This is a genomic window from Azospirillum isscasi, assembly GCF_030849505.1.
Classification (GTDB): Bacteria; Pseudomonadota; Alphaproteobacteria; order Azospirillales; family Azospirillaceae; genus Azospirillum; species Azospirillum isscasi.
The window spans coordinates 1-101,796 of sequence record NZ_JAUJFI010000003.1 but is presented as its reverse complement, the minus strand read 5'-3'; the positions used below and the strand labels follow the sequence as shown (position 1 = coordinate 101,796).

Below are 101,796 nucleotides of genomic sequence, written 5' to 3'. Positions count from 1 at the left end.
AGCTCGCCGTCATGGGCGCCCTCTCCCTCTACCTCAACTTCATCAACCTCTTCCAGATGCTCATGCAGCTCATGGGCGACCGCGAGTAACGCGGACACCGACAAGCGCCTTCAAGGGCCGGCCGCTTCCCGCGGCCGGCCTTTTTCATGCCTGCACGGCGCTGCGCCCGCGGACGGGACCTGTCCGAAGGATCTGTAACCAGTGGGTGTGGCGCGCGGGATACATCCGATATCGGAAATGTAATGGTGACAATAACGACATTGACCGGGCCGATTGCACCGACATAATCGCCATTGTCTCGATTGTTCGGGGCCGAATGTTTGACGAAGGAGGTTCACCATGCGCACCACAGAAGCGACCCGCCCGTCCGGATCGTCCTCGTTCACGGCCGTCCTCAAGGTCATCGCGCGCGCCTTCGCCGTCGGCATCCGCCCCGTGTGGTTCGTGCTGGAACTCGGCCTGAACGGTTACGAGCGGTGGCGGCAGAGGCAGGCGCTGATGCGGCTGGACGACCATCTGCTGAAGGACATCGGCGTTTCCCGCGCCGATGTGGATGCCGAAGTCCGCAAGCCCTTCTGGCAGGGTTGAGCCAATGAGCGCCGTTGACATCCTCTACGCGGTCGAACCCGATCTGACCGCCGACGCCTTCATCGACGTGCTTTACCGCTCCGGGCTGGCCGAACGCCGGCCCGTGGCGGACCGCCCGCGGGTGGAGGCCATGCTGCGCAACGCCGGCCTGATCGTCACCGCCCGCGGCGCGGACGGGGCGCTGATCGGCGTCGCCCGCTCCATCACCGATTTCGCCTTCTGCTGCTACCTGTCCGACCTCGCCGTCGACCGCGCCTTTCAGGGGCGCGGCGTCGGGAAGGAGCTGATGCGCCGCACCCGCGCTGCGGTGGGGGAGGGCGTGACCTGCCTTCTCCTGTCCGCGCCCAAGGCGGTCACCTTCTACGAGGCGGCGGGGATGGAGCGGCACGCCCAGGCATTCCTGTTTACCGAAAAACCCTAAGGGGGCTCTGTTGCGCCTTCCCATCTATCAGGTCGATGCCTTCGCGGACGCGGTGTTCGCGGGCAACCCGGCGGCGGTCGTGCCGCTGGAGGACTGGCTTCCCGACGCGACGCTCCAGGCCATCGCGGCGGAGAACTTCCTGCCGGAAACCGCCTTCGTCGTCCGCCGGGGCGACGGCTACGAGCTGCGCTGGTTCACCCCGGCGGTGGAGGTCGATCTGTGCGGCCATGCCACCCTGGCCTCCGCCTTTGTCATCGCGACGATGCTGGAATGGGGCTGCCCCCGCATCGACTTCACCACCCGCAAGGCCGGAACCCTCAGCGTCACCCGCAGCGGCGACCTCTACACGCTGGATTTCCCCAGCCGCCCGCCGGACGTGCTGGAGGCGCCGCCCCCCGGCCTGCTCGACGCGCTGGGCGGGCCGCCGCCCGTGGCGGTGCTGAAGGCCCGCGATCTGGTCGTCGTCTATGACGACGAGGCGGCGGTCCGCGGTCTGACGCCCGACATGGCCGCTCTGGCCAAGCTGGAGGATTACTTCGCGGTCATCGTGACGGCGCCGGGCGGCGGCGGGGTGGATTTCGTGTCCCGCTTCTTCGCCCCGGCCCAGGGCATTCCGGAAGACCCGGTGACCGGTTCCGCCCACTGCACGCTGATCCCCTATTGGGCGTGGCGCCTCGGCAAGGAACGGCTGAAGGCCCGGCAGGTTTCCGCCCGCGGCGGCGCGCTGACCTGCGAACTGGCGGGCGACCGCGTGAAGATCGCCGGGAAAGCGGTTCTCTATATGGACGGCGCCATCTACATTTAGCCGCGCGGGTTTCCGCAAGGAACAAACGGGACGGGGAAGGACGCGGGCATGGCGGGGCGTTGTTTCGAGGATTTCCGCATCGGCGACGTGATCGAGACCGAAGGGGCGACGGTCACCGACAGCCAGATCATGGATTTCGCCCAGCGCTTCGACCCGCAGCCTTTCCACATCGATGCGGTGGCCGCGGCGGAGGGGCCGTTCGGCGGGCTGATCGCCAGCGGCTTCCATACCCTGTCCCTGACCTTCCGCCTGTTCCGCGACACCGGGGCCATCACCGGCACCAGCCTGGGCGGTTCGGGCGGCGACGAGTTGCGCTGGCTGCGCCCGGTGCGTCCCGGCGACACGCTGCGCGTCCGGGTGGAGGTGGTGGAGACCATCCCCTCCCGCCGGGGCGACCGCGGCACCGTCCGGCTGGCCTACACCACACTGAACCAGCATGGCGAGGCGGTGATGACCATCACGCTGAATCACCTCGTGGCGACCCGCAGCCTTCCTGCGGAATAGGCCGGCGGAATAAGCCAGCGGAATAAGGAGGACAAGCGCGGGCCGTCCCGTCGCGCGTCTTGATCCGCAAGCCCGGCCCCTGTATAGCCTCGCCCCTTCCAACACGGCGGGGGTTCCCATGACGGCTTGCGGCCTCGATTTCGGCACGTCCAACACGACGCTCGGAGTGCGGACGGCGTCAGAGGGGACGGCGGGGACGGGTGCGGGCGGCTATGCCCTGTTGCCGCTGGACGGTGCGCGGACCACCCTGCCCAGCGCGGTCTTCTTCGATTTCGAGGCCGATGCCGTGGCGGTCGGGCAGGCAGCCATCGACGCCTATGCGTCGGGCGTCGAAGGACGCCTGATGCGCTCCATCAAGTCGATGCTGGGCACCGACCTGATCGACGCCGACACGGCTCTGCGCAAGGGGCGCATCACCTTCCGCGCGGTCATCGCCACCTTCCTGGCCGCGGTGAAGGAGCGGGCGGAAACGGCGCTGGGCGGCGAGGTGACCGACGTGGTGCTGGGACGCCCGGTGCATTTCGTGGACGGCGACCCGGCCGGCGACGCCGCCGCGGAAGAGACGCTGGGGGAGATTGCCCGCTCCGTCGGTTTCCGCGGCATCTCCTTTCAGTACGAACCCATCGCCGCCGCGCTCGATTATGAACAGCAGGTGGACCGGGAGGAACTGGCCCTGATCGCCGACATCGGCGGCGGCACCTCGGACTTCTCCATCGTCCGCATCGGGCCGGAGCGGCGCGGGCGGGCCGACCGCAGCGCGGACATCCTGGCCAACGACGGCATCCGCGTCGGCGGCACCGACTTCGACCGCGACCTGTCCCTGGCGACGGCGATGCCGCTGCTGGGCCACGGCAGCGCCATGAAGCGCCCCGGCCTGCTGGCCCCGAAGCACCTGTTCCTCGATCTGGCGACCTGGTCGAAGATCAACTTCCTCTACACCGCCAAGGCGATGGGCGACCTGGAACGTCTTCTGCGCGATTCCGCCACGCCGGACCGCATCGAGCGGCTGATCGGCGTGGTCGAGCACCGGCTGGGCCACGCACTCGCCATGGCGGTGGAGCGCACCAAGATCGCCCTGTCCGACGGGCCGGAGGCCGGGCTGCTTCTGGATTGGGGCGGCGGCGGCATGACGCGCCCGGTGTCGGTGGACGAGCTGAACGGGGCGACGGCGATCCTGGCGGGCCGCATCGGCGGGCGGGTGCGCGCCTGTCTGGCGGAGGCCGGCACCCCGGCGGCGGAGATCGACGCGGTGTTCCTGACGGGCGGCTCCACCCTGCTGCCACAGGTGCGGGCGGCCATCCTGGCCGAACTGCCCGGTGCCCGCGTGGTGGAGGGCAACATCTTCGGCTCGGTCGGCACCGGCCTGACCATCGAGGCGGGGCGGCGTTACGGCGGAACCGCCTGAGGCATTTTTAGAAACCTGGACAAGAAAAGGCCCACCGACGCTGCCGCCGGTGGGCCTTTTCGTATTCTGCTCCACGCTTCGGCCCTCCGGCGGTGGCCGCCGCGCCGCGAGGGCAGGGCAGACACCGTGATCCGGCGGACCGGTAACCGATGGATCAGACCGAGTAGTACATCTTGTACTCGATCGGGTGCGGCATGGTCTCGAAGGCCAGCAGCTCCTCGGTGCGCAGATCGATGTAGGACTCGATCATGTCCTTGGTGAACACGTCGCCCTTCTGCAGGAAGGCGCTGTCGGCCTTCAGGCTGTCCAGGGCTTCGCGCAGCGAGCCGCAAACCGTCGGAACCTTGGCCAGCTCTTCGGCCGGCAGGTCGTACAGGTTCTTGTCCATCGCGTCGCCCGGATGGATCTTGTTCTGGATGCCGTCCAGACCGGCCATCAGCAGGGCGGCGAAGGCCAGGTACGGGTTGGCCGACGGATCCGGGAAGCGGACCTCGACGCGCTTGCCCTTCGGCGAGGCGACGTACGGGATGCGGCAGGAAGCCGAACGGTTGCGGGCCGAGTAGGCCAGCAGAACCGGAGCCTCGTAGCCCGGGACCAGACGCTTGTAGGAGTTGGTCGTCGGGTTGGTGAAGGCGTTCAGCGCCTTGGCGTGCTTGATGATGCCGCCGATGTAGTACAGCGCCAGCTCCGACAGGTCGGCGTACTGGTTGCCGGCGAACAGCGGCTGGCCTTCCTTCCAGATCGACTGGTGCATGTGCATGCCCGAGCCGTTGTCGCCGAAGACGGGCTTCGGCATGAAGGTCGCGGTCTTGCCGTAGGCGTGGGCGACGTTGTGCACGACGTACTTGTAGTACTGCATGTTGTCGCCGGTGCGGACCAGCGTGTCGAACTTGATGCCCAGCTCGTGCTGCGAGGCGGCCACCTCGTGGTGGTGCTTCTCGACCGGCACGCCCATCTCGGCGAGGACGCTCAGCATCTCGGCGCGCAGGTCCGAACCGCTGTCGACCGGAGCGACCGGGAAGTAGCCGCCCTTGACGCCCGGACGGTGACCCAGGTTGCCGTCCTCATAGTCCTTGTCCGAGGTGTACGGGCCTTCCTCCGAGTCGAACTCGTAGGACACCTTGTTCATCTCGACCTTGAACTTCACGTCGTCGAAGACGAAGAACTCGGCTTCCGGACCGAAGTAGGCGGTGTCGCCGATGCCGGCCGACGCCATGTACTTCTCGGCGGCCTTCGCGATGCCGCGCGGGCAGCGGGCGTAGGGCTGGCCGGTCGACGGCTCGTACACGTCGCAGAGGATGTTCAGCGTCGGCTGGGCCGAGAACGGGTCCATCACGGCGGTGGTCGGGTCGAGCTGGAGGATCATGTCCGACTCGTTGATCGCCTTCCAGCCGGCGATCGAGGAACCGTCGAACATGATGCCGTCTTCGAACACGTCCTCGTCGATGGTCGAGACGTGCTGAGCGGTGTGGTGCAGCTTGCCGCGCGGGTCGGTGAAGCGGAGGTCCACGTACTTGACGTCGTGTTCCTTGATCAGGTCGAAGACCTTGCTGATGTCGGACATATCTCTTTTTCCACGCTTAAGAGGTTTGGGTCCCGCTGCGTCAAACCGACCGGGGGGCGGGTGACGGCGCTCGCGGCGGACGTTATGTCATGCCTTTCCCGAGCACACAACGTGGCAGCACAAAAAGTCGCGCCCGGAGGGGCGTACACGCACGGATCGTTCCACGCGCGGCGAGTCGGTCTGCGTCGGTTGTGGGCGGGGCTGGTTCATGTTGGCCGGTGGTCGGGTTTCCGGGACGCGATCAGATCGCGTCGCCTCCCTTCTCGCCGGTCCGGATGCGGACCACTTCTTCCACGGGGGTGACGAAGATCTTGCCGTCGCCGATGCGGCCGGTGTGGGCGGCCTGCTGGATCGCCTCGATCGCCCGCTCCACCAGGGAGTCCTCCATCACCACCTCGATCTTCACCTTCGGCAGGAAGTCGACCACATACTCCGCGCCGCGGTACAGCTCGGTGTGCCCCTTCTGACGGCCGAAGCCCTTGGCCTCGGTGACGGTGATGCCCTTGATGCCGACCTCGTGAAGGGCTTCCTTCACTTCGTCGAGTTTGAACGGCTTAATGATGGCTTCGATCTTCTTCATGGGTCTCTCGTGTACGAGGTGCCAACGCCGGCAGGCACCGTCCACGGCTCTGCCGACATTCCGATGTAAAGCACGTTGCGTGCCAAGCGGACCGGTTGCGGCCCGGCTGCGTGGGATGCCGGGCCGCATCGGGCCGATGCCACCGGGGGCGGCATGCGACTGCCAACGGATGCGGCGAAGTGAACAATATTTGTGCATAACCTGCAAGCAATCCGCGCAGCCCGCCCCTTCGGAAGCGGTAGACGAGCTTTTTCCGGATCGGGAAAATAGGGCTTGACCCGACCCGTCCCTTGGGGCAAATAGGCGGCCCCGCTGCGGCGATGGTAGCTCAGTTGGTAGAGCCCTCGGTTGTGGTCCGAGTGGTCGTGGGTTCGAGTCCCATCCATCGCCCCAGTCCCCCTCATCGGCAGATGCCCGTCTTTCGTCGGCTGTACCCGCTGGCGTTGCATCGTCCGATCCGGTGGTCAGGGGTTTTGCAGACGGAACATTCCGTCTTTCGGTGGCGGTGGTAGCTCAGTTGGTAGAGCTCTCGGTTGTGGTCCGAGCGGTCGTGGGTTCGAGTCCCATCCATCGCCCCATTCCTCCTTTCCAATTCCCGTGCCATTTCCCATGCGCCCGGCTTTGCGGCGGTCACCGCGGCGCTTATTGTGCCGATGGACGGTGATGTGGGACTGCGGCAGGTGGAAGAAATGGACGAACTTCTTTCCATTGCGGAAATGTACCGGGCCGACGCGCTGACCATCGCGGGCGGGGTGCCGGGGCCTGTGCTGATGGAAGCGGCGGGCGCCGCGGTGGTGCGCGCGGTGTGCGAGCGCTGGGCGCCGCACCCGACCGTCGTCCTGTGCGGGCCGGGCAACAACGGTGGCGACGGGTTCGTCATTGCGCGGCTTCTTTTGGAAGCGGGCTGGCCGGTGCGGCTGGCCCTGTTCGGGTCGCGTTCCGCCCTGCGCGGCGACGCGGCGGTGGCGGCGGGGCGCTGGACCGGGCCGGTGGAGGCCGCCGACCCCTGGCTGCTGGAGGGCAACCCGCTGGTCATCGACGCGCTGTTCGGGGCCGGGCTCGCCCGCCCGCTCGACGGCATGGCGAGAGAGGTGGTCGAGGCGATGGAGGGGCGCACCGTCGTCGCGGTGGACGTGCCGAGCGGGGTGCACGGTGACAGCGGCCAGGTGATGGGGGTGGCCCCCATGGCGGCGCTGACCGTCACTTTCTTCCGCCGGAAGCCCGGCCATCTGCTGCTGCCGGGACGTGCCCTGTGCGGCGAGGTGGTGGTCGCCGACATCGGCATTCCCGACACGGTGCTGGACAGCGTTTCGCCTCGAACGCTGGTGAACGGCCCCGAACTGTGGCGCCGCCGTTATCCGTGGCCGCGGCTCGACGCGCATAAATACGCGCGGGGGCACGCAGTGGTGCTGGGCGGCGCGCGGATGACCGGAGCGGCGCGCCTGTCGGCGCGGGGCGCCCTGCGGGCCGGGGCGGGGCTGGTGACGGTGGCCTGCCCGCCGGACGCGGTGCCCATCTACGCCGCCGGTTCGCCGAGCCTGATCGTGACGGATGTGGCCGATGCCGCCGCCTTCTCGGCCCTGCTGGCCGACCCGCGCAAGAACGCGGTGCTGCTGGGCCCCGGGGCGGGCGTGGGCGCGGAGACGCGGGCGCGCGTTCTGGCCGCGCTGGAGGCCGGAAAGGCTTGCGTGCTGGACGCCGACGCGCTGACCAGCTTCGCCGAGTCGCCCGCCGACCTGCTCGACCGCCTGAACGGACGCTGCCTGCTGACCCCGCACGAGGGCGAGTTCGCGCGGATTTTCCCGGAGATCGCAGTGCCGGACGGCGGCAAACTGACGCGCGCCCGCGCCGCCGCGGCGCGCTGCGGCGCCGTCGTGCTTCTGAAAGGCGCCGACACGGTGGTCGCGGCGCCGGACGGGCGCGCCGTCATCAACGCCAACGCACCGCCGGATCTGGCGACCGCCGGGTCGGGGGACGTGCTGGCGGGCGTGGCGCTCGGGCTGATCGCTCAGGGAATGGATGTTTTCGACGCCGCCTGTGCCGCGGTCTGGCTGCATGGCGAGGCGGCCACCGCGATTGGGCCGGGTCTGATCGCCGAGGATTTGCCGGATGCCTTGCCGGGGGTGCTGAAGCGGCTGAAGGCGGGCCAGCGCTGACTCCGCCCCTTGCGGCGTATGTCCGGGCGGACAGGGGGCCATCCCCTTGGGGTTGGGCTCAAGCTATGGCTTGCCGAGCGCGACCCCGCACGCCAGACTCTGGCCTATGAGCGAGACGCCCCCGATCGACACCACCGAGCCAGCCCCGCCCTCCGCCGCGAACGCGGCCCAGCCGCCGGGCCTGCTCGACCGCACGCTGGACACGCTGCGCGCGCGCTGGCGCGAGATCGCCGCCTCCGCCCGCGGGGTGGTCGGCGCCGCGCCCCGCGCCTCCCTGCCCAAGGAGGACGCCGACCGTCTGAAGGAGCAGATCGAAGCCTGCCTGGAAGGCCGTGGCGGCGAGGTGTCGGCGCGGGCGCGGGCGGCGCAGCTCGGCCGCACCTATCTGGCGCTGGACGGGCAGGGGCGGCGCAATTTCCTGATGATGCTGGCGCGCGACTTCGACGTGGACCGCGCCGCCGTCGATCAGGCCATGGCGACCTTCCAGGCGGCCAGCGACCCGGTGGCGCGCGGCCATGCCGAGCGCGCCCTGCGCCGGGCTCTGGAACCGCCGCGGCTGCGGCTGCTGACCCAGTTCAACGCCCTGCCGGAAGGGGTGAAGTTCCTGGTGGATCTGCGCGCCGAGCTGATGGAGATGGCGCGCGGCGAACCGCTGCTCCAGGCGCTGGAGGACGACCTCAAGAGCCTGCTGCGCAACTGGTTCGACGTCGGCTTCCTGGAGATGCACCGCATCACCTGGGACAGCCCGGCCTCGCTCCTGGAAAAGCTCATCAAATACGAGGCGGTGCACGAAATCAGCGGCTGGCAGGACCTGAAGGACCGGCTCGATTCCGACCGCCGCTGCTTCGCCTTCTTCCACCCGCGCATGCCGAACGAGCCGCTGATCTTCGTTGAGGTCGCGCTGGTCCAGGGCATGTCGGACAACGTGCAGGCGCTGCTCGACCCCTCCGCCCCGGTCTGCGATCCGAAGAGCGCCGACAGTGCCATCTTCTATTCCATCTCCAACGCCCAGGTCGGGCTGGCCGGCATCAGCTTTGGCAACTTCCTGATCAAGCGGGTGGTCGACGGGCTGGCCGGGGAGTTCCCCAACATCAAGTGCTTCGCCACACTGTCGCCGATCCCCGGTTTCCGCCGCTGGCTGGACCGGGAGCTGGCCGAGCGGGGCGACTCGCTGCTCAGCCCGCCGGAGGCGGAGCGCATCGCCGAGGCCATGGCCGCCCACCCGGCCGCCCACCCGGATGACGGCGAATCGGATGCGGACGGCGAGGCGGGGGAACGCCCGGTGCTGGCGACGGCCCTGGCGCTGCCCTCCTGGCAGACGCGGGAGGAGCTTCAGAAGCAGCTCCGCGGCCCGCTGATGCGGCTGTGCGCGCACTATCTGACCGCGGTCCGCGCGTCGGATCGCCGCAGCGAGCGGGCCGGCGCGGCGCCGGCGCGTGCGCTCGACCCGGTGGCCCATTTCCACCTCAGCAACGGCGCCCGCATGGACCGGCTGAACTGGCTGGGCGACCGCTCGCCCAAGGGGCTGCGCCAGTCCTGCGGCATGATGATCAACTACCGCTACAAGCTGGGCGAAATCGACGCCAACCACGAAGCCTACACGGGGGAGGGGAAGGTCAACGCCTCGTCCTCGATCCGGTCACTGGGCAAGGGCGGCGCATGAGGCGCCTCGCCTCCTCCGGATGGCGTGGGGAAGGGTGCCCATTTTGCCTGTTTGCGGCGCGAACCCTGTGCTATAGAGCGGGTTCGCTGGCAGTCCGCCGGGTGTTCCGCACCCGTCGCGGGCTGTCTATGCCATTGCGGGCGTGGCGGAACTGGTAGACGCGCCGGATTTAGGTTCCGGTGACTTCGGTCGTGGGGGTTCGAGTCCCTTCGCCCGCACCATGGCAACAGCTTGGACCGCATGGGAACACACGGTCTCGGGCCGCCCGGACGGGCGCCGCCGGGCCGGACAACGAGATAGGCTTTCGTTCCGATGAACATCACCGAGACCAGCGCCGACGGCCTGAAGCGCGAGTACAAGGTCGTCATTTCCGCCCAGGATATCGAACAGAAGGTGCAGGGCCGGCTCGAAGAGCTGCGCCGGACGGTGCAGCTCCCCGGCTTCCGTCCGGGCAAGGTGCCGGTTGCCGTGATCAAGCAGCGCTACGGCGGCAGCGTGCTGGCCGAGGCTCTGGAGGATGCGATCGCCGACAGCTCGCGCCAGGCGCTGAGCGAGCGCGGCCTGCGCATCGCCATGCAGCCGAAGATCAACGTCGAGAAGTACGAGGACGGCGGCGACCTGTCCTACACCATGGGCGTGGAGCTGCTGCCGGAAATCGAGCCGGGCGACCTCGCCGGCCTGGAGCTTGAGAAGCCGGTCGCCACGGTCGAGGAGACCGCCGTCGACGAGGCTCTGGCCCGTCTGGCGTCGGCCCACTCCGTGCAGGCCCCGGTCACCGAGGACCGCGCTGCCGAGAAGGGCGACATCGCCGTGATCGATTTCGCCGGTTCCGTCGATGGCGAGGCCCTGCCGGGCATGGACGGCAAGGACTATCCGCTGGAGCTGGGCGCCAACCAGTTCGTTCCGGGCTTCGAGGACCAGCTGGTCGGCGCCAAGGCCGGCGAGCACCGCACCGTGAAGGTCACCTTCCCGGCGGACTACCCGCACGACCGCCTGAAGGGCGCGGACACCGTGTTCGAGGTGGACGTCAAGGAACTCCGCAAGCACGTCCCGGCCGAGGTCAACGACGACCTCGCCAAGGAGTTCGGCATGGAGAGCCTGGAGAAGCTGCGCGAGGCCGTCGGCGACCGCATCAAGAGCGAATACGCCAACGTGTCGCGCCTGCGCGTGAAGCGCCAGCTTCTCGACAAGCTGGCCGAGGCCCACTCCTTCGAGGTTCCGCCGGGCATGGTGGACGTCGAGTTCGAGGGCATCTGGCAGCGCCTTCAGCAGGAGCTGAAGAACGGCACCGCCGGTGAGGACGCCGGAAAGCCGGAAGAGGAGCTGAAGGCCGAGTACCGCGGCATCGCCGAGCGCCGCGTGCGCCTGGGCCTGCTGCTGTCGGAGATCGGCCGCCGCAACGACATCCAGGTGACCCAGGACGAGATCAACCGCGCCCTGATCGCGGAAGCCCGCCGCTTCCCCGGCCAGGAGCGTCAGGTGTTCGAGTTCTTCAAGCAGAACCGGGAAGCGCTGGAAAACCTCCGCGCTCCGATCTTCGAGGACAAGGTCGTCGACTACATCCTGGATCAGGCCAAGGTGAGCGAGAAGCCGGTGTCCGCCGAGGAGCTGATGAAGGACCCCGACGAGGAGGCCGAGGCGGCCTGATCGTCAGAAAGGTTGAGGGGCGGCCTACCGGTCGCCCCTTTCCATTCCTATATGTAAGCTGCTCAGACGACGAACCGAGCTGCGGGGGCAGGGAAAACCAACATGTACGACTTCGAACCGAAGATGAATGCTCTGGTCCCGATGGTCATCGAGCAGACCAACCGGGGCGAACGAGCGTACGATATTTACTCGCGCCTGCTGAAGGAACGGATCATCTTTCTGATCGGCGGCGTGAACGACGCCGTTGCCAGCCTGATCTGCTCGCAGTTGCTGTTCCTGGAATCGGAAAACCCGAGCAAGGACATCGCGCTGTACATCAATTCGCCGGGCGGCTACGTGTCCGCCGGGCTCGCCATCTACGACACCATGCAGTACATCCGTCCGCAGGTGTCCACGGTGTGCATGGGGCAGGCGGCCTCCATGGGCTCGCTGCTGCTCGCCGCCGGTGCGCCGGGCAAGCGCTTCTCGCTGCCGAACAGCCGGATCATGATCCATCAGCCGTCGGGCGGTGCGCAGGGCCAGGCGTCGGACATCGAGATCCAGGCCCAGGAAATCCTGAAGCTGCGCTCGCGCCTCAACGACATCTACGTCAAGCACACCGGCCAGACGCTCGACACCATCGAGGCGGCCATGGAGCGCGACAAGTTCATGTCGCCGGAGGAAGCGAAGGCGTTCGGCCTGATCGACGAGGTGGTGGAAAAGCGCCCCGGATCGGTCGGCGATGGCGGCGCGGCCTGAGGGTGCGCGCGAACTAATGATTGATTGCGCCGGTTCCCTGTTGTTGAATGACGGGGAACCGGTCCGATGGATCGGGTTCGAAGGATGAGTGAGTCGATGCGTTAACCTTGTCGCGGGCCTTGCCTGGGACAACCTTTGAAAGGACCGGCGTCGGGGGACGCCGCAGGCGGTTGACAGGTTATACGGATCAGTCCCCCGCGAGATGACGGAGTACCGATGAGCAAGTCCAGCAGCGGCGATTCGAAGAACACGCTCTACTGCTCCTTTTGCGGCAAGAGCCAGCACGAGGTCCGCAAGCTGATTGCCGGTCCGACGGTGTTCATCTGCGATGAATGCGTCGAGCTGTGCATGGACATCATTCGCGAGGAGAACAAGACGACCCTCGTGAAGTCCCGCGACGGCGTGCCGACCCCGCGTGACATCCATGCGGTGCTGGACGACTACGTGATCGGGCAGCACCACGCGAAGCGGGTTCTTTCGGTTGCGGTGCACAACCATTACAAGCGGTTGGCGCACGGCACGAAGCACAACGACGTCGAACTGGCGAAGTCCAACATCCTGCTGGTCGGCCCGACCGGCTGCGGCAAGACGCTGCTCGCCCAGACGCTCGCCCGGATCATCGACGTTCCCTTCACCATGGCCGACGCCACGACCCTGACCGAGGCGGGCTATGTCGGCGAGGATGTCGAGAACATCATCCTGAAGCTGCTCCAGGCCGCCGACTACAACGTCGAGCGGGCGCAGCGCGGCATCGTCTACATCGACGAGGTCGACAAGATCAGCCGCAAGTCCGACAACCCGTCGATCACCCGCGACGTGTCGGGCGAGGGCGTGCAGCAGGCCCTGCTGAAGATCATGGAGGGCACCGTCGCCTCCGTGCCCCCGCAGGGTGGCCGCAAGCATCCGCAGCAGGAGTTCCTGCAGGTCGACACCAGCAACATCCTGTTCATCTGCGGCGGCGCCTTCGCCGGGCTGGACAAGATCATCGCGCAGCGCGGCAAGGGCACCTCGATCGGCTTCGGCGCCGACGTGCGCGGTCCCGACGAACGTTCGACGGGCGACATCCTGCGCGAGGTCGAGCCGGAGGATCTGCTGAAGTTCGGCCTGATCCCGGAATTCATCGGCCGTCTGCCGGTGGTCGCCACGCTGGCGGACCTCGACGAGGCGGCCCTGGTCGAGATCCTCACCAAGCCGAAGAACGCCCTGGTCAAGCAGTACCAGCGCCTGTTCGAGATGGAGGACGTCCGTCTGGAGTTCTCCGACGACGCCCTGCGCAACATCGCCCACAAGGCGATCCAGCGGAAGACCGGTGCGCGTGGCCTGCGGTCGATCATGGAGTCGATCCTGCTCGACCCGATGTTCGACCTTCCGGGCCTGACCGGGGTGGAGAGCATCCTGGTAAACAAGGAAGTGGTCGAAGGGCGCGCCAAGCCGCTCTATGTCCACGCGGAGCGCCGCGGGGAGCAGCAGGCACCGGGCGCCTGAGGCGGTTCGGGGTCGGCACGGGAAGATTCCGGAGCGGAAAGTCCCCGGGAGCGGAAAGACCAAAGTGCAGAAGGGGCGCCTCAGGGCGCCCTTTTTGCTTGGTGGGCCGGGGACGCCTCCGTCGTTCGGCGCCGGCCCGGGATCGGTCCGCATGGAGGCGGCTTTCCCATGCCGCACCGCCATACGGAATTGGGGTTCTGGCCCTTGAAGGGGGGCTATGGCTGTGCCACGTTAGAAAAAGTGCCGGTTCGCGTTCCCCGCGCTCACCCCACGAGGTGGGGTTCTCCTCAGGCCCATCCCGGGCTGACGGCGTCCCATTGAAAGAGGCCCAATCAATGTTCGAAATCCCCCGTGGTGCCCTCTATCCGGTCCTGCCGCTCCGCGACATCGTGGTTTTTCCCCACATGATCGTGCCTCTTTTCGTCGGCCGCGAGAAATCCGTGCGCGCCCTGGAAGACGTGATGAAGGACGACAAACAGATCCTTCTCGTCACCCAGAAGAACGCCGCGCAGGACGATCCGACACCCGCCGACATCTACAGCGTCGGCACCGTCGGGACCGTGTTGCAGCTCCTGAAGCTGCCGGACGGGACGGTGAAGGTGCTGGTGGAGGGTGGCCAGCGCGCGTCCATCACCAAGTTCGCCGAGAACGAGGATTTCTTTCAGGCCCACGCCGATCTCGTCGAGGAGAAGGTCGGGGAAAGCCAGGAGCTTGAGGCGCTGGGGCGTGCGGTCGTCTCGCAATTCGAACAGTACATCAAGCTGAACAAGAAGATCCCGCCGGAGGTGCTGGTCTCGATCAACCAGATCGAGGAGCCGGGCAAGCTGGCGGACACTGTGGCCTCGCATCTGGCGCTGAAGATTCCGGAAAAGCAGCAGCTTCTCGAATGCGCCACGGTGTCGGAGCGGCTGGAGCGGGTCTACGCCTTCATGGAGGGCGAGATCGGCGTGCTGCAGGTGGAGAAGCGCATCCGCAACCGCGTGAAGCGGCAGATGGAGAAGACCCAGCGCGAGTACTACCTGAACGAACAGCTCAAGGCGATCCAGAAGGAACTCGGCGAGACCGAGGACGGCCGCGACGAGTCGGCCGAGCTGGAAGAGAAGATCAACAAGACCCGCTTCTCCAAGGAGGCCCGCGACAAGGCCCTGGCCGAGCTGAAGAAGCTTCGCTCCATGAGCCCGATGTCCGCCGAGGCCACGGTGGTGCGCAACTATCTGGACTGGATGCTGTCCATTCCGTGGAAGAAGCGCACCAAGGTGAAGAAGGATCTGAAGCTCGCCCAGAAGATCCTCGACGCCGACCATTACGGCCTGGAAAAGGTCAAGGAGCGCATCCTCGAGTATCTCGCGGTCCAGAACCGCATGAACAAGGTCAAGGGTCCGATCCTCTGCCTCGTCGGCCCGCCCGGCGTCGGCAAGACCTCGCTCGGCAAGTCGATCGCCAAGTCCACGGGCCGCAACTTCGTGCGCATGTCGTTGGGCGGCGTGCGGGACGAGGCCGAGGTCCGCGGCCACCGGCGCACCTACATCGGCTCGATGCCCGGCAAGGTCATCCAGGGCATGAAGAAGGCCAAGTCGTCCAACCCGCTGTTCCTGCTGGACGAGATCGACAAGCTCGGCGCCGACTGGCGCGGCGACCCGTCCTCCGCCCTGCTGGAGGTCCTCGACCCGGAGCAGAACGGCACCTTCAACGACCACTACCTGGAGGTCGATTACGACCTGTCGGACGTGATGTTCGTCTGCACGGCCAACACGATGCGCATGCCGCAGCCGCTGCTGGACCGTATGGAGATCATCCGCGTCGCCGGCTACACCGAGGACGAGAAGGTCGAGATTTCCAAGCGCCACCTGATCGAGAAGCAGGTGGAGGCCAACGGCCTGAAGAAGGGTGAGTTCTCGATCTCCGACGACGCGCTGCGCGACCTGATCCGCTACTACACGCGGGAAGCCGGCGTTCGCAGCCTGGAGCGCGAGATCGCCAACCTCTGCCGCAAGGCCGTGAAGGAGATCCTGATGAAGGGCTCCGCCGGCGCCAAGGTGACGGTCACGCGCCGGAACCTGGACAAGTACGCCGGCGTGCGCCGCTTCCACTTCGGCGAGGCGGAGCTGGAGGATCTGGTGGGCGTCACCACCGGTCTGGCCTGGACTGAGGTGGGCGGCGAGCTGCTGTCCATCGAGGCGGTCAGCCTGCCCGGTAAGGGCCGGGTGACCACCACCGGCAAGCTGGGCGACGTGATGAAGGAGTCGGTGCAGGCGGCGGAAAGCTACGTCAAGTCGCGCGCTACTGCCTTCGGCATCAAGCCGACGCTTTTTGAAAAGCGGGACATCCACGTCCACGTTCCCGAAGGCGCCACCCCCAAGGACGGCCCGTCGGCAGGTGTGGCGATGATCACCTCGATCGTGTCGGTGCTGACCGGCATCGCGGTCCGCAAGGATGTGGCGATGACCGGCGAGATCACCCTGCGCGGGCGCGTGCTGCCGATCGGCGGTCTGAAGGAGAAGCTGCTGGCCGCCCTGCGCGGCGGTCTGAAGCATGTGCTGATTCCGAAGGACAACGAGAAGGATCTGGCCGACATCCCGGACAACGTGAAGCGTGGCCTGGAAATCATCCCGGTCAGCACGGTGGACGACGTCCTGAAGCACGCCCTGGTGCGGGAAGTGGAGCCCATCGAGTGGAAGGAGCCCGAGTCGGTCGAGCCGGCGGTTGCCAAGCCGCAGGCCGATGGCGGCGGCGAGGGGCTGCGCCACTGACCGTGGGACGCTGACCGCGATTTGAGCGTTAAGCGCGCATAAAAAAACGCCACTTTGCCTCGCATCGCCCGCCCGTCTGCAATTGACGGGCGGGCGATGTCGCGTTTATCGTTTGAATGCGCGAAGTCATGGGGTGGCTTTGCTTCCGATTTCTTTGCCGGATTGGGAAAGGGGACGCAGGTGAACAAGAACGATCTGGTGGCGCATGTCGCCGATGCTGTGGGTTTGTCTAAAACTGATGCAGCCAAGGCTGTCGATGCCGTTTTTGAAGGCATCACCGACTCGCTGAAGAGCGGGGAAGAGGTCCGCCTGGTCGGTTTCGGCACCTTCGCAGTGGCTGAGCGCGCCGCCAGCGAGGGGCGCAACCCGCGCACCGGCGAGAAGATCGACATTCCCGCGTCGAAGCAGCCGAAGTTCAAGCCGGGCAAGACCCTGAAGGACGTTTTGAACTGATGACGTCTTGAACGGGCGGGGCATCCGGGGCATAGTGCGCGCCGGTCGGCAGATGTCGGCCGGTTTTGCGTTTTCAGGACGGTTGGTCCGGTCAACGCCGCGGCGCGGGCGATTAGCTCAGCGGTAGAGCATCTCGTTTACACCGAGAGGGTCGGGGGTTCGAAACCCTCATCGCCCACCATCGCGCCCTCCGCCGCGCCTTCCGCCGTGCCCGCCATCGTATCGGAGATGGCTTTTCAAATTCGTGATTGACAGGCCATGCGCCGGGCGGTTAGAAACCGCCCATCGGCGACGGGGCAGGCCCCGGAAACAGCGCTGCGATCCTATGATACGGACGCTGGTTTGTGCGCTTTTCAAATCGCCGCGTTGCGCGGGTGTAGCTCAGTTGGTTAGAGCGCCGGCCTGTCACGCCGGAGGCCGCGGGTTCAAGTCCCGTCACTCGCGCCACTTCTCCTCTCCTTTGAAAACGTAGCGTATGTGGGTTTAACAGCGGGCCTCCCATCCCTATATCCGATCAGTTGGTCCCGCATATCCGATAAGCCGGATAGAGTTCAGGGGCATTTAAAAAGTCTGGTAATACCAAGGACATCCACTCATTTCCGCAGAGTGGATTCATTGGCCGAAAGCGATTCAAAGCGCTTTCCTTGATCACGCTCTCGTCATATATTCCGCCCCGTCTGATGGGCTAATCCAAGGCATTCCAGCCACGGCACCGCGCGTCGGCCGATTACGGGCCGTACCGGCGTTCGTGGCGTGGGCTTATGGGAGGACCGCGGTGACCAACCCGCTGATCATTGAGTACCTTCCGATCCTGGTGTTCCTGCTGATCGGTATTGCGCTGGCCGTCGTGATGGTCGGCGCGTCTTACGTCATCAGCCCGAAGAATCCGGATTCGGAAAAGCTCTCCCCCTACGAATGCGGCTTCGAGCCGTTCGAGGATGCCCGCGCGAAGTTCGACGTGCGGTTTTATCTGGTCTCCATCCTGTTCATCATCTTCGACCTCGAGGTCGCCTTCCTGTTCCCGTGGGCCGTGGCGCTCGGGGACATCGGCTTGTTCGGCTTCTGGTCGATGATCGTATTCCTCGGGATTCTGACCATCGGCTTCATCTATGAGTGGAAGAAAGGAGCTCTGGAATGGGAGTAGAGGCTGCCAAGCTGGCGCCGATTCCGCCCGGACCGGAACAGGACGCCTATCTCCGCGCGGTCACCGAGGAGATCCAGGAAAAGGGCTTCATCACGGCGAAGTACGAGGACGTGCTCGCCTGGGCCCGCACCGGTTCCCTGTGGCCGATGACCTTCGGTCTGGCCTGCTGCGCGGTGGAGATGATCCACGCCTACATGAGCCGGTACGACCTGGACCGATTCGGCGTCATCCCGCGCCCCAGCCCGCGCCAGTCCGACTGCATGATCGTGGCCGGAACGCTGACCAACAAGATGGCCCCCGCGCTGCGCAAGGTCTACGACCAGATGCCGGAACCGCGCTGGGTCATCTCGATGGGCTCCTGCGCCAACGGCGGCGGCTACTACCACTACTCCTACTCGGTGGTGCGCGGCTGTGACCGGATCGTTCCGGTCGACATCTATGTGCCGGGCTGTCCTCCCACTGCGGAAGCGCTGGTCTACGGCATTCTGCAGCTCCAGAAGAAGATCCGGCGCGGCAACCGCATCGCTCGCTGAATAAGAAAAAGGCAGGTCCTGGCCATGTCCGAACAGGCGTTGAAGGAACTCGGGGACCATATCGCCGCGACTCTCGGCGACGATGTCCTGAAGGTCGAGCTGAAGCTTGGCGAGTTGATGGTGACCGTCCGCCGGCCCTCGCTCATCAAGTCGCTCACCTTCCTGCGTGACGATCCGACCTGCTCGTTCGAGCAGCTTCTGGACGTCACCGCTGTGGATTGGCCGGAGCGGGAGGAACGCTTCGAGGTCGTCTACATCCTTTTGAGCTACAAGCACAATCGGCGCCTCCGCGTGAAGGTGACGACCGACGAGGACACCCCGGTGGCCTCCGCCGTTCCGGTGTACAGCGCGGCCAACTGGTTCGAGCGTGAAACCTGGGACATGTACGGGATCTTCTTCTCCGACCATCCGGACCTGCGCCGTATCCTGACCGACTACGGATTCGAAGGTCATCCGTTGCGCAAAGACTTCCCGATGACGGGTTACGTCGAGTGCCGCTACGACGAGGACCAGAAGCGGGTCGTCTACGAACCCGTCCGCCTGACGCAGGACTTCCGCAGCTTCGACTTCCTGTCGCCGTGGGAAGGCATGACGAACGTGATGCTGCCCGGCGACGAGAAGGCCCAGGCCCCTGACACCGGGAGCAAGCCGTGACCATCGCCACGTCCGCACACCCCTCCGCCGGCCAGGCCGGCGGCAAGACCCAGATCAAGCCCTACACCATGAACTTCGGGCCGCAGCACCCTGCGGCCCACGGCGTGTTGCGTCTGGTGATGGAGCTGAACGGCGAAGTCGTCGAGCGCTGCGACCCGCACATCGGCCTGCTCCACCGCGGCACCGAGAAGCTGATCGAGTACAAGACCTACCTGCAGGCCGTTCCGTACTTCGACCGTCTGGATTACGTCAGCCCGATGTGCATGGAGCACGCCTATGTGCTCGGCATCGAGAACCTGCTGCAGATCAAGGCGCCGCTGCGCGCCCAGTACATCCGCGTGCTGTTCTCCGAGATCACGCGCATCCTGAACCACATCCTGTCGATCACCACCGGCGCGCTCGACGTCGGCGCGATCACCCCGGCGCTGTGGGGCTTCGAGGAACGCGAGATCCTCATGGAGTTCTACGAGCGTGTGTGCGGTGCGCGCCTGCACGCGAACTACTTCCGTCCGGGCGGCGTGGCGTGGGATCTGCCCGCGGGCCTGACCGACGACATCTGGGAATTCACCGAGCGCTTCCCGAAGTTCGTTGACGACATCGACAATCTGCTGACGAACAACCGCATTTTCAAGCAGCGGACCGTCGATATCGGCATCGTGACCAAGGAGCAGGCCTTCGACTGGGGCTTCACCGGACCCATGCTCCGCGGCTCCGGCGTCGCCTGGGATCTGCGCAAGTCGCAGCCCTACGAGGTCTACGACCGCATGAACTTCGACGTGCCGGTCGGCCTGACGGGCGACTGCTGGGCGCGCTACCTCGTCCGCATGGAGGAGATGCGCCAGTCGAACGCCATGATCCGCCAGTGCCTGAAGGAGCTTCCCGACGGCCCGGTGCGCGCGGAGGAACGCAAGGTTTCCCCGCCGCCGCGCGGCGAGATGAAGCGGTCGATGGAAGCGCTGATCCACCACTTCAAGCTCTTCACCGAGGGCTTTCACGTCCCGGCGGGCGAAACCTACACCGCCATCGAGGCGCCGAAGGGCGAGTTCGGCGTGTATCTGGTGTCGGACGGCACGAACAAGCCGTACCGCTGCAAGATCCGCGCGCCGGGCTTCGCCCACCTGCAGGGCCTCGACTTCATGTCGAAAGGCCACATGCTGGCCGACGCGGTGGCCAACATCGCGTCCATGGACATCGTGTTCGGAGAGATTGACCGATGAGCGCCCCGGCTCACGACCCGGCCAAGGAGCCGGCCTCCTTCGCCTTCACTCCGGAAAATCTGGAGCGGGCGAAGGCCATCATCGCGAAGTATCCCGCGGGCAAGCAGGCCAGCGCCTGCATGCCGCTGCTCGATCTGGCCCAGCGCCAGCACGACGGCTGGCTGCCGCGCGTCGCCATGGACGCCGTCGCCGACCTGCTCGGCATGCCGCGCATCCGCGTGTACGAGGTCGCGACCTTCTACACGATGTACAACAAGACTCCGGTCGGCAAGCACGTCATCCAGGTCTGCACGACCACGCCGTGCTGGCTGCGCGGGTCCGACGACATCGTGCACACCTGTGAGCGCAAGCTGGGCATCGGCGTCGGCGAGACCACCGCGGACGGCCAGTTCACGCTGCGCGAGGTCGAGTGTTCGGGCGCCTGCGTCAACGCGCCGGTGGTCCAGATCGGCGACGACTATTATGAAGACGTCAGCCCGGAACACATGGAAAAGATCATCGACGCGCTGAAGAGCGGCGAGATCCCCAAGCACGGCTCGCAGATCGGCCGGCAGTCCTCCGAACCGGTGGGCGGCCCGACGACTCTGAAGGCTTTCACCACCACCCAGGCCGATTGAGGGGGATGCGATGCTTCGTGACGAGGACCGCATTTTCACCAACCTGTACGGCTACCAGAGCTTCGGCCTGGACGCCGCCCGGAAGCGTGGTGACTGGGACAACACCAAGGCCCTGATCGCCCAGGGCAAAGAGTGGATCATCGAGCAGGTCAAGGAATCCGGCCTGCGCGGGCGCGGCGGCGCCGGCTTCTCCACGGGCATGAAGTGGTCCTTCATGCCGAAGAACGTGACGGACAAGCCGGTCTATCTCGTCATCAACGCCGACGAGGGCGAGCCGGGCACCTGCAAGGACCGCGACATCCTGCGCCACGATCCGCACAAGCTGATCGAGGGCTGCCTGATCGCCGGTTTCGCCATCGGCGCGTCCGCCTGCTACATCTACATCCGCGGCGAGTTCTACAACGAAGGCTCGAACGTCCAGCGCGCCATCGACGAGGCGTACGCGGCGGGGCTGATCGGCAAGAACGCCTGCGGCACCGGCTACGACTACGACATCTACATCCACCGCGGTGCGGGTGCGTACATCTGCGGCGAGGAAACCGCGCTCATCGAGTCCATCGAGGGCAAGAAGGGCCAGCCGCGGAACAAGCCGCCGTTCCCCGCCCAGGCCGGCCTCTATTCGTCGCCGACCACGGTGAACAACGTCGAATCCATCGCGGTGGTTCCGACCATCCTGCGCCGCGGCGCGGCGTGGTTCGCCGGCCTCGGCCGTCCGAAGAACACCGGCACCAAGCTCTTCTGCATTTCCGGCCATGTGAACAAGCCGTGCAATGTGGAAGAGGAGATGGGCATCCCGCTGAAGGAGCTGATCGAGAAGCACGCCGGCGGCGTGCGCGGCGGGTGGGACAACCTGCTGGCGATCATCCCCGGCGGTTCGTCGGTTCCGCTGCTGCCGAAGTCGATCTGCGACACGGTGCTGATGGACTTCGACAGCCTGCGCGACGTGCGGTCGGGCCTCGGCACCGCGGCGGTGATCGTGATGGACAAGTCCACCGACGTGGTGAAGGCCATCGCGCGCCTGTCGCAGTTCTACGCCCATGAGAGCTGCGGCCAGTGCACGCCGTGCCGCGAGGGCACCGGCTGGATGAACCGCATCATGCAGCGCATGGTGACCGGCAACGCGCGCGTCGAGGAAATCGACATGCTGCTGGAGGTCACCAAGCAGATCGAGGGGCACACCATCTGCGCGCTCGGCGATGCCGCGGCCTGGCCGATCCAGGGCCTGTTCCGGCATTTCCGGCCGGAGGTCGAGCGCCGCATCCTCGACTACCGCAACGCCGCCAAGTCCTTGGCGGCCGAGTAAGGAGCCCGGTTTCCCATGCCGAAACTCACCATCGACGGGATCGAGATCGAAGTCGAGCCGGGCACCTCGATCCTGCAGGCCTGCGAACAGCTTGGCATCGAAATCCCGCGCTTCTGCTACCACGAGCGGCTGAGCGTGCCGGCGAACTGCCGCATGTGCCTCGTGGAGATGGAGCGTGCGCCGAAGCCGGTGGCCGCCTGCGCCATGCCCTGCGGCGACGGGATGGTCGTGAAGACCAATTCCGAGGTCGTGCACAAGGCCCGCAAGGGCGTCATGGAATTCCTGCTCATCAACCACCCGCTGGACTGTCCGATCTGCGACCAGGGCGGCGAGTGCGATCTGCAGGACCAGGCGATGGCCTACGGCTTCGACCGTGGCCGCTACGGCGAGAACAAGCGCGCCGTCCAGGACAAGTATATGGGGCCGCTGATCCGGACCGAGATGACGCGCTGCATCCACTGCACGCGCTGCATCCGTTTCGTGAACGAGATCGCCGGCGTTCCCGACCTCGGCGCGGTGAACCGCGGCGAGCATATGGAGATCACCACCTTCGTCGAGAAGGCCATCGGGTCGGAGCTGTCGGGCAACCTGGCCGACGTCTGTCCGGTGGGCGCGCTGCTGTCCAAGCCCTACGCCTTCACGGCCCGTCCGTGGGAGTTGCGCAAGACCGAGACGATCGACGTCCTGGACGCGGTCGGCTCGAACATCCGCGTCGACACCCGCGGCCCCGAGGTGATGCGCGTGCTGCCGCGCGTCAACGAGGACGTGAACGAGGAGTGGATCGCCGACAAGACCCGCTTCGCCTATGACGGGCTGAAGCGCCAGCGTCTCGACCGCCCCTACGTCCGCAAGGACGGCAAGCTCCAGCCGGCGAGCTGGGCCGAGGCGTTCCAGGCCATCGCCGCCAAGGTGAAGGGCGTCGCGGGCAACCGCATCGCCGCCATCGCGGGCGATCTGGCCGACACCGAGTCCATGCTGGCGCTCAAGGAGCTGATGGCCGGGCTCGGGTCCGCCAACATCGACTGCCGCCAGGACGGCGCCCTGTTCGACACGTCGGCCCGCGCCGGCTACCTGTTCAACAGCGGCATCGCCGGGATCGAGCGGGCGGACGTCATCCTGCTCGTCGGCACCAACCCGCGCTGGGAAGGCACCCTCGTCAACGCCCGCATCCGCAAGCGCTACCTCATGGGTGGCCTGAAGGTCGCGGTGATCGGCGAGGCCCGCGAGCTGACCTACCCGTACAGCCATCTCGGCACGGGGACGGACGCTCTGCAGCAGCTTCTCGACGGCACGCACGCCTTCGCGGACGTGCTGCGCGGCGCCAAGAACCCGATGATCATCCTCGGCGCCGGCGTGTTCCGCCGCAAGGACGGTCCCGCCGTCCAGGCCGCGGTGCGCAAGCTGGCCGAGACCGTCAACGTCGTTCAGGACGGCTGGAACGGTTTCAACGTTCTGCACGGCGCGGCGTCCCGCGTCGGCGGCCTCGACATCGGCTTCCTGCCGGGCGAGGGCGGCCGCGGCACCGCCGGCATCCTGGACGGGGCGGGGAAGGGCGAGATCGACGTGGTGTTCCTGCTGGGCGCCGACGAGATCGACACCGCCGCCCTGGGCAAGGCCTTCGTGATCTACCAGGGCCACCACGGCGACAAGGGCGCCCACCGCGCCGACGTCATCCTGCCGGGTGCCGCCTACACCGAGAAGAACGCCATCTACGTCAACACCGAGGGCCGTCCGCAGCAGGCGCGTCTCGCCACCTTCCCGCCCGGCGAGGCGAGGGAGGACTGGAAGATCCTGCGCGCCCTGTCGGAGCTGCTCGGCCACAAGCTGCCCTACGACAGCCTGGCCCAGCTGCGCCGCCGTCTGGCCGAGGTCAACCCGGTCTTCGCGGCGGTCGGTTCCGTCACGCCGGCCCCCTGGGCGCCGTTCGGTGCGGAGGGCGCGCTCGACGCGGCCCCGTTCCAGTCGCCGGTCGCGAACTACTACATGACCGACCCGATCAGCCGCGCCTCGGTGACCATGGCTCGTTGCGCCGAGACGTTTGTGAAGCCCGCCGAGAGCGCTCAGGAGAGGACCGGTACCCATGGCTGAGTTCTGGAGCGGCTTCCTGCTGCCGCTGATCATCATCGTCCTCAAGATCCTGGCGATCGTCGTGCCGCTCCTGGTGGCGGTGGCCTTCATGACCTACGCCGAGCGTAAGATCATGGGCGCCATGCAGCTCCGCCAGGGTCCGAACATCGTCGGGCCGTTCGGTCTGCTGCAGCCTTTCGCGGACGGCCTGAAGCTGTTCGCGAAGGAGCAGATCCTGCCGGTCGGGGCGAACCGCTTCGTCTTCTATCTGGCGCCGATGCTGACCTTCTTCCTGGCGCTGGTCGCCTGGGCGGTCATTCCCTTCGACTACGGCATGGTGCTGGCCGACATCAACGTCGGCATCCTGTACCTGTTCGCGATCTCGTCGCTGGGCGTGTACGGCATCGTGATGGCCGGCTGGGCGTCGAACTCCCGCTACGCCTTCCTGGGCGCGCTCCGCTCCGCGGCACAGATGGTGTCCTACGAGGTCTCAATGGGCCTCGTGATCATCACCGTCCTGCTCTGCGTCGGGTCGCTGAACCTGACGAAGATCGTGGAAGCGCAGCAGACGATCTGGTTCGCCATCCCGCTGCTGCCGATGTTCGTGATCTTCTTCATCTCGGCGCTGGCGGAAACCAACCGTTCGCCCTTCGACCTGCCGGAAGGCGAGTCGGAGCTGGTGGCCGGCTTCATGGTGGAATACAGCTCGGCTCCCTTCGCGCTCTTCTTCCTTGGCGAATACGCCAACATGATCCTGATGAGCGCGATGACCAGCATCCTGTTCCTGGGAGGCTGGCTGCCGCCGCTGCCGTTCGCGCCCTTCACCTGGATACCCGGTCCGATCTGGTTCGCCCTGAAGATCGCCTTCTGCCTGTTCGTCTATGTGTGGGTCCGCGCGACCATGCCGCGCTACCGCTACGATCAGCTGATGCGGCTCGGGTGGAAGGTGTTCCTGCCGTTCTCGCTGCTGTGGGTCGTGCTGACGGCCGGCGTGCTGGTGACGTTCGGCTGGCTGCCGAAGTGACCGGCGGCTGAACGGACCATCGGATCGAGATTTAAAGAGAAAGCGCGGGCGTCACCCGGAACGGGGCGCCCGCTAGGAAGGAGACGAAGAGGCCATGGCGTTCCTCGATCGTGCGGCGCGCAGCCTGTTCCTGACCGAACTGCTGGGCGGCCTCGGGCTCACCCTGCGGTACATGTTCAAGCCCAAGGTGACCCTGAACTACCCGTTCGAAAAGGGCCCCATCAGCTCCCGCTTCCGTGGCGAGCACGTCCTGCGCCGGTATCCCGGCGGCGAGGAACGCTGCATCGCCTGCAAGCTGTGCGAGGCGGTGTGTCCGGCCCTGGCCATCACCATCGAGGCCGAACCGCGTGAGGACGGCAGCCGCCGCACCACGCGCTACGACATCGACATGACGAAGTGCATCTACTGCGGCTACTGCCAGGAGGCATGCCCGGTCGACGCCATCGTCATGGGTCCGAACTTCGAGTTCTCCACCGAGAACCGTGAAGAGCTTTTCTACAACAAGCAGAAGCTGCTGGCGAACGGCGACCGCTGGGAAGCGGAAATCGCCCAGAACCTCGCGGCCGAGGCGCCGTACCGGTAAGTCCTTTGCAGTGCGGTAAGCGGAAACGGGGATAACGATGATTGTTCAAGGCATCGCCTTCTACGTCTTTGCCGCGCTGCTGGTGGCCTCCGGTGTGATGGTCATCTCGGCGCGGAATCCGGTTCATTCGGTCCTTTATCTGGTCCTGGCCTTTTTCCAGGCCGCCGGCCTGTGCGTGCTGCTCGGGGCCGAGTTCATCGCGATGATCCTGGTGATCGTCTATGTGGGCGCGGTCGCGGTTCTGTTCCTGTTCGTGGTGATGATGCTCGACATCAACTTCCGCGAACTGCGGGCGGGCGCCTTGCAGTATCTGCCGATCGGCGGGCTGATCGGCCTCATCCTGCTGGCCGAACTGGCCGCCGTCCTCGGCGGCTGGATCATCGCCCCGGCGGCCCAGAAGGCCGCCTCGGCGCCGGTCGCGGCGATGGGCGGTGCGACCAACACCGAGCAGTTGGGCCAGCTCATCTACACCCACTACGTCTACCTGTTCCAGGCGTCGGGCATCGTGCTGCTGATCGCCATGATCGGCGCCATCGTCCTGACCCTGCGCCAGCGCGAGGGTGTCCGGAAGCAGAACGTCGGCTCCCAGCTCGCCCGTCGGCGCGAGGATGTGGTCGCCATCCGCAAGGTGCCGACCGGGGAGGGCGTGTGATCATGGAAATCGGTCTCGGACATTATCTGACGGTCTCGGCCATCATCTTCACGCTCGGGGTGCTCGGCATCTTCCTCAACCGGAAGAACGTCATCATCATCCTGATGTCGATCGAGATGATGCTGCTCGCCGTGAACCTGAATCTGGTGTCGTTCTCGGTCTTCCTGAACGATCTGGTCGGGCAGGTCTTCTCCATGATCATCCTGACCGTCGCCGCCGCCGAGGCGGCCATCGGTCTCGCCATCCTGGTGGTGTACTTCCGCAACCGCGGCTCCATCCGGGTCGAAGACATCAATCTGATGAGGGGCTAAGGCCGCGCCATGGAAGTCCTTGTCGTATTCCTCCCGCTCCTGGCGTTCCTCGTCGCCGGTTCGATCGCCCTGTTCGGCGGACCGAAGGCGGAGCCGGCGCACGCCGGCGGCCACGGCCACCACGACCATCACGGGCACGATCATGGGCACGACGCCCATGCTCATGACGCGCACGCTCACGACGAGCATGACGACGGCCACGACGATCACCACGCCGTCGCCGGTCCGCCCACCGCGGGCGACCGGGCGGCGCAGTTCGTCACCGCCGGCGCGGTGCTGATCTCCGCGGTCCTGTCCTGGGTGCTGTTCTTCGACGTCGCCGTCGGCGGCCACCCGCGCACGATCGAGCTGATGAGCTGGATCCGCAGCGGCGGCCTGGACGTGTCCTGGGCGCTGCGCGTCGACCAGCTCACCGCGGTCATGCTGGTGGTGGTCAACACCGTGTCGGCGATGGTGCACGTCTACTCCATCGGCTACATGGCCGAGGACCCGCAGAAGCCGCGCTTCATGGGCTACCTGTCGCTGTTCACCTTCGCCATGCTGATGCTGGTGACGGCCGACAACCTCGTGCAGCTCTTCTTCGGCTGGGAAGGCGTCGGTCTCGCCTCCTACCTGCTCATCAACTTCTGGTACGAGAAGCCCTCGGCCAACAACGCGGCGATCAAGGCCTTCCTGGTCAACCGCGTCGGCGACTTCGGCTTCGCGCTCGGCATCTTCGCGATCTTCGTCCTGACGGGCTCCGTCCAGTTCGACGCGATCTTCGCCAAGGCGCCGGAGCTGGTCGGCCAGAAGCTGCACTTCCTGAGCTGGAACATCGACGCGCTGACCATCACCTGCCTGCTGCTCTTCATGGGCGCCATGGGCAAGTCGGCGCAGCTCGGCCTGCACACCTGGCTGCCGGACGCCATGGAAGGCCCGACCCCGGTGTCGGCCCTCATCCACGCGGCCACCATGGTGACCGCCGGCGTCTTCATGGTCTGCCGCCTGTCCCCGGTCTTCGAATACGCGCCGACGGCGCTGGAGATCGTGGCCGTGGTCGGCGCCCTGACGGCCTTCGTCGCGGCGACCATCGGTTTCACCCAGTTCGACATCAAGCGCGTCATCGCCTATTCGACCATGAGCCAGCTCGGCTACATGTTCTTCGCCGCGGGCGTGTCCGCCTACGGCGCGGCGATGTTCCACCTGTTCACGCACGCCTTCTTCAAGGCCCTGCTGTTCCTCGGCGCCGGGTCGGTGATCCACGCCCTGCACCACGAGCAGGACATGCGCAACATGGGCGGCGTCTGGAAGAAGATCCCCTTCACCTACGCGGTGATGTGGATCGGCAACCTCGCGCTGGCCGGTCTGCCCTTCTTCGCCGGCTACTATTCCAAGGACATGATCCTGGAGGCGGCCTTCGCCTCGGCCAGCCCGGTCGGCAAGTTCGCCTTCGCGCTCGGCATCGCCGCGGCCCTGCTGACGGCCTTCTACTCCTGGCGCCTGCTGTTCATGACCTTCCACGGCAAGCCGCGGATGGAGAAGTCGGTCTTCGACCACGCCCATGAATCGCCGGTCGTCATGCTGATCCCGCTGGCCGTCCTGGCGCTGGGCGCCCTGTTCGCCGGCTTCGGCTTCCACGAGCTGTTCATCGGCCACAGCATGGAGCACTTCTGGGGCAAGACCATCCTGGTGCTGGCGGATCACAACAGCATCGAGGCGGCGCACCACCACACGCCGGGCTGGGTCAAGCTGGCCCCGCTGGTCGTCGGCCTGATCGGCATCGCGCTCGCCTACATCATGTACATGGCGATCCCCGGCCTGCCGGCGAAGGTCGCCGCCACGTTCCGTGGCGTGCACCAGTTCCTGTACAACAAGTGGTACTTCGACGAGCTGTATGACTTCCTGTTCGTGCGCTCGGCCAAGTATCTGGGCTACGGCCTGTGGAAATCCGGCGACGGCGCCGTGATCGACGGTGTCGGTCCGGACGGAATCGCCGCCGCCACCCGCGACGTCGCGGCGCGCGCCAGCCGCCTCCAGTCCGGCTACGTCTATCACTACGCCTTCGCGATGGTGATCGGTGTGGTCCTGCTGGTGGCTTGGCTCTCGGTGTTCGGTTGAGCGGTTTGAAGGGGAACAAGAACAATGGCTAGCTGGCCGCTCCTGTCGTTCACGACCTTCCTGCCGCTGGCCGGTGTGGCGCTGATCCTGCTGTTCTGCAGGGGCAACACGCCGGATGTGGTTCGGAACGTCCGTTACGTCGCGCTCTGGACGACGGTCATCACCTTCGTCCTGTCGCTGTTCATCTGGTTCAACTTCGACCCGCGCAACCCGGGCTACCAGCTCGTGGAGAAGGCGGACTGGATTCCCGAATTCGGGATCTCCTACCACATGGGTGTGGACGGCATTTCGATGCTGTTCGTCATCCTTTCCACCTTCCTGATGCCGCTCTGCATCCTCTCCTCCTGGGAGGCGGTGCAGAACCGGGTCAAGGAATACATGATCGCCTTCCTCGTGCTGGAAACCCTCATGGTGGGGATGTTCTGCGCGCTGGATTTCGTCCTCTTCTACATGTTCTTCGAGGGCGTGCTGATCCCGATGTTCCTGATCATCGGTGTGTGGGGCGGGGCCCGGCGCGTCTACGCGGCGTTCAAGTTCTTCCTTTACACGCTGCTCGGCTCGGTCCTGATGCTGCTGGCCATTCTGGCCATGTACTTCGCGGCCGGCACGACGGACATCCCGACGATCACGGCGACCCACTTCCCGCGCAACATGCAGCTCTGGCTGTGGCTGGCCTTCTTCGCTTCCTTCGCGGTGAAGGTGCCGATGTGGCCGGTGCACACCTGGCTCCCCGACGCCCACGTCGAGGCGCCGACCGCCGGTTCGGTCATCCTGGCCGGCGTGCTGCTGAAGATGGGCGGTTACGGCTTCCTGCGCTTCAACATCCCGATGCTGCCGGAGGCGACCGAGTATTTCGCCCCGCTGGTCTACACGCTGTCGATCGTCGCGGTGATCTACACCTCCCTCGTCGCCCTGGCGCAGGAGGACATGAAGAAGCTGATCGCCTACTCCTCCGTCGCCCACATGGGCTTCGTCACCATCGGCATGTTCGCGCTGAACCAGCAGGGCATCGAGGGCTCGATCTTCACGATGCTGTCGCACGGCATCGTCTCGGGCGCGCTCTTCCTCTGCGTCGGCGTGGTCTATGACCGGCTGCACACCCGCGAGATCGCCCGCTACGGCGGTCTGGTGAAGAACATGCCGAAGTACGCGGTGGTGTTCCTGTTCATGACCATGGCCTCGGTCGGCCTGCCGGGCACCTCCGGCTTCGTCGGCGAGTTCCTGGTCCTGCTCGGCGCCTTCCGCGACAACACCTGGGTCGCCTTCCTGGCCGCCACCGGCATGGTGCTGGGTGCCGCCTACGCGCTGTGGCTGTTCCGCCGCGTCGTGTATGGCAAGCTGGTCAAGCCGGACGTCCGCGCGATGTTCGACCTGAACACCCGTGAGGTCGCCATCTTCCTGCCGCTGATCGCCGTGGTGCTGTGGATGGGCGTCTACCCGAACAGCTTCCTGAACGTCACCTCGGCGTCCGTCGGGCAGCTGATCCAGACCTACCAGACCAAGCTGGCCGCCGCTCAGGGCGGGGCCGGCGACGTCTCCGTCGCCGCGCGCTAGAGGTTCCGACATGACCGCTGTGTTTCCCGACATCTGGCCGGCCCTGCCGGAAATCTTCCTCGCCTGCGCTGGCATGGCCCTGCTGCTGATCGGCGTGTTCCGCGGCGACGGCTTCACGCGCCCCATCGGCTACATGACGATGGTGGCGCTGCTGCTGGCCGCCATCCTGACCATGGGCTACGGCACGGGCCGGGTCGTCACCTTCAACGGCCTCTTCGTGATGGACGCCTTCGGCGTCTTCATGAAGGTGCTGATCCTCGTCGCCGCCTCGCTGTCGGTCCTGCTGGCGCTCGGCTTCAACGAGCGTGAGAAGATGGCCCGGTTCGAGTTCCCGGTGCTGATGCTCTTCGCCACGCTCGGCATGCTGATGATGGTGTCGGCCAACGACCTCATCTCGCTCTATGTCGGCCTGGAGACGCAGAGCCTCGCGCTCTACGTCATCGCGGCCTTCCGCCGCGACAACACCAAGTCGTCGGAAGCGGGCCTGAAGTACTTCGTGCTGGGCTCGCTCTCCTCGGGCATGCTGCTGTACGGCGCCTCGATGGTCTACGGCTTCGCCGGCACGACCTCCTTCGACAAGATCGCGGCCCTGTTCGCCGGCGGCATGCACCCGTCGGTGGGCGTCATCATCGGCCTGGTCTTCGTCGCCGCCGGTCTGGCCTTCAAGATCTCCGCCGTTCCGTTCCACATGTGGACGCCGGACGTCTACGAGGGCGCGCCGACCCCGGTCACGGCCTTCTTCGCCGCCGCCCCGAAGGTCGCCGCCATCGCGCTGTTCACCCGCCTGCTGATCGAGCCGTTCGGTCATCTGGCCCACCAGTGGCAGCAGATCATCATCGTCAGCTCGATCCTGTCGATGTCGCTCGGCGCCTTCGCGGCGATCACCCAGAACAACATCAAGCGCCTGATGGCCTACAGCTCCATCGGCCACGTCGGCTACGCCCTGGTCGGCCTCGCCTCCGGGACGCAGGAAGGCGTGCGCGGCGTGCTGATCTACATGGCGGTCTACATCGTCATGAACATCGGCACCTTCGCGGTCATCCTGTGCATGAAGCAGCAGGGCCGCATGGTCGAGGAGATCAAGGACCTCGCCGGCCTGTCGCGCACCAATCCGCTGCTCGCGGGCGCGATGGCGGTGTTCATGTTCTCCATGGCGGGCATCCCGCCGATGGCCGGCTTCTTCAGCAAGCTGTACGTCTTCCTCGCCGCCATCGAGGCGCAGCTCTACACGCTGGCGGTGATCGGCGTGCTGACCAGCGTGGTGGGCGCCTTCTACTATCTGCGCATCATCAAGATCATGTACTTCGATGAGCCGGTGGAGGCGTTCGACAAGATCAACGACGACGGGATGACCGGCATCCTGATCGCCACCGGCCTGTTCACGCTGCTGTTCTTCGTGGTTCCGGCCCCGATCCTGAACTACGCGGCGTCGGCGGCGGCGTCCCTGTTCGCCGGATGACCGCAGGTCATGAAGCGGAGGCGGCGCGTCTGCGCCTGCCTCCGGGCTTCCGGGTGATGGCCTTCGACTCCGTCGGCAGCACGAACGACGAGGCGAAGGCCTTCGCGCGTTCGGGGGCTGCCGAGGGCACCATCGTCTGGGCGAAGCGGCAGGAATCGGGCCGCGGCCGCCGTGGCCGCGCCTGGACCTCGCCGGAAGGCAATCTCTACAGTTCGATCATTCTGCGCCCCTCACGCCCACCGGCCGAGGCGGCGCAGATTTCGTTCGTGGCGGCCCTGGCCATTGCGGACACCGCGGCCTCCGTGCTTCCCGATCCGGACAGCGTCCGCTGCAAATGGCCCAACGACGTGCTGGTGCAGGGGCGCAAGCTGTCCGGCATCCTGCTCGAGTCGGAGGCCGCCGCTGGGGGAGGGCTCTCCTGGCTGGTGCTTGGCGTCGGCATCAACCTGCGGCATTTTCCCGAGGGCACCGAGTTCGCGGCCACCTCGCTGGCGGCCGAGGGCGCTCCGGCGCTCCAGCCCGCGGCGCTTCTGGAAATCTACGCGGAGCATCTGGCCCGCTGGTACGCGCTGTGGACGGAGCATGGCTTCGGTCCGGTGCGGGATGCTTGGCTGAAGCGGGCGAGGGGGCTCGGCGAGCCGATCGTCGTCCGCCTGCCGGACCGGACGCTGACGGGGACCTTCGCCGATCTGGACAGCGACGGCGTTCTGTTGCTTGATCGGGAGGACGGGGCGGGGCGCCAGCGCATCGCCGCCGGTGACGTGTTTTTCCCACCCGTGGTGGAGACCTGAGATGCTGCTCGCCATCGACGCCGGAAACACCAACGTGGTGTTCGCGATCTATGACGGCGACCAACAACGCGGCCTGTGGCGGACGGCGACCGACCAGAAGCGCACCGCCGACGAATACATGGTGTGGCTGACCCACCTGATGGCGCTGAAGGCCCTGCGCCCGGCGGACATCGACAGCACCATCATCGCCAGCGTGGTGCCCGGCGCCACCTTCAACCTGAAGCGCCTGTGCAAGGATCATTTCGGCTGCGAGCCGCTGGTGGTCGGACAGCCGGGGGTGGATCTCGGCACGCGGGCCCTGGTGGACCGCCCCGACGAGGTCGGTGCGGACCGCCTGGTCAACACGGTGGCGGCGGCGGCCACCTACAGGACGCCGCTGATCGTCATCGACTTCGGCACCGCCACCACCTTCGACGTGGTGGACCGCGACGGCAATTACCGCGGCGGCGTGATCGCGCCGGGGCTGAACCTGTCGCTGGAGGCGCTCCAGATGGCGGCCAGCAAGCTGCCGCGCGTGGAGATCCAGCAGCCGGGCCACGTCATCGGCACCAACACCATCGAATGCATGCAGTCCGGCGTCTTCTGGGGCTATGTCGGCCTGATCGAAGGGCTGGTGAACCGCATCCGGGCGGAGTACGGCGAGCCGATGACGGTCGTCGCGACCGGAGGGCTGGGTGTGCTTTTCGCCAAGGCTACCCATGTAATCGAACACACCGACGGCGAACTCACGCTGCGCGGCCTCCTCCTGATCCACAAGCGCAACACGGCCCAATGACCCAACCCGACTCCGCTCTCTCCGCCCACCCGGTCGAGGGAGACGGCGACTTGTTCGCTCCCGAGGACGACGCGCTCTACTTCCTGCCGCTGGGCGGTTCGGGCGAGATCGGCATGAACCTCAACCTCTACGGCCATCGCGGCAAGTGGTTGATGGTGGATCTCGGCATTTCCTTCGCGGACGACACGATGCCGGGGCTGGACGTCATCATGCCGGACCCCGCCTTCATCGCGGAGCGGCGGCACGACCTGCTGGGCATCGTGCTGACGCACGCGCACGAGGATCACCTGGGGGCCATCCAGTATCTGTGGCCGCAGCTCCGCGTCCCCGTCTACTGCACGCCCTTCACCGCCGCCGTGCTGCGCGCCAAGCTGCACGAGCGCGGGCTGGCCGGGGTGGTGCCCGTCCATGAGATCGCGCTCGGCGGCACGGTGGAGGTCGGCCCCTTCTCCGTCGAGTATGTGACGGTCACCCACTCGATCCCCGAGCCGAACGCCCTGGCGATCCGCACCGCCGCCGGTACGGTGCTGCACACTGGCGACTGGAAGCTCGACCCCGACCCGCTGGTGGGGGAAGCCGCCGACGAGGAGCGGCTGCGCGCCATCGGCGACGAGGGGGTGCTGGCGCTGATCGGAGACAGCACGAACGCCCTGGTCCCCGGCAGCTCCGGGTCGGAGGCGGGGGTGCGCAGGACGCTGACCGAGCTGATCGGACAGTATCCCGACGTGCGGGTGGCGGTGAGCTGCTTCGCGACCAACGTCGCCCGGCTGGAGAGCATCGCCCACGCCGCGGCGGCGCACGGGCGCCACGTCGCCCTGGTCGGGCGGTCGCTGTGGCGGATCAACGAGGCGGCGCGGTCCAACGGCTATTTGGCCGAGGTGCCGGCCTTCCTGACCGAGCACGACGCCAACTACGTGCCGCGCGACAAGCTGGTGCTGATCTGCACCGGCAGCCAGGGGGAGCCGCGCTCCGCGCTCGCCCGCATCGCGTCGGACGACCATCCCCAGGTGTCGCTGCAGCGCGGCGACGTGGTGATTTTCTCCTCCCGCGAAATTCCGGGGAACGAGCGGGCCATCGGCCGCATGCAGAACCTGCTGGTCAGCCAGGGCATCCGCATCGTCACCGCCGACGAGGCGCCGGTCCACGTCTCCGGCCATCCGGCGCAGGACGAGCTGGTCCGCATGTACCAGTGGGTGCGCCCGCGCATCGCCGTGCCGGTCCACGGCGAGCAGCGCCACCAGTTGGAGCACGCCCGGCTGGCCCGCGCCTGCCAGGTGCCGGAGGCGCTGATCCCCGGCAACGGCGACCTGATCCGGCTGGGCCCGGGCGGCCCGGCGCGGGTGGTGGCGCAGGTCCGCTCGGGCCGCATGGCGCTGGACGGCAAGCGTCTGGTGCCGCTCGACACCGGGCTGATGCGGGCGCGCCATCGGATGGTTCACAACGGCGCCGCCGTCGTCACGCTGGTGATGAACGGGAAGGGCGAACTGGTGACCGCCCCGCAGATCGCGGTGATGGGGCTGCTGGACGACTCGGCGGACCGCGACCTGCTGCTGGACGTGGTGGACGCGGTGCGGGAGGCCGTCGCCGAGATGCCGAAGTCGGCACGTTCCGACGACGAGCAGGTGCGCAACGCCGCCCGCATCGCCGTCCGCCGCTGCTTCAACGCGACCCATGGCAAGAAGCCGGTGACGGACGTGCATCTGGTCCGTGTATAAGCAGGTCCGACTTTTCGTCTTTCGGAGGGACCCATGATCGGGAAGCTGAACCACGTCGCCATCGTCGTGCCGGATCTGCCGGCGGCCACGGCGCTCTACCGCGACACGCTGGGTGCTGCGGTGTCGCAGCCGGTGGATTTGCCGCCGCACGGCGTCACCGTCGTCTTCGTCACGCTGCCCAACACGAAGATCGAACTGCTGCACCCCTTCGGCGACAAATCGCCGATCGCCGGCTTCCTGGAAAAGAACCCGTCCGGCGGCATCCACCACATCTGCTACGAGGTGGATGACATCCTGGCCGCCCGCGACCGTCTGAAGGAGCAGGGGGCCCGCGTGCTGGGCGACGGCGAGCCGAAGATCGGCGCCCATGACAAGCCGGTGCTGTTCCTGCACCCGAAGGACTTCTGCGGGACCCTGGTGGAACTGGAGCAAGCCTGAGGCCACAGGCACTCGATGCCGGGGGGAATGCGATGGGCTGGGTGACGGGCATTTGCGTCTATGTGGTCGTCTGGTGGGTGGTGCTGTTCGCGGTGCTGCCCTGGGGCGTGCGAGCCCCGACCCAGCCCGAGCCGGGCATGGCGGCCAGCGCGCCGGAACGCCCGCGCATCCTTCTGAAATTCGCCGTCACGACCCTGGTCGCGGCGGTGGTGTGGCTGGGCATCTACGCGGTCGTGCAATCGGACCTGATTTCCTTCCGCGAGATGGCCAAGCCGCACTGACGCCGGGAAGGAGCCTTTCCTTGAGCCTCACCTATTGCGACGTGGCGCCGGGGCACGCGCATCACGGCCCCTATCACGACACCGAGTATGGCTTTCCCAGCGCCGACGACCGGGTGCTGTTCGAACGGCTGGTGTTGGAGATCAACCAGGCGGGCCTGTCCTGGCTGACCATCCTGAAAAAGCGCGACGCCTTCCGCGCCGCCTTCGACGGCTTCGACATCGACCGCGTGGCCGCCTATGGCGAGGCCGAGCGGGAACGGCTGCTGGCCGATCCGGGCATCATCCGCAACCGGCTGAAGGTTGACGCCGCCATCGAGAACGCGCGGCGGATCATCGCCATGCGCGCCACACACGGCTCCTTCGACGGATGGCTGCGCGCCCATCATCCCTTGGGCAAGGCGGAGTGGGTCCGCCTGTTCAAGCGCACCTTCCGCTTCACCGGCGGGGAAATCACCGGGGAATTCCTGATGAGCCTCGGCTATCTGCCGGGTGCCCATCAGCGGCATTGCCCGGTCTGGTCCGGAGTCGCCGCGCTGGAGCCGCCCTGGATGGTCGCCGTTCGGCAGGGCTTCGCAGGATACGATGCCTAGATGAAAGGCATATACCAGCTCACCATGCAATCATTTGGCTATATTATGAGCATATTTCAACAATTATTGAGCGGAGACTTGGTGTAATCCAGAATCAGCCTTGTCATCGTGGCGTTGCGTGTTCAATGTACTTTGTGTGACGAGAGGGGTTCTTCCCTCTTTTCCGACGCCTGGTGGCGATTCCTCCCTAACCTCGGGCCGCGCCGCGACCGCCGCGCGGTCCTTTTTTCGTCCCGGCCCCGGCCCCTTTCACGATGCCCGTGATCGCCTTCGTCTCTAGCGAAGGTTGGAACGTTGTGCTTCGATACAGAATGAATTAACCCTTTATCGGGTATAGCTCATCCACCTACGAAGGAAGCGGGCGAGCGTCCGTTCGGACTTTGGATTCAAGCGCGGCGGCGTTCGCAGCCGGATTCTGCGGCCGTCAGCGGGGAGAACGATGTCGAGGCGCCGATGACCGCGGGTGACAACGAGAAATTCGATCAGTTCGCGGCCATTCTGACCACCGAACTGCTCGACCGCACCCGTAAAAGTCTTGAGTTGCTGACCCCCGAAGAGCATCCGGCGGCGAAGCTTCCCTTTGCCCTGACCCCGTCCTTTCAGGAAATGTATGTCGAGCTGGTCCGCGTCGGGATCTTCCCGGTGGTGCTCAGCCGCCGCCCGGTGCGGGCGATCGTCGGCGACGTGGATTGGCCGCGGGAGGGGCGGGATTATCTGCTGACCGTCCTGGACGACCGGTCCAACGCCGTCTTCACCGCCTGGGACTATGCCTGGGACGCGCTGTGGGACGAGCGGAAGGTGGGGGCGGACAGCGGCAGCTCCGCGCCGCCGAAAAAGAAGGGCTTCTTCTCCTCCCTGTTCGGGCGAAAGGCGGCGAAGCCGGAGGCGAAGAGCGCCGACCAGGGCGCGGAGGGCGACGTGATGGCCGGCCTTTACACCATGCTCAACGAGCAGGCGGCGCGGCGCGGCTACCTGCCGCTGTTCCACGACGACATCAAGGTGCTGAAGGGGCTGGTCCGCGTGAAGCCGGCGCGCATCTTCCAGGCCTGGAAGGAAATCAACCAGTACCACCATCAGGAATTCTACCTGTCCGGCCAGGACCAGGCGAAGCCTGGGGTGACCTCCGACTGCCTGCAGAAATGGCACTACAACCTGCCGGACCGGATCGGCGAATTCCTGGTGCTGAAGGCCGCCGTGGACATGGAATTCGTGAACAAGCCCTTCATCGGCAAGTACATCCGCCAGTCGGCCCGCACCCAGGAGGAGGCGGAGAAGGGCATGCCCTATCTCGCCACCTACTGGAAATCCATGCATCATTCCGCCGCCGCCCAAGGCTGAGGCCCGCCATGATCCACCGTCCCGCCGTTCTCCTCGCCGCCCTGCTGGCGCTTTCCGGCGGTGCTGCGGCGCAGCCGGTGGACCTGTCGGCCTGCCGCTTCCTGACCGCCCACCGCCCGGCGGCGGGGGTGGAGCACACGCCGGGCGTGGACGTGAACGGCAAGCCGGTGGCGCCCGCCGACCTGCCGGGCTCCGCGGGCGCCGCGCCGCCGCTGGACCGGTTCGACATTCCGGTTACGGTGGATTTCGCCCGACGCATGGGCTTTCCGGTGCCGCAGGGGGCCGCGGGGGCGGGCGTCGAGGTCGGCTATCTGACCTGGTACGCCAACCGGCTCTATTTCAACGGCCAACCCATCGGGGGGGCGAGCGAGGCGGAGTTGTACGCCTATTGCCGGACCGTCCGGTGAGGCGGCCAAGGCCGTGGTGCGTGCCGTGACGATGGACAATCGCGCGGCGGCTTCCTAAAGTCCCTGTCCCTGTTGCGGTCCGGCGAAGGGCCGGACGAATCCCCTCGAAACCGAGAGCAGAGCCATGCGGCTGTCCACCTTCTTTCTGCCGACCCTTAAGGAGACCCCGACCGAGGCGCAGATCGTCTCGCACCGCCTGATGCTGCGGGCCGGGATGATCCGCCAGACCAGCGCCGGCATCTACGCCTGGCTGCCGCTGGGCCACCGGGTCCTGAAGAAGATCGAGCAGATCGTCCGCGAGGAGCAGGACGCCGCCGGCGCCCAGGAACTGCTGATGCCGACCATCCAGTCGGCGGAGCTGTGGAAGGAAAGCGGCCGTTACGACGATTACGGCAAGGAGATGCTGCGCATCACCGACCGCCACGACCGCGAGATGCTGTTCGGCCCGACGAACGAGGAGATGATCACCGACATCTTCCGCGCCTTCGTGAAGAGCTACCGCCAGCTTCCGCTGAACCTCTACCACATCCAGTGGAAGTTCCGGGACGAGATCCGCCCCCGCTTCGGCGTGATGCGCGGGCGCGAGTTCCTGATGAAGGACGCCTACAGCTTCGACATCGACGCGGCCAGCGCGCGGCGCTCGTACCAGAAGATGTTCCTGGCCTATCTGCGCACCTTTGCCCGCATGGGGCTGAAGGCGATCCCGATGCGCGCCGACACCGGCCCCATCGGCGGCGACCTGAGCCACGAGTTCATCATCCTGGCCGAGACCGGCGAGAGCGGCGTGTTCTGCCACAAGGACTGGCTGACCCTGGACGTGCTCCAGAACGCGCCGGGCTTCGACGAGGATCTCCAGCCCTTCTTCGACACCTACACCTCGATCTACGCGGCGACCGACGAGAAGCACGAGCCCGGCAACTGCCCGGTTCCGGAGGCCGATCTGGTCTCGGCCCGCGGCATCGAGGTCGGCCACATCTTCAACTTCGGCACCAAGTATTCCAAGCCGATGAACGCCGTCGTCGCCGGTCCGGGCGGCGAGCCGGTTCCGGTGGAGATGGGCTCCTACGGCATCGGCGTGTCGCGCCTGATGGGCGCCATCATCGAGGCCAGCCACGACGACAACGGCATCATCTGGCCGGACGCCGTGGCGCCCTTCAACGTCGGCCTCGTCAACCTGAAGGTGGGCGACGCCGAGACCGACCGCGTCTGCCAGGAGCTGTACTACAAGCTCCGCGCCAACGGGCTGGAGGTTCTGTACGACGACCGCGACGAGCGTCCGGGCGTGAAGTTCGCCGACATGGACCTGATCGGCCTGCCGTGGCAGCTCGTCGTCGGGCCGCGCGGCCTGAAGAACGGCGTCGTCGAGCTGAAGCGCCGCGCCACCGGCGAGAAGCAGGAACTGTCGGTGGAAAGCGCGCTGGAGAAGCTCTCGGCGTAACACCCCGGGGCAGGGGAGCGGGCGCGTTGGAAGCTCGCCCTTTTCCTGCCACGGTTAAGCACTTATGTTGCGGGGCGGCGGGCTGGTTGCGGTCCGCCGCCTTTGCTTTTGCCGGGCCACAGTTGCCCGCCCTCGCCCATCGGGAGCCGCATGATCTTCTCCGCCTTCGAACGCATGGTCGCGATGCGCTATCTGCGGGCGCGCCGCCAGGAAGGGTTCATCTCGGTCATCGCCGGATTCTCGCTGCTGGGCATCGCGCTCGGCGTGGCGACGCTGATCATCGTGATGTCGGTCATGAACGGCTTCCGGGCGGAACTGCTGGGCCGCGTGCTGGGCCTGAACGGCCATCTGAACGTCTACAGCGTCCGCGGCGGGCCGCTGCCCGACTACGACCCGCTGGTGCAGCGGCTCCAGGGCGTGCCCGGCGTGGTCGGGGTGACGCCGACGGTGGAGGGGCAGGCGCTGGTGTCGGTGCGCGGAGTCGCCTCCGGCGCGGTGGTGCGCGGCGTGCGGCCGGAGGATTTCCGGGTGCGCCCGACGCTGTCCCGCAACATCGTGCGCGGCACGGCGGACGCCTTCGGGGAGGACAACATCGCCATCGGCATCCGTATGGCGCAGCGGCTGGGGCTGGCGGTCGGCGACCAGCTCACCCTGATCGCGCCGCAAGGCAACGTCACCGCCTTCGGCACCGTGCCGCGGATGCGCAGCTTCACCATCGGCGCCGTGTTCGACGTGGGCATGTTCGAATACGACAACAGCTTCATCTTCCTGCCCCTGCCGGAGGCTCAGGCCTTCTTCCGCACGGGCGAGGCGGTGACCTCGCTTGAGGTGTTCGTCGACGATCCGACCCAAATCCGGGCGGCGCGCGGCGCCATCCAGTCGGCGGTGGCCGGGGTGGGGCGCGTGGTGGACTGGCAGCAGTCGAACGCCAGCTTCTTCACGGCGCTCCAGGTGGAGCGCAACGTGATGTTCCTGATCCTGTCGCTGATCATCACGGTGGCCGCCTTCAACATCATCTCCAGCCTGATCATGCTGGTGAAGGACAAGGGGCGGGACATCGCCATCCTGCGCACCATGGGCGCCACCCGCGGCATGATCATGCGCATCTTCTTCCTGTCCGGCGCCTCGGTCGGGGTGGCGGGCACGCTGCTGGGGCTGGCGCTGGGCGTGTCCTTCGCCCTGAACATCGAGACGATCCGCCAGGGCATCCAGGCGCTGACCGGGACGAACCTGTTCAACGCCGAAATCTATTTCCTGTCGCAGCTTCCGGCGAAGATCGACTGGTCGGAGGTGGTGCAGGTTACCGTCATGGCGCTGGGCCTGTCCTTCGCCGCCACCGTCTACCCGTCCTGGCGGGCGGCCCGTCTCGATCCGGTGGAGGCCCTGCGCTATGAGTGAGCCGATGCTGGAACTGTCGGGGATCGTCCGCACCTTCGAGCAGGCGGGGACGGAGCTTCAGGTGCTGCGCGGGGCGGAGTTGACCGTGCGCGCGGGCGAGCTGGTCGCCCTGGTCGGCCCCTCGGGCGCCGGCAAATCGACCCTGCTGCACATCGCCGGTCTGCTGGAGCGGCCCACCGCGGGCAGCGTGCGGATCGCCGGGACCGACGTGTCCACCCTGGACGACGGCAGGCGGACGGAGGTGCGCCGCCGCTCCATCGGCTTCGTCTACCAGTTCCACCACCTGCTGCCGGAATTCTCCGCGCTGGAGAACATCGTGCTGCCGCAGATGATCAACGGCGTGCCCAAGCGCACCGCCCGCGAGCGGTCCATGGAGCTGCTGCGCATGGTCGGGCTGGAGCCGCGCGCCGGCCACCGTCCGGCCCGCCTGTCCGGCGGCGAGCAGCAGCGCGTCGCCATCGCCCGCGCGCTGGCCAACGCGCCGGGGCTGCTGATCGCCGACGAGCCCACGGGCAACCTGGACCCGCACACGGCGGACGGAGTCTTCGCCATGCTGACCGCCATCGTGCGGCAGGCCCGGGTCGGCGCGCTGATCGCCACCCACAATCTGGAATTGGCGCGGCGCATGGATCGGGTGCTGGAGATGCGCGACGGGCTGCTGGTGGAGCATATGCCCGACCCGGTGTAGCCGGCGGAGTTCCATGCGTCCAATTCCGTGCGGCCAATTCCGTGCGTCCGGGAGTTGTCAGATCCGCCGCCGCACCCCACACTCCGGCAGAGGCTTGACGTCAAAACCGATCGGGAGGGTGAGGGATGGATCAAAAGATCATCGATCTTTATGACGAGTACACCCACAGGCCGCTGCCGCGCCGGGTCTTCCTGGAGCGGCTGGCGGTGCTGGCGGGCAGCGCGGCGGCCATTCCCGCGATCCTCGCCCAGATCGAGCCGAACTACGCGCTGGCCGCCGAGGTTCCGGACAACGACAGCCGCATCGCCACGGAGCGGGTGACCTTCCAGGGGGCGACCGGCGACGTCCGCGCCTATCTGGCCCGTCCGAAGCTGGCGGAGAAGGCGCCGTCGGTGGTGGTCATCCACGAGAACCGCGGCCTGAACCCCTATGTCGAGGACGTGACGCGGCGGCTGGCCGTGGCCGGCTTCGTCGCCATGGCGCCGGACCTGCTGTCCCCGCTGGGCGGCACCCCGCAGGACCCCGACCGCGCCCGCGAGATGATCGGCCAGCTCGACCCCGACAAGACGGTGAACGACCTGATTGCGGCGATGAGCGACCTCATGGCCTACCGCTACTCCAACGCCAAGGTGGGGGCGGTCGGCTTCTGCTGGGGCGGCGGCATGACCAACCGGCTGGCCGTCAAGGCGCCGGACCTGAAGGCGGCGGTCGTCTTCTACGGCCCGTCGCCCGACCCGGCGCTGGTCACCACGATCAAGGCGCCGCTGCTGCTCCATTACGCCGGGCTCGACAAGAACGTGAACGCCAAGGTCCCGGCCTATGAGGAGGCCCTGAAACAGGCGGGCAAGTCCTACCAGCTCTTCATGTACGAGAACGTGAACCACGCCTTCCACAACGACACGTCGGCGGAACGCTACAACAAGGAGGCGGCGGACCTCGCCTGGAACCGCTCCGTGGAGTTCCTGAAGAAGAACCTGGCCTGATCCGATCCGTCAGGGACGATGGGTGGCGGGCCGTGCGGAGGGAAGCTTCAGCACGGCCACCGCCAGCCCGGCGAGAACGAGAAGCGCGCCGGCCATCTTCAGCGGCGTGAAGCTCTCGCCCAGGAACAGCGCGCTGGAACTCATCCCGAAGACCGGCACCAGCAGGGAGAAGGGCGCCACGAGGCTGGCCGGGTAATGGCGCAGCAGGAAGCCCCAGGCGGCGAATCCGAACAAAGTCGCGCCGAAGGCGATGTAGGCGGCGGCCCCGAACCCCAGCGGCGTCAGGTTGGTCAGGGCGTGCCACACCCGGTCCGGCCCCTCCAGCCCCAGCGACAGCAACAGCAGCGGAATCGGCGGCACCGCGCTGACCCACAGCATCATGCGGAACAGGTCGGGCGCCTTGGCCTGCTTCATCAGCAGGTTCGACACGCCCCAGGCCGCCGCCGCCGCGATCACCAGCCCGAGCCCGAGCAGGGAATCGCCCGCCGGCATCTCCACCGCGATCAGCCCGATGCCGGAGAAGGCCACGGCCATGCCCAGCACCTGCTTCGGTCCGGGTCGCTCGCCGAGCACCGCCGCGGCGAACAGGGCGGTGAAGAAGGCTTGCGATTGCAGCACCAGCGACGACAGCCCCGCCGGCATGCCGATGTCCATCCCGACGAACAGCAGCGAGAACTTCACCACCCCCAGCACCACCCCGATGCCCAGGATGTAGCGCCAGGGCACCGGCGGTCCGCCGCGCAGGCCCAGCACCAGAAGCGGCAGGGCCGCCAGCGCGAAGCGCAGGGCGCAGAACAGGATCGGCGGAAAGTCCGCCAGACCGACCTTGATGGCGACGAAGTTGAAGCCCCAGATTGCCGCGACGGCGAGGGCCAGAGCGATGTGGGCGTTGCGCATCGTACAAGGCTAGAGACGCATTCGGGTCCGGTCAACGCGGCGCCCGTTGCGCCCCGCGCGGGTCAGCTCTTCTCGGCGTCCGTGTGGAGGATGCGGCACTCGTCCAGCGCGTTCAGCGCCCAGGAGGAACCCCCCAGATTCACGTCGCCGATGTCCGTCCTGCCGCCATCCTGTTGCAGCGTCACGGCGCGCGACCGCATGAAGGGTTCGAACAGATCCTCGTATTTCGGCAGTTCCACCGGCACCACCACCCCGCCGTCCGGCAGGGGGGTGGCTTCCAGCGCCATGGTCTCGCCATCCGGGAAAATGGCGGTCAGGCGGCTTTCCGTGCCCTTGGCCTGGGCGTGCGGGTCGGCGTTCACCAGCATGGCGGCCCCCTTCGCCGTCGCCCGGAAGGAGAGGGGCGAGGAATCGTCCGTCCGCGTGGCGTAGCAGTAGGCGGACCCGGTCTTCGTTGCCGGATGCGCCCGCACGATCCAGCCCTTGTTCTGCGCGACGACCCGCCCCGGCGCGTCGGACAGGGGGGAGGCGGGCTTGTCGGGGGGCAGCGGCCGGGCCTGCTCCGTGGGAGGGGGAGGGGCGCCGGTGGTCTGGCAGGCCGTAAGGAGCGTGGCCGCCAGCATCGCCGAGGCGGCGCCGGAGCGGATGCGGCGCATGGGACTGGTCATCTCGGATCGTGGTTCTGCCTCGTTCGATAGCACGCACACGCAAGATCGGGAAATCCTCTCGGCCCCCATGTGCAGCGGGAGAGAGGGCGCGCTTCCCGCTATCCTTCCAGCTTCTGGTGCTCCAGGAAGGCCGTCTTCAGCAGCAGCTTGAGATCGTCGCCGTACTGGTGGAAGCGGACGGAAACCTGCCCCTTGCCCACGCCTTCGTTCACGACCACCATCCGCGCGGTGGCCGTAACGTCGTCCCGCCCCTCCACGGACAGGCGCGCGTCGATCGTCTCGCCCTCGTGGAACAGATCGTCCGGCACCCGCAGGCAGAGGCCGCCGATGGACCAGTTGCGCGTTGGGTGGGCACCCCGGTCGGTCTCGACGATCAGGTTCGGATAGACGTAGCGCTTCTGCGTGCGCCGTTCCACCTGGGCCGGCGGCGGGGGCGGGGCTGTGGCCTCCGCCACGGTGATGCCCGTGCCGTCGAGCTTCGCGCCGGCCAGCCTGGCGGAGCGCAGGACGGCGTCCTCCATGCGGGCATCGCGCAGGTCGGCACCGGACAGGTTGGCGCCGTCGAAGTTGGCGGGCCAGGGACGGTCGCCGGACAGGCGGGCGGGGCGGGCGTCCGCGCGTGCCAGAACGGCGCGGATGAGCCCGGCGCGGCGCAGGTTGGTGCCGTTCAGGCAGGCTTCGGTCAGGTCTGCCCCGACCAGCTCCGTATAGGACAGATCGGCCATCTCCAGGCTGGCCTTGCGCAGCCGGACGCCCATCAGGCGGCAGCGGCGCAGCCGGGCGGCGGCGAGCACGCGCCCCGTCAGGTCCGCCCCGATCACCGACACGAGGTCGAGGTCGAGGTGGCGCCCCTCCGCCCCCTGGCTGTTCACCCACCGCTCATGCTCGGCGACGGCCTCCAGGAACTCCGCCGACGGCATGGACTTGTAGGCCGGCTTGACGATGGCGTTCTCCGGAAGGGAGGCGGGCAGGTAGTTGCGGTCCAGCGTCGCCTCGTCGATGGTCGTGCCGTCGAAGGTCACGCCGTCCAGCGTGGCTCCCCAGAAATCGGCGCCGACCAGAACGGCGGCGGTCATGTCGGCGCCCGTCAGGTCGGCGTCGTTCAGGTCCGCGCCGCTGAGGTCGCAGCCCGTGAAGTTCGCGCCGGCCAGGATGGAACGCTCCATCTTCGCTTCGGTCAGGCGGGTGACGCCGTCGCTGCGCGGCTTGTCCTCCACGCCGCTCATCAGCGATCCGGCACGGAAGTCGGCGCCGCGGAGGTTGGCGTCGGTCAGCACGGCCCGGTGCAGGTTGGCGCCGCGCAGGTCCACGCCGATCAGCGTCGCCGCGGTCAGGTTGGCTCCCTCCATGTCGGTGCCGAACAGGTCGGCCTGCGACAGGTCGGCCCGGACGAGCCGGCTCCCCACCAGGTTGGCCCCGGCCAGCTTCGCCCCGTTCAGGTTCACCCGGTCGAGGTTGAGGTTCGAAAGATCGCGGAAGCTGAGGTCGGCGCGCCGCCCGCCGCGGCGTTTCAGCCACGTCTGGTGGGCGAGGATGATCGCCTTGATCTCTTCGATCTCGTTCGGAGTCCGGTCGGCCATCGGATGGGGCGTCCGCTGCTGCAACACACTGGAGTGGCTTTGCGCGCGACCATACCTCTTCCGGACGGGTTCGTCACGGAATCGCCGTTTGGACCTTGATGAAATATGGAGCAAGAGAAAACAGGGCATGAAAAAGGGCCGCCCGAAGGCAGCCCGTGATAAAGGCCCGGTGTGGCCGGGTGGCTGGTCTGGAACCGGTCAGCCCGCGTTGCCCACCTTCTGGCGGAGCGCCTGGAGCAACCCTTCGACCCGCCCGCCGTTCTGGCTGATGACGGAGGCGAATTCCTGACGCTGGGTCACGCCCATGCTGACGCCTTCGACCACCACGTCGATGATCTTGTAGGCGGCGTCGCGCTTGCGCACGCGCCAGTCCACATTCACCGGCGGGCCGCTTGGGCGGACGATCTGGGTGGTGACCATCGTGTCCGCTTCGCCTTCCACGCGGGACCCGGTGATCCGGAAGGTCTCGCCCGAATACTCGACGAAGCGGTCGGCGTAGGTGTTGACGATCAGCCGCTCGAACAGCTTCTGGTATTCGTCATGCTGCTGCGGCGTGGCGGAGTTCCAGTAGCGGCCCAGCACCCAGCGCCCGATGTAGGCCACGTCGAAGCCTTGGTAGAGCAGGTTGCGGAAGCGCTGCACCGCCTGTTCGCGCGACAGGCTCTTGTTCGAGAAGGTGGCGACGGCCTCGTTCCCCAGCGACTGGATGAACGCGGTTGCGCCCGGATCGGCCGACTGTGCGGCGGCGGGACGGGCGGCCCAGCTGCTCACCGCGAGCAGGGCCGCGCACACGAGAAACAGGCGACGTGTCAGCATGGCAAGGCAAAAGTGGCTGCCGCGGGGGCTTTGTCAACACTCAATCGGTCAAAGGATCGAGTGCCGGCGGTCGCGACCGCGGCAGGCCGCCTCCTTATTTCTTGGCGGGTTCGTCGAAATCCGGGAACTCCGGCGTCGCCGGCGCGATGTCGTTGGCGATCGCGGCGCGGCGCTGCTGCGCGTACAGGCTGCGGGCCGTCGCGTAGAAGTCCAGGGAGTTCTTGCGCAGGTCGTCGATCTCGCGCAGGAGCTGCGAGCGGCGGTCCAGGCCCGCGGCGGCGGTCCGTCCGTACTGCGCGCCTTCCGCCCCGGCGGCGTTGGTGCCGATGCGGAACGGGTCGGCCAGCGTGTCGACGCCATAGCCCACCGTGTCGCGGAGATTCGACGGGCCGAGGAAGGGCAGCACCAGATACGGCCCCGGACCGACGCCCCAGACGCCCAGCGTCTGGCCGAAATCCTCCGGACGGTCGCCGATGCCGGCCTCCGACGCCACGTCGGCGAAGCCGCCCAGGCCGAGGATCGTGTTTGTCATGAACCGCCCGGTGGCGATCTGCGCACCCTCGAAATCAGCCTGCAGCAGGTTGTTGGCGATGTAGAGCGGGCCGAGGAGGTTTTGCACGAAATTGTGCACGGCCTGGCGCAGCGGGTCGGGGAAGACGCCCACATAGACCTCGGTCGCCGGACGGATCAGCAGGATGTCCGCGGTCTCGTTGACGGCGAAGACGAATCGGTTGGGGATCTCCAGCGGATCGCTGACCGTGACGTCGGCCTCGCCGGTTCCGGGCGCGGTGGCGCAGCCCGCCATGCCAAGGGCGACGACGGCCACGGCGGCCGAGCGAAGAACGGAGCGGGAGAAATTGGCCAGCTTCATCGGCGACGGCTCTTTCTGGGGACACGACTGGGCGGGGCATCCGATTCCGCGGCGCCATCGCGCCGCGTCCGAAGGGCGTGAGCCCCTCGCCGGGCGGCAACGGACGCTGCCGGACAGGATATCGCCCGGAAAATCCGCGCGATCCCTTCATTCCGTGCCTAACACAGGCGCCGCCGTTTGACCAGCGCGCCACGCGAGGTCACCGCGCGGTTGCCGCCTTATATGGTAGGATTGCCGCGCCCTTCGCGCAAACGTTCCGTGTGGACGGTCGGGCTTGCGGGCCGCCGGGGCCGCCCGCGAAAACGTGTTTACGCTGCATAAAGATATCTTTATATCTGTATTCCGCATGGCGCGCCGCGGTGGCGCGCCGGTCTCTGGGAGCGTTTCGGGGCGGTGCCGGCGGTCATGGACGAATTGCTTGCGACATTGAAGGCGGCGGCGGAGACCACGCGGCTTCGGCTGCTGGCGCTGTGCGCCCACGGCGAGCTGACGGTGACCGAACTGACCCAGATCCTGGGGCAGAGCCAGCCGCGCGTGTCCCGTCATCTGAAGCTGCTGTGCGACGCCGGGCTGCTCGACCGGTTCCGGGAGGGCACCTTCGCCTTCTACCGGCTGGCGGAACGCGGCGCCTCGGCGGAACTGGCGCGGGTGCTGGTGGACGCCATCCCGTCCGACGATCCCACCCTGACGCTGGACCTGGAGCGGCTGGAGGCGATCAAGCGCGCCCGCTCGGAGGCGGCGGCCAGCTACTTCCGCGAGAACGCCGCCCGCTGGCACGAAATCCGCTCCCTGCATGTTCCGGAGCGCGAGGTGGAGGAGGCGCTGCTGCGCCTGATCCCCGCGGACGGCATCGGCGACCTGCTGGACATCGGGACCGGCACGGGCCGCATGCTGGAGGTTCTGGGTCCCCGCGCCCGGCGCGCCGTCGGCGTGGACCAGTCGCGCGAGATGCTGTCCATCGCCCGCACCAAGCTGGAGGACACGGCGCTCCGCCACTGCCATGTGCGGCAGGCGGACATGTACCAACTGCCTTTTCCGTCCGGCTCCTTCGACGCGGCGGTCGTCCATCAGGTGCTGCATTTCGCCGAGGCGCCGGCCGATCTGCTTGCCGAGGCGGCGCGGGTCCTGCGGCCCGGCGGGCTGCTCCTGGTCGTCGATTTCGCCCCGCACGCCCTGGAAACCCTGCGCGCGGAGCATGCGCACCGCCGCCTGGGCTTTTCCGACGCCGAGGTCGCCTCCTGGTGCCGCCTGTCCGGCCTGGAGTGCGACGCCGTGGTGCATCTGCCCGGCGACCCGCTTACCGTATCCATATGGCCGGCGGTGCGTGCCGCGAAGGGCGCGCCGCAGGTCCACCCCTCCATCCTCTCCATCAGCGGAGCCCAGTCATGACGTCCGGCATCCCGTCGGTCAGCTTCGAGTTCTTCCCGCCCAAGACGGAGAAGATGGAACAGAGTCTGTGGCAGGCGATCCAGCGCCTCGCCCCGCTCGGCCCGTCCTTCGTGTCGGTGACCTACGGGGCCGGCGGCTCGACGCGCGAGCGCACGCACAACACGGTGACCCGCATCCAGAAGGAGACGGGCATCCCCGCCGCCGCCCACTTCACCTGCGTGGGCGCGACGCGCGAGGAGATCGACGCCATCGCCCGCACCTATTGGGACGCCGGCATCCGTCACCTCGTGGCCCTGCGCGGCGATCCGCCGGAGACCGAGGGCGGGGTGGGCGGACGCTACGTCCCGCATCCCGGCGGCTATGCCTACGCCGCCGATCTGGTGGAGGGGATGAGGAAGGTCGCCGATTTCGAGATCTCCGTCGCCGCCTATCCGGAATCCCATCCGGAAGCGCCGAGCGCGCAGTTCGACCTGGACAACCTGAAGCGCAAGGTGGACGCCGGGGCGACGCGGGCGATCACCCAGTTCTTCTTCGACAACGACGCCTATTTCCGCTTCCTGGACCGCTGCGCCGCCGCCGGCATCACCGTGCCGATCGTCCCCGGCATCCTGCCGATCACCAACTTCGCCCGCGCGGTGGAGTTCGCCGGCAAGTGCGGTGCCGCGATGCCGAAGCGCTTCGCCGAAACCTTCGAAGGGCTGGATTCCGATCCGGAGACCCGCCAGCTCGTCGCCGCGACCATGGCCGCGGAGCAGTGCCAGGCGCTCCAGGCCCAGGGCATCAGGGATTTCCATTTCTACACCCTGAACCGCTCGGAACTGACGCTGGCCATCTGCCGGATGCTGGGTGTGAAGGCGAAGCAGCCGGCGGTGTCCTGACCGCGCCCCTATGTTAGGGTGTTGCGGATGATCGCGGTCGCGGAGGAAGGGCCATGGACAGCCGGATCGGATACGACGACGACTTCTACGCCTGGACCCAGGAACAGGCGCGCCTCCTCCGCGAAGCCGCCCGCGAACGCCTGAACACGCCCATCGACTGGGATCATGTGGCGGAGGAGATCGAGGACATGGGCAGGAACGACCGGCGCGCGATCAGCAGCCACCTTGCCCATGTCATCGAACATCTGCTGAAACTGGAATTCTCCCCGGCCTCCGACCCGCGCAGCGGCTGGCGGAAGTCTGTACGCGAGCAGCGTGCGGCCGCGGTCGATGCGTTGGCCGACAGCCCCAGCCTGAAGGGCCATGTGGATCTTCCGTTGGCGTTCCACCGTGGCCGCGGCCTCGCCATCGACGGGCTCGGACAGGATCGCGTCGATGAACGGGACCTTCCGTCCGATTGCCCCTATGCGCTCGAGCACCTGCTCGATGAAGGCTGGTGGCCGGCGAACCGCCACGGCCTCGACTGAACCTCTGAATCTCCGAACCTTTCCGCCCGACCTTCCTTCCGAAACGGACCCGACCTTCCCATGCCGCACATTCTCGACACTCTCCGCGACCGCGTCCTGCTCTGCGACGGCGGGTTCGGCAGCCGCATCCAGGCGCTCGATCTCGACGTGGAGAAGGATTATTGGGGGCACGAGAACTGCACCGACATCCTGCCGCTGTCGCGCCCGGACATCGTGCGGGAAATCCACCGCGGCTATTACGAGGCCGGCGCGGACATGGTGGAGACCGACACCTTCGGCGCCTCCCCGGTGACGCTGGGCGAGTTCGGCATCTCCGAGAAGGCGTTCGAGATCAACCAGCGCGCCGTCGAACTGGCGCGCGAGGCGGCGGAAACCTTCAAGGACGGCCAGCCGCGCTTCGTCATCGGCTCGGTCGGGCCGGGCACCAAGCTGCCCAGCCTGGGGCACATCCCCTATCAGGAGCTTGAGGACAGCTTCTTCGTCCAGGCGGCGGGCCTGATCGCCGGCGGCGCCGACGCCATCCTGGTGGAGACCTGCCAGGACCCGTTGCAGATCAAGGCCGCGGTCAACGGCATCAAGCGCGCCCGCGCCGAGGCCGGCACCGACACGCCGGTCTTCGTGCAGGTGACGGTGGAGACGACCGGCACGCTGCTGGTCGGCACCGACATCGCCGCGGCGGCGACGGTGATCCAGGCGCTGGACGTGCCGCTGATGGGGCTGAACTGCGCCACCGGCCCGCTGGAGATGAGCGAGCATGTGAAGTGGCTGACCCAGAACTGGCCGGGCCTCGTCTCCGTGCAGCCCAACGCCGGCCTGCCGGAGCTGGTGGACGGCAAGACCCACTACCCGCTGCGCGCCGAGGACTTCGCCCACTGGCTGGAGCGCTTCGTGACCGAGGACGGGGTGAACCTCGTCGGCGGCTGCTGCGGCACCAACGTCCCGCACATCGCGGCGGCCAACCAGATGCTGCGCAAGCTGGCCCCGGCGGGCTCGCACCGCCCGAACCCGAAGGGCCGCACGGTCCATTGGGTGCCGGCGGTCGCCTCGCTCTACTCCCAGGTCACGCTGCGCCAGGAGAACGCCTTCTTCGCCATCGGCGAGCGCTGCAACGCCAACGGCTCGAAGAAGTGGCGCGAGCTTCAGGAGAGGAACGACTGGGACGGCTGCGTCGAGATGGCCCGCGAGCAGGTGAAGGAGGGCAGCCACACGCTGGACGTCTGCACCGCCTTCGTCGGGCGCGACGAGGTGGCGGAGATGCAGGCGGTCGTCCAGCGCTTCTCCGGCTCGGTCACGGCGCCGCTGGTCATCGACTCCACCGAATACATCGTTCTGGAGAAGGCGCTGGCGCTTTACGGCGGCAAGGCGATCGTCAACTCCATCAACTTCGAGGACGGCGAGGAACCGGCCCGCAAGCGACTGGCGCTGGCCAAGAAGTTCGGCGCGGCGGTGATCGCGCTGACCATCGACGAGGAGGGCATGGCGAAGACGCCGGAGCGCAAGCTCGCCATCGCCAAGCGCCTCTATGACCTCGCGGTCAACGAATACGGCCTGCCGGCCCACGACCTGCTGTTCGACCCGCTGACCTTCACCATCGCCACCGGCAACGAGGACGACCGCAAGCTGGCCATCTGGACGCTGGAGGGCATCGAGGCGATCTCCCGCGAGATGCCCGGCTGCCAGATCATCCTGGGCCTGTCGAACGTCTCCTTCGGCCTGAACGCGGCGGCCCGCCACGTCCTGAACTCCGTCTTCCTCGACCATGCGGTGAAGCGCGGCATGACCGGCGCCATCGTGCATGTGTCGAAGATCATGCCGCTGCACCTGATCCCCGAAAAGGAGGTCAAGACCGCCGAGGACCTGATCTTCGACCGCCGCGCCGAAGGCTACGACCCGCTCCAGTCCTTCATCGCGCTGTTCGAGGGCCGCAAGGCCGCGGACGCCAAGAAGAAGGCCCGCGCCGAGACGGTCGAGGAACGGCTGAAGGAGCGCATCGTCGACGGCGACCGCACCGGTCTGGAGGACGATCTCGCCGAGGCGATGAAGACCCATCCGCCGCTGGAGATCATCAACACCTACCTGCTGGACGGCATGAAGGTGGTGGGCGAGCTGTTCGGCGCCGGCAAGATGCAGCTTCCCTTCGTGCTCCAGTCCGCGGAGACCATGAAGGCCGCCGTGGCGTGGCTGGAGCCGCACATGGAGAAGCTGGACGGCCAGCAGAAGGGCACCATGGTGCTGGCCACCGTGAAGGGCGACGTCCACGACATCGGCAAGAACCTCGTGGACATCATCCTGACCAACAACGGCTACAAGGTCGTCAACCTGGGCATCAAGCAGCCGGTCGGCGCGATCATCCAGGCGGCGAAGGAGCACAAGGCCGACGCCGTGGGCATGTCCGGCCTGCTGGTGAAGTCCACCGTCGTCATGCGCGAGAACCTGGAGGAGATGACCCGCGAGGGGCTGGAGGTGCCGGTCCTGCTCGGCGGCGCCGCGCTGACCCGCGCCTATGTGGAGACGGATTGCGTGGCCTCCTACGGCTCGGGCCGCGTCGCCTATGCGGGCGACGCCTTCGACGGGCTGACCCTGATGGATCAGGTGGTCGGCGGCAGCTTCGACCAGCAGCTCGCCATCCAGCAGGCCAAGCGGGCGGGCCGGGCGGTCAACCGCCGCCGCGTGCTGGGGCAGGCGACCAGCGCCACGGTCGGCCCGGTGGACAAGGACGCCGCCCGCGCCCGCCGCACCCGTCTGGCCGAGGGCGTGCCGGTGCCGACCCCGCCCTTCTGGGGGCCGAAGGTCATCGAGCATGTCCCGCTGAAGACGTTGGTCACCTACCTGAACGAGCGGATGCTCTATCAGCTCCAGTGGGGCTACCGGAAGGACGGCAAGTCCTTCGAGGAGTTCAAGGAGTGGGCGAAGAAGGAGCTTCGCCCGGTGCTCGACCGCATCCTCCAGATCGCCGCCAAGGAGGAGATCCTGCGGCCCCAGGCCGTCTACGGCTACTGGAAGGCGGCGGCCGATGGCGACGACGTCATCCTGTTTGCCGAGGACGGTGCCAGCGAGGTCGCCCGTTTCACCCTGCCGCGCCAGGGCAAGGAGGATGGGGAGTGCATCGCCGACTTCCTGCGCGATGTGAACGACGGAGAGCGGGACGTGCTGGGCCTCCAGATCGTCACCATGGGCCAGCATTGCGCCGACGTGGCGCGGGACTGGTTCGCGGAGAACCGCTACCAGGACTATCTCTACCTGCACGGCCTGTCGGTGGAGATGACCGAGGCCATGGCGGAATACGTCCATGCCCGCATCCGCGCCGAGCTGGGCTACGGCGCCGAGGACAGCCGCGACAAGGAGAAGCTGCTGCAGCAGGCCTACCGCGGCAGCCGCTACAGCTTCGGCTACCCGGCCTGCCCGAACCTCGCCGACCAGGAGCAGCTTCTGAAGCTCCTCGACGCCGGGCGGATCGGCGTGGAGATGTCCGACGAGCACCAGCTTCACCCGGAGCAGAGCACCTCGGCCATCGTGCTGCACCATCCGCGGGCGAAGTATTTCAGCGTGTGATGCGGCACGCCTGAACCGGGGCATCGCCTCCGTTCCCGTGTTATGATGGGAGCGGAGGCACCCTCAGGATGGTTCCGATGGCGGTGGTTGACCAGAAGCTGCAAATCCTGCTGGACCGGATCGTCCCGGCCCTGAAACCGGAAGCCGTCTATCTGTTCGGCAGCCGGGCGCGCGGCGACGCGCGCGAGGACAGCGATTACGACCTGCTGGTCGTGGTGCCGGACGATGCGCCACGGGAGCATCGCTCCGCCGTCTATGCGCAGGCTGCGAAGGCCGGGACGGGCATCCCGGCGGACGTCATCCCGTGTCGGCGATCCTTCTTCGAGGCGAACAGGGAGCAGGTCGGCACGCTCAGCTACAAAGCGGTCCGTGAAGGGGTGCGCGTCTATGGCGCATAGGGTCGGCCCGGGGGACTGGATCGCCACGGTCGATGAGGACATCCGCGCGGTTGAGCTTTGCCTCGCGTCGGATCGCCCGGCCATCAAGGCGGCCACGTATCATTGCCAACAGGCGGCTGAGAAACTGGTCAAGGCGGTGTTGGTTTCCTTGAACATCGATTTTTCAAAGACGCACGACATCGACTCCCTCATCATGCGAATTCCGGCAGGCGAGCCGGCGCGTGGGCCGCTGTGCGTCCTTGGAAAGTTCACCGCTTATGCGACGTTGTACCGCTATCCCGGCGAAGCGAGCGATGTGTCCGATGATCCGACTTTGGAAGAGGCCGCGTCCTGGCTGTCGGAGATCCAGGCGGTGCGGATGGAGGTCATGCGGTTCCTGAACCTGCCCGGCTGACCATACAAGCCGGTTCCCAATGCGCGGCGGCTTCGCTTATCCTTGGGGGCATGAACCATTCGCCAGCCCCGCTGAACCTCCACCGCGAGACGGTCCGCCCGGAGTGGATCGACTACAACGGCCACATGAACGTGGCCTACTATCTGCTTGCCTTCGATCACGCGACCGATGCCGTCCTCGACCATTTCGGGATCGGCAAGGACTATGCGGAGGGCGAGGGGCGGTCGATGTTCGCCGTCGAGGCGCATCTGACCTACGCCCGCGAGGTGACGGAGGGCGACGGGCTGACCTTCGCGTCGCTCATCCTGGGGGGCGACGCCAAGCGGCTGCACCTGTTCCATGAAATGCGCCACGAGGAGGACGGCTTCCTCGCCGCCACGGCGGAGTTCGTTCTGGTCCATGTCGACCTGACGGAACGCCGGTCGGTGCCCCTGGCTCCGGAAACGGTGGAACGGCTGGCCCGCACCACGGCGGAACACGCGGCTCTGCCCGTGCCGCCGCAGGCCGGGCGTTCGGTCGGGCTGCGGACATCGAAGGGGGCGTGACCGTACGTCGCTGTCCCGCGTGGTCTTTTGTCGTGGGGAACCCTTTGTTATTGGGCCTGAGCGACACTATCTGTTGGCGCATGAAGACGACAATTTTCGCCGCCTTCGCGGTACTTGCCACCTTCCTGGGCACCACCCTGGTCCCCTCCGCCGCACTGGCCGAATGCACCGACCCGGCGCAGCCGAAGGCGAACTGGCGCCGCTGCTACTTCGATGGGCGCGATCTGTCGGGCGCGAAGCTGTCCGGAGCCATGCTGCGCGACGCCACCTTCCAGCGGGCCACGCTGAAGGACGCCGACCTGACGGAAACCGACGGCTACCGGGCGAAATTCTTCAGCGCCACCATGCCGGGCGTGAAGCTCGACGGCGCCCGCCTGATCGAAGCCGACTTCACCCGCGCCGACCTGACCGGGGCGTCGCTGAAGGAGGCGGACCTGCGCAACGCGAAGCTGGTGAACGCCGTCCTGCAAAAGGCCGATTTCACCGGCGCGCGGCTGGGCGGGGCGGATCTGCGGCACGCCGACCTGTCGGGCGCCACCTGGATCGACGGCACGACCGTTTGCGCGGAGAAATCCGTGGGACAGTGCAACTGACAGAACCGCAAGTAAATTTGCGTCCTGCTGTATTATGATAACCCTATTCGAAAGTTGCTTGCCCGCCTCTTTCCCGCTGCGGTAGCCTTTTTCTACGGCGCAGTGGAAAGGCAACGGCTATGGCGGGTGATGAGGATTTCGAGACGGCACGGGCTCTCGCGGACCGTGCCATGGATCGGATCATCGCCAACGCCCTGTTGCCGAATCCGGAGAATTTCACCCTCTGGTACGCCTATTTCGGCGGACAGAACCCCGACCTGACGCGCGCCATCGAACTGGCTCAACGCGACGGCGCTGCGCTGTCGCAAAGCCATTGCGACGAGTTGTACAAGCGCTTCTTCACGCTGGACGCCGAGGCCCAGGCCGTCCGCGAAACGTCGGAGCGGGCGCGCGTCGCGCTTGGCCGCATCCTGGACCAGTTGGGCAGCGTGGGGTCGGAGACCGACCGCTACGGGCAGGCGCTGGCCGGCTTCCGGGGGGAGCTGGACCAGCCGATGACGCTGGCCGAGTTGCGCGCCATGGTGGCGGCCATCGCCGCGGAGACGACGGCCATCGTGGACCGCCAGACCCGCCTGCAAAGCCAGCTTCTGGAATCGAGCCAGCAGTTGGCGGAACTGCGCGTCGTTCTGGATTCCGCCCGGCGGGAGGCGATGACCGACGGGTTGACCGGCATCGCCAACCGCCGCGGCTTCGATCTGGCGCTGGCCTCCGCCGCGGAGGTCGCGCAGCAGACCGGCCTGCCGATGACCCTGCTGATGGTGGACATCGACCATTTCAAGCGCTTCAACGACACCCACGGCCATCTGGTCGGCGACCATGTGCTGAAGCTGGTCGCCAAGGTGCTGACCGAAGGGGTGAAGGGCCGCGACACCGTCGCCCGCTACGGCGGGGAGGAGTTCAGCGTCGTCCTGCCCCACACCGGCCTCGCGAACGCGGTGACGCTGGCGGAGCAGCTCCGCGCCTCCGTGGGGTCGCGGCAGATCATCAACCGGACGCGCAACGCCAATTACGGCTCGGTCACCCTGTCGGCCGGGGTGGCGGAGTACCGGCCCGGCGAGGATCTGCTGGCCCTCATGCACCGTGCGGACGAGGCGCTCTACACCGCCAAGCGCGGCGGGCGGAACCGCGTCTGCACGGAGGAGACGGCGGCGGGTTGACCGCAACCGTCAGGCGCCGCCGCTGAGGCGCCGAACCGCGGCATCCGTTTCGTCCGCCAGCCGCCCCATCAGCGCCGCCGCGGTCTGCCGCCGCGCCAGCCGGACGCCCTGTCCGGCCCAGAGCGACAGGAACTCGGCCCGTCCCTGCTGGGCGGCGGCGGTGCGCATCGGGCGGGTCAGCGTGTTCTGAAGGGGGAAGGGCAGGGCGGCGCCGTCCGGGATGTCCTCGATGACCCGGTTGACGATGCCGCGCGCCGGACGGCCCGAGAAGGCGCGGGTCACGCGCGTCTGCGTCTCGCGGGCGTCGAGGATCGCCTGCTTGTGCACCTCGGGGATTCCGGCTTCCGCGCAGGTCAGGAAGGCGGTGCCCATCTGCACCCCGGCGGCGCCGAGCGCCAGGGCCGCCGCGATGCCGCGCCCGTCCATGATGCCGCCGGAGGCCAGCACCGGAAGGCCCACCGCGTCCACCACCTGCGGGACGAGCGCCATGGTGCCGACGAGACCGGCGGCGAAATCCACCTCTTCCTGACCAGCGGCGAAACTGCCGCGGTGGCCGCCGGCCTCGGCCCCCTGGGCGATCACGGCGTCCATGCCCGCCCGTTCCAGCGCCACCGCCTCGTCCACGCCGGTCGCCGTTCCCATCAGGAGCATCCCCCGCGCCCTGATGGCGGCCAGGGCGTTGGCGGGCGGGATGCCGAAGGTGAAGCTGAAGGCCGCCGCCCCGCTGTCCAGCGCCGCGGCCAGTTGGGCGGCGAAGCCGTCGCCCCCCAGGGCCGGCGTGCCGGGGGCGGGCAGGCCGAGGTCGGCGTGATAGCGCGCGATGCGGGCGACCGCCGCCGCCATGTCGCCGGCCTCCGGCGTGGCGGGTGCCGGCAGGGGAGCGAACAGATTGATCCCGAAGGGGCGGGCGGTCCGGGCGCGGATGGCCTTTGCCCGCTCCGCGATCTGGTCCGGGGTCAGATAGGCCGCCCCGATGAAGCCGATGCCGCCGGCCTCGCCCACCGCGGCCACGAGGTCCGCCGTGTCGGCGCCCCCGGCCATCGGGGCCTGGACGATGGGAAGGGACAGGCCCAGGCGTCGGGTCAGTGTGGTGTGGAGCGGCATCGCGCCGTCCTCCGCTGTTGGTGGGGCCGGAAGGGGAACGTAAACACGCGCGTGCAGACGGCGGCGTCCGCCGAAAACCGTCAGCCGTGCCTTGCCGCCTCGATCGCGGCGACATCGATCTTCGTCATGCCCATCATCGCCTCGAACGCCCGTTTCGCTTCGCCGCCGCCCGCGGCCAGCGCGTCGGTCAGCACGCGCGGCGTGATCTGCCAGGAGACGCCCCAGCGGTCCTTGCACCAGCCGCAGGCGCTCTCCTGGCCGCCGTTGCCGACGATGGCGTTCCAGTAGCGGTCGGTCTCCTCCTGATCGTCGGTGGCGATCTGGAACGAGAACGCCTCGTCGTGCTTGAAGGCGGGGCCGCCGTTGAGGCCGAGGCAGGCGACCCCGGCCACGGTGAACTCCACCGTCAGCACGTCGCCCGCCTTGCCGGACGGATAATCGCCGGGCGCGTGGTGGATGGCGGTCACCGCGCTGTCGGGAAAGGTCGCGGCGTAGAAGCGGGCGGCATCCTCCGCGTCCCGGTCGAACCAGAGGCAGATCGTGTTCTTTGCCATGGCCTGTCCTTTCGCATCGACGCCGTTCCCGAGCGCCTGCCGGTTCACAGCCTAGGGCAAGCAGGCCATCGTGAATAACGATTTGTTCTGATCTTTCCGATCACGTCCGGTGATGGCGCGGCATACCCCCCGAGGGGAAGGGGGGCGAAGGCGGCAGCACCCCTGCTCCTCGGGGGCATGGCCGGGTCTGCGCTTGGTCGCTTGCAATCCGCTGGCCGGATGCGCGACCACTAGGGACGCCATCTTCGCTTCAGCCGGAACCGGTGACCGTCCCCGCCATGCCCCACGCCGACTTCATCCACCTGCGCGTCCACTCCGCCTACTCCCTCTCCGAGGGCGCCATCAAGGTGAAGGAGCTGGTCAAGCTCTGCCAGAAGAAGGGCATGCCGGCGGTCGCCGTGACCGACACCGGCAACCTGTTCGGCGCGCTGGAGTTCGCGCTGGCCGCCGCCGATTCGGGCGTCCAGCCGATCATCGGCACGGTTCTGGGCATCACCCGAGTCGGCCCCGCCAACGCCAAGCCGGGCCTGCCGGGCAAGGCGGCGGCCGTCCCCGACCAGCTCGTCCTGCTCTGCCAGACCGACGAGGGCTACCGGAACCTGATGAAGCTGGTCTCCAGGGCCTTCCTGGACTCGGACCCCATGGCCGGGCCGCAGATCCCGCTGGACGCGCTGGAGGGCCATTCCGCCGGGCTGATCGCGCTGACCGGCGGCCCCGCCGGTTCGGTCGGGCGGCTGCTGGGCGAGGGGCAGAAGGATTTGGCGCTGGAGGTCCTGGAGCGGCTGAAGCGGCTGTTCCCCGGGCGGCTCTACATCGAGCTTCAACGCCATAGCGACCATTTCGCGGTGGCCGAGGACGCCGTCGAACCGGCGCTGATCGATCTCGCCTACGCCCACGACCTGCCGCTGGTCGCCACCAACGACTGCTATTTCGCGACCGAGGACATGTACGAGGCGCACGACGCGCTGCTCTGCATCGCCGAGGGCGCCTACATCGGCCAGACCGAGCGCCGCCGCCTGACCCCCGACCACCGCTTCAAGTCGGCGGAGGAGATGCGGGAGCTGTTCAAGGATCTGCCGGAGGCGGTGGACAACACGGTCGCCATCGCCCGGCGCTGCTCCTTCCTGCTGAAGCCGATCAAGCCCATCCTGCCGCCCTTCCCCTGCGAGGGCGACCGCGACGAGGGGGAGGAACTGCGCGCCCAGTCCCGCGAGGGTCTGGAAATGCGGCTGAACAGCGTCGTCTACACCCCGGACATGACGCCGGAGCAGCGCGCGGAGACCCGCAAGACCTATTTCGAGCGGCTGGAGTTCGAGCTGGACGTCATCGTCTCGATGAAGTTCCCCGGCTACTTCCTGATCGTGTCGGACTTCATCAAGTGGGCCAAGTCGCACGACATCCCGGTGGGGCCGGGCCGCGGTTCGGGTGCCGGCTCCGTCGTCGCCTGGGCGCTGACCATCACCGACCTGGACCCGCTGCGCTTCGGCCTGCTGTTCGAGCGCTTCCTGAATCCCGAACGCGTGTCCATGCCCGACTTCGACGTGGACTTCTGCCAGGACCGCCGCGAGGAGGTGATCCGCTACGTCCAGGACAAGTACGGCTACGACCGCGTCGCCCAGATCATCACCTTCGGTAAGCTCCAGGCGCGCGCCGTGCTGCGCGACGTCGGGCGCGTGCTCCAGATGCCCTACGGGCAGGTGGACAAGATCTGCAAGCTGGTGCCGAACAACCCGGCCAACCCGGTGACTCTCCAGCAGGCGCTGGACAGCGAGGAGATGCTGCGCCAGGCCCGCGACGGGGACGAGACGGTGGCGCGCCTCGTCAACATCGCGCTGAAGCTGGAGGGGCTGTACCGCCACGCCTCGACCCACGCGGCGGGCGTGGTGATCGGCGACCGCCCGCTGCACGATCTGGTGCCGCTGTACCGCGATCCGCGCTCCGACATGCCGGTCACCCAGTTCAACATGAAGTTCGTGGAGCAGGCCGGTCTGGTGAAGTTCGACTTCCTCGGCCTGAAGACGCTGACCGTGCTGAAGACGGCGGTGGACCTGATCGAGGACAAGCCGGACCTGACCACGGTCACGCTGGACGACCCCCGAAGCTACGAGATCCTGGGGCGCGCGGAATCGACCGGGGTGTTCCAGCTCGAAAGTTCGGGCATGCGCGACGTGCTGCGCCGCCTGAAGCCGAACCGGCTGGAGGACATCATCGCGCTGGTGTCGCTCTACCGCCCCGGCCCGATGGACAACATCCCCAAATACATCAAGGTCAAGAACGGGGAGGAGCTGCCCGACTACATGAACCCGGCCCTGGAGCCGATCCTGAAGGAGACCTTCGGGATCATGATCTACCAGGAGCAGGTCATGCAGATCGCCCAGGTGCTGTCCGGCTATTCGCTGGGCGGCGCCGATCTTCTGCGCCGCGCCATGGGCAAGAAGATCAAGGAGGAGATGGACAAGGAGCGCGACAAGTTCGTCGCCGGCGCCAAGGACAAGGGCGTGGACCCCGATCAGGCCAGCATGATCTTCGATCAGGTGGCCAAGTTCGCCGGCTACGGCTTCAACAAGAGCCACGCCGCCGCTTATGCGCTGGTCGCCTACCACACCGCCTATCTGAAGGCGAACCACCCGGTGGAGTTCATGGCGGCGTCGATGACGCTCGACCTCGGCAACACCGACAAGCTGAACGTCTTCCGGCAGGAGCTGGCGCGCCTGAAGATCAGGCTGCTGACCCCGGACATCAACAAATCCGACTCCATCTTCGGGGTGGAGGCGCTGCCCGATGGCGGCAAGGCGGTGCGCTACGCGCTGGCCGCCGTGAAGGGGGTGGGTCTGCCCGCCATGAAGGCGGTGGTGGAGGAGCGCCGGAAGAACGGGCCGTACAAGAGCCTGTTCGACTTCGCGCGCCGCCTCGACCTGAAGACCATCAACAAGCGCCAGCTCGAAAATCTGGCCTGCGCCGGGGCCTTCGACGGCATCAACCCGAACCGGGCCCAGGTGCACGCGGCGCTGGAGACGCTGATCCGCTACGCCCAGGCCGAGGCGGCGGAGCGCGACAGCGGCATCGGCAACCTGTTCGGCGGCGCGGGCGGCGGTCTGAAGGAGCCGGACCTGCCCAAGGTGAAGGAGTGGGAGCCGCTGGAGAAGCTGAAGCACGAGTTCGGCGCCATCGGCTTCTACCTGTCCGCCCACCCGCTGGACGCCTTCGCCGGCCCGCTGGGGCGCATGAGGGTGGTGCGGTCCGCCGATCTGGCCGCGGCGGTGACCGGCGGCGGCTCGACCCGGCGCAGCGTGGCCGGCATCGTGGTCAGCCGGAAGGAGAAGACCGCGAAGTCGGGCAACCGCTTCGCCTTCGTGGAACTGTCCGACAGCAGCGGCGGCTACGAGGTGACCGTCTTCTCCGAGGTGCTGGCGACCAACCGCGACCTTCTGGAGGCCGGGCGCCCCGTGCTGATGACGGTGGACGTCCAGATGAACGGCGAGGACATCCGCCTGACCTGCCAGGAGGTGAAGCCGCTGGAGGACGCCGTAGCGCAGGTCTCGGACGGGCTGAAGGTGGTGGTGCGCGACGACGCGCCGGTGGAGAGCATCCGCGGCATGCTGGAGCGGCTGGCGCGAGGGAAGGGCAAGATCCACCTGCTGGTCGAGATCGATCCGCTGAAGGAAGTGGAGATCCAGCTCCCCGGTTCCTTCAACATCACCAACCAAAGCCGCGCCGCGCTGAAGGCCGTGCCGGGCGTGGTGGAGGTGGTGGAGCTGTAGCCTGCCGGGACGGCGGGAAATGGTCGCCGGGGACTGTCATATCCGGTCCATGCCGAACCTCGCACGACAGACCGCCGACGAGACCGCCGAAGAGACCGCCGAAGCCGACGCCTCGCCGGCCCCCGTGACGGAGTCCCGCGCGGATCGTCATGGCGTGCCGCATGAGCGAATGCGGGTATGGCTGTTGCGGGTGGCCGATGGTCGTTTCGACGGGGAGCCGCCTGAGGCGTGCGATCCGTGACGGTCATCTGGCGGTTGACGGCGCGCGCGAACTGGTCGTTATCCGCCCTTGTGTCATCGTCTGTGAAATTGACGATGATGAAACCGTTCAATTCTTTGGATCTGGCACAGCGCTCAGGATCGCGGCTAATGCGAACGTCCGTTCGCTTTGGACTCATATCGCTTCATTCGCCAGCTCTCAGCGGATGCCGCGGGCATCCGCCTGCCGCCAGCGGGAACTGTGTTCCCGCGAAAGGCAGGCTTCGGTCGCATGGGCGACCGGTACCGCCATCGCGGTCCAAAGCGGATCCCAATCCGCTTTAGCCGTTGCGCGGGCGGTCGCCGGTTTCCGCCCGACCCAATCGCCAAAGCGGTGTTGCCAAAGCGGTTCCGGCGGGCTATGTAAGCGCCGTCGTCAAAACCTCACGCGGGCTGGCGGTCCCTCGGCTTTACCCCGATGGCCCGATCCGGTGTCCTGTCAAACGGACAGTGCCCGCGGCGGAGCAACCGGAAAAGGACTTTTCCAAATGGCTATTCCGACCTTCACCATGCGCCAGCTCCTCGAAGCCGGCGTCCACTTCGGCCACCACACCCGCCGCTGGAACCCGAAGATGGGTCCGTACATCTTCGGCGTGCGCAACGGCGTGCACATCATCGACCTGGAGCAGACCGTCCCGGCGCTGCACCGCGCCCTGCAGGCCGTCCGTGACGTCGTCGCCGGCGGCGGCCGCGTCCTGTTCGTCGGCACCAAGCGCCAGGCCCAGGAGAAGGTGGCCGAGGCCGCGTCGAAGTGCGGCCAGTACTACGTCAACCACCGCTGGCTCGGCGGCATGCTGACCAACTGGAAGACCATCTCCCAGTCGATCAAGCGCCTGCGCGAGATGGAAGAGCGTCTGTCGGGCGACACCTCGGGCCTGACCAAGCGCGAAATCCTGGAGCTGACCCGCGAGCGCGACAAGCTGGAGCGCGCGCTGGGCGGCATCAAGGAGATGGGCGGCCTGCCGGACGTCCTCTTCATCATCGACACCAACAAGGAGTCGATCGCCGTCAAGGAAGCCAACAAGCTGGGCATCCCGGTCATCGCGGTGATCGACAGCAACTCCGATCCGGACGGCGTGGCCTTCCCGATCCCGGGCAACGACGACGCGCTGCGCGCCATCGACCTGTACTGCGAGCTGGTGAACGGCGCCGTGCTCGACGGTCTGCAGGCTGAGATGAGCGCCGCCGGCATCGACGTCGGCTCCTCCGAGGAGGCTCCGGCCGAGCAGCTGCCGGAAGAGGAAGGGGCCGAGGCCGCACAGGCCCAGGCCTGATCCCGGTGATACGGGGCAGCCGGGCCTTATGACCTATGGCCCGGCTGCCTTTTTTATGAGTTGTTAGGATCAACCCGATCCGCTTGGATCCGTTCGGAAGGAAGAGGGCGATACCATGGCCGAGATTACCGCCGCGCTCGTCAAGGAACTGCGCGAGAAGACCGGCGCGGGCATGATGGACTGCAAGAAGGCGCTGGCCGAGACCCAGGGCGACCTCGAGGGCGCCGTCGACTGGCTGCGCAAGAAGGGCCTCGCCGCCGCCGCCAAGAAGTCGGGCCGCGTCGCCGCCGAGGGTCTGGTCGCCGTCGCCACCGCCGGCACGGCGGGTGCCGTCGTCGAGGTGAACGCCGAGACCGACTTCGTCGCGCGCAACGACAAGTTCCAGGCGTTCGCCCTGAAGGCCGCCGAACTGACCTTGACCGGCTCGGGGGACGTCGAGGGCCTGAAGGCCACCGCCTATCCGGACGCCGGCCGCACGGTCCAGGAAGAGCTGACCAACCTGATCGCCACCATCGGCGAGAACATGAACATCCGCCGCTCGGCCAAGCTGTCGGTTCCGGCGGGCGTCGTCGTGTCCTACGTCCATTCGGCCATCGCGCCGGGCCTGGGCAAGATCGGCGTTCTGGTCGCCCTGGAGTCGACCGGCGACACCGCCAAGCTGAACGAGCTGGGCAAGCAGGTCGCGATGCACATCGCCGCCGCCCGTCCGGACGCGCTGGACATCGCCGACGTCGACACCTCGGCGCTGGAGCGTGAGCGCAACGTGCTCGCCGAGCAGGCCCGCGCCTCCGGCAAGCCGGAGAACATCGTCGAGAAGATGCTCGAAGGCCGCATCCGCAAGTACTACGAGGAAGTGGTGCTGCTGGAGCAGACCTACGTGATCGACGGCGAGACCAAGGTCCGCAAGGTGGTGGAGAACGCCGCCAAGGACATCGGCGCCCCGGTCAAGGTCACCGGCTTCGTCCGCTTCGCGCTGGGCGAGGGCATCGAGAAGGCGGAGAACGATTTCGCCGCCGAAGTCGCCGCCGCCGCCGGCCAGAAGTAAGCGGCCGGCCATCCGCCGCACGCACTCGTCACACCAACCGGGAGAAAGCCCCCCATGGCCCAGACCACCGGGACCACCGAGCCGGCTGACGGCATCCGCTTCAAACGAGTCCTTCTGAAGGTATCGGGCGAGGCGTTGATGGGTCAGCGCGACTACGGCCTCGACCCGGAGGTGGTCAACCGCGTCGCCAACGAGGTGAAGGCGGTGATCGAGCTGGGCGTCCAGGTCAGCCTGGTCATCGGCGGGGGCAACATCTTCCGCGGTGTGAAGGGTGCGGCGAGCGGCATGGAGCGCGCCTCGGCCGACTACATCGGGATGCTCGCCACCGTGATGAACGCCCTGTCGATGCAGAGCGCTCTGGAGCGGATGGGCGTCGCCACCCGCGTGCAGTCGGCCATTCCCATGTCCTCGGTGTGCGAGCCCTACATCCGGCGCCGCGCCATCCGGCACATGGAGAAGGGCCGGGTGGTGATCTTCGCCGCCGGCACCGGCAACCCCTTCTTCACCACCGACACCGCCGCCGCCCTGCGCGCGTCGGAAATGGGCTGCGACGCCCTGCTGAAGGGCACGCAGGTGGACGGTGTCTATACCGCCGACCCGAAGAAGGTGAAGGACGCGGAGCGCTACGAGCGCCTCGGTTACCTGGAGGTTCTGTCCAAGGACCTTCAGGTGATGGACGCCTCCGCGATTTCCCTGGCGCGCGAGAGCCGCATTCCCATACTCGTGTTCTCGATCCACACGCCCGGCGCCTTCGCCGAGGTGATGCAGGGCCGGGGCAAGTTTACGATCATCAACGAAGAAACGGAGTGAGCCGTGGCTGCGCCCGACGCATCGGATCTCAAGCGCCGCATGGAAGGAGCGCTTGAGGCGTTTCGCAAGGAGTTGAGCGGTCTGCGCACCGGCCGCGCCTCCGCCAGCCTGCTTGAGCCCGTGACCGTCGAGGCTTACGGCGCCAGGATGCACCTCAAGGAGGTGGGCACCGTCAGCGTGCCGGAGCCGCGGCTGATCGTCGTCCAGGTCTGGGACCGCGGCATGGTCAAGGCCGTGGAGAAGGGCATCCGTGATTCGGGCCTGGGTCTGAATCCGCAGACGGAAGGCCAGTCGATCCGCGTGCCGCTGCCCGACCTGACGCAGGAACGCCGCAAGGAACTCGCCAAGGTCGCCCACAAATACGCCGAGCAGGCCCGCGTCGCCGTGCGCAACGTGCGCCGCGACGGCATGGACGGGCTGAAGAAGGCCGAGAAGGCCGGCGACATCTCCCAGGACGAACACAAGGGTCTTGGCGAGAAGGTCCAGGCGCTGACCGACCAGTACATCAAGCTGGTCGACGACGCGCTTGCGGCGAAAGAAAAGGACATCATGCAGGTCTGACGGCATGCGCGACGCGGAAGACAGCCGCCCCCTGCGCCCGCCCGCGCACGTGGCCGTGATCATGGACGGCAATGGGCGCTGGGCGAAGGCCAGAGGGCTGCCCCGCACCGCCGGCCATAAAAAGGGCGTGGACGCCGTCCGCCGGACGGTCGAGGCCGCGGGCGATCTGGGGATCGGCTATCTGACGATCTTCAGCTTTTCGTCCGAGAACTGGCGCCGGCCGGAGGAGGAGGTGTCCGACCTCATGCAGCTCCTGCGCTTCTATCTGCGCAGCGAGATCGCGGACCTCCACCGGAACGGCGTGCGCCTGCGCGTCATCGGAGACCGGTCGCGCCTGTCGAAGGACATCGTCGGGCTGATCGAGAACGCCGAGACCCTGACCCGCGACAACCGCAAGCTGACCCTGGTGGTGGCGCTGAGCTACGGCTCCCGCCAGGAGATCACGCTGGCGGCGCGGCGTCTGGCCGAGGAGGTGAAGGCGGGGACGCTCGATCCCGCGGACATCACCGAGGACCGGCTCTCCGAGAGTCTGTTCACCGCCGACATTCCGGACCCCGACCTGATCGTCCGCACCAGCGGCGAGAAGCGCATCAGCAACTTCCTGCTCTGGCAGGCGGCTTACGCCGAGCTGGTCTTCGTGGACACGCTCTGGCCCGACTTCACCAAGCGTGACCTGGAGGCGGCGATTGAAGAGTTCCACCGACGGGAACGTCGCTTCGGCGCAACCGCCGGCACCCGCTAAATCCGGCGACCTGAAGACGCGCGCCATTTCGGCGCTCGTCCTGGCGCCACTGGTGCTCGGCGCCGTCTGGGCCGGCGGCTGGGCGTTCCTCGGCCTGATCGCACTCGGCGCGGTGGCCTCCGCGGTGGAGTGGGGCAACCTCGTCCCCTGCCGGCGCCGCATTCCCGCCATCGCGTTATCGGTCGTCGGCGTTCTGGCGGCGCTGGCCGTGCAGATCGTTGCGGGTCCCTGGGCGGCTGTGATCGTCGCCATCGCAGCGACCGCCGCCGTCGCGCTGGTGTCCGGCGGACCGGACCGCGGGCTGGCCGGGGGCGGCGTCCTTTACATCGTGGCCGGTCTGGCCGGGCTGATGTGGCTGCGCGCCGACCCGGCCTCCGGCCTGTCGCTGTTCCTCTTCACCATGCTGGGGGTGTGGGCGACCGACATCGGCGCCTACGCCGCGGGGCGGACCATCGGCGGGCCGAAGCTGGCGCCGCGCATCAGCCCGAAGAAGACCTGGGCCGGCCTGATCGGCGGCATGGTCTCCTCCGCCCTGGTGGGGTGGGGGGTGGCTCTGGCCGCGGGTGCGCAAAGGCCGCTGCTGGCTCTTGCGGTGGGCGCCGTCCTGGCCGTGGTGGCGCAGGCGGGCGACCTCTTCGAATCCGCGGTCAAGCGCCGTTACAACGTGAAGGACAGCGGCCATCTCATTCCTGGTCACGGGGGAATCCTGGACCGCATCGACGGGCTGCTGGCCGCCGCCCCGGTGCTGGCCCTGTTCCACGCGACCATCGGCACGGCAATCGCATGGTGGTGACGGGGTATGGTTGTGAAGGCTGATGGGGCGGCACAAGCACCCCGCCGCGTGACGATTCTGGGGTCGACCGGATCGGTCGGCACGCAGACGGTGGATCTCGTCGCCCGCGACCCGGAGCGTTTCCCCGTGGAAGCGCTGACCGCGAACCGCAACGTGGCCCTTCTTGCCGAGCAGGCGCGGCAACTCCGTCCGAAGCTGGCGGTGGTCGCCGATCCCGCCGCCTACGCCGACCTGAAGGAGGCGCTCGCCGGCACCGGCGTCGAGGCCGCCGCCGGGCCGCAGGCCGTGGCCGACGCGGCGGAGCGTCCCGCCGACTGGGTGATGGCCGCCATCGTCGGCGCCGCCGGGCTGGAACCCACGCTGGCCGCCGTCCGCCGCGGCGCCTGCGTCGCCTTCGCCAACAAGGAGGTTCTGGTCTGCGCCGGTGCCCTGATGATGGAGGAGGTGCACCGCCACGGCGCCACGCTCCTGCCGGTGGACAGCGAGCATTCGGCCATCTACCAGGTCTTCGATTTTGACCGGCTGGACAGCGTCCAGCGCCTGATCCTGACCGCCTCCGGCGGCCCCTTCCGGACGAAGGACCGCGCCTTCATGGCGGCGGCGACGCGGGAGCAGGCGGTGGCCCACCCGACCTGGGACATGGGCGCCAAGATCTCCATCGACAGCGCCACCATGATGAACAAGGGGCTGGAGGTCATCGAGGCGCATTTCCTCTTCGGCGTCCCCGAGCCGAAGATCGACGTTCTGGTCCATCCGCAGTCGGTGATCCATTCGCTGGTCGAGTATGTGGACGGCTCCGTCCTGGCCCAGCTCGGCACGCCGGACATGCGCACGCCCATCGCCTACGCGCTCGGCTGGCCGGCGCGCATTTCGACGCCCGCGGAGCGGCTGGACCTCGTGAAGGCCGCAACCCTGACCTTCGAGGCGCCGGACCCCGAACGCTTCCCGGCCTTGCGGCTCGCCCGGGCCGCCTTGCAAAGCGGTGGGGGCGCTCCTACTATTCTCAGTGCCGCCAACGAGGTGGCCGTGCAGGCGTTTCTCGACCGCCGGATCGGCTTTCTCGACATCGAACGGATCGTCGAGGAGGTGTTGGGAGCGCTGCCGCACCGGCCGCTCCGCGACCTGGGTGCGGTGCGCGACACCGACTCCGAGGCGCGCCGGGCCGCGGCGGACCGGGTTTCGGCGCTGGGACGCTGAGTCTTTTTCCGGACGGGGGCCGCGCAAGGGCCACGCCGGGACGCAAAGGATGTGATGGACGTCATGGGCGGCTTCGGGACCACGCTTCTGTCTTTTCTGCTGGTCCTCACCGTGCTCGTGTTTGTGCACGAACTCGGTCACTACCTCGTGGCGCGCCGCAACGGCGTGCGGATCGAGGTCTTCTCCATCGGCTTCGGGCCGGAGCTGTTCGGCTGGACCGACCGGTCCGGCACGCGCTGGAAATTCAGCGCCATCCCGCTCGGCGGCTATGTGAAGATGTTCGGCGACGCCGACCCGGCCAGCACGCCCGGCGCCCACACGCAGAGCATGACCGCCGAGGAGCAGGCGGTGTCCTTCCACCACAAGCGGCTCGGCCAGCGGGCGGCCATCGTGGCGGCGGGACCCATCGCGAATTTCCTGTTCGCCATCGTCGCCCTGACCATCCTGTTCGCCACCGCCGGCCAGTCCTTCACCCCGCCGGACGTCGGCGGCGTGCAGCCGGGCAGCGCCGCGGAGCGCGCCGGGCTTCAGCCGGGCGACCTGATCGTGTCGATCAACGGCAGCGGCATCCAGCGATTCGAGGAAATCCGGCAGATCGTGTCCATGCAGCCGGGCGCGCCGCTGGAGATGGTGGTGCAGCGCGACGGGCGCACGGTCGAACTGACGGCGACTCCGGACGTGCGGGAGGTCACCGACCGACTCGGCAACACCCACCGCATCGGCCAGCTCGGCATCATGCGCGGCGGGGCGGAGACCAAGCGCCACGACCCGCTGACCGCCTTCTGGCAGGCGGGCCGGGAGGTGGTCGGCATGGTGTCCGGCACCTTCGTGGCGCTCGGCCAGATGATCGAGGGCTCCCGCGGGACCGAGGAACTGGGCGGGCCGCTGCGCATCGCCCAGATGTCCGGAGAGGTCGCGCAGTCCGGCTGGTACCCGCTGATCTGGTTCATGACCTTCCTGTCGGTGAACCTTGGCATGATCAATCTGTTCCCGGTCCCGCTGTTGGACGGGGGGCATCTGATGTTTTACGCGCTGGAAGGGATGCGGGGGCGTCCTCTCGGACCTAAAGCGCAAGAATACGGTTTCCGCATCGGCCTTGCTTTGGTATTAACGCTCATGGTTTTCGCCACGTGGAACGACCTCGTTCAGCTTCGCGTGGTCGATTTCTTTCGGGGGCTGATATCCTGACGGATGCCCCCAAAGCCAGGGAGCGAGCTTTGCGGGTGTCGAGCAGGGTTCTGGCGTTCGGCCTGATGGCTGGTTGCGCCATGACAACGGTTTCTCTTGCCCTTTCCCACGCAGCATGGGCCCAGGCCGGCGCGCCGAATCCGGGTGCGGCGAAATCGGCCGCGTTCGGCGATGGAACACTGGTCGCGCAGATGTTCTCGGGCGGCACGATCAGGGACATCCGGGTGGTGGGCGTTCAGCGCATCGAGCCGACGACCGTCCGCTCCTACCTCGCGGTGGCGCCCGGCGACCCCTTCGATCCCGACCGCATCGACCAGTCGCTGAAGGCCCTGTTCAACACGGGCCTGTTCGCCGACGTGGTGCTGAAGCGCGAGGGCGACGTGCTGGTGGTGCAGGTGGCGGAAAACCCGATCATCAATCGCATCGCTTTCGAAGGGAACCGGCGCATCGAGAAGGAGAATCTGGAGAAGGAAATCCAGCTTCGTCCCCGCGTCGTCTACACCCGCACCCGCGTGCAGAGCGACGTTCAGCGCATCCTGGACATCTACCGCCGCCAGGGCCGTTTCGCCGCGACCGTCGAGCCGAAGATCATCCAGCTCGACCAGAACCGCGTCGATCTGGTGTTCGAGATCAACGAGGGCGTGCGCACCGGCGTTCGCGGCATCACCTTCATCGGGAACGAGAAGTTCTCCGACGGGACGCTGCGCGAAGCGATCCAGACGCGGGAAACCGCCTGGTGGCGCTTCATGACGTCGGACGACAATTACGATCCGGACCGTCTGAACTACGACCGCGACCTGCTGCGCCGCTATTACCTGAAGGAAGGCTACGCGGACTTCCGCGTCGTCTCCGCCGTGGCGGAGCTGACGCCGGACCGCGAAGACTTCGTCATCACCTTCACGGTGGACGAGGGCGAGCGCTACAAGTTCGGCAAGATGGACATCAGCACCTCGCTGAAGGCGCTTGACCCCGAACAGCTCCGCCGCGTGCTGACCACGCGCGAGGGCGACTGGTACAACGCGCAGGAGGTGGAGAACACCATCAACAAGCTGACCAACGCGGTCGGCGACCTGCAATACGCCTTCGTGGACGTCCGCCCGCGCATCTCGCGCAACCGCGAAGACCAGACCATCGACATCACCTACGACATCGTCGAGGGGCCGCGCGTCTTCGTCGAGCGCATCGACGTGACCGGCAACATCCGCACGCTTGACAAGGTGGTCCGGCGCGAGATGTTGCTGTCCGAGGGCGACCCGTTCAGCTCGACCAAGCTGCGCCGCTCCGAGCAGCGCATCAAGGATCTGGGCTATTTCGAGCGCGTCAACATCACCACCGCGGAGGGCTCGGCGCCCGACCGCACCGTGATGAACGTCGAAGTGACGGAGCAGTCCACCGGCGAAATCTCCATCGGCGCTGGCTACTCGACCTCCGACGGCCCGCTGGCGGACTTCTCGATCCGCGAGCGCAACCTGCTGGGCCGCGGCCAGGATCTGCGCTTCGGCGCCACCGTGTCGGGCAGCCGCCAGGAATACGACGTCTCCTTCACGGAGCCCTATTTCCTGGACCGCGACCTGTCCGCCGGTTTCGACCTGTTCCGCATCACCCGCGACTATCAGGACGAAAGCTCCTTCGACGAGAAGAGCACCGGCCTGGCGCTGCGCATGGGCTATCCGCTGACGGAAAACCTGCGCCAGCGTGTGTACTACCAGCTCCAGAACACCGACATCACCAGCGTGCCCAGCACGGCGTCCCGCTACATCCAGGACCAGAAGGGCGCGCGCCTGACCTCGCTGATCGGGCAGGAGCTGACCTACGACCGCCGCAACAGCCGCCTGAATCCGACGGAAGGCTATTACATCCGCCTGACGAACGACCTCGCGGGTCTGGGCGGCGACGCGCGCTTCCTGCGCAACCGTCTCGGCGCCGGCTATTACCTGCCGCTGTTCGACGAGAGCTGGGTGCTCAGCACCACGGGCGAGATCGGCTACATCGTCGGCATCGGTGACGACGGCATCGCCCTGTCCGACCGCTTCTTCCTGGGCGGGGACACGCTGCGCGGCTTCAACACCGCCGGCATCGGTCCGCGCGACCTGCGCACCGGCGACGCTCTGGGCGGCACGCGCTATTACCGCGCGTCGGTCGAGATGAGCTTCCCGGTCGGCCTGCCGGAGGAATTCGGGCTGAAGGGTCACGCCTTCTCCGACGTCGGCACGCTTGGCAAGGTCGACATCAACGATCCGCTCGTCCCCGACGACGAATCGGTCCGCCTGTCGGTCGGCACCGGCTTGTCCTGGCGGTCGCCCTTCGGGCCGATCCGCCTTGACTTTGCGGTCCCGATTCTCAAGGAAGATTACGACAAGAAAGAGATCTTCCGTTTCAGCTTTGGAACCAGGTTCTAACATGCAGTTCAGCAAGCTCAGGGCGCTGGTCGCCGCCGGTGCGGTGTTGGCGGGCGTCGCAATGGCGGCGCCGTCCTTCGCCCAGGACAAGCCGACCGACACTCTCAAGGCGCCGGTCATCGCTGTGGTCGACGTCCAGAAGATCATGCAGGAGTCGAACGCCTCCAAGGGCGTGTCGAAGTCCTTCGAATCGCTGCGCGAGACCTACCAGAAGGAAATCGCCTCGCTGGAGGACAAGCTGCGCAAGTCCGAGGAGGAACTGCGCAAGCAGCAGACCGTGCTGGCTCCCGACGCCCTGGCCAACAAGCGCCGCGACTTCGAGAAGCAGGTCGGCGAGGTCCAGAAGACGGTGCAGAGCCGCAAGCGCGCCCTGGAGAACGCGCTGAACGAGGCGATGGCCGTCGTCCACAAGAACATGGTGGAGATCGTGGCCGACGTGGCGCGCGAGCGCGGCGCCAACCTGGTCCTCGCCCGCCAGCAGTTCGTCCTGGTCGACACCCAGATCGACGTCACCGACGTGGTTCTGGAGCGGGTGAACAAGAAGCTGCCCCAGGTCGCGCTGACCGTTCCCAAGCCGTAAGGCACGGGGGGACGCACCGCCACGCCGCCATCGGACGGCGTGGCGGCCTTCCGCGCGCAGCGGAATCCGGCGGCGCCGGGCCGGCGGCGTCGGGATTGCCAAATCCCCGGAAATGGGGCACAAGGGGCTTCGCCCTGCGCCGCGTGCGGCGCGGTGGGGGGCGTTTTTCCTGGACTTTGATAAGGCGGGCGGCCGGACCATGGATGTGACGGCGGACAACAAGAAGATAGCCGACCTCGACATCACGCGGATCATGGAAATGATCCCGCATCGCTATCCGATTCTGATGATCGATCGGGTGATCGACATCACGCTGGGCGAAAGCGCCACCGGCGTGAAGAACGTCACCATCAACGAGCCGTATTTCCAGGGGCATTTCCCGTCCCGCCCCGTCATGCCCGGCGTCCTCATCATCGAGGCGATGGCCCAGACCTCCGCCGTGCTGGTGGTCGCCACGCTGGGCAAGGAGTCCGAAGGCAAGCTGGTCTATTTCATGACCGTGGACGAGGCGCGGTTCCGCCGCCCGGTCACCCCCGGCGACACCATCCACATCCACGTCAGCAAGCAGCGCCAGCGCGCCAACGTGTGGAAGTTCAAAGGCGAGGCCAAGGTCAACGGTGTCCTGGTCGCCGAAGCCGTCTATTCCGCCATGATCCTGGACGAGAAATGAGCGTTTCCATTCACCCGACGGCGGTCGTCGATCCGGCCGCCAAGCTGGGCGAAGACGTTTTCATCGGTCCCTTCTGCGTGGTTGGGCCGGACGTCCAACTGGGTGACCGGGTGCGGTTGACCTCGCATGTGGTGGTCGAGGGCCGCACCCGCATCGGGGACGAGTCAGTCATCTATCCCTTCGCGTCCATCGGACACCGCCCGCAGGATCTGAAGTTCAAGGGCGAGCCGTCCGAACTGGTCATCGGGCGCAACAACCAGATCCGCGAGCATGTCACCATGAGCCCCGGCACCGAGGGCGGCGGCATGATCACGCGGGTCGGCGACAACGGCCTGTTCATGGTCGGCGTGCACATCGCCCACGACTGCGTGGTCGGCAACCATGCGGTCCTGGCGAACAACGCCACGCTGGCCGGCCATGTGGAGCTGGGCGATTTCGTGACCATCGGCGGCCTGTCGGCGGTCCGGCAGTTCGTCCGCATCGGTTCGCACGCCATGATCGGCGGCATGTCCGGCGTCGAGAAGGACGTGATTCCCTACGGCCTCGTCATGGGCGACCGGGCGCGGCTGGCCGGCCTGAACCTCGTCGGGCTGGAGCGCCGCGGTTTCCAGAAGGACGAGATCCACGGCCTGCGCGCCGCCTACCGTCTGCTGTTCGGCAACGAGGGCACCTTCGCCGAACGCATGGAGGAGGTGGGCCGCGACATGGGGCAGCAGGCGCTGGTCGCCGACGTGCTTTCGTTCGCGCGGGCCTCCCGTTCGCTCTGCCAGCCACGCGAGGGCTGATTCCGTTTTCTCTGGGAGAGTCCCGGCCATGTCGCAGCCTCTTCCCAAGCTCGGCATCCTGGCAGGCGGCGGCACCCTGCCGGCCCGCATCGCCGCCGCGGTGCGTGGCCAGGGGCGCGAGGTCTTCGTCGTCGCCTTCGACGGCCAGACCGACCCCGCCACCGTCGAAGGGCTTCCCCATCTGTGGAGCCGTTTCGGCGCCGCTGGCAGCATCGTCGCCCGTCTGAAGCAGGAAGGGGTGGGCGAACTCGTCTTCGCCGGTCCGGTGCGCCGGCCCTCCTTCACCGAGCTTCTTCCCGACTGGTACACCACCAAGTTCCTCGCCAAGGTCGGCGCCCGCGCGCTGGGCGACGACGGGCTGCTGCGCTCGGTCGCGCGCGAAATGGAAGGGGAGGGGTTCCGCGTGGTCGGCTTGCATGAACTTCTCGGTGAGCTTCTGACTCCGGCCGGGCCGGTGGGCCGGCTGCGTCCGGACGCCGAGGCGGAGCGCGACATCGCCCGCGCCGTCGAGGTGGCCCGCGCGCTCGGTGCCCTGGATGTCGGGCAGGGTGCGGTGGTGCAGCAGGGGATCGTGCTCGCCGTGGAGGCCATCGAGGGCACCGACGCGATGCTGTCCCGTTGCGCCGCCGTGGCGCGCCCCGGACCGGGCGGGGTGCTGGTCAAGGTGAAGAAGCCGCAGCAGGACCGCCGGCTGGACCTGCCCACCATGGGGGTGACGACCGTGGAGAACGCCGCCCGCGCCGGTCTGCGCGGCATCGCCGTGGAGGCCGGCGGCAGCCTGCTGGTGGATCGCGCCGCGGTGGCGGAAACCGCCGACCGGCTGGGCCTGTTCGTGGTCGGAATCGCCGTGGCTCAGGAGAACCGGGCGGAGAACCGGACGTGAGCGATCCTCTGATTTTCCTGATTGCCGGAGAACCGTCCGGCGACGCTCTGGGTGCCCGGCTGATGGCCGCCTGCAAGCGGCTGACCGGCGGGCGGGTGCGCTTCGCCGGCATCGGCGGCGAGAAGATGATCGCCGAAGGGTTGGACAGCCTGTTCCCCATGGGCGAGTTGACGCTGTTCGGCGTGTTCGAACTGCTGCCCCACCTGCCGAACCTGCTGCGCCGCATCGACCAGACGGTGGCGGAGATTCTGCGGCTGCGGCCGGACGCGGTGGTGGGGATCGATTCGCCGGGCTTCACCGTCCGCGTCTCCAGGCGGGTCAAGGCGCAGGCGGCGGACATCCCGCTGATCCATTACGTGGCGCCCACCGTCTGGGCGTGGAAGCCGAAGCGGGCCGCCAAATACGCGGCGATCTACGATCATCTTCTGGCGATCCTGCCCTTCGAGCCGCCTTACTTCGAGCGGGAGGGGCTGGCCTGCACCTTCGTCGGCCATTCGGTGGTGGAGAGCGGGGCGGGGCGGGGCGATGCGGCGCGCTTCCGGACGGCCCACGGGCTGGTGCCGGACGCGCGGATCGTCGCCGTACTGCCGGGCAGCCGGAAGGGTGAGGTATCCCGCCTTCTGCCCGATTTCTGCGCCACGCTGGAACGGCTGCTGCCGGACCATCCGGGGCTGGTCGCCGTGGTGCCGACCGTCGCGACCGTGCGCGACCGCGTGGCGGCGGAGGTGGCGGGCTGGCCGCTGCGCACCATCCTCGTCGAGGGCGACGCGCCGAAGTACGACGCCTTCGCGGCGGCGGAGGCCGCGCTGGCGGCGTCCGGAACGGTGGCGCTGGAGCTGGCTCTGGCGCGCCTGCCGACGGTGATCGCCTACCGCCTCAACCCGGTCACGGTGGCCTTGTACCGGCGGCTGATCCGGGTCAAATACGTCAATCTGGTCAATCTGATGCTCGACCGCATGCTGGTGCCGGAACTGCTTCAGGAGGACTGCCGGCCCGAACGGCTGGCGTCGGAACTGGGCCGCCTGCTCGACGATCCCGCCGCCCGCAAGGCGCAGGTCGAAGGGGTGGCCGAGGTCGCGCGCTGGCTCGGGCAGGGCGGAACGCCGCCCAGCGAGCGCGCCGCCCGCGTGGTCCTGGACGTGGCCGCCAGAACGCAAGAATCCGCTTGGGAGAAGAGACCATGAGCCAATTCCGCCTGCTGCACACGATGCTCCGGGTCTATGATCTGGAGAAGTCGCTGGACTTCTACACCCGTCTGCTCGGCATGAAGCTGCTGCGCCGCAACGATTACGAGGGCGGGCGCTTCACGCTGGCCTTCGTCGGCTATGGCGACGAGAAGGACACCGCCGTTCTCGAACTGACCCACAACTGGGATCAGGCGGAGCCCTACAGCATCGGCACCGCCTATGGCCACATCGCGCTGGGTGTCCCGGACATCCATGCGACCTGCGAGCAACTCGCCAAGGAAGGCGTGAAAATTCCGCGCCCGCCCGGCCCGATGAAGCATGGCAGCACCGTGATCGCCTTCATCGAGGACCCGGACGGCTACAAGGTCGAACTGATCGAGACGAAATAGGCACGGTCACAGCGTCTTGTAGAAGAGGACGGTGTCGTGGAAGGCGCCGTCCGCTTCCACCGTGTAGCCGGGGATCCGCCCGGCCCAGTGCCAGCCTGTCGCCTCGTAGAAGGGCTCCCCGCTGTCGTCCTTCAGCGTGTCGAGCACCAGCAGTGACCGGCCCAGCCCGCGGGCCGTTTCCTCCAGGGCTTCCATCAGCCGCCGCGCGACACCGCTCCGGCGGCAGCGGGTGAAGACCAGCAGCTTCTGCACCTCGGCGCGGTGCGCGCCGTTCGGCTTGGTGCAGAGCGAAAGCTGCACGCTCCCCAGCAATTCCCCCTCCGGTCCCCGCGCAACCAGCAGCCGATGGGCGCCGCCGGTCAGAAGGCCGGCCACGCCGTCCCAGAAGGCCCGTTTCCAGTGCGGCGCCAGGGGAGCGTGATAGCCGACCGACGCGCCGCTGTTCACCGCGTCCTCCAAAAGGGCTTCCAAATCCGCGCGCAGGCTCCGGTCGTCAAGGGCGGGAATGTCGGTGATCGAAAAGGTCGTCGTCATGGGGGCCGCCGGGATGAAGCTGTCTCTGGCGCCCAGCCTGCGCGCGGTCTGGACGGCCCGCAATTGACTTCGCAGGGGATCGGTGTGAGGAATCCTCACAACCGACGGAAGCACCGCCCATGCCGCGCCTTCCCTTCACCGCCCTGGCCGCCTTCGAGGCGGCGTCCCGCCACGGCAGCATGACGCGCGCCGCCGACGAGCTTGGCCTGACCCACGGCGCGGTCAGCCGGCAGGTCGGGGACCTGGAAAAGCGGCTGGGGGTCCGGCTGTTCGAGCGGACGCCGCAGGGCCTGCTCCTGACCGATGGGGGACGCGATCTCGCGCTGGCCTGCACCGCCGGGCTGGGCCGTCTTCAGGAAAGCTGGGACCGCATCGCCGGCAGCGGGCCGGAGCGGCTGCGCGTGGCCGCTCCGCGGACCTGGGCGGCCCTGTGGCTCGTGCCGCGGTTGGGCCGTTTCCTCGCCGGTTGGCCGGATGTGTGCCTGGACATCGAGGGCGGCAACACCGACCGCGTGTCGGAGGCCGAGGCGGGCTGGGCGGTCATCCGCTACGTGCGCGGCGGCGACCCCGGCCCCGATGGAGCGCTCTTGTCGGAAGAACCGCTGCTCCCGGTCTGCGCGCCGTCGCTGGCGGAGCGGTTGAGGGGCCGGGAGGAACTGCGTCGCCACACGTTGCTGCATTATCAGGCGTCACCCGACTGGAGCCTCTGGCGTGCCGCCGCCGGGGTGGATTTGGACGGTGCACGCAGCCTGAGCTTTTCGGAATCGGTGATGGTCGTCCAGGCGGCCATGGCCGGGCAGGGCATCGCGCTGGGGCGCCCGTCGCTGGTGCTGGAGGCGCTGGAGACCGGGCGGCTCGTCTGTCCCTTCGGACCGGCGGTGCCCTGCGGCGACCGCTATGTGCTGACGGCGCCGGCGCAGGGCCGTGGGCGCCGCGTGCTCCGCGCCTTCCGGACCTGGCTGCTGGAGGAGGCCGCCGCGGACGGCGCGCGGCTGGAGCGGTTGGGGGTGCCCGTTGCGGGTGGCGGCGCTGGCGCCTGACCCGGTTTCGTGGTTACATCCGCCATCGGATGGATTCGAAGCGGAGACACGCTGCCATGCTGCGCCTTTACGACAATCTCTCTTCCGGAAACGGCTACAAGTGCCGGCTGCTGCTGCACAAGCTCGGTATCCCCCATGAGCGGATCGAACTGGACATCGACCGGGCGGAAACCCGAACCCCGGAATTCCTCGCCAAGAATCCGAACGGGCGCATTCCCACGCTGCAATTGGAGGATGGCGGCCACCTGCCCGAATCCAACGCGATTCTCTGGTATCTGGCGGAGGGTACGCCCTATCTGCCCGAAGACCGGGAAGGCCGCGCGCGGGTCCTGCAATGGATGTTCTTCGAGCAGTACAGCCACGAACCGAACATCGCGACCGTGCGTTTCTGGATCACGCACCATGTGGAGATGACGGAGGAGCGCAAGCTGGGGCTGGTGACCAAGCGCCGGCTCGGCTATGACGCGCTGGGCGTCATGGAGGGGCATCTGGCGGAGCGCCGCTTCTTCGTGGGCGACCGCTTCAGCATCGCCGACATCGCGCTCTACGCCTACACCCATGTGGCGGAGGAGGGCGGGTTCGACCTGTCGGGCTATCCGGCCGTGCGGGCATGGATGGAGCGTGTGGCGGCGGAGGGGCCGCACATCCCGATCACCCAGGGCTGAAACGTCAGACCAGCACCACCGCGGCGATCATCGCCAGAATCACCGCATAGAGGACGATGCGGCGCAGCCGCCGCGACAGCGGCGGCTTGTTGTCGTTCGCGGCCGGCAGGCCCAGACGGGCCCGCCGCGCCGGAACGATGAACGCGGCCGGGCTGCGGGCGGCTCCGTCGGAGCCGCCCGTCCCGATGTGCGCTGTTGGCCGGTTAGCCACGCTCGGCCAGCGGGATGAAGTCCCGCTTGGTCGCGCCGGTGTAGAGCTGACGCGGACGGCCGATCTTCTGGACCGGGTCCTCGATCATCTCCTTCCACTGCGAGATCCAGCCCACGGTGCGGGCCACGGCGAACAGCACGGTGAACATGCTGGTCGGGAAGCCCATCGCCTTCAGGATGATGCCCGAGTAGAAGTCGACGTTCGGGTACAGTTTCTTCTCGACGAAATAGGGGTCCTCAAGGGCGATCTTCTCCAGCTCCATCGCGATGTCGAGGAGCGGCTCGTCCTTGATGCCCAGCTCGGCGAGCACCTCGTGGCAGGTCTTGCGCATGACCTGGGCGCGCGGGTCGTAGTTCTTGTAGACCCGGTGACCGAAGCCCATCAGGCGGAAGTTGTCGTTCTTGTCCTTGGCGCGGCGGACGATCTCCGGAATGCGATCGACCGAGCCGATCTCCTCCAGCATCTTCAGCACGGCCTCGTTGGCGCCGCCGTGGGCCGGACCCCACAGCGAGGCGATGCCGGCGGCGATGCAGGCGAACGGGTTGGCACCCGACGAACCGGCCAGACGGACGGTCGAGGTCGAGGCGTTCTGCTCGTGGTCGGCGTGCAGGATGAAGATCTTGTCCATCGCCTTGGACAGGACCGGGTTGACCTTGTACGGCTCGCAGGGCGTGCCGAAGGTCATGTAGAGGAAGTTCTCGGCGTACGACAGGTCGTTGCGCGGGTACATGAACGGCTGGCCGACCGAGTACTTGTAGGCCATCGCGGCGATCGCCGGGATCTTGGCGATCAGGCGGTGCGCGGCGATCTTGCGCTGCACCGGGTCCTCGATGTCGGTCGAGTCGTGGTAGAAGGCCGACAGGGCGCCGGTCACGCCGCAGAGAACCGCCATCGGGTGGGCGTCGCGGCGGAAGCCGCTGTAGAAGCGGGTCAGCTGCTCATGCACCATCGAGTGGCTGCGCAGGATGCCCTCGAACTCTTCCTTCTCGGCGGCGTTCGGCAGGTGGTTGTTGAGGAGGAGGAAGCAGACCTCCGGGAAGGTCGCGTGCTCGGCCAGGTCGTCGATGGCATAACCGCGGTGCAGCAGGACACCCTCGTCACCGTCGATGTAGGTGATCTTGGACTCGCAGCTGCCCGTCGAGGTGAAACCCGGATCGTAGGTGAAACAACCGGTCTCGGCGTAGAGCTTGCGGATGTCGATCACGTCCGGACCGGTGCTGCCGTGCATCACGGGCAGGGTGACCTGCTTTCCGGTCCGGTTGTCGATCAGGGTGAAGGTGTCGGCCTTGTCCGCGGTTTGGGTCATCTCGGCACGTCCTTATCTTTAGGGTTGGGGCTTAACGCCCTTTTCGAATCGGCGCAGCATAGTTCTATGCCGGGCGGATATCAACGCACGGAAGTTATCCCCGTGCTGCAGTTGCGGCATCCTTCATGCGGGCCAGCGTTTCCGCGCGGCCCAGAAGTTCGGCCACCTCGAAGATCGGCGGCGACACCGTGGAGCCGGTGAGCGCCGCGCGCAGCGGTTGGGCGATCTTGCCCAGTTTCTCCCCCCGTTCCTCGGCGAAGGCGCGCACCAGCGCCTCCAGGGCGGCGGCGGTGAAATCGGCCTCCGCCTCGAACCGGGCGGCGAGGTCGGTCAGGACGCCGCGGCCCTTCCCGTCCAGCAGGGCCGCGGCCTTCTCATCCATCGGCAGCGGGCGGGCGGCGACGTAGAAACGGGCGCTCTGCGCCAGATCGACGACGGTGCGGGCGCGCTGCTTCAGCCCGTTCATGGCGCGCGTCAGCAGCTCGCGCTCCGACTCGGTGAGGGCGCGGCCAAGCTCGGCCTCCAGCCGCGGGGCGGCCAGACCGACCAGACGGGTGTCGTCGGCCTGCCGCATGTAGTGGGCGTTCAGGTTCTCCAGCTTGGCGAAATCGAAGCGCGAGGGGGAGCGCCCGATTCCCTCCAGGTTGAACCAGTCCACGGCCTGCTCGGTGGAGATGATCTCGTCGTCGCCGTGCGCCCAGCCGAGCCGCAGCAGATAGTTGCGGATCGCCTCCGGCAGGTAGCCCATGTCGCGGTAGGCGTCCACGCCGAGCGCGCCGTGGCGCTTCGACAGCTTGGCGCCGTCCGGCCCGTGGATCAGCGGGATGTGGCCGAATTCCGGCAGGTCCCAGCCCATGGCGTTGTAGATCTGGATCTGGCGGAAGGTGTTGGTCAGGTGGTCGTCGCCGCGGATGACGTGGGTCACGCCCATGTCATGGTCGTCCACCACCACGGCCAGCAGATAGGTCGGCGTGCCGTCGGCGCGCAGCAGGATCAGGTCGTCGAGCTGGGCGTTCTGCACCCGCACCTCGCCCTGGACATGGTCCTTCAGAACCGTCTCGCCCTCCTGCGGGGCCTTCAGGCGGATCACCGGCTTCACGCCCTCCGGCGCTTCCGACGGGTCGCGGTCGCGCCAGCGCCCGTCGTAGCGGACCGGCTGGCCCGCCGCCTTCTGCGCGGCGCGCATCTCCTCCAGCTCCTCGGGGCTGGCGTAGCAGTGATAGGCCCGGCCCGCCGCCAGCATCTGCTGCGCCACTTCGGCGTGGCGGTCCTTGCGGCCGAACTGGCTCACCGCGTCGCCGTCCCAGTCGAGGCCGAGCCAGGACAGCCCGTCGAGGATGGCGTCCACCGCGGCGTCCGTCGAGCGCTGGCGGTCGGTGTCCTCGATGCGCAACAGATACGTCCCGCCGGTGTGGCGGGCATACAGCCAGTTGAACAGCGCGGTGCGGGCGCCGCCGATGTGGAGAAAGCCGGTGGGCGACGGGGCGAAACGGGTGACGACGGTCATGGGTGGCTCAATTCCGGGTTCGGCACTGCTACAGTGGTGCGGTGGTGTAACACATTAACGGCGCCGGGGGCATTTGCCTTGCGCGCATAGGCGACAGTATGGCCCACGGGGTCGAAGAGGGCATAGCCGGCGGCGCGGCGGCGGCGGCGGCGGCAGCGGAGGGGGAGGGCGGCGCGGACCGGCTCCGCCGCGGCGTCGCCGCACGCCTTTCCGCCGCCCTGGGCAACATTCTGGCCGCGGAGCGGGAGCGCTGGGCGCTGTGGTTCCCGGTGGGCGCCGGGGCGGGGGTGGCGCTCTATTTCGGCCTGCCGACGGAGCCGCCGGTCTGGCTGGGGCCGGGAATCGCCGCGGGCTGCCTTCCGCCCTTGTGGCTGGCGCGGCGGCATCTCGCGCCGGTCGTCCTTCTGCTGGGGCTGCTGAGCGTCGCGCTGGGCTTCGCCGCGGCGCAGCTTCACACCCTCGGCGCGGCGGCGCCCATGCTGACGCGGGAGCTTGGCCCGGTGCAACTGACCGGGCGGGTGCTGGCGGTCGAGCGGCAGCCCACCGGCGCGCGGCTGATGATCGGCGAACTGACGGTGGACCGGCTGGCGCCGGAGGCGACTCCGGCGCGGGTGCGGCTGCATCTGCCGGCCAAGGTGGCGCCGCCGGAGGCCGGGACGGTGGTCCGGCTGCGCGCCATGCTCCACCCGCCGGCCTCCCCGGCGGAGCCGGGCGCCTTCGACCTGCAGCGGCGCGCCTATTTCGAGGGATTCGGCGCGGTCGGCTTCGTCATGGGCGCTCCCGTCGCGCAGGAGGCGCCCCCGCCCGGCGGCTGGCGCCGGGTGACGGTGGCCTTCGAGCAGGCCCGGGCCGCCATTGCGGAACGGGTGCGCGCCGCCGTCGCCGATCCGGCGGAGTCCAGCGTCACCGCCGCCCTGCTGAACGGCGAGGCGGCCGCCATCCCGGAGTCGATGATGGACGCCTTCCGCGACAGCGGTCTGGCGCATCTCCTGTCGATTTCCGGCCTGCATGTGGGCATCGCGGCGGGGATCGTCTTCTGGGTGGTGCGGGCGCTTCTGGCGCTCAGCCCCTGGATGGCGCTGCGCTGGCCGATCAAGAAGATCGCGGCGCTGTGCGGCATTTTGTCCGCCGTCCTCTACACGCTGCTGGTGGGCGCGCCGCTGCCGACGCTGCGGTCGGTGCTGATGACCGGGCTGATCATGGGCGCGGTGATCGCCGATCGGTCGCCGATCAGCATGCGGCTGGTCGCCTTCGCCGGGATCGTCACCATCCTCTACGACCCGGAAGGGATGCTGGGGCCAAGTTTCCAGATGTCCTTCGCGGCGGTGGTCGCGCTGATCGCCGCCTTCGAACTGGCGACCCCCTGGGCCGTGCGCCAGCGGCGTGAGCGGGGGTGGATCGGGAGGGCCGCCCTGTCCCTGGGCGGCATTGCCTTTTCCAGCGTCGTGGCGACGGCCGCGACCACGCCCTACGGGCTCTATCATTTCCAGCAGGTGGCCTTTTACGGGGTGCTGTCCAACATGGTGGCGATCCCCGTGACCACGGTCTGGATCATGCCCTTCAGCCTGCTGTCCTACCTGCTTCTGCCCTTCGGGCTGGAGGGGCCGGCGGTGGTGGCGATGAGCTGGGGCGTCCGGCTGGTCATCGCGACGGCGGAGCAGACGGCGGCGCTTCCCGGAGCCACCGCGATCTTTCCGGCGATGCCGGACGCGGCCATTGCGGCGGTCACGCTGGGCGGGTTGTGGCTGGCGATCTGGACCGGGCGCTGGCGCTGGCTGGGGCTGGCCGCGGTGGCGGGGGGACTGCTGGGGCCGGTCTCCGCGCCGCGGCCCGATGTCCTGGTGTCGGAGGATGGCCGGCTGATGGCCGTGCGCAGCGCCGAGGGGAACCTCAGCCTGTCCGCCGCCAGCGACGGGCGGGTGGCCGACACCTGGAGGCGGCGCGACGGGATGGAGCGTCCGGAGGACGGGGCGGGGCAGGACGTCTGGCCGCTCGCCGGGGTGAGCCTGGACGGGCGGCTGCGCTGCGACGCGCTGGGATGCCTCTACCGGGCGCAGGGAAAGACGGTAGCCCTGCTACGCCGGCCCGACGCCATGCCGGAGGATTGCGCGGTGGCCGATGCGGTGGTGACCGCCGACCCGTCGCGCGGTTGCCGGGCGCCGCTGGTCATCGACCGCTGGCGCCTGCGGCGGGAGGGCGCGCAGGCGCTCTACCTGTCGGACACGGGCATCCGGGTGGAGAGCGTCCGCGGCCAGCGCGGCGACCGCCCCTGGACCACGGGCGGAAGGATTGGGGGCGGAAGGATTGGGGGCGGAAAGGTTACGGGCGCAGAGGCCGGGGCGCGCTGAACCGTGCCCCGGCGCAGGCCCGGTCAGTACTTGCGCACCAGCCCGACCAGACGGCCCTGCACCCGCACGCGGTCGGCGCCGAAGATGCGGGTCTCATAGGCGGCGTTGGCGGGTTCCAGAGCCACCGTGTTGCCCTTGCGGCGCAGGCGCTTCAGCGTGACTTCGGCGTCGTCCACCAGGGCGACGACGATGGAACCGTTCTCCGCGCCGTCGCAGCGCTGGATGATGACCGTGTCATGGTCGAGAATGCCGGCCTCCACCATGGAATCGCCGGCCACCTCCAGCGCGTAATGGTCGCCCGTGCCGAGCATGGTCGCCGGGATGTCCACATAGGCGGAGTTGTCGCGCAGCGCCTCGATGGGCGTGCCGGCGGCGATGCGGCCATAGAGCGGGAGCTGCACCGTCTCCGACGCCGGGCTCGCCTCCCGCCCCGCGAAGTTGAAATCGCCCTTGATGACGTTCGGCTGGAACTTGGCGCGCGGCGGACGGGCGCGGGCGGTCTCCAGCCCCTCAGGCAGGCGCAGCACCTCCAGCGCGCGGGCGCGGTGGGGCAGGCGACGGATGAAGCCGCGCTCCTCCAGCCCCGTGATGAGGCGGTGGATGCCCGACTTGGACTTCAGGTTGAGAGCGTCCTTCATCTCGTCGAAGGAAGGGGACACACCGCCCTGTCCGAGCCGCTCGTGGATGAAAAGCAGCAGTTCGTGCTGCTTGCGCGTGAGCATTTGTGCCTCCCGGCCGGTTCCGCACTACATATGGAACAAAAGCAAAACGTTCCTTTATGTTCTAGTTTGGTTCCGATTCCCAGTCAAGCCCCGCCGGCGAAATCATTCGCACATCTGCGAATAGGACTCCCAAAAGGGATCACAGAGTTGCCGGGAACTACAAAGAGAGTACACCGCCGCTCAGCGGGATCACCGTCACGCGGTCTCCGGCGGCGGCGGCGGCGGCCTGCGGTTCGCGGACGATCAGTCCATCGGCGCGGGCCAGCCGGGACATCATCGCGCTGTCCTGGCGCGGGAAGGGGGTGGCGACCGGCAGGCCGTCCGCACCGGGGGCCAGCGTGGCGCGCAGGAAGTCGGCCCGTCCATCGTTGGCCTTCAGCGGCGCGCCGAGCCTCGCCGTCACCGTCGCGCCCTCGGCGGGCAGGCCCTGGAGATGGCGCAGCAGCGGCACCAGGAACAGGACGGCGGCCACTCCGGTGGACACCGGGTTGCCGGGCAGGCCGAGCAGCGGCACACCGTTCGCCGTGCCGAAGATCAACGGCTTACCGGGCTTCATGGCGACCCGGTAGAAGTTCAGCGACAGCCCGCTCAGCACGTCGCGCACATGGTCGTGCTCGCCCTGCGAGGCCCCGCCCGTGGTCACCAGCAGGTCGCAGCCCGCCGCCCCGGCGGCCATGGCGGCGAGCTCCTCCGGATCGTCCTTCGCCACGCCCAGATTGTGGGCGATGCCGCCCTGGCTGGTCACCAAGGCGCAAAGGCCGAGCGCGTTGGAGCTGACGATCTGGTTCGGCCCCAGCGGGTCGCCGGGCAGGGCGATCTCGTCCCCAGTGGCGAGCACGGCCACCCGCGGGCGGCGACGGACGCGCAGCCAGGGCAGGTTGGCGCCAGCGGCCAGAGCCACGTCGCGGGCGGTCAGCCGGCGCCCTTCGGGCAGAACCTCTTCCCCGGCGGAGAAATCCAGCCCGGCGGGGCGCACGAAACGGCCCGCGGGCACGGCGTGGCCGACCCGGACATGGTCCCCGGCGTCCTCGCAATCCTCCTGCATCACCACGGCGTCGGCCCCGGCGGGCAGGGGGGCGCCGGTGAAGATGCGCACGGCCTCGCCCGCGCCGACCGTGCCGGCGAAGGCGTGGCCGGCGGCGGCCTCGCCAAGGCGGCGCAGGGTGACGGGCGTGTCCGTGGAAGCCCCGGCGATGTCGGCGGCGCGGACGGCCCAACCGTCCATGGCGGCGGCGGCGAAGGGCGGCTGGCTCAGGCGGGCGACGGCGGGCTCCGCCAGGACGCGCCCCAGCGCGTCGGGCAGCGGCACCGTCTCCGCCGGCAGGGCGGTGAAGGCGGCGAGGATGCGGGCGCGGGCTTCACCGACCGGGATCATCGGGGGGCGCTTCCCCATTCGCCGCTCTTGCCGCCGGCCTTGTGCACCAGTTGGACGTCGGTGATGGTCATGCCGCGGTCCACCGCCTTGCACATGTCGTAGACGGTGAGCGCCGCGACCGACACGGCGGTCAGCGCTTCCATCTCCACCCCGGTCTGGCCCTTCAGTTTGCAGGTGGCGGTGATGTCCACGGCGTTGCGGCCGGGGTCGCAGGTCAGGTCCACCTTGACCGCGGTCAGCATCAGCGGGTGGCACAGCGGGATCAGGTCCGGCGTGCGCTTGGCCCCCATGATGCCGGCCAGCCGGGCCACCGACAGGACGTCGCCCTTCTTCACGCCGCCCTGCATGATCAGCGCCAGCGTCTCCGGCTGCATGAGGACGGAGCCACGGGCGGTCGCCGTGCGTTCGGTGTCCGCCTTGTCGGACACGTCCACCATCACGGCGCGGCCTTCCGCGTCGAAATGGGTGAAGCCGCTTCCGGGCCGGTCGGTCATAGGGCTTTCTCCATGAAGAGGCTCAGCGGGTCGGGGCCGTAGGGGCCGAACGGGCCGCGGTCGGTGAAGCCCTGCTTGCGGTAGAGCGCGATGGCTTCCTCCTGATAGACGCCGGTCTCCAGCCGCAGCAGGGACAGGCCGGCGGCGCGGGCCTCCTCCTCGATGCGTTCCAGCAGGCGGCGCCCGATCTGGCCGCCGCGGGCGGTCGGCTGGACGAACATCCGCTTGACCTCGCCATAGCCGCCTTCGGCGTCGATGCGCATGGCCCCGCAGCCGACCACGGTGCCCGACCGCCGCGCGACCAGGAACCGGATGTCCGGACGAGCCAGCGATTGCAGATCCAGCAGGTGGTTGCTCTCCGCCGGGTACAGGTCGCCCAGATAGCGGTCCAACTCCTCGATCAGGCGGATCACCTCGTCCTGGAGCGGGCTTTCAGGGGCAATGGTCACGTTCGGCACGGCGTCGCTCCTCCCCAGTGTTTTTTTGCTTGGATGTCAGGCGAGCAGGGCGCGGGTGGCAGCGGTCACGTCCTCCTGCCGCATCAGCGATTCACCGACCAGGAAGCAGCGCGCCCCGACCGCCGCCATGCGCGACAGGTCCGCCGGGCTGTAGAGTCCGCTTTCGGCGACCAGCATGCGGTCGGCGGGGACGTGGGCGGCCAGCTCCTCCGTGGTGGCGATGTCCACCGCCAGAGTCTTCAGGTTCCGGTTGTTCACGCCCAGAAGCGGGGTCTTCAGCGCCAGTGCGCGGTCCAGCTCCTCCCGGTTGTGCACCTCGACCAGCACGTCCAGGCGCCAGGCGATGGCGGCGTCCTCGATCTCCGCGGCCTGCGCGTCGCTCAGCGCCGCCATGATGATGAGGATGCAGTCGGCGCCCAGCGCGCGGGATTCGGCGATCTGGTAGGGATCGACCATGAAGTCCTTGCGCAGCACCGGCAGATCCACCGCGGCGCGGGCGGCCAGCAGATAGTCGTCGCAGCCCTGGAAATAGGGCTCGTCCGTCAGCACCGACAGGCAGGTGGCGCCACCCTCGCGGTAGGCGCGGGCAAGCGCGGGCGGGTCGAAGTCGGGACGGATCAGCCCCTTGGACGGGCTGGCCTTCTTGATCTCGGCGATCAGGCCGTAACGGCCCTGGTCCACCGTGCCGCGCAGGGCGCGGATGAAGCCGCGGGCCGGGTCGGCGCTGCGGGCGGCATCCTCCACCGCGGACAGGGGACGGGCGGACTTGCGGGCTTGGACCAGCGCGCGCTTGTCGTCGCAGATGCGGGTCAGGACGTCGCTCATGGCGCGGCAACCGGTTCGGTGGTGGCGGACGAATTGGTGATGGACACGAGATGCTGGAGCACGGTGCGCGCGGCCCCGCTGTCGATGGCGTGGCGGGCCTGCTCCACGCCCTCCTTCAGGTCGCCGGCCTTGCCCGCGACGTGCAGGGCGGCGGCGGCGTTCAGCAGCACGATGTCGCGATAGGCGCCCTGGGCGCCGTCGAACAGCGCGCGGATGGCCTCCGCGTTCACATGGGCGTCGCCGCCCTTCAGATGCTCGGGCCGGGCGCGGAAGATGCCGGCCTGCTCCGGCTCGATCTCGAACACGGTGACCTCGCCGTCCTTCAACTGGGCGACGGTGGTCGGGCCGGTCGTGGTGATCTCGTCCAGCCCGTCGGAGCCGTGGACGATCCAGGCGGCTTCCGAGCCCAGCCGCTTCAGCACATGGGCCAGCGGCTCCACCCATTGCTTCGCGTAGACGCCGAGAAGCTGGCGTTTGGCGCTGGCCGGGTTGGACAGGGGGCCCAGCAGGTTGAAGACGGTGCGGGTGCCCAGCTCCACGCGGGTCGGGCCGACGTTGCGCATGGCGAGGTGGTGGCGCGGCGCCATCAGGAAGCCGATGCGCGCGTCCCACAGGGCCTTGCGCACCAGACCCAGGTCGCAATCCAGGTTGACGCCCAGCGCCCCCAGCACGTCGGCGGCGCCCGACTTGGACGACATGGCGCGGTTGCCGTGCTTGGCGACCGGCACGCCGCAGGCGGCGATGACGATGGCCGCCGCGGTGGAGATGTTGTAGGTGCCCGACCCGTCGCCGCCGGTGCCGCAGGTGTCGATGGTGCCGTCCGGCGCCTCCACCGGGATGGCCTTGGCGCGCATGACGCGGGCGGCCCCGGTGATCTCGTCCACCGTCTCGCCGCGGACGCGCAGCGCCATCAGGAACCCGCCCATCTGCGACGGTGTGGCGTTGCCCGACATGATGATGTCGAAGGCCAGCGAGGCTTCCGCCTCGGTCAGGGCGTTGCCGGCGGCGACCCTGGCGAGGATGGCCTTCATGTCGGTCAGGTCGCCGTGCGGCGCGGACGGCGTGCTCATGCGGCGGTCTCCAGCCGGCGGGTGGTGTTCAGGAAATTCTCCAGGATCCTGTGGCCGTGCTCGCTCTCGATGCTTTCCGGGTGGAACTGCACGCCGTGGATCGGCAGCTCGCGGTGGGACAGCGCCATGATCAGGCCGTCCTCCGTCTCCCCCGTCACCTCCAGGCAGGCGGGCAGGCTGGCGCGCTCGACGATCAGCGAATGGTAGCGGGTGGCCCGGAAGGGGGAGGGCAGGCCCTTCAGCACGCCGCGCCCCTCGTGGAACATGCGGTCCACCTTGCCGTGCATCGGCACCGGCGCGCGCAGCACCGTGCCGCCGAACGCCTGCCCGATGGCCTGATGGCCCAGGCACACGCCCATCAGCGGCACGCCGGCCTTCGCGGCGGCGTCGATCAGGGGCAGGCAGATGCCCGCCTTGTCCGGATCGCAGGGGCCGGGCGACAGAACGATGCCCTCGGGGCGGAGCGCCATGGCCTCCTCCACCGTCAGGCTGTCGTTGCGGCGGACGTCCGGTTCGGCGCCCAGTTCGCCCAGGTAATGGACGAGGTTGTAGGTGAAGCTGTCGTAGTTATCGATGAGCAGCAGCATGGGGCGCCCCAGCATCCTTCCGGCCTGTCGTTTCCGGCCTGTCGTCTCCCGGAATACCGTTCCGGCCTTGTTCCAAGGCGGGTACCCTAGCCGCTGGAGCGGTGGATTTCCAGCCCGTCAGAGCCCCGAATCGGCGGACCGTCACCGGCAGAGGAACTGCGGCGCCGCCGCGGGCTTCTCCGGAACCACGCCCCGCGCGTCGGTCTCCTCGGTGATCTGGCAGCGCCGCACCGTGCGCGGCAGGTCGATCGCCAGCGTGGCCTGGGTCCCGGCGTAGCGGCAGATCAGGAAGACGGTGTTCCGCCGCGCGGCGGGGAAGTCCCATTGCCGGGTTTCCGAGCGCCCGCGGCGAAGGCTGCGGTCCGGCTCCAGCGCCGCCGGGGCGGGGGAGATCATTTGCTCGGTGCGCTCGCCCTCCACCAGGGAGACGCCCGCGAAGGCGTGCTGGTCCTTCGCCGGGTAGGGCGACCAGCCGCCGGGCGCCTCGGGCTGGGCCTGCACGGTCAGGCTGGGCGGGCAGCGGACCTCGGCGGCGAGGGCCGGCGCGGCGAGGGCCTGAGCGGCGGCGAAGACAAGAAGGATGGCGATGGTGCGGAGCATGGCGGGTCACAGCATAGTCGCAGCCGGCGGGTGGCTCCACCCCGCTCCGCTGTTGCAGGGACGGGGCGGGGGTGCCACCCTGCGCGCAAACCGGAACACAGGGTTCGAGATTCCATTCCATGGCCAGAAAACCGCCGCGCAAGCCCCAGAAGGCAGCGGCACGCAAGCCATCGCAGAAGATGCCCGCGGCGCAGAAGACGCCCGCGGCAAAGCCCGCCGCACCCGGCCGGGCCAAGCCGGGGCGCGCCGTCAATCCCATCCTGCTGGCGCTGGCCGGCGTCATCGCGGTCTTCGCCGTGGCGCTCGGCGCGCGCTTCATCATCGGGCGCGACGCGCCGGAGGACGAGGTCGCCGTCGTGGAGCGGGAGGCGCCGGTCATCGCCCCCGCCGTCGCACCGGTCAAGCCGCCGCCCAGCTTGCGGCGCAGGCGGCCCACGAAGACCTCGATGGTGTTGGAATCGCGGTCGAAATCCTGCGCGTAGATGTGCTCCGTCAACTCCGTGCGGGAGACGAGCTGGCCCTTGCGGTGCATCAGGTAATCGAGCACGCGGAACTCGTGCCCGGTCAGGTCCACCGGGCGCCCGTCCAGCGTGACCCGGCCCGAGCGGGTGTCCAGCACCACCCCGCCGCAGGCGATCTCCGCCGAGGCGTGGCCCTTGGAGCGGCGGATCAGCGCGCGGATGCGGGCGAGAAGCTCCTCCATGCTGAAGGGCTTCGCCAGATAATCGTCGGCCCCGGCGTCGATGCCCTGGACCTTTTCCGTCCAGGCCCCGCGGGCGGTCAGGATGATGACCGGCGCGGCGATCCCCTGCGCGCGCCAGGACCGCAGCACCGTCAGCCCGTCCACCCGCGGCAGCCCCAGGTCCAGAACGATGGCGTCGTAGGGTTCGGTCTCGCCCAGGAATTGCCCCTCCTCGCCATCGGCGGCGCGGTCCACGGCGTAGCCCTCGCCCTCCAGACGCTCGGCAAGCTGGCGGGCGAGGGACGGGTCATCCTCGACGACGAGCAGGCGCATGGCGCTCACCTCTTCCCATGATGGCCGCCCTCGGCTTTTCCGTTGCGCCCGCGCACCCGCAGCAGGTCGCCGGTGGCGGCGTCGTATTTCAGCTTCAGGAGGCGGCCATCGGCGGTGATGGTCTTGACCTCGTAGACGATCTGGCCGTCATCGTCCTCGAATTCCACGTCCAGGATGTCGCCGGGGAAGTCGGCCTGCGCGCGGGCCAGGATGGCCTCCAGCGGCAGCGCCCGGCCCGAGCGCAACGCCTCCCGCGCCCGCTCGTGGTCACGGTCGTCGTCCGCACCCGCCGGCAGGGCGGCGGTGAGGAGGAGCAAGGACAGCAGGATGGTGCGGGCGGCGTTCATGGTCGGAACCGGCGGACGGGCGGACGGGTCCAGTTAGCACAAAGCCGCCTGAACGGCACCTGAATGGACCGCTCAGGCTCCGTTCAGCGTGGGCGGCGCAGTCTCCGCGGCAACACGATCGCCGCCAAGGAGACCGCCGATGATCCGCAGGATGCTGACCCATACCGCCGCCGCGACGCTCGTGATCGCCGTGGCGGCCTTCACCTTCCAGGCCCTTGCCGGCGGGGACGGCATCGCCCGCACGGCCTGGACGCTGACCGCCGCCGTCGCGGGAGGCGATCATGGGATCGACTGACACCCGTCCCCCCGTGGCGCGCCGCACGCCGGGGCGGCTGCTGTTCCTGTTCGCCTTCCACGCCGCGCTGTCGGGCGCCTTCATCGTCGCCTACCTGACGGGGGACGAGGACACCTACGCCATGCACCAGTTCGCCGGCTACACGGCGCTGGCCGCGCTGGCGGTGCGGCTTCTGGCCGGGGTCCTGATGCCGGTGGGACCGCTGCGCCTGCCCCGCCCCGCCATGGCCGCCACGCGGGACTGGCTGCGCCGCGCCGCCATGGGCGACGCCCGGGCCTGGGGGCAGCGCAGCCCGCTGCTCGCCTGGATGGCGCTGGCGCTGCTGGCCGTGGTGGGCGCCGCCGCGCTCAGCGGAGCGGTCGCCGATTTCGTCGTTCCCATGGAAAAGCTGCACGAGGCGTTGGGCGAGGTCTCCCTGCCCGTCGTGCTGGCCCATGTCGCCCTGGTCGCAGCGCTGCTCGGCCTGAAGAAGGCCGCCGGTTGGCGCGCCCGTCCCACCCCCCGCCAGGAGGTCATCGCCCCATGACGCCCCACACGATCCGTTTCATCCTGCCGACGCTGGCCGTCTTCGCCGCGGGGGCCGCCATCGCCGCCGCCCCGAACCCGGCGCGCACCGCCCTGCTCGACGGCTACGCCGCCCAGGCGAAGGCGCAATCGCCCGCCTTCGCCGGCTTCTCCGCCGAGCGCGGGCGCGCCCTCTATCTCGGCCCGCACGGCGGGGGCAAGCCGGAGACCAATGCCTGCGCCGCCTGCCACACCCCCGACCCCACCGCCCAGGGCCGCCACCAGCGGACCGGGCGCGGGATCGAGCCGATGGCCGTCTCCGCCAACCCCAAGCGCTTCACCGACCCCGTGGAGGTGGAAAAGCGCTTCGACCGCGATTGCCCCGCCGTCCTGGGCCGCGCCTGCACGGCGCAGGAGAAGGGCGACTTCATCACCTACCTCTCCGGCCAGTGAGGAGCCCCGCCATGCCCCGCCGTCTTGCCGCCGCGGCCGCCCTTCTGCTGCTGTCCGGCGTCGCCGCTTCCGCCAACGAGTTCGAGCGCGTCCGGCCCGTGACCAACGACGCCACCCGCAAGGAATGCGGCGAATGCCACATGGCCTTCCAGCCCGGCCTGCTGCCGGCGGGAAGCTGGACCCGGATCATGGACGGGCTGGACGACCATTTCGGCGAGAAGGCCAGCCTGCCGCCCGGCCCGGCGGCGGAGATCCGCGCCTATCTGACCGGCAACGCCGCCGGACGCGGCGACCCCACGCTTCTGCGCATCACCGAGCAGCGCTGGTGGCTGCGCGAGCACCGCTTCCGCCCGGAGGTCTGGCTGCGCAAGGACGTGATGTCCAAGGCCAACTGCGAAGCCTGCCACCGCGACGCCGCCCGCGGACTGTACGAGGACGACTGACGGGACGGGACAAAGCGCTGCCGCAACGGTTCTCCTCGGGAGCGATCAGAGAGGGAGGAGCATCATGGACCACGACACCTTCAACATGGGCATCCGCAAATACCTGAAGGTCGTCGGCGTCACCTCGCAGCGCGAGATCGAGCACGCCGTGACCGAAGCGCTGGAGGCCGGAACGCTGAAGGGCAACGAGAGGCTCCAGGCCCGCATGGTGCTGACCATCGAAGGCATCGGGCTGGAGCATGAGATCAAGGGGGAGATCGCGTTGGAGTAGGGGGGCGCCAACACAGGTTCCCCCACCCGACCCTCCCCGCTGGGCGGGGGAGGGTCGGGTGGGGGCGACGGCGCCCGCACTCACCCCATCACCAGCCCCCCGTCCACATACAGCACCTGCCCGGTCATGAACCGGCTCCAGCCCGACGCCAGGAACAGCACCGGGCCGGTCACGTCCTCCGGCGTGGCGATGCGGCGCAGCGGGGTCTGGGCGACGATGGCGTCCTTCACGTCCTCCTTCGTCGCCCGGCTGGCGTCGGTGGGGCAGACCAGCCCCGGCGCCACGCAATTGACGCGGATGCCCAGCGGCCCCAACTCCGCCGCCAGATTGCGGCTGAAGCCGACCAGCGCGGCCTTGGCCGTGGTGTAGTCGTGATAGGGCACGGTGGGCCGGGCCACGAGGTCGGTCGCCATGTTCACGATGCTGCCGCCGGGCCGCCGCCGCATCACCGGCAGCACCGCCCGGCAGACATTGTAGGTGCCGAGCAGCGCCCCATCCACCTGCCCCCGGTAGTCCGCCCAGTCGGTGTCCCAGAACAGCTTGCGCTTCTCCGGATCGAAGGCGTAGGGGCGGAAGGCGTTGTTCACCACCACGTCGATCTTGCCGAACTCCTCCGCGGTCCGCTCCACCATGCGGTTCACGGCGCCGGCGTCGGTCACGTCGGCCTGCACCGCCCAGGCGTCGCCTCCGGCTTCCCGGCCCAGATCCCGGCAGGCCGCCGCCACCGCCTCCGCGGCCTCCGCGTTTTGCAGGTAATTGACGGCGACCGCCGCCCCCTCCGCCGCGAAGGCTTTGGCGATGGCGGCGCCGATGCCGCGGCTGGCGCCGGTGACGAGGACGGTCCTGTCGCGGAAATCCATGGCTTGGTTCGCCTTATTCGGGGATCAGGTCGGACCGGACCAGCGTGCCCATGTCGAGGTCCTTTGCGATCAGGCCGAGCTGTTTGAAGGTGTCCGCCCCCTTCTGCATCAGCTCCGGATCGAAGTGGCCGAGGCCCTTGGCCCTGGTCGTCTCCGACACGCTGGAGGCGTTGCGCAGCTTGATGATGGCGAGGTTGGTCGCCTCGTCGCGCCCGTTGATGGCGCGGGTCACGGCGAGACGGGCGGCCTCCTCCGGCTCGGCGATCATCCAGGCGGCGCTGTCGCGGTAGGCGGTGAGGAAGCGCTTCAGAACGTCCTTCTTCGTGCGGTAGGTCTCCTCCGTCACCACGAAGATGTCCGAGGGCAAATTCAGCGTGTCCTTGACCTCGATGACGTTGACGTCCTTCAGCCCCTTCTGGAGCCCGACATGCAGGCCGGTGTCGGTCGCCGCGGTGGCGTCCACCTGGCCCTGGATGACGGGGGCGAAGTTCAGCAGGCCGGTCACCTCGATGGTCACGTCCTTCTCGCTCAGCCCCACCTGATGCAGAAGCACCTGGAGGTTCTGGCGGGTGCCGCTGGACAGGCTGTAGACGCCGATGCGCTTGCCCTTCAGATCCTCCGGCTTCGTGATGTTGCGCTCCTTCGGCGACACCACGTTGAAGACGTTCTGCGGATAGATGTTGTAGATGGCGATCAGCTTCTCGCCCTTGTCGAGAGCCAGGTAGAAGGAGGCCGGATCGGTGAAGGCCACGTCGGCCTGACCGGTCAGCATGTTCTGGATGGCCGAGCCGCCGCCGGTCCCCGGCACATAGCCGAGATCGATCCCCCTGGCCTTGAAGAAGCCCTTGTCCGGCTCCGCCAGCAGGTTGGTGATTTCGCTGATCGGCTGGCTCCAGCCGGCGACGGTCACCTTGTCGAGCGCCAGCGCGGGGGAGGACAGCAGGAGGGCGGAAACGGCGACGGCACCCAAAGTGCGCAGAAACCCGAACATCGTGTGATTATCCTTTCCACGGACGGCGCAGCAGCCAGCGTTCCAGCCCGGCGGCGGCCTGATAGACGATCATGCCCAGCAGCGTTATGACGATGAACAGGGCGAACATCATGGTCGAATCCATCATCCCCTGCGCCGCGATGATCGAGGCGCCCAGCCCCTGCCGGCCCCCGATGAACTCGCCGACGACGGCGCCGACCAGCGCCAGCACCACGGCGACGCGCAGCCCCGCCAGGATCACCGGCAGGCCGGAGGGGATCTTCAGCCGCAGCAGGGTTTGCAGGCGCGTCGCCCGCAGCATCCGGAACAGCTCCCGCTTGTTGGGATCGACCTGCTGAAGGCCGGTCATGGTGTTTTCCAGCAGCGGGAAGAAGCAGATCAGCGCCGTGATGACGACGGTGGAGGTCATGCCGAAGCCGAACCAGACGATGAACAGCGGCCCCAGCGCCAGCTTCGGCACCACCTGGCTGGCGACGATGTAGGGGTAGAACAGGCGGCGCAGCACCGGCACCTCGGCCAGCAGGACCCCGGCGAGGAAGCCGACCGTGCAGCCGGCGGCGAGGCCCATCGCCATCTCCACCGTGGTGACCCAGAGATGCGGCAGCAGGTAGCCCCCGGCCAGCCCGTCCCACAGCGTGCGCAGCACCGCGGACGGCAGCGGCACGACCAGCGCCGACACCCCCGCCGCGCGGCAATAGACCTCCCACCCCGCCAGCAGCAGGACGAACAGAAGGGCGGAGGCGAGGCGGATTATCACGACGCGCGCTCCAGCGCCACGCTCTCCGCCTTGCCGTCCATGGCGCGGCGAAGCTCCAGGCACAGGGCGTTGAAACGGGGGCTGTAGCGGACGTCGCGCCCGCGCGGGCGGGCCAGCGGCACCGGCAGGGCGTGGCTCAGCCGACCGCCCTCCATCACCGCCACCCGGTCGGCCAGATAGACCGCCTCCGCGATGTCGTGGGTGACGAACAGCACGGTGGTGCGGTGCCGGGCGCAGAGCCGCAGCAGGTCGTCCTGCAACTCCTCCCGCGTGATGGCGTCGAGCGCGGCGAAGGGTTCGTCGAGCAGGAGCAGCGGCGGCTCGGTGACCAGCGCGCGGGCCAGCGCGACGCGGCTCTGCTGCCCGCCGGACAATTCGCCGGGATAGCGCCCGGCAAGACCCGACAACCCCACGAGGTCCAGAAGCTCCTCCGCCTTGCGGCGGTCCGCCGGCTGCGGGCGGCGTTTCAGCGACACCGGAAGCAGCAGGTTGTCGAGCACCGTCCGCCATTCCAGCAGCGTCGGCGCCTGGAAGACGAAGCCGACCTGGGCGCCCGGCCCGCGCACCGGCTCCCCCTGGATGCGGACGATTCCGGTGGCCGGGGGCAGCAGCCCGGCGACCAGCTTCAGCAGGGTCGTCTTGCCGCAGCCGCTGCGCCCGACCAGCGCGTGGAACTCCCCTTCGCCGATGCTCCAGTCGATGCGGTCCAGGATGGTGCCGCCGCGCGGGACGCCGTAGCCGGCCTGTTCGATGGTGACGAAGCTCATGGCCGGCGCCTCAATCCGTGTAGGGGGCGAAGGCATCCGCCGCCCGCTCCGCCGAGCCTTCGATCTCGGTCATCGTCACGAGGTCCAGCAGGTTGAACCGCCCGTCATGGTGCCAGCCCGCCTCCGGCGCGGTCATCCGGCCCAGCGCGCAGAGGCGCGTCACCCCCACGGCCCCCAGCGCCCCGGCGAGCGCGAACAGCTCCTCCGGCGCCGCGGCGATGCCCACGGTCTGGAGGAAGGCGCGGTACGGCGCCAATCCCGGCACCGCGTCGGCCAGCCGGTCCACCGCCACCACCGTCACCGTACGGTTCAGCCCGCAGGGCAAGAGGCCGTCCGCCGCATCCGTATAGGCGACCGCCCAGCTTCCGGCGGGATCGCCCAGCAGGGCGCGGCTGGGGTCGGCAAAGCCCTTCGTCTCCTCCGCGTTGCGCCAGGACGCGACACTGCCCGCCTCGGCCATGGACAGGGAGCGGCGGGGAAACTTGCTGCCGATGGCGTCCAGTTCGTGCGCCAGATAGCCCGCGAACTCCCGCGGCGACACCCGCCCGCCGCGCTCCACGAAGACGGTCTGTGGGGAATAGCAGCCCTGCTGGTCGTAGCGCGCCACGTCGTAGGCCGCCTGCCGCGCCACCGCCCCGGCCTTCGCGGCGTCGAGCGCGGAGCGGGCGACCATGGCGAAGCTGATCTTGTGCCCATAGGGCAGGAAGCGCGCGGTGACCGGCACCCGCGCCCGGATGGCCTCCAGCGCGTCGTTGCCGCCATAGGCGACCACCGTGTCGGCGCGGGCCAGCCACGCCCGCTCCGTGGTCTCGTCGCCACCCCTCCACCAGACGATGGCGATGCAGCCGGCCAGTTCCGGGTCGATCTCCGCCAGGATTTGCGCGAACCAGCCGGCGAACAGCGGCTCGGCGCTCGGCAGCTTGCCGACCGTGCCGGCCTTCACCAGCAGACCGGAAATCAGGCTCCACAGCGGCAGGCCCGGCACGTTGCCCGCCCAGACATGCAGCAGCAGTTCCGGCCCGAAGGCGCGGGCGAAGCCACCCTTGGGCATCGGCTGGAAATCGTCCAGCACCGCCGGGTTGGCGAAATCCTCCGCGAGGAATTTCCGCAACTCCGGCCCGCGGAAGGTCTTCAGATAGCCGGTCAGCCCCAGCCGGACCATCTCCGCGTCGTAGCCGGTGACCAGCGGCAGCAGCCGTTCCGCCTTTTGCCGCCACGGGCCGTTGCGGTCGAGCAGCCGGGCGACGGCGCGGTCGATGACGGCGGCGATCTCCGCGACGGTCCGGTTTTTCAGACAGGCCCGCGCGTTGGTCCGCACGCGCGTTGCGACTTCAGCGATCTGTGCCTCGGTCAGCACCGGGACCGCCACGTCGAGCGTCTCGGCGCCGCGCCGGAAGGTCAGCGTCCGCCAGTCCACCGCGTCGGCGGACAGCCCCGGCAAATGCCCGGCCCGCTCCATCAAGCCCATCGTCACGGGGCCCGCGCCGCTTTGAGGAAGTCCTCGACCGCCATGGAGCAGCCCTTGGCGTCCGCCCCGTCCGCCCGGCCCAGAAGCTGGAAGCCGCCCTCCACCTCCACCCCCGCGTCCTCGGTCAGGATGGCGGAGGCGCAGTTGAAATGGGCCAGATCGTGATGGACCAGCACGCCGGTGCTGCCGCGCGGCACCTCCTGCCCGGTCAGCGGGTTGATGACCCGGCTGCGGATCCAGTGCGGGCCGGACTTCACGGACGGGCAGGCCTCGTTGCCGTCGTCGTAGAACTGGGTGCTCAGCTCCGTCATGCCGTACATGTTGATGCACAGGCGGCGCGGCACGCCGAAGGCCGCGGACAGGCGTCCGTAGAACTCCTCCGCCGCCATCTCCCGCGACTGGCCCTTGAAACCGCCGGTGTCGAGGATGCGGCTGCCCGCCGGCAGGGCGAAGCGCCGCCCCCGCTCCGCCAGCGCGTCCATCAGATGCACGACGCTGAAGCTCGCCCCCAGCAGGGCATAGGGTTCACCGGTCGCCTCGGCGCGGGACAGCTCCTCGACGGCCCCGTCCACGTCCAGTCCGGCGTCGGAGACGAAATACCGGCTGTCCGCCGTCCCGAACTCGCTCCGCGCCAGCGCCAGATAATGGGCGAGGGACGAGTTGGGCATCGCCTGCTCGGTCGGAAACAGGATGCCCATGCGCAGCCGTTCGAAGTCTCCCATGAAGCGGCGGCGGAAATTGACGGTCATGGAGCGGTCGTAGACCGCCAGCGTGGGGTGGTGGCTCTTGCCCCGCACGCCTTTGGTGGTGCCGCTGGTCATGAAGACGTGCGGGCACTCCTCCGGCGGGCGTCCGCTCAGCGTCAGGTCCTTGAAGGCGCTGATCGGCACGGCGGGCACGTCGCGCCAGCTCTTCACCGTGCGCAGGGTGCGCGCCCGCTGGGTGGCGAAACGGCGGTAGGGGGCGTTGGTCTCGAACTGGTGGGCGAAGACCGCCAGCGCCATGCGGTTGAACGCCTCCTCGTCCGCCTCCCCGGCGGCGATGAAGGCCAGCAGGTCTTCGACAAGTCGGGCTTCGGTCACGTCCGGACACACCTTTTGCAGCGCAAACAAACCGTTTGCCGGGTCAAAGGGGTCTGGATGGAATGGGGGTGCGGCGGCGCCCTTTGTCCCGTCCCTACGCCGGTATGACCCGGATCAGGTTCGATGGGTCACCGCGTTGCCCGGATGAAAGCGCCGGACGGGCGGAGTCTCAGCCTCCTAGCGAGGCCCCCCAGGGAACACTTCGCAAGCTAAGGGACCGGCCCCCAGCCGTCAAGGATGACCGGCCAGGGCAGTCGCATCTGAAGTCCCCTCTCCCCAGAGGGGAGAGGGTTATGAAGACCAGATGCGATGACCCCGAGGGCCGGCGCCCGCCCGTGGCAGCCCCACAACCGCTGTGCTACGATCCGCGCCCGCCGGCGCCGGAACCCGGCGGGCTGAACGGGGAACGGCATGGTCAGGATCGAGGATTGCACGCTGGTGTTCGCCGATACGGCGAACCATGCCCTGGTCGAGATGGCCATCCGGGACAGCATCGCCGCCTGCCGCTTTTCCGGCGTCCTGCTGCTCTCCGACAGCGACCCGCGGATCCCCGGCGTCGATTTCCACCGGATCGCCCCGATCGACAGCCTCGACGACTATTCGGACACGATCAACGTCCGCCTGCGCCGGCTGGTGACGACGCGCCACGTCCTGATCGCGCAGTGGGACGGCTTCGTCGCCGACCCGCGGGCCTGGACGGAGGAGTTCCGCGCCTTCGACTACATCGGCGCCCGCTGGGGCTGGTACGAGGACGGCATGACGGTGGGGAACGGCGGCTTCTCCCTGCGCTCCGCCGCCCTGCTCGACCGGGTGCGCGATCTGCGCTTCGAGGCCGGCATCCCCGAAGACCACGTCATCTGCCGGACCGAGCGCCCGGCGCTGGAGAAGGCCGGCATCCGCTTCGCCCCCGAGGCCGTGGCCGACCGTTTCGCCTTCGAACGGACGCCGGTGGCGGGACCGGCCTTCGGCTTCCACGGCCTGTTCAACTTCGGCAAGGTGCTGGACGACCGCGCGCTGGAGGAGCGGATCGAGGTCATGGACGGCCCGCTTCTGGACAAGCGCGAATACACGGACCTGATGACCGGCCTCGCGCTGTCCGGGCGCAAGGCGCCCTTCGCGTCCATGGTCCGCAAGCTGGCGGCGCGGCGGGACGAGACGTTCCTGCGGTCCCAGATCACCCAATGGACCACCGGCGTGCAACGCGACTATGTGCTGGCCCTGGCTGATTCCGTCCAGACCACGGCGGCGCCGGGGTCGCGCTGGCCGGCGGTCACGCCGACGCGGCAGCCGAAGATCTACGACTGCTTCACCTTCCACAACGAACTCGACCTTCTGGAGCTGCGCTTCCGGGAATTGTACGACACGGTCGACCAGTTCGTGATCGTCGAGGCCAAGCAGACCTTCACCGGCGCGGACAAGCCTTTGTTCTTCCTGGAGGAACGCGACCGTTTCCTGCCCTTCCTCGACAAGGTGAAGCTGGTCGTCGCCCCGGACTTCCCGGAAACCGACAATCCCTGGGTGCGCGAACGGGCGCAGCGGA

The 101,796-nt window shown here is 68.1% G+C and carries 102 protein-coding genes, 5 tRNA genes, 1 pseudogene and 1 riboswitch; of the genes and pseudogenes, 79 read left to right on the top strand and 29 right to left on the bottom strand.

The features are described 5' to 3' along the window. Nucleotides 1-339: 339 nt before the first annotated feature. From QSG27_RS01880 to QSG27_RS01860, 5 genes are all read left to right on the top strand, one after another. Nucleotides 340-588, top strand: coding sequence for a DUF1127 domain-containing protein (locus tag QSG27_RS01880; protein WP_306703454.1), 249 nt, complete (start codon nt 340-342; stop codon nt 586-588). A 4-nt stretch (nt 589-592) separates the two neighbouring features. Next, a complete protein-coding gene (locus tag QSG27_RS01875; RefSeq protein ID WP_306703453.1) occupies nt 593-1,009 on the top strand; it encodes a GNAT family N-acetyltransferase in 417 nt (138 codons plus the stop codon). A gap of 10 nt (nt 1,010-1,019) precedes the next feature. After that, the gene (locus tag QSG27_RS01870) at nt 1,020-1,814 is read left to right on the top strand and encodes a PhzF family phenazine biosynthesis protein (protein ID WP_306703452.1); all 795 of its coding nucleotides are present in this window, start codon (nt 1,020-1,022) and stop codon (nt 1,812-1,814) included. Between the two features lie 48 nt (nt 1,815-1,862). Further along, nucleotides 1,863-2,318, top strand: a complete 456-nt coding sequence (locus tag QSG27_RS01865; protein ID WP_306703451.1) for a MaoC family dehydratase — start codon at nt 1,863-1,865, stop codon at nt 2,316-2,318. Nucleotides 2,319-2,436: 118 nt separating this feature from the next. Next, nucleotides 2,437-3,723, top strand: a complete 1,287-nt coding sequence (locus QSG27_RS01860; protein WP_306703450.1) for an Hsp70 family protein — start codon at nt 2,437-2,439, stop codon at nt 3,721-3,723. Between the two features lie 154 nt (nt 3,724-3,877). Here the strand turns inward: QSG27_RS01860 and glnA are convergent, their stop codons facing one another. Together glnA and QSG27_RS01850 are read right to left on the bottom strand one after the other, a co-directional pair. Next, nucleotides 3,878-5,287, bottom strand: coding sequence for a type I glutamate--ammonia ligase (glnA, locus tag QSG27_RS01855; RefSeq protein WP_149166428.1), 1,410 nt, complete (start codon nt 5,285-5,287; stop codon nt 3,878-3,880). A gap of 241 nt (nt 5,288-5,528) precedes the next feature. Continuing rightward, complete coding sequence (locus QSG27_RS01850) at nt 5,529-5,867, bottom strand: P-II family nitrogen regulator (protein WP_014240107.1); 339 nt, start codon at nt 5,865-5,867, stop codon at nt 5,529-5,531. A 317-nt stretch (nt 5,868-6,184) separates the two neighbouring features. Between QSG27_RS01850 and QSG27_RS01845 the strand changes: the two genes are divergently transcribed. From QSG27_RS01845 to QSG27_RS01660, 38 genes are all read left to right on the top strand, one after another. Further along, a tRNA-His gene (locus tag QSG27_RS01845) sits at nt 6,185-6,260 on the top strand. Nucleotides 6,261-6,369: 109 nt separating this feature from the next. After that, nucleotides 6,370-6,445, top strand: a tRNA-His gene (locus QSG27_RS01840). Between the two features lie 111 nt (nt 6,446-6,556). Further along, nucleotides 6,557-8,023 (top strand): NAD(P)H-hydrate dehydratase, encoded by a 1,467-nt coding sequence (locus tag QSG27_RS01835; protein ID WP_306703449.1) that lies wholly within the window; start codon nt 6,557-6,559, stop codon nt 8,021-8,023. A gap of 106 nt (nt 8,024-8,129) precedes the next feature. Next, the gene (locus QSG27_RS01830; RefSeq protein ID WP_306703448.1) at nt 8,130-9,686 is read left to right on the top strand and encodes a malonyl-CoA decarboxylase; all 1,557 of its coding nucleotides are present in this window, start codon (nt 8,130-8,132) and stop codon (nt 9,684-9,686) included. A 136-nt stretch (nt 9,687-9,822) separates the two neighbouring features. Next, nucleotides 9,823-9,907 (top strand) — tRNA-Leu (locus QSG27_RS01825). Between the two features lie 91 nt (nt 9,908-9,998). Further along, nucleotides 9,999-11,333 (top strand): trigger factor, encoded by a 1,335-nt coding sequence (gene tig / locus QSG27_RS01820; protein ID WP_306703447.1) that lies wholly within the window; start codon nt 9,999-10,001, stop codon nt 11,331-11,333. A gap of 102 nt (nt 11,334-11,435) precedes the next feature. After that, nucleotides 11,436-12,071: an ATP-dependent Clp endopeptidase proteolytic subunit ClpP gene (gene clpP / locus QSG27_RS01815; RefSeq protein ID WP_306703446.1), complete on the top strand. Its 636-nt coding sequence runs from the start codon at nt 11,436-11,438 to the stop codon at nt 12,069-12,071. Nucleotides 12,072-12,287: 216 nt separating this feature from the next. Further along, nucleotides 12,288-13,556, top strand: coding sequence for an ATP-dependent Clp protease ATP-binding subunit ClpX (gene clpX / locus QSG27_RS01810; protein ID WP_306703445.1), 1,269 nt, complete (start codon nt 12,288-12,290; stop codon nt 13,554-13,556). Between the two features lie 335 nt (nt 13,557-13,891). Beyond that, entirely contained in the window at nt 13,892-16,306 is a 2,415-nt protein-coding gene (lon, locus tag QSG27_RS01805; RefSeq protein WP_306703444.1) for an endopeptidase La, read from the top strand. Between the two features lie 96 nt (nt 16,307-16,402). After that, nucleotides 16,403-16,759 (top strand): HU family DNA-binding protein, encoded by a 357-nt coding sequence (locus QSG27_RS01800; protein WP_306703459.1) that lies wholly within the window; start codon nt 16,403-16,405, stop codon nt 16,757-16,759. Nucleotides 16,760-16,865: 106 nt separating this feature from the next. Then, nucleotides 16,866-16,940: transfer RNA gene (locus QSG27_RS01795), tRNA-Val, on the top strand. A gap of 189 nt (nt 16,941-17,129) precedes the next feature. Next, a tRNA-Asp gene (locus QSG27_RS01790) sits at nt 17,130-17,206 on the top strand. A gap of 328 nt (nt 17,207-17,534) precedes the next feature. Further along, nucleotides 17,535-17,903, top strand: coding sequence for an NADH-quinone oxidoreductase subunit A (locus QSG27_RS01785; protein ID WP_306703443.1), 369 nt, complete (start codon nt 17,535-17,537; stop codon nt 17,901-17,903). Beyond that, a complete protein-coding gene (locus QSG27_RS01780; protein ID WP_014240121.1) occupies nt 17,894-18,436 on the top strand; it encodes a NuoB/complex I 20 kDa subunit family protein in 543 nt (180 codons plus the stop codon). The genes QSG27_RS01785 and QSG27_RS01780 overlap by 10 nt, the downstream gene beginning before the upstream one ends. A 24-nt stretch (nt 18,437-18,460) precedes the next feature. Further along, entirely contained in the window at nt 18,461-19,090 is a 630-nt protein-coding gene (locus tag QSG27_RS01775; protein WP_306703442.1) for an NADH-quinone oxidoreductase subunit C, read from the top strand. 68 nt (nt 19,091-19,158) lie between these two features. After that, nucleotides 19,159-20,307, top strand: a complete 1,149-nt coding sequence (locus tag QSG27_RS01770; protein ID WP_306703458.1) for an NADH-quinone oxidoreductase subunit D — start codon at nt 19,159-19,161, stop codon at nt 20,305-20,307. Continuing rightward, nucleotides 20,304-20,924: an NADH-quinone oxidoreductase subunit NuoE gene (nuoE, locus tag QSG27_RS01765; RefSeq protein WP_306703441.1), complete on the top strand. Its 621-nt coding sequence runs from the start codon at nt 20,304-20,306 to the stop codon at nt 20,922-20,924. The genes QSG27_RS01770 and nuoE overlap by 4 nt, the downstream gene beginning before the upstream one ends. A gap of 10 nt (nt 20,925-20,934) precedes the next feature. Next, a complete protein-coding gene (gene nuoF, locus QSG27_RS01760) occupies nt 20,935-22,227 on the top strand; it encodes an NADH-quinone oxidoreductase subunit NuoF (protein WP_306703440.1) in 1,293 nt (430 codons plus the stop codon). A gap of 15 nt (nt 22,228-22,242) precedes the next feature. Then, on the top strand, nt 22,243-24,315 hold the full coding sequence (gene nuoG / locus QSG27_RS01755; RefSeq protein ID WP_306703439.1) for an NADH-quinone oxidoreductase subunit NuoG: 2,073 nt from the start codon (nt 22,243-22,245) through the stop codon (nt 24,313-24,315). Next, entirely contained in the window at nt 24,308-25,318 is a 1,011-nt protein-coding gene (gene nuoH / locus QSG27_RS01750) for an NADH-quinone oxidoreductase subunit NuoH (RefSeq protein ID WP_306703438.1), read from the top strand. Before nuoG ends, nuoH begins: the two co-directional genes overlap by 8 nt. Before the next feature lie 94 nt (nt 25,319-25,412). Beyond that, complete coding sequence (nuoI, locus tag QSG27_RS01745) at nt 25,413-25,901, top strand: NADH-quinone oxidoreductase subunit NuoI (RefSeq protein ID WP_306703437.1); 489 nt, start codon at nt 25,413-25,415, stop codon at nt 25,899-25,901. 37 nt (nt 25,902-25,938) lie between these two features. Then, nucleotides 25,939-26,553, top strand: coding sequence for an NADH-quinone oxidoreductase subunit J (locus QSG27_RS01740; protein WP_306703436.1), 615 nt, complete (start codon nt 25,939-25,941; stop codon nt 26,551-26,553). A 2-nt stretch (nt 26,554-26,555) separates the two neighbouring features. Further along, a complete protein-coding gene (nuoK, locus tag QSG27_RS01735; protein WP_014240130.1) occupies nt 26,556-26,864 on the top strand; it encodes an NADH-quinone oxidoreductase subunit NuoK in 309 nt (102 codons plus the stop codon). A gap of 9 nt (nt 26,865-26,873) precedes the next feature. Beyond that, a complete protein-coding gene (gene nuoL / locus QSG27_RS01730; protein ID WP_306703431.1) occupies nt 26,874-28,961 on the top strand; it encodes an NADH-quinone oxidoreductase subunit L in 2,088 nt (695 codons plus the stop codon). A gap of 24 nt (nt 28,962-28,985) precedes the next feature. Next, nucleotides 28,986-30,515, top strand: coding sequence for an NADH-quinone oxidoreductase subunit M (locus QSG27_RS01725; RefSeq protein WP_306703430.1), 1,530 nt, complete (start codon nt 28,986-28,988; stop codon nt 30,513-30,515). 10 nt (nt 30,516-30,525) lie between these two features. Next, a complete protein-coding gene (nuoN, locus tag QSG27_RS01720; protein ID WP_306703428.1) occupies nt 30,526-31,974 on the top strand; it encodes an NADH-quinone oxidoreductase subunit NuoN in 1,449 nt (482 codons plus the stop codon). Further along, nucleotides 31,971-32,765 (top strand): biotin--[acetyl-CoA-carboxylase] ligase, encoded by a 795-nt coding sequence (locus QSG27_RS01715; RefSeq protein WP_306703427.1) that lies wholly within the window; start codon nt 31,971-31,973, stop codon nt 32,763-32,765. Before nuoN ends, QSG27_RS01715 begins: the two co-directional genes overlap by 4 nt. Nucleotide 32,766: 1 nt before the next feature. Continuing rightward, nucleotides 32,767-33,540 (top strand): type III pantothenate kinase, encoded by a 774-nt coding sequence (locus QSG27_RS01710; protein ID WP_306703426.1) that lies wholly within the window; start codon nt 32,767-32,769, stop codon nt 33,538-33,540. Beyond that, nucleotides 33,537-35,255 (top strand): ribonuclease J, encoded by a 1,719-nt coding sequence (locus tag QSG27_RS01705; protein WP_407653168.1) that lies wholly within the window; start codon nt 33,537-33,539, stop codon nt 35,253-35,255. Before QSG27_RS01710 ends, QSG27_RS01705 begins: the two co-directional genes overlap by 4 nt. A gap of 33 nt (nt 35,256-35,288) precedes the next feature. After that, the gene (gene mce, locus QSG27_RS01700) at nt 35,289-35,693 is read left to right on the top strand and encodes a methylmalonyl-CoA epimerase (RefSeq protein ID WP_306703424.1); all 405 of its coding nucleotides are present in this window, start codon (nt 35,289-35,291) and stop codon (nt 35,691-35,693) included. Nucleotides 35,694-35,725: 32 nt separating this feature from the next. Continuing rightward, nucleotides 35,726-35,974: a DUF1467 family protein gene (locus QSG27_RS01695; RefSeq protein ID WP_306703422.1), complete on the top strand. Its 249-nt coding sequence runs from the start codon at nt 35,726-35,728 to the stop codon at nt 35,972-35,974. 20 nt (nt 35,975-35,994) lie between these two features. Further along, a complete protein-coding gene (locus QSG27_RS01690) occupies nt 35,995-36,564 on the top strand; it encodes a DNA-3-methyladenine glycosylase I (protein ID WP_306703420.1) in 570 nt (189 codons plus the stop codon). A gap of 453 nt (nt 36,565-37,017) precedes the next feature. Further along, nucleotides 37,018-37,902 (top strand): hypothetical protein, encoded by an 885-nt coding sequence (locus tag QSG27_RS01685; RefSeq protein ID WP_306703419.1) that lies wholly within the window; start codon nt 37,018-37,020, stop codon nt 37,900-37,902. A gap of 8 nt (nt 37,903-37,910) precedes the next feature. Then, nucleotides 37,911-38,309: a hypothetical protein gene (locus QSG27_RS01680; protein ID WP_306703417.1), complete on the top strand. Its 399-nt coding sequence runs from the start codon at nt 37,911-37,913 to the stop codon at nt 38,307-38,309. A 124-nt stretch (nt 38,310-38,433) separates the two neighbouring features. Then, the gene (gene proS, locus QSG27_RS01675; RefSeq protein ID WP_306703415.1) at nt 38,434-39,747 is read left to right on the top strand and encodes a proline--tRNA ligase; all 1,314 of its coding nucleotides are present in this window, start codon (nt 38,434-38,436) and stop codon (nt 39,745-39,747) included. 150 nt (nt 39,748-39,897) lie between these two features. After that, nucleotides 39,898-41,145 (top strand): lipoprotein-releasing ABC transporter permease subunit, encoded by a 1,248-nt coding sequence (locus QSG27_RS01670; RefSeq protein ID WP_306703413.1) that lies wholly within the window; start codon nt 39,898-39,900, stop codon nt 41,143-41,145. Beyond that, a complete protein-coding gene (locus tag QSG27_RS01665; protein ID WP_306703411.1) occupies nt 41,138-41,833 on the top strand; it encodes an ABC transporter ATP-binding protein in 696 nt (231 codons plus the stop codon). Before QSG27_RS01670 ends, QSG27_RS01665 begins: the two co-directional genes overlap by 8 nt. A 125-nt stretch (nt 41,834-41,958) precedes the next feature. Then, complete coding sequence (locus QSG27_RS01660; RefSeq protein ID WP_306703410.1) at nt 41,959-42,816, top strand: dienelactone hydrolase family protein; 858 nt, start codon at nt 41,959-41,961, stop codon at nt 42,814-42,816. A gap of 9 nt (nt 42,817-42,825) precedes the next feature. On the opposite strand, the gene QSG27_RS01655 is transcribed toward QSG27_RS01660, so the two are convergent. The 5 genes from QSG27_RS01655 to QSG27_RS01635 all read right to left on the bottom strand — a co-directional run bounded on the left by QSG27_RS01655 (nt 42,826) and on the right by QSG27_RS01635 (nt 47,648). Continuing rightward, on the bottom strand, nt 42,826-43,713 hold the full coding sequence (locus tag QSG27_RS01655) for an EamA family transporter (protein ID WP_306703408.1): 888 nt from the start codon (nt 43,711-43,713) through the stop codon (nt 42,826-42,828). A gap of 62 nt (nt 43,714-43,775) precedes the next feature. Then, nucleotides 43,776-44,381 (bottom strand): hypothetical protein, encoded by a 606-nt coding sequence (locus tag QSG27_RS01650; protein ID WP_306703407.1) that lies wholly within the window; start codon nt 44,379-44,381, stop codon nt 43,776-43,778. 98 nt (nt 44,382-44,479) lie between these two features. Continuing rightward, entirely contained in the window at nt 44,480-45,961 is a 1,482-nt protein-coding gene (locus QSG27_RS01645; protein WP_306703405.1) for a pentapeptide repeat-containing protein, read from the bottom strand. 198 nt (nt 45,962-46,159) lie between these two features. Next, complete coding sequence (locus QSG27_RS01640) at nt 46,160-46,732, bottom strand: MlaC/ttg2D family ABC transporter substrate-binding protein (RefSeq protein WP_306703403.1); 573 nt, start codon at nt 46,730-46,732, stop codon at nt 46,160-46,162. A gap of 139 nt (nt 46,733-46,871) precedes the next feature. Further along, on the bottom strand, nt 46,872-47,648 hold the full coding sequence (locus tag QSG27_RS01635) for an MlaA family lipoprotein (RefSeq protein WP_306703402.1): 777 nt from the start codon (nt 47,646-47,648) through the stop codon (nt 46,872-46,874). A gap of 405 nt (nt 47,649-48,053) precedes the next feature. On the opposite strand from QSG27_RS01635, the gene QSG27_RS01630 reads away from it, so the two are divergent. From QSG27_RS01630 to QSG27_RS01590, 9 genes are all read left to right on the top strand, one after another. Beyond that, nucleotides 48,054-49,037, top strand: a complete 984-nt coding sequence (locus QSG27_RS01630; RefSeq protein ID WP_306703400.1) for an ArsR/SmtB family transcription factor — start codon at nt 48,054-48,056, stop codon at nt 49,035-49,037. Next, nucleotides 49,034-49,915 carry a methylenetetrahydrofolate reductase [NAD(P)H] gene (gene metF, locus QSG27_RS01625; protein ID WP_306703399.1) on the top strand — a complete coding sequence of 294 codons (882 nt, stop codon included), beginning with the start codon at nt 49,034-49,036 and terminating at the stop codon, nt 49,913-49,915. The genes QSG27_RS01630 and metF overlap by 4 nt, the downstream gene beginning before the upstream one ends. 53 nt (nt 49,916-49,968) lie before the next feature. Continuing rightward, entirely contained in the window at nt 49,969-50,442 is a 474-nt protein-coding gene (locus QSG27_RS01620; RefSeq protein ID WP_306703398.1) for a DUF29 domain-containing protein, read from the top strand. Nucleotides 50,443-50,502: 60 nt separating this feature from the next. Next, complete coding sequence (gene metH, locus QSG27_RS01615) at nt 50,503-53,994, top strand: methionine synthase (protein WP_306703396.1); 3,492 nt, start codon at nt 50,503-50,505, stop codon at nt 53,992-53,994. A gap of 77 nt (nt 53,995-54,071) precedes the next feature. After that, nucleotides 54,072-54,392 carry a nucleotidyltransferase domain-containing protein gene (locus QSG27_RS01610; RefSeq protein ID WP_306703394.1) on the top strand — a complete coding sequence of 107 codons (321 nt, stop codon included), beginning with the start codon at nt 54,072-54,074 and terminating at the stop codon, nt 54,390-54,392. After that, complete coding sequence (locus QSG27_RS01605) at nt 54,382-54,786, top strand: HEPN domain-containing protein (RefSeq protein WP_306703393.1); 405 nt, start codon at nt 54,382-54,384, stop codon at nt 54,784-54,786. Before QSG27_RS01610 ends, QSG27_RS01605 begins: the two co-directional genes overlap by 11 nt. Before the next feature lie 50 nt (nt 54,787-54,836). After that, nucleotides 54,837-55,331 carry a thioesterase family protein gene (locus tag QSG27_RS01600; RefSeq protein WP_306703391.1) on the top strand — a complete coding sequence of 165 codons (495 nt, stop codon included), beginning with the start codon at nt 54,837-54,839 and terminating at the stop codon, nt 55,329-55,331. 80 nt (nt 55,332-55,411) lie between these two features. Beyond that, entirely contained in the window at nt 55,412-55,924 is a 513-nt protein-coding gene (locus QSG27_RS01595; protein WP_306703390.1) for a pentapeptide repeat-containing protein, read from the top strand. Nucleotides 55,925-56,094: 170 nt separating this feature from the next. Then, a complete protein-coding gene (locus QSG27_RS01590) occupies nt 56,095-57,081 on the top strand; it encodes a GGDEF domain-containing protein (RefSeq protein ID WP_306703389.1) in 987 nt (328 codons plus the stop codon). Nucleotides 57,082-57,090: 9 nt separating this feature from the next. Here QSG27_RS01590 and QSG27_RS01585 read toward each other — a convergent pair whose 3' ends face one another. Both QSG27_RS01585 and QSG27_RS01580 read right to left on the bottom strand, forming a co-directional pair. Next, nucleotides 57,091-58,185 carry an NAD(P)H-dependent flavin oxidoreductase gene (locus tag QSG27_RS01585; protein ID WP_306703387.1) on the bottom strand — a complete coding sequence of 365 codons (1,095 nt, stop codon included), beginning with the start codon at nt 58,183-58,185 and terminating at the stop codon, nt 57,091-57,093. 80 nt (nt 58,186-58,265) lie between these two features. Beyond that, nucleotides 58,266-58,739, bottom strand: a complete 474-nt coding sequence (locus tag QSG27_RS01580) for a VOC family protein (protein ID WP_306703385.1) — start codon at nt 58,737-58,739, stop codon at nt 58,266-58,268. A gap of 278 nt (nt 58,740-59,017) precedes the next feature. Here QSG27_RS01580 and dnaE point away from each other — a divergent pair, with 278 nt between their 5' ends. The 17 genes from dnaE to gloA all read left to right on the top strand — a co-directional run bounded on the left by dnaE (nt 59,018) and on the right by gloA (nt 77,261). Further along, a complete protein-coding gene (dnaE, locus tag QSG27_RS01575; RefSeq protein ID WP_306703384.1) occupies nt 59,018-62,500 on the top strand; it encodes a DNA polymerase III subunit alpha in 3,483 nt (1,160 codons plus the stop codon). A gap of 49 nt (nt 62,501-62,549) precedes the next feature. After that, nucleotides 62,550-62,741: a hypothetical protein gene (locus QSG27_RS01570; protein ID WP_306703382.1), complete on the top strand. Its 192-nt coding sequence runs from the start codon at nt 62,550-62,552 to the stop codon at nt 62,739-62,741. 505 nt (nt 62,742-63,246) lie between these two features. After that, on the top strand, nt 63,247-64,032 hold the full coding sequence (gene rpsB, locus QSG27_RS01565) for a 30S ribosomal protein S2 (protein ID WP_306703381.1): 786 nt from the start codon (nt 63,247-63,249) through the stop codon (nt 64,030-64,032). A gap of 115 nt (nt 64,033-64,147) precedes the next feature. Further along, a complete protein-coding gene (gene tsf, locus QSG27_RS01560) occupies nt 64,148-65,077 on the top strand; it encodes a translation elongation factor Ts (RefSeq protein WP_306703380.1) in 930 nt (309 codons plus the stop codon). 54 nt (nt 65,078-65,131) lie between these two features. Continuing rightward, nucleotides 65,132-65,887, top strand: coding sequence for a UMP kinase (pyrH, locus tag QSG27_RS01555; RefSeq protein WP_306703379.1), 756 nt, complete (start codon nt 65,132-65,134; stop codon nt 65,885-65,887). Between the two features lie 3 nt (nt 65,888-65,890). After that, entirely contained in the window at nt 65,891-66,448 is a 558-nt protein-coding gene (gene frr / locus QSG27_RS01550; protein ID WP_094306000.1) for a ribosome recycling factor, read from the top strand. Between the two features lie 4 nt (nt 66,449-66,452). Then, nucleotides 66,453-67,190, top strand: coding sequence for an isoprenyl transferase (locus tag QSG27_RS01545; RefSeq protein WP_306703378.1), 738 nt, complete (start codon nt 66,453-66,455; stop codon nt 67,188-67,190). Then, a complete protein-coding gene (locus tag QSG27_RS01540) occupies nt 67,135-67,983 on the top strand; it encodes a phosphatidate cytidylyltransferase (protein ID WP_306703377.1) in 849 nt (282 codons plus the stop codon). The genes QSG27_RS01545 and QSG27_RS01540 overlap by 56 nt, the downstream gene beginning before the upstream one ends. A gap of 6 nt (nt 67,984-67,989) precedes the next feature. After that, complete coding sequence (locus tag QSG27_RS01535; RefSeq protein ID WP_306703376.1) at nt 67,990-69,180, top strand: 1-deoxy-D-xylulose-5-phosphate reductoisomerase; 1,191 nt, start codon at nt 67,990-67,992, stop codon at nt 69,178-69,180. 54 nt (nt 69,181-69,234) lie between these two features. Next, nucleotides 69,235-70,368: an RIP metalloprotease RseP gene (gene rseP, locus QSG27_RS01530; protein ID WP_306703375.1), complete on the top strand. Its 1,134-nt coding sequence runs from the start codon at nt 69,235-69,237 to the stop codon at nt 70,366-70,368. Between the two features lie 65 nt (nt 70,369-70,433). Further along, a complete protein-coding gene (gene bamA, locus QSG27_RS01525) occupies nt 70,434-72,767 on the top strand; it encodes an outer membrane protein assembly factor BamA (RefSeq protein WP_306703456.1) in 2,334 nt (777 codons plus the stop codon). A gap of 1 nt (nt 72,768) precedes the next feature. Beyond that, nucleotides 72,769-73,347 carry an OmpH family outer membrane protein gene (locus QSG27_RS01520; protein ID WP_306703373.1) on the top strand — a complete coding sequence of 193 codons (579 nt, stop codon included), beginning with the start codon at nt 72,769-72,771 and terminating at the stop codon, nt 73,345-73,347. A gap of 199 nt (nt 73,348-73,546) precedes the next feature. After that, entirely contained in the window at nt 73,547-74,017 is a 471-nt protein-coding gene (fabZ, locus tag QSG27_RS01515; protein WP_306703372.1) for a 3-hydroxyacyl-ACP dehydratase FabZ, read from the top strand. Further along, on the top strand, nt 74,014-74,802 hold the full coding sequence (gene lpxA / locus QSG27_RS01510; RefSeq protein WP_306703371.1) for an acyl-ACP--UDP-N-acetylglucosamine O-acyltransferase: 789 nt from the start codon (nt 74,014-74,016) through the stop codon (nt 74,800-74,802). Before fabZ ends, lpxA begins: the two co-directional genes overlap by 4 nt. Nucleotides 74,803-74,830: 28 nt before the next feature. Next, nucleotides 74,831-75,685 carry an LpxI family protein gene (locus tag QSG27_RS01505; protein ID WP_306703370.1) on the top strand — a complete coding sequence of 285 codons (855 nt, stop codon included), beginning with the start codon at nt 74,831-74,833 and terminating at the stop codon, nt 75,683-75,685. Then, complete coding sequence (gene lpxB, locus QSG27_RS01500; protein WP_306703369.1) at nt 75,682-76,869, top strand: lipid-A-disaccharide synthase; 1,188 nt, start codon at nt 75,682-75,684, stop codon at nt 76,867-76,869. Before QSG27_RS01505 ends, lpxB begins: the two co-directional genes overlap by 4 nt. Continuing rightward, nucleotides 76,866-77,261, top strand: coding sequence for a lactoylglutathione lyase (gloA, locus tag QSG27_RS01495; protein WP_306703367.1), 396 nt, complete (start codon nt 76,866-76,868; stop codon nt 77,259-77,261). The genes lpxB and gloA overlap by 4 nt, the downstream gene beginning before the upstream one ends. Nucleotides 77,262-77,267: 6 nt before the next feature. Here gloA and QSG27_RS01490 read toward each other — a convergent pair whose 3' ends face one another. Then, a complete protein-coding gene (locus tag QSG27_RS01490; RefSeq protein WP_306703366.1) occupies nt 77,268-77,795 on the bottom strand; it encodes a GNAT family N-acetyltransferase in 528 nt (175 codons plus the stop codon). A 119-nt stretch (nt 77,796-77,914) separates the two neighbouring features. Between QSG27_RS01490 and QSG27_RS01485 the strand changes: the two genes are divergently transcribed. Continuing rightward, a complete protein-coding gene (locus QSG27_RS01485; protein ID WP_306703365.1) occupies nt 77,915-78,835 on the top strand; it encodes a LysR substrate-binding domain-containing protein in 921 nt (306 codons plus the stop codon). Between the two features lie 56 nt (nt 78,836-78,891). Continuing rightward, the gene (locus tag QSG27_RS01480) at nt 78,892-79,500 is read left to right on the top strand and encodes a glutathione S-transferase family protein (RefSeq protein WP_306703364.1); all 609 of its coding nucleotides are present in this window, start codon (nt 78,892-78,894) and stop codon (nt 79,498-79,500) included. A 4-nt stretch (nt 79,501-79,504) separates the two neighbouring features. Here the strand turns inward: QSG27_RS01480 and QSG27_RS01475 are convergent, their stop codons facing one another. The 3 genes from QSG27_RS01475 to gltX all read right to left on the bottom strand — a co-directional run bounded on the left by QSG27_RS01475 (nt 79,505) and on the right by gltX (nt 82,524). Further along, nucleotides 79,505-79,711, bottom strand: coding sequence for a hypothetical protein (locus QSG27_RS01475; RefSeq protein ID WP_306703363.1), 207 nt, complete (start codon nt 79,709-79,711; stop codon nt 79,505-79,507). Then, entirely contained in the window at nt 79,704-81,017 is a 1,314-nt protein-coding gene (gene gltA, locus QSG27_RS01470) for a citrate synthase (protein WP_306703362.1), read from the bottom strand. Before gltA ends, QSG27_RS01475 begins: the two co-directional genes overlap by 8 nt. Nucleotides 81,018-81,111: 94 nt before the next feature. Continuing rightward, complete coding sequence (gltX, locus tag QSG27_RS01465; protein ID WP_306703361.1) at nt 81,112-82,524, bottom strand: glutamate--tRNA ligase; 1,413 nt, start codon at nt 82,522-82,524, stop codon at nt 81,112-81,114. A 98-nt stretch (nt 82,525-82,622) separates the two neighbouring features. Between gltX and QSG27_RS01460 the strand changes: the two genes are divergently transcribed. Continuing rightward, nucleotides 82,623-84,872: a ComEC/Rec2 family competence protein gene (locus tag QSG27_RS01460; protein WP_306703360.1), complete on the top strand. Its 2,250-nt coding sequence runs from the start codon at nt 82,623-82,625 to the stop codon at nt 84,870-84,872. A 23-nt stretch (nt 84,873-84,895) separates the two neighbouring features. Here the strand turns inward: QSG27_RS01460 and lexA are convergent, their stop codons facing one another. The 8 genes from lexA to QSG27_RS01420 form a co-directional block, all read right to left on the bottom strand. Beyond that, nucleotides 84,896-85,594 (bottom strand): transcriptional repressor LexA, encoded by a 699-nt coding sequence (lexA, locus tag QSG27_RS01455; protein ID WP_306703359.1) that lies wholly within the window; start codon nt 85,592-85,594, stop codon nt 84,896-84,898. A 157-nt stretch (nt 85,595-85,751) separates the two neighbouring features. Continuing rightward, complete coding sequence (locus tag QSG27_RS01450; RefSeq protein ID WP_306703358.1) at nt 85,752-86,969, bottom strand: molybdopterin molybdotransferase MoeA; 1,218 nt, start codon at nt 86,967-86,969, stop codon at nt 85,752-85,754. Then, nucleotides 86,966-87,463, bottom strand: coding sequence for a cyclic pyranopterin monophosphate synthase MoaC (moaC, locus tag QSG27_RS01445; protein WP_306703357.1), 498 nt, complete (start codon nt 87,461-87,463; stop codon nt 86,966-86,968). Before moaC ends, QSG27_RS01450 begins: the two co-directional genes overlap by 4 nt. After that, the gene (locus QSG27_RS01440; protein ID WP_306703355.1) at nt 87,460-87,921 is read right to left on the bottom strand and encodes a GNAT family N-acetyltransferase; all 462 of its coding nucleotides are present in this window, start codon (nt 87,919-87,921) and stop codon (nt 87,460-87,462) included. Before QSG27_RS01440 ends, moaC begins: the two co-directional genes overlap by 4 nt. 36 nt (nt 87,922-87,957) lie before the next feature. Beyond that, the gene (gene trpC, locus QSG27_RS01435; RefSeq protein WP_306703354.1) at nt 87,958-88,746 is read right to left on the bottom strand and encodes an indole-3-glycerol phosphate synthase TrpC; all 789 of its coding nucleotides are present in this window, start codon (nt 88,744-88,746) and stop codon (nt 87,958-87,960) included. Next, nucleotides 88,743-89,816 (bottom strand): anthranilate phosphoribosyltransferase, encoded by a 1,074-nt coding sequence (gene trpD, locus QSG27_RS01430; RefSeq protein ID WP_306703353.1) that lies wholly within the window; start codon nt 89,814-89,816, stop codon nt 88,743-88,745. Before trpD ends, trpC begins: the two co-directional genes overlap by 4 nt. After that, a complete protein-coding gene (locus tag QSG27_RS01425; RefSeq protein ID WP_306703351.1) occupies nt 89,813-90,403 on the bottom strand; it encodes an anthranilate synthase component II in 591 nt (196 codons plus the stop codon). Before QSG27_RS01425 ends, trpD begins: the two co-directional genes overlap by 4 nt. 141 nt (nt 90,404-90,544) lie before the next feature. Continuing rightward, on the bottom strand, nt 90,545-91,003 hold the full coding sequence (locus QSG27_RS01420) for an STY0301 family protein (RefSeq protein WP_306703350.1): 459 nt from the start codon (nt 91,001-91,003) through the stop codon (nt 90,545-90,547). A gap of 119 nt (nt 91,004-91,122) precedes the next feature. Between QSG27_RS01420 and QSG27_RS01415 the strand changes: the two genes are divergently transcribed. Beyond that, nucleotides 91,123-91,485, top strand: coding sequence for a hypothetical protein (locus QSG27_RS01415; RefSeq protein WP_306703349.1), 363 nt, complete (start codon nt 91,123-91,125; stop codon nt 91,483-91,485). Here the strand turns inward: QSG27_RS01415 and QSG27_RS01410 are convergent. Together QSG27_RS01410 and QSG27_RS01405 are read right to left on the bottom strand one after the other, a co-directional pair. Next, nucleotides 91,386-92,018: pseudogene (locus QSG27_RS01410) on the bottom strand (response regulator transcription factor); the annotation flags it as partial. The gene QSG27_RS01415 and the pseudogene QSG27_RS01410 overlap by 100 nt on opposite strands. 5 nt (nt 92,019-92,023) lie before the next feature. After that, complete coding sequence (locus tag QSG27_RS01405) at nt 92,024-92,365, bottom strand: PepSY domain-containing protein (protein WP_306703348.1); 342 nt, start codon at nt 92,363-92,365, stop codon at nt 92,024-92,026. A 139-nt stretch (nt 92,366-92,504) separates the two neighbouring features. On the opposite strand from QSG27_RS01405, the gene QSG27_RS01400 reads away from it, so the two are divergent. The 5 genes from QSG27_RS01400 (at nt 92,505) to QSG27_RS01380 (ending at nt 94,331) form a co-directional block, all read left to right on the top strand. Further along, the gene (locus QSG27_RS01400; RefSeq protein WP_306703347.1) at nt 92,505-92,660 is read left to right on the top strand and encodes a hypothetical protein; all 156 of its coding nucleotides are present in this window, start codon (nt 92,505-92,507) and stop codon (nt 92,658-92,660) included. Continuing rightward, nucleotides 92,647-93,186, top strand: coding sequence for a hypothetical protein (locus QSG27_RS01395; RefSeq protein ID WP_306703345.1), 540 nt, complete (start codon nt 92,647-92,649; stop codon nt 93,184-93,186). Before QSG27_RS01400 ends, QSG27_RS01395 begins: the two co-directional genes overlap by 14 nt. Then, on the top strand, nt 93,183-93,617 hold the full coding sequence (locus QSG27_RS01390) for a DUF1924 domain-containing protein (RefSeq protein ID WP_306703343.1): 435 nt from the start codon (nt 93,183-93,185) through the stop codon (nt 93,615-93,617). The genes QSG27_RS01395 and QSG27_RS01390 overlap by 4 nt, the downstream gene beginning before the upstream one ends. Nucleotides 93,618-93,628: 11 nt before the next feature. Continuing rightward, complete coding sequence (locus QSG27_RS01385; protein WP_306703342.1) at nt 93,629-94,060, top strand: diheme cytochrome c; 432 nt, start codon at nt 93,629-93,631, stop codon at nt 94,058-94,060. A 64-nt stretch (nt 94,061-94,124) separates the two neighbouring features. Continuing rightward, on the top strand, nt 94,125-94,331 hold the full coding sequence (locus QSG27_RS01380) for a DUF6494 family protein (protein ID WP_306703341.1): 207 nt from the start codon (nt 94,125-94,127) through the stop codon (nt 94,329-94,331). Nucleotides 94,332-94,411: 80 nt separating this feature from the next. On the opposite strand, the gene QSG27_RS01375 is transcribed toward QSG27_RS01380, so the two are convergent. Genes QSG27_RS01375 through QSG27_RS01350 form a run of 6 tightly spaced genes read right to left on the bottom strand, consistent with a single transcriptional unit; the run spans nt 94,412 to nt 100,256 of the window. Continuing rightward, nucleotides 94,412-95,191, bottom strand: a complete 780-nt coding sequence (locus tag QSG27_RS01375; protein ID WP_306703340.1) for a 3-oxoacyl-ACP reductase — start codon at nt 95,189-95,191, stop codon at nt 94,412-94,414. 13 nt (nt 95,192-95,204) lie between these two features. After that, the gene (locus QSG27_RS01370; protein ID WP_306703339.1) at nt 95,205-96,182 is read right to left on the bottom strand and encodes an ABC transporter substrate-binding protein; all 978 of its coding nucleotides are present in this window, start codon (nt 96,180-96,182) and stop codon (nt 95,205-95,207) included. 7 nt (nt 96,183-96,189) lie between these two features. Continuing rightward, nucleotides 96,190-96,939, bottom strand: a complete 750-nt coding sequence (locus QSG27_RS01365) for an ABC transporter permease (protein ID WP_306703338.1) — start codon at nt 96,937-96,939, stop codon at nt 96,190-96,192. Next, complete coding sequence (locus QSG27_RS01360; RefSeq protein ID WP_306703337.1) at nt 96,936-97,706, bottom strand: ABC transporter ATP-binding protein; 771 nt, start codon at nt 97,704-97,706, stop codon at nt 96,936-96,938. The genes QSG27_RS01365 and QSG27_RS01360 overlap by 4 nt, the downstream gene beginning before the upstream one ends. Before the next feature lie 10 nt (nt 97,707-97,716). Then, nucleotides 97,717-99,174 (bottom strand): acyl-CoA reductase, encoded by a 1,458-nt coding sequence (locus tag QSG27_RS01355; protein WP_306703455.1) that lies wholly within the window; start codon nt 99,172-99,174, stop codon nt 97,717-97,719. A 2-nt stretch (nt 99,175-99,176) separates the two neighbouring features. Further along, nucleotides 99,177-100,256 (bottom strand): LuxE/PaaK family acyltransferase, encoded by a 1,080-nt coding sequence (locus QSG27_RS01350; protein ID WP_306703336.1) that lies wholly within the window; start codon nt 100,254-100,256, stop codon nt 99,177-99,179. Between the two features lie 73 nt (nt 100,257-100,329). Then, nucleotides 100,330-100,459: riboswitch (TPP riboswitch) on the bottom strand. A gap of 208 nt (nt 100,460-100,667) precedes the next feature. Here QSG27_RS01350 and QSG27_RS01345 point away from each other — a divergent pair. Next, on the top strand, nt 100,668-101,796 hold a 1,129-nt coding region (locus tag QSG27_RS01345; RefSeq protein WP_306703335.1), incomplete at its 3' end, for a DUF5672 family protein.

Excerpts from the sequence above, each read along its gene's own strand:
- QSG27_RS01880 (WP_306703454.1), top strand. The coding sequence starts at position 340 with ATGCGCACCACAGAAGCGACCCGCCCGTCCGGATCGTCCTCGTTCACG.
- QSG27_RS01875 (WP_306703453.1), top strand. The coding sequence starts at position 593 with ATGAGCGCCGTTGACATCCTCTACGCGGTCGAACCCGATCTGACCGCC.
- QSG27_RS01865 (WP_306703451.1), top strand. The coding sequence starts at position 1,863 with ATGGCGGGGCGTTGTTTCGAGGATTTCCGCATCGGCGACGTGATCGAG.
- QSG27_RS01860 (WP_306703450.1), top strand. The coding sequence starts at position 2,437 with ATGACGGCTTGCGGCCTCGATTTCGGCACGTCCAACACGACGCTCGGA.
- glnA (WP_149166428.1), bottom strand. The coding sequence starts at position 5,287 with ATGTCCGACATCAGCAAGGTCTTCGACCTGATCAAGGAACACGACGTC.
- QSG27_RS01850 (WP_014240107.1), bottom strand. The coding sequence starts at position 5,867 with ATGAAGAAGATCGAAGCCATCATTAAGCCGTTCAAACTCGACGAAGTG.
- QSG27_RS01835 (WP_306703449.1), top strand. The coding sequence starts at position 6,557 with ATGGACGAACTTCTTTCCATTGCGGAAATGTACCGGGCCGACGCGCTG.
- QSG27_RS01830 (WP_306703448.1), top strand. The coding sequence starts at position 8,130 with ATGAGCGAGACGCCCCCGATCGACACCACCGAGCCAGCCCCGCCCTCC.
- tig (WP_306703447.1), top strand. The coding sequence starts at position 9,999 with ATGAACATCACCGAGACCAGCGCCGACGGCCTGAAGCGCGAGTACAAG.
- clpP (WP_306703446.1), top strand. The coding sequence starts at position 11,436 with ATGTACGACTTCGAACCGAAGATGAATGCTCTGGTCCCGATGGTCATC.
- clpX (WP_306703445.1), top strand. The coding sequence starts at position 12,288 with ATGAGCAAGTCCAGCAGCGGCGATTCGAAGAACACGCTCTACTGCTCC.
- lon (WP_306703444.1), top strand. The coding sequence starts at position 13,892 with ATGTTCGAAATCCCCCGTGGTGCCCTCTATCCGGTCCTGCCGCTCCGC.
- QSG27_RS01800 (WP_306703459.1), top strand. The coding sequence starts at position 16,403 with ATGTCGCGTTTATCGTTTGAATGCGCGAAGTCATGGGGTGGCTTTGCT.
- QSG27_RS01780 (WP_014240121.1), top strand. The coding sequence starts at position 17,894 with ATGGGAGTAGAGGCTGCCAAGCTGGCGCCGATTCCGCCCGGACCGGAA.
- QSG27_RS01775 (WP_306703442.1), top strand. The coding sequence starts at position 18,461 with ATGTCCGAACAGGCGTTGAAGGAACTCGGGGACCATATCGCCGCGACT.
- QSG27_RS01770 (WP_306703458.1), top strand. The coding sequence starts at position 19,159 with ATGAACTTCGGGCCGCAGCACCCTGCGGCCCACGGCGTGTTGCGTCTG.
- nuoE (WP_306703441.1), top strand. The coding sequence starts at position 20,304 with ATGAGCGCCCCGGCTCACGACCCGGCCAAGGAGCCGGCCTCCTTCGCC.
- nuoF (WP_306703440.1), top strand. The coding sequence starts at position 20,935 with ATGCTTCGTGACGAGGACCGCATTTTCACCAACCTGTACGGCTACCAG.
- nuoG (WP_306703439.1), top strand. The coding sequence starts at position 22,243 with ATGCCGAAACTCACCATCGACGGGATCGAGATCGAAGTCGAGCCGGGC.
- nuoH (WP_306703438.1), top strand. The coding sequence starts at position 24,308 with ATGGCTGAGTTCTGGAGCGGCTTCCTGCTGCCGCTGATCATCATCGTC.
- nuoI (WP_306703437.1), top strand. The coding sequence starts at position 25,413 with ATGGCGTTCCTCGATCGTGCGGCGCGCAGCCTGTTCCTGACCGAACTG.
- QSG27_RS01740 (WP_306703436.1), top strand. The coding sequence starts at position 25,939 with ATGATTGTTCAAGGCATCGCCTTCTACGTCTTTGCCGCGCTGCTGGTG.
- nuoK (WP_014240130.1), top strand. The coding sequence starts at position 26,556 with ATGGAAATCGGTCTCGGACATTATCTGACGGTCTCGGCCATCATCTTC.
- nuoL (WP_306703431.1), top strand. The coding sequence starts at position 26,874 with ATGGAAGTCCTTGTCGTATTCCTCCCGCTCCTGGCGTTCCTCGTCGCC.
- QSG27_RS01725 (WP_306703430.1), top strand. The coding sequence starts at position 28,986 with ATGGCTAGCTGGCCGCTCCTGTCGTTCACGACCTTCCTGCCGCTGGCC.
- nuoN (WP_306703428.1), top strand. The coding sequence starts at position 30,526 with ATGACCGCTGTGTTTCCCGACATCTGGCCGGCCCTGCCGGAAATCTTC.
- QSG27_RS01715 (WP_306703427.1), top strand. The coding sequence starts at position 31,971 with ATGACCGCAGGTCATGAAGCGGAGGCGGCGCGTCTGCGCCTGCCTCCG.
- QSG27_RS01710 (WP_306703426.1), top strand. The coding sequence starts at position 32,767 with ATGCTGCTCGCCATCGACGCCGGAAACACCAACGTGGTGTTCGCGATC.
- QSG27_RS01705 (WP_407653168.1), top strand. The coding sequence starts at position 33,537 with ATGACCCAACCCGACTCCGCTCTCTCCGCCCACCCGGTCGAGGGAGAC.
- mce (WP_306703424.1), top strand. The coding sequence starts at position 35,289 with ATGATCGGGAAGCTGAACCACGTCGCCATCGTCGTGCCGGATCTGCCG.
- QSG27_RS01695 (WP_306703422.1), top strand. The coding sequence starts at position 35,726 with ATGGGCTGGGTGACGGGCATTTGCGTCTATGTGGTCGTCTGGTGGGTG.
- QSG27_RS01685 (WP_306703419.1), top strand. The coding sequence starts at position 37,018 with ATGACCGCGGGTGACAACGAGAAATTCGATCAGTTCGCGGCCATTCTG.
- QSG27_RS01680 (WP_306703417.1), top strand. The coding sequence starts at position 37,911 with ATGATCCACCGTCCCGCCGTTCTCCTCGCCGCCCTGCTGGCGCTTTCC.
- proS (WP_306703415.1), top strand. The coding sequence starts at position 38,434 with ATGCGGCTGTCCACCTTCTTTCTGCCGACCCTTAAGGAGACCCCGACC.
- QSG27_RS01670 (WP_306703413.1), top strand. The coding sequence starts at position 39,898 with ATGATCTTCTCCGCCTTCGAACGCATGGTCGCGATGCGCTATCTGCGG.
- QSG27_RS01665 (WP_306703411.1), top strand. The coding sequence starts at position 41,138 with ATGAGTGAGCCGATGCTGGAACTGTCGGGGATCGTCCGCACCTTCGAG.
- QSG27_RS01660 (WP_306703410.1), top strand. The coding sequence starts at position 41,959 with ATGGATCAAAAGATCATCGATCTTTATGACGAGTACACCCACAGGCCG.
- QSG27_RS01655 (WP_306703408.1), bottom strand. The coding sequence starts at position 43,713 with ATGCGCAACGCCCACATCGCTCTGGCCCTCGCCGTCGCGGCAATCTGG.
- QSG27_RS01650 (WP_306703407.1), bottom strand. The coding sequence starts at position 44,381 with ATGACCAGTCCCATGCGCCGCATCCGCTCCGGCGCCGCCTCGGCGATG.
- QSG27_RS01645 (WP_306703405.1), bottom strand. The coding sequence starts at position 45,961 with ATGGCCGACCGGACTCCGAACGAGATCGAAGAGATCAAGGCGATCATC.
- QSG27_RS01635 (WP_306703402.1), bottom strand. The coding sequence starts at position 47,648 with ATGAAGCTGGCCAATTTCTCCCGCTCCGTTCTTCGCTCGGCCGCCGTG.
- QSG27_RS01630 (WP_306703400.1), top strand. The coding sequence starts at position 48,054 with ATGGACGAATTGCTTGCGACATTGAAGGCGGCGGCGGAGACCACGCGG.
- metF (WP_306703399.1), top strand. The coding sequence starts at position 49,034 with ATGACGTCCGGCATCCCGTCGGTCAGCTTCGAGTTCTTCCCGCCCAAG.
- QSG27_RS01620 (WP_306703398.1), top strand. The coding sequence starts at position 49,969 with ATGGACAGCCGGATCGGATACGACGACGACTTCTACGCCTGGACCCAG.
- metH (WP_306703396.1), top strand. The coding sequence starts at position 50,503 with ATGCCGCACATTCTCGACACTCTCCGCGACCGCGTCCTGCTCTGCGAC.
- QSG27_RS01610 (WP_306703394.1), top strand. The coding sequence starts at position 54,072 with ATGGCGGTGGTTGACCAGAAGCTGCAAATCCTGCTGGACCGGATCGTC.
- QSG27_RS01605 (WP_306703393.1), top strand. The coding sequence starts at position 54,382 with ATGGCGCATAGGGTCGGCCCGGGGGACTGGATCGCCACGGTCGATGAG.
- QSG27_RS01600 (WP_306703391.1), top strand. The coding sequence starts at position 54,837 with ATGAACCATTCGCCAGCCCCGCTGAACCTCCACCGCGAGACGGTCCGC.
- QSG27_RS01595 (WP_306703390.1), top strand. The coding sequence starts at position 55,412 with ATGAAGACGACAATTTTCGCCGCCTTCGCGGTACTTGCCACCTTCCTG.
- QSG27_RS01590 (WP_306703389.1), top strand. The coding sequence starts at position 56,095 with ATGGATCGGATCATCGCCAACGCCCTGTTGCCGAATCCGGAGAATTTC.
- QSG27_RS01585 (WP_306703387.1), bottom strand. The coding sequence starts at position 58,185 with ATGCCGCTCCACACCACACTGACCCGACGCCTGGGCCTGTCCCTTCCC.
- QSG27_RS01580 (WP_306703385.1), bottom strand. The coding sequence starts at position 58,739 with ATGGCAAAGAACACGATCTGCCTCTGGTTCGACCGGGACGCGGAGGAT.
- dnaE (WP_306703384.1), top strand. The coding sequence starts at position 59,018 with ATGCCCCACGCCGACTTCATCCACCTGCGCGTCCACTCCGCCTACTCC.
- QSG27_RS01570 (WP_306703382.1), top strand. The coding sequence starts at position 62,550 with ATGCCGAACCTCGCACGACAGACCGCCGACGAGACCGCCGAAGAGACC.
- rpsB (WP_306703381.1), top strand. The coding sequence starts at position 63,247 with ATGGCTATTCCGACCTTCACCATGCGCCAGCTCCTCGAAGCCGGCGTC.
- tsf (WP_306703380.1), top strand. The coding sequence starts at position 64,148 with ATGGCCGAGATTACCGCCGCGCTCGTCAAGGAACTGCGCGAGAAGACC.
- pyrH (WP_306703379.1), top strand. The coding sequence starts at position 65,132 with ATGGCCCAGACCACCGGGACCACCGAGCCGGCTGACGGCATCCGCTTC.
- QSG27_RS01545 (WP_306703378.1), top strand. The coding sequence starts at position 66,453 with ATGCGCGACGCGGAAGACAGCCGCCCCCTGCGCCCGCCCGCGCACGTG.
- QSG27_RS01535 (WP_306703376.1), top strand. The coding sequence starts at position 67,990 with ATGGTTGTGAAGGCTGATGGGGCGGCACAAGCACCCCGCCGCGTGACG.
- rseP (WP_306703375.1), top strand. The coding sequence starts at position 69,235 with ATGGACGTCATGGGCGGCTTCGGGACCACGCTTCTGTCTTTTCTGCTG.
- bamA (WP_306703456.1), top strand. The coding sequence starts at position 70,434 with ATGGCTGGTTGCGCCATGACAACGGTTTCTCTTGCCCTTTCCCACGCA.
- QSG27_RS01520 (WP_306703373.1), top strand. The coding sequence starts at position 72,769 with ATGCAGTTCAGCAAGCTCAGGGCGCTGGTCGCCGCCGGTGCGGTGTTG.
- fabZ (WP_306703372.1), top strand. The coding sequence starts at position 73,547 with ATGGATGTGACGGCGGACAACAAGAAGATAGCCGACCTCGACATCACG.
- lpxA (WP_306703371.1), top strand. The coding sequence starts at position 74,014 with ATGAGCGTTTCCATTCACCCGACGGCGGTCGTCGATCCGGCCGCCAAG.
- QSG27_RS01505 (WP_306703370.1), top strand. The coding sequence starts at position 74,831 with ATGTCGCAGCCTCTTCCCAAGCTCGGCATCCTGGCAGGCGGCGGCACC.
- gloA (WP_306703367.1), top strand. The coding sequence starts at position 76,866 with ATGAGCCAATTCCGCCTGCTGCACACGATGCTCCGGGTCTATGATCTG.
- QSG27_RS01490 (WP_306703366.1), bottom strand. The coding sequence starts at position 77,795 with ATGACGACGACCTTTTCGATCACCGACATTCCCGCCCTTGACGACCGG.
- QSG27_RS01485 (WP_306703365.1), top strand. The coding sequence starts at position 77,915 with ATGCCGCGCCTTCCCTTCACCGCCCTGGCCGCCTTCGAGGCGGCGTCC.
- QSG27_RS01480 (WP_306703364.1), top strand. The coding sequence starts at position 78,892 with ATGCTGCGCCTTTACGACAATCTCTCTTCCGGAAACGGCTACAAGTGC.
- gltA (WP_306703362.1), bottom strand. The coding sequence starts at position 81,017 with ATGACCCAAACCGCGGACAAGGCCGACACCTTCACCCTGATCGACAAC.
- gltX (WP_306703361.1), bottom strand. The coding sequence starts at position 82,524 with ATGACCGTCGTCACCCGTTTCGCCCCGTCGCCCACCGGCTTTCTCCAC.
- QSG27_RS01460 (WP_306703360.1), top strand. The coding sequence starts at position 82,623 with ATGGCCCACGGGGTCGAAGAGGGCATAGCCGGCGGCGCGGCGGCGGCG.
- lexA (WP_306703359.1), bottom strand. The coding sequence starts at position 85,594 with ATGCTCACGCGCAAGCAGCACGAACTGCTGCTTTTCATCCACGAGCGG.
- QSG27_RS01450 (WP_306703358.1), bottom strand. The coding sequence starts at position 86,969 with ATGATCCCGGTCGGTGAAGCCCGCGCCCGCATCCTCGCCGCCTTCACC.
- moaC (WP_306703357.1), bottom strand. The coding sequence starts at position 87,463 with ATGACCGACCGGCCCGGAAGCGGCTTCACCCATTTCGACGCGGAAGGC.
- trpC (WP_306703354.1), bottom strand. The coding sequence starts at position 88,746 with ATGAGCGACGTCCTGACCCGCATCTGCGACGACAAGCGCGCGCTGGTC.
- trpD (WP_306703353.1), bottom strand. The coding sequence starts at position 89,816 with ATGAGCACGCCGTCCGCGCCGCACGGCGACCTGACCGACATGAAGGCC.
- QSG27_RS01425 (WP_306703351.1), bottom strand. The coding sequence starts at position 90,403 with ATGCTGCTGCTCATCGATAACTACGACAGCTTCACCTACAACCTCGTC.
- QSG27_RS01420 (WP_306703350.1), bottom strand. The coding sequence starts at position 91,003 with ATGCTCCGCACCATCGCCATCCTTCTTGTCTTCGCCGCCGCTCAGGCC.
- QSG27_RS01415 (WP_306703349.1), top strand. The coding sequence starts at position 91,123 with ATGGCCAGAAAACCGCCGCGCAAGCCCCAGAAGGCAGCGGCACGCAAG.
- QSG27_RS01405 (WP_306703348.1), bottom strand. The coding sequence starts at position 92,365 with ATGAACGCCGCCCGCACCATCCTGCTGTCCTTGCTCCTCCTCACCGCC.
- QSG27_RS01400 (WP_306703347.1), top strand. The coding sequence starts at position 92,505 with ATGATCCGCAGGATGCTGACCCATACCGCCGCCGCGACGCTCGTGATC.
- QSG27_RS01395 (WP_306703345.1), top strand. The coding sequence starts at position 92,647 with ATGGGATCGACTGACACCCGTCCCCCCGTGGCGCGCCGCACGCCGGGG.
- QSG27_RS01390 (WP_306703343.1), top strand. The coding sequence starts at position 93,183 with ATGACGCCCCACACGATCCGTTTCATCCTGCCGACGCTGGCCGTCTTC.
- QSG27_RS01385 (WP_306703342.1), top strand. The coding sequence starts at position 93,629 with ATGCCCCGCCGTCTTGCCGCCGCGGCCGCCCTTCTGCTGCTGTCCGGC.
- QSG27_RS01380 (WP_306703341.1), top strand. The coding sequence starts at position 94,125 with ATGGACCACGACACCTTCAACATGGGCATCCGCAAATACCTGAAGGTC.
- QSG27_RS01375 (WP_306703340.1), bottom strand. The coding sequence starts at position 95,191 with ATGGATTTCCGCGACAGGACCGTCCTCGTCACCGGCGCCAGCCGCGGC.
- QSG27_RS01370 (WP_306703339.1), bottom strand. The coding sequence starts at position 96,182 with ATGTTCGGGTTTCTGCGCACTTTGGGTGCCGTCGCCGTTTCCGCCCTC.
- QSG27_RS01360 (WP_306703337.1), bottom strand. The coding sequence starts at position 97,706 with ATGAGCTTCGTCACCATCGAACAGGCCGGCTACGGCGTCCCGCGCGGC.
- QSG27_RS01355 (WP_306703455.1), bottom strand. The coding sequence starts at position 99,174 with ATGGGCTTGATGGAGCGGGCCGGGCATTTGCCGGGGCTGTCCGCCGAC.